Here is a 115,343-nt window from a genome sequence, read left to right as displayed (position 1 = left end):
ACTAAAAACTACGTGAAAAAATTCTTACTCCTTATACTATTTATTCCTTTTTTGGCTTTTGCTCAAAAAACAACAATCCTTAAAGGAACCGTAAAAAATAAAAGTAAAGAACCTATTGAAGGAGTTTCTATAAAGTTTAACAATATAGGAACAACTACAGATAAAAATGGAAATTACCAATTAAGAATTCCTTTTAAAAAAGAAATAACATTAATTTTTAGACATGTTTCTTATAGAACATTTACAAAAAAAATTACTGCAAAAAGTAGAAATGGAGAACGCTACTCTCCTACCTTAATTTTAAAAACAGAAGAATTAGAAGAAATTGTTATAACAGACAATAAAAAAAATGCCGAAGGAATCATTAAAATTGATGTCAAAAAAGCACAAAACATTATTGGCCCAAATGCTGGTGTAGAAAACATAATAATGACACTTCCTGGTGTAAACAACAATAATGAGTTAAGTACCCAATACAATGTACGAGGAGGTAATTTTGATGAAAACCTTGTATATGTTAATGGTATTGAAATCTATAGGCCTTTTCTTATCAGATCCGGTCAACAAGAAGGACTGAGTTTTATTAACTCAAATATGGTACAAAACATTAACTTTTCTGCAGGTGGTTTTCAAGCTAAATATGGAGATAAATTATCATCTGTATTAGATATCACCTATAGAAACCCAAAAGAATTTGCTACAGCTATTGATTTTAGTTTATTAGGAGCAAGCGCTACTCTTGAAGGGTTACTTTTAAATAAAAAATTAAGTGTCCTTACCGGTGTTAGATATAGAGATAACAGTCTTTTTGTGAATAGCAAACAAATAGAAACTAGTTTTAGACCAAGATTTACAGATATCCAAACTTATTTATCATATACAGCTTCAGATAATTTAAAGTTAAATTTTTTAGGAAATTTTTCATTAAACAATTACAACTATAAACCTCTATCTAGAAGAACCCGTTTTGGTACGGTATCAGATCCCTTAGAATTAACCGTTTTTTACGATGGACAAGAACAAGATAAATATTTAACCCTTTTTGGAGCCTTATCTGCCGATTACAAAGTAAATGAAAAGTTGTCGTTTAACGGAACAGTTTCTAGATACAACACACAAGAAGAAGAATATTTTGATATTGCTGCTTCTTATCAATTAGGCGAAGTAGATGCAAATATCGGTTCAGAAAATTTTGGTGAAGTAGATTTTGCTCAAGGCATAGGTTCACAATTAAATCATGCTAGAAACGACCTAGATGCATTGATTACAAACTATCAAATAAAAGGGAAACTTAAAAATGAGAAACAAGAGTTATCATTTGGTATCAAATATCAAAAAGAAGATATTAGAGATAGAATTAGAGAATGGGAACTTATAGATTCTTTAGGCTTTTCTATTCGTCCACCAAATCATACAGGAAATAATCAACCCTATGAACCTTTTGAAGGACCAATTACTCCTTTTCAAAATGTTAGAGCCGATAATAATGTTGCTATTAATAGAGTTTCCGGATTTATTCAATTTAATGAAAAACGTTTTTGGAATGACCATGAAATTTGGTACAACATTGGCGTTAGAACACAATTATGGAATGTAAAAGCAAACGGTATTTCTTCTAAAAACCAACAGACAATTAGTCCGAGAGCACAATTTGCTATTAAACCAAATTGGGAAAAAGACATGTTGTTTAGAGTTTCTGGTGGATGGTATTCACAACCCCCTTCGTACAGAGAATTAAGAGATGCAAGTGGATTGATAAATATTGACTTGAAAGCACAGAAATCAATTCATATAGTAGCTGGAATGGATTACAGTTTTGAAATGTGGGAAAGACCTTTTAAACTAACTACAGAAGTTTACTACAAAGATTTATCAAATGTTAATGCATACTCAGTAGACAATGTTAGAATTCGTTATAGAGCAGATAATTTAACAACTGCCTATGCACATGGAATAGACATTCGATTGAATGGAGAATTTGTGCCTGGAAGCGAAAGTTGGGTAAGTTTAGGATATTTAAAAACTGAAGAAAATATAGATCACAGAGGAAACATTTCTAGACCCACAGATCAACGATTAAAATTTGGAATTCTTTTTCAAGATTACGTTCCAAATTTACCAAACCTAAAAGCATATTTAAATTTAGTGTATAATACAGGAGTTCCTGGAGGTTCACCGGCTTATTCAGATGTATATCAATTTCAAGAAAGATTGCGTGATTACAAACGTGCTGATTTAGGAGTGTCGTATGTATTTACTGATGCTAATAAAAGATACAAAACTGGTTGGTTGTCTAAATTTAAAGAACTTACCTTAGGCCTAGAGCTTTTTAATATGTTTGATATTCAAAACTCCATAACTAATACTTGGGTTAGAGATGTGTATTCTAAAACACAATTTGGAATTCCAAATTATATGACAGGAAGAGTTTTAAACTTTAAAGTTGGAATGAAATTTTAATTTATTATTCTGCTTCTTTTTTATTTAAAAAAACATTTATTGTTACATCCTCTTCTGCTTTTACTTCATTCCAAACTTTTGTTAAACTTGTACATAAAGGCAATTCATTTTTTTTATTAATCAAAATATATCTAGTAACATAAACATCATTTAAATCTTCTATTTTTAAAAAAAGTTTTTCTTTTTCAAAATAACTTCTTACCAATAAAAAATATTTACCTCTAGATACTGGCAATCCGTTCTCATAATATTTTCTATTTAATTTAGGGAAATTTTCTTTTAAATTATGATGAAAAATATAAATACTATCATTATTATAATACTTATAAACAGTCAATTCTGGCCTTCTTTTTTTATTAATAAATGCCACTTTATTACTATCTACTAGAGTAATTTTTAAGTTTTTAATTATTCTATTTGAAACACGATCTTTTACAGAAGTAATAAATAAACTTGAATGATCAAATCCACAATGCTGAGCTTTAAAGTTAAAACTTATAAAAAACAGCATTATAAAGAAAAATTTTTGAGTATTCATAAACCTTAAACTAAGAGTCCAATATCTGGGCTGCATGAACTTTCGTTTTTACCTTAGTAATAACATCCTCAATTATTCCTGTTTCATCAATTACAAAAGTTGTTCTGTGAATTCCATCATATTCTCGTCCCATAAATTTCTTTGGTCCCCAAACATCAAATGCATTAATTACCACTTTGTCTTCATCTGCTAATAATGGAAAAGGCAATTCATTTTTATTGATGAAATTTTGTTGTCTTTTAGCAGAGTCAGCACTCACGCCTAAAACATCATAGCCTTTTGCTAAAAAAGATTGATAATTGTCGCGTAAATCACAAGCTTCTGCTGTACAACCAGGGGTGCTCGCTTTAGGGTAAAAGAATAATACTAACTTTTTACCGGCATAATCAGAAAGTTTAATTGTATTTCCCTCTTGATTATTTGCTTCAAATTGTGGAGCCTTATCTCCTATTTTTAATGCTGTCATTTTTAGATGGTTTTTAAAGTTTAAAAGTACAAAGTTTATAAAGTATTTTCTAACGAATCCTAAAATAATAATTTAAAATTAGGAATTATACTTTACAACTTTTTAACTTTACATCTTTATAACTCATTTTATGACCAAACAAGAAAAAGTAAATTTTGTAATTGATATACTTGAAAAAAAATATCCAGAAATTCCTATTCCTTTAGATCATAAAGATCCATATACTCTTTTAGTTGCGGTTTTATTATCTGCACAATGCACTGATGTAAGAGTCAATAAAATTACACCTTTGTTGTTTGCTAAAGCGGATAATCCTTTTGATATGGTAAAAATGTCTGTAGAAGAAATTAAAGCGATTATAAGACCTTGCGGATTATCTCCAATGAAATCAAAAGGAATTTATGGTTTATCTAAAATTTTAATTGATAAATACGATGGAGAAGTTCCACAATCTTTTGAAGCTTTAGAAGAATTACCGGCTGTAGGTCATAAAACAGCTAGCGTTGTTATGAGTCAAGCTTTTGGTGTTCCTGCTTTTCCTGTAGACACCCATATTCACAGATTACTATACCGCTGGAACTTAACCAATGGAAAAAATGTACAACAAACAGAAAAAGATGCAAAAAGATTGTTTCCAAAAGAATTATGGAACGATTTACATTTACAAATAATATGGTACGGAAGAGAATATTCTCCTGCTCGTGGTTGGGATTTAGAAAAAGATATTATTACTAAAACAATTGGAAGAAAATCTGTTTTAGATGAATATTATAAAAAATTAAAATCATAAAAAAAGCCTCAATATACATTGAAGCTTTTTCCACTCTTAATTCAAATTCAATTCAATGAAGTCTTTTGATTTGGTTTTTATAAAAACTAATGATTTAGAAAAATTAATCAAAAATTGAACTGTTTCTTGTTTAGGTTGCATCTGTAATTCAGAAGGCTTTTTAGGGTAAATTTGCATCATATAGTTAATTTAATAGACTGGTTATAAAACTACTAACGTTGCTGATTTTTTTTTATTGTTAATTAACCAAAATAATTTTATGTTTTTCTATTAATTTTCTCATATTTATAAGAGCATAACGCATTCTACCCAATGCAGTATTGATACTAACACCAGTATTTTCGCTAATTTCTTTAAAACTCATATCTTTATACATACGCATCACCAAAACTTCTTTCTGCTCATTAGGCAGTTCATTTACAAGCTCTCTAACATCACTATAAATCTGTTCTTTTATCATTTGCTTTTCAGCATTTAGATTACCATCTCCTAAAACAGAAAAAATATCAAACTCATCTGTATTTTTAAATGCAGGCATTCTATTCGATTTTCTAAAATGATCAATCACCAAATTATGCGCAATACGCATTACCCAAGGTAAAAATTTACCTTCTTCGTTGTAATTACCTTTTTTTAAAGTTCTAATTACCTTTATAAATGTATCTTGAAAAACATCTTCAGTAATATCTTTATCCTGAACTTTACTGTAAATAAAACTAAACAAACGCTGTTGATGCCTTTTAATTAAAATTGCTAATGCATTTTCATCTCCTTTGATATATTCACTTACTAAAACACTGTCTTGTATTGTATTTGTGCGTATCATAATTACTTTTAAGAAAAACTGTAAGTTCCCTTATTTTATTAGTGGTTAATAAATTTTAAAGTAATTTTTTATCTATATACGTCTAATTTTGTGCGGTTTGTAAAACACAAATATGTGTATTATTTTTTAAAACTACAAATATTTTATCAAATTCCTTTTTTATTATTTTATAAAACGATGAAAAAAGTGGTATTTTTATAGCTTATATTTTTTATAAATGAAAGCAGACTTATCTACTATAAATCCTAAAGAAAACATTATTATAAAAGGAGCTAAACTCCACAATTTAAAGAATATAGATGTTGTAATACCTAGAAATAAGTTGGTTGTAATTACAGGTTTGTCTGGTTCTGGAAAATCTTCTTTAGCTTTTGATACGCTCTATGCAGAAGGCCAAAGACGTTATGTAGAGAGTTTAAGCTCTTATGCGCGTCAGTTTTTAGGAAAATTACACAAACCAAAAGTAGATTATATAAAAGGGATTGCTCCGGCAATTGCCATTGAACAAAAAGTAAACTCTACAAATCCACGTTCTACCGTAGGTACAAGTACAGAAATTTACGATTATATTAAATTATTATACGCTAGAATTGGTAGAACCTACTCGCCTATTTCTGGCAAAGAAGTTAAAAAATACACGGTTTCTGATGTGGTAACTTTTGTAAAAAAGTTTGATGAAAAAACAAAACTTTTATTGCTTGCCCCAATTTCTATTGATGAAAACCGTGATTTAAAAACCGTTTTACAAGTTTTAGAACAGCAAGGGTATGCCCGTTTAAAATGGAATGATACAGTTTATAGAATTTCGGATTTTCCTCAAGACGATTTTAAAAACGAGCCTTTATATTTAGTTGTAGACAGAATTATCACCAAAAACGATGAAGATTTTTACAATCGTTTAGCAGATGCAATTCAAACTGCTTTTTTTGAAGGAAAAGGCATTTGTTTTATCCAAAATTTAGCAGATAATAAAGTAGCTGAATTTAGCAATAAATTCGATTTAGACGGCATGTCTTTTTTAGAACCCAACACACATTTATTCAGCTTTAACAATCCGTATGGAGCATGCCCAACTTGCGAAGGGTATGGAAATGTAATTGGTATTGATAAAGATTTAGTAATTCCAAATACTGGTTTATCTATTTATGATGATTGTATTTTTCCGTTTAAAACACCTTCTTACATTCATTATAAAGAAGATCTAATTGCAGTAGCTTATCAATTTGATATTCCTATTCATAAACCTTGGTTTCAACTTACAGAAAAGCAAAAAGAGTTGGTTTGGAACGGAAATAAATCTTTTAACGGAATTCATCATTTCTTTAGTGTTTTAGAAGAAAAGAGTTATAAAATTCAGAATAGAGTTATGCTTTCTCGTTATCGAGGAAAAACAAAATGTACTACTTGTAACGGAAAGCGTTTAAGACAGGAAACTAATTTTGTAAAAATAAATGAGAAAACAATTTCTGATCTTGTTACACTTCCTTTAGATGAATTGGCAGTGTTTTTTAAAAATATCAAACTAGATAAATACGAAGCCAAAATAGGAAAACGTTTGTTAACAGAAATCAACAATCGTTTGCAATTTTTAACTGATGTTGGTTTGTCTTATTTAACCATCAACAGAACCTCTAACACCCTTTCTGGTGGCGAGAGTCAGCGTATTAATTTAGCAACTTCTTTAGGGAGTTCTTTGGTAGGTTCTATGTATATTTTAGACGAACCTAGTATTGGTTTGCATCCAAAAGATACAGAACGTTTAATTGGTGTTTTAAAAGATTTAAAAAATCTTGGAAACACGGTTGTGGTGGTAGAACACGATGAAGATATTATGAAAGAAGCCGATTATATCATTGATATTGGCCCAGAAGCTGGAACTTTTGGTGGTAATGTAGTTGCCGAAGGTAATTTTGAAGAAATCTTAAAATCAGATTCTTTAACCGCGAAATATTTAAATGAAGAATTAAAAATTGAAGTTCCTACTAAACGAAGAATATCAAAAAATAAAATTCAGATTATTGGAGCAAGAGAACACAATCTAAAAAACATTGATGTTAGCTTTCCATTAAACTGCTTATCAGTAATTACAGGAGTTTCTGGTTCTGGAAAAAGCACCTTGGTTAAAAATATTTTGTACCCAATTATGCAGAAAAAATTAGTGGGTTATGGAGAAAAAATCGGTCAACATACAGAAGTAAAAGGAGATTTTGACACTCTAAAACACGTAGAATTTATCGATCAAAACCCTATCGGACGTTCTTCTCGTTCTAATCCTGTAACTTATATCAAAGCTTATGATGATATTAGAGCTTTATTTTCTAATCAGAAATTATCAAAAATAAGAAACTACAAACCCAAGCACTTTTCTTTTAATGTAGAAGGTGGCCGTTGCGAGGTTTGTAAAGGCGAAGGAGAGGTTACCATAGAAATGCAGTTTATGGCAGATGTCCATTTAGAATGTGATGCTTGTAACGGAAAACGTTTCAAAAAAGAAGTTTTAGAAGTCAAGTTTGATGATAAATCCATTGATGATGTTTTAAATTTAACCATTGATGATGCTGTTCAGTTTTTCTCAGAAAACTTGGTTACAAAAATTGCTAGTAAATTAAAGCCTTTACAAGATGTTGGTTTGGGGTATGTAAAATTAGGACAATCCTCTTCTACCCTTTCTGGTGGAGAAGCACAACGTATAAAATTGGCTTCCTTTCTAGTAAAAGGAAACACAAAAGACAAGGCGTTGTTTATTTTTGATGAACCCACAACAGGTTTACATTTTCATGATATTAAAAAATTATTGGCGTCTTTTAATGCTTTAATCGACAAAGGGCATTCTATTATTGTGATAGAGCATAATATCGAATTGATTAAATGTGCAGATTATATTATTGATTTAGGTTTAGAAGGTGGTAAAAATGGTGGGAACCTTATTTTTCAAGGAACACCAGAAGAATTAGCTAAAAACAAGGAGTCTTATACTGCTAAATATTTGGCAGAAAAATTGATTTATTAGAAGCTATTTCCTGCTTTCACTACTCGCTTTTTTTATCCTTAAAAAGGAATAAAAAAGAGCTCAAACAAACCGTTCAATCAGGGCTAGAATTGTTTGCAAACAAAGTGAAATAAGAATTAGGCAAATGAATTTTAATAAAATAGATGATTTCTCAATCATTAAAAAACTCATTTCAAAGTGACAAACATTAGTAAATAGCAAAAATAGAAGAAGATGATAACAAATCTAACAGACAAACAAAAAGTAAATTGGGTAAGAACTCTTGCCATTCTTCCAGTTTTGGTGCTAATGATTTATGCTCCCAACTTGTGGATTTCAACAAAAGATTTTCCCGTAATTCCATTGTTTAGTTGGTTGCCTATTCCCAAAGATCCTTTCGATTATATTTTGGCTATCTCTTTTTTTACGGTACAAATTATTTACATTTTTAAACCCAAACGTTGGCTAGGAATAACCGTTGTTCTCTTTTATGTTTTTCTTGCTTTTATAGATCAAAATAGACTTCAGCCTTACTTTTATCAAAGTTTTTTAACCATATTAACTATTGTTGTTTTTAATAAAAAATCAGATAAAAAAAAGGTTGTTTATGCAATTATGCTCATCTTTTTTGCAACTTATTTTTGGAGTGGAATTCAGAAATTAAATGACATATTTTATATTCAATGGTTAAGCGCATTAAATAAACACATTCATTTTATCCCTCAATTTTTTTTAAAAGGATTTACCTATACAGTGCCTTGGTTAGAAGCTAGTATGGGAGTTTTATTGCTCTTTAATAAAACAAGAAAATTGGCAGTTGTTTCAATTGTATTAATGCATTCTATTATTACAATTCTATTATTTTATTTAGGATACGGTTACAACGTAGTTCCTTGGAACGTTCAAAATATACTGAGTATAATTGTTCTCTTTTGGTCATTCAAAACAGAAAATCCTTTAGAAATATTTACCAAATATTTTAACAAACAAAAAATATTAATTTTAGTTTTCACTATTCTCTTACCTTTTTCTAATTTCTTTGGTTTTTACGATAACCTACTATCATTTAGTTTCTTTACCTCTAAATTAAACTATTATTATATTGAAATTAGCGATGAATTAGATGAAAAACTACCCGAAAACATTCAACAGTATTATCGATTTTTAAATGGAAAAACCATTATTTATTGTAACGAATGGGCGGGAGACGTTAATAAAGTTTTGTTTTACCCAGAAGAAAGAGTTATTAAATTTACAGATGCATATTTACGTTCTTTTGCAAATAATCCAGACAAAAAGGGCTTGACCAAATTGGTAATTTATAATCAAAATTTAAATTAAACTACGAATTCTAAGCTACTTCTAACGAATTCTAAAACAGCCAAAATTTAATTCAAGTTCAGGTTTACTTTTACAGTGTATTAACATTTAAAAAAGTAAAATCATGAACACATTATTAAAGAAATCCGTATTTGTAGTTGGTATAATTGTAGCAACAAGTTCTTTTATTAGCTGCGATAAATCAAAAGGAGAATCTGTTGTGATTGCAGACAACACAACTTCTATTAACGAAAAAACGAGTGAGGTTGTAACAAGAAAACCCATAGTATTTATTGCAGGATTTGACAAAGGCAACGAAACTTTTTATTCGAATGCTAGAACCTATTTTCAAGAAAAAAAATATCAAGTTATTGATGGACAATACTCTTTAGAAGAAATCATTTTATGGATGAACAAAAACGCTAATCAAAATCCTTACGGAGAAGTTCATATCGTAAATAAAAGTAATCCTTACAAAGGAATGAATTTAGAAACGATTGTTAATGGCGAAAAAATAACAGCAGAAACTTTAAGAAAAAATATTACTCAAGGTAATTTACCAACATTAAATAATGTAGTAAACAACAATTCTAAAATTATTTTTCACGCATCCGGATTGGTAGAAAACACAGCATTAATAAACACTCTAAAAGATGCCTTTTGTGCCGAAAACTTACCAAAAGTAGTTGCATCTCCTTACTATACTATTTTTGGAGGAAAGTTTTCTAATCATTATTTAGCACAACCTTACTATGTATTTTATCCTACAGCAAATTCACCAGGAAAAATGGATCTATCAAAAGAGATTGCTAAAAAATATCCAGAAGAAAAAGACATTGATTGGTTTGAAGCACTAAACAATGAAGAAGAAAGATATGTTGGAGAAGCATTTACAACCCAATTTAGCATTCCTATTAAATGGGAATTTGATTACCATAATTCTGATGATGAAATCCCAACTTTTACAACCCAAGAAGAAGTAATGGATTGGATTGAACAAAATGAAGAATTAACTACAGAAATAGCAAAACATAATATTCCTTTAGAAAAATATAGATGGAATTGGTCTATAAAAAACAGCAAATTAACTATAAGAGGAAGAACAACTGGTTTGTGCGTTTTAAAACCACTAATTAAACCTTATGGAGATTTAAAACATATAGAACCAGATACAAGTAACAAACGTTTGTATGCCATGAAATAGTAAAATGGAATGGAAATTGTAGTTTGATAAACGTCATTACACCAAAGTTAAAATAGTGTAATGACGTTTTAATTAGTAAGTTTGTTTTCATGAAAAAAGTTACCAAAATCATATTCTTAGCATTCCTTTTTATTTCTGTTGCTACTTTTTCTCAACAAAATAAATTACAACATTTTTCTGTGAAAGATGGCCTGCCAAGTAACACCGTAAATGATATCATTCAAGATGAAATTGGTTACTTATGGTTAGCTACAGATAAAGGTTTGGTTCAGTTTGATGGTAATGAATTTAAACATCAAACCATTCATAGTACCTCTAAAGTTAATTCTTTATTTTATAAAAACAAAACGCTCTTTATTGGTCATCAAAAAGGTTTCTTTAAAAGAAAAAATAAATTATTCAGTTATTTAGGAAAAGAAAAAGTTTTAAAAGTTATAGAGATCAATAATAAAATAATACTTGGCACTACAGAAGGAATTTACGAACTAAAACAAGATTATTTACAGCCTTTACAAATTCATACAAAAATAGATTTCTCTATTGTATATGATATCACTCCTTTTAAAAACTCAATATACATTGCCACTAATAAAGGTTTATGGTCTATTAATAAACTCTACAAACCAAATAAAGTAGATAAAATTTTAGATGAAAATATTGTTTCTCTTGTAATAAACAAACATAGACTTATTGCAGCAACTGCAAAAAAAAAATTAAAGGTTATTGATCAAAATAAAATTGTAAAAACAATATCTATTAACGGTAATATTACATCTATAAAAAAAATTCTAGATGAACTTTGGATAACTTTAGAAAATAATGGAATTGAAATTCTTAAACTAAAAGATTATTCTTTTAAACAAAGAATTAATAAATATAATTCATCTATCTCAAATCAAATAAATACCGTTTTTAAAGATAATCAAAATACTATTTGGATTGCTTCTAAAAATAATGGTTTGTATAAATTTTCTCAAACAAATTATTTAGAATCTAACAATGGCAATCCTAAAATATTTTTAGAAAACATTACTGTAAATTATAAAACTTTAAATTTTGTAAATGGCACAGAAATCGAATTAAAATCAACAGAAAACAACATTTCTTTTACTTACAAAACAATTGATTTACAGCATCCTAAGAACATTAAATATCGATATAAATTAAAGAATACATATTCTCCTTGGAGTACGCAAAACAGAGTAGATTTTGCCAATTTATCTTCTGGAAAATATCGTTTTAAAGTACAATCTAAAATTGAAGATAAAATTAGTAATGAAGAAATTATCGTTTTTACAATTGACACCCCTATTTATAAAAAAGGATGGTTTTTAATAATAAGTTTTACTTTGCTTTTTTTAGTTCTCGCATTAATTGTAGATGCAAACATTAAGAGTTTAAAAAATAAAAATCAACAAAAAATAAACAAATTAAAATTAAAAAATCACTTGTTATCTCTAGAACAAAAAGCTTTGCAATTACAAATGAATCCGCATTTTATTTTTAACGTTTTAAACGGAATAAAATCTTTAGGAAACTCTGGAAATACAAAAGAACTCAACAAAACAATTTCTCAATTTTCTATACTTTTAAGAAGCATACTAAACAATTCTAGATTAGAAGAAGTAAGCTTGCAAAACGAGATAGAAACCTTAAAAAACTATTTAGATTTAGAGCAAAAACTTAACTCTAAAACGTTTAATTATTCAATTGAAAAAAGCTTAAACAACATAGATCCTGAAGAAATTTTAATTCCACCAATGCTTTTGCAACCTTTTATAGAAAATGCTATAAAACACGGAATTCAACCTATTTCAACAAACGGAAAAATAACCATTCTATTTAAAGTTAATCATCGTTTTTTAGAATGTACAATTTTAGATAACGGAATTGGAATTCATCATGCCAAAACGCCAGATAAAAACCATAAATCTGTAGCTTTAAAGGTTACTAAAGAACGTATTCAAAATTTATCTAAATACAGTGCTTTTTCTATTGAAGAAATAAAATCTAAAAACGCTGTTTTAGGAACAAAAGTTTGGTTTAAAATTCCTTTAAAAACCGATTATTAAAAATGATTACAATATTTGAATAAAGTAAAAATAATATGCAAAAACTTACAGCAATTTTAGTAGATGATATCCCAGTAGCATTAGAAATGTTAGAAACAGATTTAAAAAAAAATCATCCAGAAATAGAAATTATTGGTGCTGCTAAATCTGTAGTTGATGCTGCAAAATTACTGCGTAAAAACAAACCAGACATTTTGTTTTTAGACATCATGTTAGGAGACGGAACAGGTTTTGATATTTTAGAAATTTTCCCTGACTTAAGATCAAAAATAATTTTTGTTACGGCAAGTGATGAGTACGCAATAAAAGCATTTAAATTTGCCGCTATAGATTATATTTTAAAACCATATTCTGATGAGGATTTAACGAAAGCTATTGAAAAAGCACAAGATCAAATTCAACCCGATAAAGAACAATTAAATGTTTTACAAGAAGCAGTTACTTCACCAAATAACAAACCAAATAAAATTTCTTTACATACTTCAAATAAAATAATTGTAGTAAATATAAAAGATATTGTTCGTTGTAAATCAGACAATAACTACACTACTTTTTATTTTAATGATAACAGTAAAATTCTAGTGTCTAAAACATTAAAATATTATGCAGATATGTTAAAAGAAGTAGGTTTTTTAAGAGTTCATCAAAGTCATTTAATTAATACAAGATATATTAAAGAGTTTATAAAATCTGATGGTGGTTATTTAATTCTTACAGACAAGTCTAATGTTCCTGTTTCTGTCAGAAAAAGAGCAGAAGTGTTAGAAATTTTAAACTCATTTTAAAAATTACTTCTCTTTAAACGCTGTGGTACTGATCATACCAAATATTAAAATAATTAATAAAGAGGCTATTAAAGTTATCATTCATTAATTTGAATCTAATAAAACAAAAAAATCCTTCTCATAAAAAATGAAAAGGATTCTATTTTTGGGTGGAAGACGGGACTCGAACCCGCGACACTCGGTACCACAAACCGATACTCTAACCAACTGAGCTACAACCACCATATAATTGCGGGTGCAAATATAAATATTTTTTCCTTTCTAATAAAAGAAAAATTTAAATTAATTTATCTAAATTTTCTACAGCAACGTAACGCTCTGTATTAAAACCTTCTGCAAAATCTACACCTATTAATCTCCCCAAATCTTTTGCTCTGTAATTAATACTATCAATAAAGTTTCTACTTGTAATTGGTGTTTCTGGTTCCTCACTTTTAGGATCGTAAAATTGAGAAGCATAAGCTAATACCGCATCTGTTTTTTTATCTACGAAACCAGTAACATCAACCACAAAATCGGGTTCAATATTTTTCCACTGAATATAATGATAAACTTGTTTTGGCCTCCATTTTTCTTGTAACGTCCCTTCTACTTCTGTTTCAATCTTTAACAATCCACTTAAAAAACAAGCGTCAGAAACTAAACTACTTCCTTTAGGGTGATCTATATGCCTGTCGTCAATTGCATTACACAATACAATTTCAGGTTGATACTTACGAATCATTTTAATGATTTCTAATTGATGCTCTTTGTCATTCACAAAAAAACCATCAGCAAAACGCAAATTTTCTCTTACAGAAACCCCTAAAATCTTAGCAGCGTTTGCAGCTTCTTGATCTCTTAAATTTGCTGAACCACGTGTTCCTAATTCACCACGAGTTAAGTCTACAATTCCTACTTTTTTTCCTAAAGAAATTTCTTTGGCAATAGTTGCTCCACACCCTAATTCTACATCATCCGGATGTGCACCAAATGCTAATATATCTAATTTCATTTTTTTACTTTTTGTATTGCTTGCTCAATATCTGCAATTAAATCTTTTGTTTCTTCTATTCCCACAGAAAACCGAATTAATCCATCTTTTATTCCTTGTTTAGCTCGTTCTTCTGGAGATAATAATGCATGTGAAGTTTGCGCTGGACTTAACATTGTACTTTCCACTCCTGCTAAACTCATAGAGGGTTTTATTAATTGTAATTGATTTTGAAATTCCATTGCATCAATTCCTTCTTTTAATTCAAAAGATAGCATCCCTCCAAAAAGTTTCATTTGTTTTTTTGCTAGTTTATAATTAGGATGTCCTTTTAATCCAGGGTAATAAACATGATAAATCTCTGGATGAATTGCTAAATATTTTGCCATTTTTAAAGCATTTTTACTCTGACGTTTTACACGTAAATTCAATGTTTTTAAACTACGTTCTAACATCCAAACGGTAAAATCACTTAAACTTCCTCCTAAATTTTTAGCAATATTCCATATTTTATCTATATGTTCATTAGATGCCGCAACTGCTCCTGCTAAAATATCGGAATGCCCTCCCATATATTTTGTAGCAGAATGAATCATAATGTCAATTCCAAAATCTATAGGAGTTTGATTTATTGGTGATGCAAATGTATTATCAATCATCGTTACAATTCCTTTTGATTTAGCCAATTTAGAAACAGCCTTCATATCGGTTATGGTTAACAAAGGGTTTGAAGGTGTTTCTATATATAAAACTTTGGTATTATCTTGAATTTGTTTTTCAAAATCTTTTATTGATAAACCTTCTGTAAACGAATATTCAATTCCAAATTTATCAAACTCTTCTACCACAAAATTATAGGTACCCCCATACAAAGTCTGTTGTAAAACAATATGATCTCCTTTATGCAAAAAAGCCAATAAAGTTGTACTAACAGCCGCCATACCTGAGCCAAAAATTAATGCATTTTCAGTTTTTTCTAAGGCTGCAATTTTTTTTACAAGTGCTTCTTGGTTTGGTGTATTTAAATATCGTGGATAACGTTTTACATCTACACCATCAAAAGCGTAAGAAGTAGCCATGTATATTGGCGAAACAGCTCCTTTAAATTGCTCGTCTTTTACCTCACCTATGTGAGTACAAATTGTATTTATTCCTAAGTTTTTAGAATTTTCCATTTTATTAAATTAATGATTGCTAAATTACAAATTCCATTTTTATTGCTTCAAAAAAAAAGAATATCTTCGTTTTATGATTTCAGTGAATATTATTGGGCAAGGAAATGTTGCAGCACACTTAGTTACCGCTTTTTTAAAAGCTGATACTATTCATGTTACACAAATAAATTCTAGAACATTAAAAAATGTTCCGCAAGCAGATATTACTATTATTGCTGTTTCTGATGATGCAATTGGAGAGGTCTCTGCTAAATTAAAGAATTCTTTTGTAGTACACACTTCTGGTAGTTTTGCTATGAATGCTTTAAAAAACAAAAACAATAAAGGTGTTTTTTATATGTTACAAACCTTTTCCAAAAACAAAGAAGTCAATTTTTCTGAAGTTCCTTTTTGTTTAGAAGCAACCAATCAAAAAGATTTAATACTACTAGAAAAATTAGCAAAATCAATAGGGAAAAATATTTATCATATCAATTCAGAACAACGAAAAGCAATTCATGTTGCTGCTGTTTTTGTAAATAACTTTACCAATCATCTGTACAAAATTGGTGATGATATTTGTAAAAAAAACAATATTCCTTTTGAAATTCTACAGCCTTTAATACAAGAAACAGCTTCAAAAATTAAACATTTATCTCCAGAAAAAGCACAAACAGGTCCAGCTGTTAGAAACGATAAAAAAACAATAAAAAAACATTTAGATTTGTTGAACAAAAAACAACAGAAAATCTATAAAACCTTAACAAAATCAATCCAAAATGGAAATTAGTTTTAAACAATTATTACCCAACATAAACACTTTAATTTTTGATGTAGATGGTGTACTTACTAACGGAATTGTCACCATAATGCCTGATGGAGAATTAGTTAGAAACATGAATATTAAAGATGGATATGCTTTAAAAACAGCTGTAGATAAAGGCTTTAATGTTTGTATTATTTCTGGAGGAAAAAATGAAGGGGTAAGAACACGTTTATCAAATTTAGGAATTAAAGATATTTATTTAGGAGCTCATGATAAAATTAAACAATACAATGAGTTGGTGAAAAAATACAATTTACAATCAGAAAACATATTGTATATGGGAGATGATGTTCCAGATTTTCCTGTAATGAAATTAGTAGGAATGCCGTGTTGTCCAAACGATGCCGCAAGAGAAATTCAGCAAATATCTAAATACATTTCAGATAAAAAAGGAGGAGAAGGCTGTGTTAGAGATATCATTGAACAAATCTTACGAGTACAAGGAAAATGGGAAAATAATTTTAATGCCAAGTACGATTAATAAATCAACAAAAGATTGAAAAATGTAACCCGATAAAACTATGAAAAAAACATTCTTATTTTTAGTCTTAAGTGTCTTGTCTGTTTCAATCAATTCACAAACTATTTTTGGAAAATGGAACTCTATAAATGAAGAGACTGAAAAAATAGATTCTGTTATAGAAGTTTATGAAGATAACGGAAAAGCCTATGCTAAAATAATTGAAATTACTGATAAAACAAAAGAAAAAAACCTTTGTGAACTTTGTAAAGATGAAAACAAGAACAAACCTATATTGGGGATGAATATTCTTACAGGTTTAGAAAAAAATGGAAACGAATGGTCTGGTGGAAATATTTTAGATCCTAGAAGTGGTAAAATTTATAAATGTTACATCAAACTTATCAATAAAAACAAACTTAAAATTAGAGGTTATATGGGGTTTTCTCTCTTTGGAAAAACCGCATATTGGGAAAGATCTAAGTAATTTTTATTAAACGATTTAAGAACTATGGACAATTTCCATTTTGCAATAAATAACACAAATCTTACCAATAAAAGTAAATTTATAAACAGCATTTTAAATGGTACTCATTCTTTACCTAATTTAAAATATAAAAAAGGACTTGTTTTCTCTAATAGCATTTTAGAGAAATTTATTGAAAAAGAAGCCAAACATCAAACGCAACTTTTAACCAAAAAAGAGAATAGAAGCATAAGAACCTTATCTAGCGGAGAGCAAAAAAAAGCTTTATTAAACTATTTAATTGAACAAAAACCTACCTTTTTAATTTTAGACAGTCCTTTTGAAAGTTTAGATTTAAAATCAGTATCCCATTTAAAAAAGACACTTAAAAAATTATCTTCTGAGATCATTTTCGTTCAAATTTTTAATCGAAAAGAAGAAATCTTACCCATAATTACAGATGTTTTAGAAATCAAAAACGAAACAATTATAGCAAGTATTCCAATTAAAAAATATATTTTTAAAGAAGATACTTGGGTTTTTAAAGGAGAAATTCCAAAGCCTATAACATATTACAAAAATATCCCAGAAGAGCTGATATCTTTAAAAAACCTAACTGTAAGTTATGAAAATCGTTGTATTTTAAACAACATCAATTGGACAATTCATAAAAATGAATTTTGGCAATTAATTGGTCCAAATGGTTCAGGAAAAACAACTATTTTGTCTATGATTTATGGTAATAATGTAAAAGCTTACGGACAAGAAGTTTTTTTATTCGGCAAGAAAAAAGGTTCAGGAGAAAGTGTTTGGGAAATTAAAGAAAAAATCGGCTATTTTAGTCCTGCTATATTAGAATTATTTAAAAGAAAAGTTACTGTAGAACAAATGGTGGTCTCTGGTTTTTTTGACAGTATTGGTTTGTATAAAACACCAACTTCTTTACAAATTAAACTAGCAAAAGAATGGATGCAGTTATTAAATTTAGAAAATAAAAGTAATACCTTTTTTCAGGAATTAACAACAGCTACAAAAAGGTTGGTTTTAATTGCAAGAGCAATGATTAAGCATCCTCCTTTATTAATTTTAGATGAACCTTTAATTCATTTAGATGATTATGGCACTGCTATAATTGTCACATTAATTAATAAAATTGCAAAAGAAAGCGATACAACCATACTTTTTGTTTCTCATAGACCTATTAAAAATTTACATCCCAATTATATATATGAACTTACTCCTTCTAAAAAAGGCTCTTTAGGAAACATAAAAAAGAATATCTAATTTTTTTCTTCTAACATTGGTACAAAAGCAAAGTCTCCTAATTCATGTTTCTCAAACTCTTTTGCTGATTTTCTAATAAATAAAGTCATAATTTGAGTTTTATCACCAACAGGAATTAACAACTTACCCCCTACTTTTAGTTGAGACAATAAAGGTTTTGGAACAAATGGCGCCCCAGCAGTTACTATTATTTTATCAAAAGGAGCTTGTTCTATTAAGCCCTTATAACCATCTCCAAAAATAAATTTTTTAGGCTTATATCCTAGTTTTGGTAAAAACAAGGAAGTCTTTTTAAATAATTCTCGTTGTCTTTCTATTGAATATACATCTGCTTTTAACTCTAATAAAACAGCCGTTTGATACCCCGAACCTGTACCAATTTCTAAAATCTTATCTGTTGGTTTTACCTCTAAAGTTTGCGATTGAAAAGCAACTGTATAAGGCTGTGAAATGGTTTGTTCTGCAGCAATTGGAAATGCTTTATCTTGATATGCATGTGTTTCAAAACTCGAATCTATAAATAAATGACGAGGAATTTTCTTGATGGCATTCAATACATTTTCATCGGTAATTCCTTTCGCTTTTAAAACGTTAGCCAATTGGTTTCTAAGTCCTTGATGTTTAGAAGTGTCTTTCAAATTTTTAGTTTTTCAAAACCTAAAAATAGGAATAATTCTATATAAATTCTTATAAAATTGTATCTTTGTTTTCTAAGATTTTATAAAATCTTAAAATCCACAAAATCAATATCTTATGCTAAAAGTTGGTGTATTAGGTGCAGGACATCTAGGTAAAATTCACTTAAAATTATTACAAGAATCTCAAAGGTATTCATTAGAAGGTTTTTACGATCCTTTTACAGAAAATGCTCAAAAAATTGCTAAAGAATTTGGATACAAATTGTTTAACTCTATAGAAGAATTATTAGACGCAGTAGATGTTGTTGATATTGTAACACCTACATTATCTCATTTTGATTGTGCAAAGAAAGCAATCGAAAAAGGTTGTCATATTTTTGTTGAGAAACCAATTACTAAAACTGTTTTAGAAGCAGAAGCTATTAGAACTTTAGCAAGTCAACAACACATAAAAGGACAAGTAGGTCATGTAGAGCGTTTTAATCCTGCTTTTACAGCTGTAAAAGACATGATTGATAATCCAATGTTTATAGAAACACATCGGTTAGCAGAATTTAATCCAAGAGGTACAGATGTTCCTGTTGTATTAGATTTAATGATTCATGATATTGATATTATTCTTTCAGTTGTCAACTCTAAAGTAAAAAATATACATGCTAGTGGGATTTCAGTAATATCTGAAACTCCAGATATTGCAAATGCAAGGATTGAGTTTGAAAACGGTTGTGTTGCCAATTTAACTGCTAGCAGAATTTCTATGAAAAACATGCGTAAATCTCGTTTCTTTCAAAAAGACGCCTATATATCTGTAGATTTCTTAGAAAAAAAATCGGAAGTCGTAAAAATGAAAGATGTACCCGAAACTCCCGATGAATTTGCAATGATTTTACAAAATGCAGAAGGCATAAAAAAGCAAATCTATTTTGATAATCCGGAAGTACAAGCTAACAATGCTATTTTAGATGAATTGGAAACTTTTGCAGATGCAATTGAAAATGAGACAACTCCTATTGTTTCTTTAAAACAAGGAACAGAGGCTTTAAGAGTAGCACAAATGATCATTGATTGCTTTTAAACAAACTATAAATCATTCCTAAAAAACAAATTAAGCATTAGATGTGTTAAAGGGAAACTGCAATGGATAAATATAACTATTGATAAAAGTTCGTAAAAAATAAAACTTAAAAAACATGAAAAACATAGCCGTAATTGGAGCAGGAACAATGGGAAATGGAATTGCGCATACCTTTGCTCAGTTTAACTACAACGTTCAATTAATTGATGTTTCACAAGCTGCTTTAGACAAAGGAATTGCAACTATTTCTAAAAATTTAGATAGAATGGTTGCCAAAGAAAAGATTTCTGAAGATGATAAAATACAAACCTTAGCTAATATTACAACCTTTACCTCTATTAAAGAAGGTGTAAAATATGCCAGTTTAGTTGTTGAAGCAGCTACAGAAAACGTTACTTTAAAATCTAAAATTTTTAAAGAATTAGATGAAGTTTGTTCTGATGACACCATTTTAGCAACTAACACCTCCTCTATTTCTATCACGCAGATTGCCGCAGTAACAAACAGACCTACACAAGTAATTGGAATGCACTTTATGAACCCTGTACCAATAATGAAATTGGTAGAAATTATTAGAGGTTATAATACATCAGAAGATGTAATGAATTTTACAGTTGATTTAACTAAGAAAATAAATAAAATTCCTGTTGAAGTTAATGATTATCCTGGTTTTGTTGCTAACAGAATATTAATGCCAATGATTAATGAATCTATAGAAACTTTATATAACGGAGTTGCTGGTGTTTCAGAAATTGACACGGTGATGAAATTAGGAATGGCACATCCAATGGGGCCATTACAATTGGCAGATTTTATTGGTTTAGATGTTTGTTTATCTATTTTAAATGTAATGTACGACGGGTTTAAAAACCCCAAATATGCTCCTTGTCCTTTATTAGTTAACATGGTTATGGCTGGTAAATTGGGAGTTAAATCTGGTGAAGGTTTTTACGACTATTCAAAAAGTAGAAAAGCAGAAACTGTAGCTAAAATGTTTAGTTAACATACGTTATGAAAAACAAATTGTGTTTTTTTTTAATATTTGTTAGTTTATATTGTTATGCTCAAGATTCTAAAAAGGGAGTATTAAACATTAAAAAAATTGGTTTTTTATACAACTACGCTAATAAAAAAAACTTTTTGTTTGATGATAAAGATTACGCTTACCATACAAATACCTATAAACTTCAAGCTTTTTACTATTTAGGAAATTGGAAATCGCTTGATTTTGATTTAATTGTTCAACCACAAGTTCAGGTTATAAAACATCAATTAATAAATAAGTATTTTATATTACCAAACGAAGATCATTTTCAAGAAAAAATAGCGGAATTTAGCAAACTAAAAACCATGCATATTTATGCTTTAGAACTAGGTTTTGCTGTAAAAAAACAGCTTTTATCAAAACTAGAATTACAACTAACTATTGGTTTAGCTCTAGCTACAATTGATACAAGAACAGAGCGTTTAGCAAAAGGTTTTACTTTTGTAGAAAATGGCTCATTAGGGTTAAATTACCAAACTTTTAATAAAACAACTCTATATTTGGGTACTAATGTTGGTCATGTTTCAAACTTTGATACAAAATCACCTAATAACGGTTACAGTATTTTAGGTATAGAAGTTGGAGTCAGCTATAAATTATAATAAAAAAGGAACTCAATTTGAGTTCCTTTTTTTATTATTTGTTTATAAAATAATTTTCAATTATTTACCTAACCAAGAATTTAACATCCAAATTGTTTTTTCTTGTTCTGCAATAAAGTCACTCATCATAGAGTTTGTTCCTTCATCATCTGCTTCTCCAGCCAAATCTAAAATTTCTCTTTCTATTTTTAATAATTCTGAAAGAGAATTTACAACAAGTTCTACCCCTTCTACATCATTAGAAATATTTTTTCCTACAGGTACAGAAGCATTCTCTATATAATCTGCAAATGTATGTAAAGGTTTTCCTTGTAATGTTAAAATACGCTCTGCTATGTCATCAATTTTAATTTGAGAATCAGTATAAAACTCTTCAAATTTCAGATGTAATTGAAAAAAATTCTTTCCTTTAATATTCCAATGTAAACCTCTTAAATTTTGATAATAAATTTGAAAATTGGCCAACAATCCATTTAATTCATTCACTAAATTTGCTGATTCTTTTTTGTCTAATCCTAATATTGTTTTGTTCATTTTACCTCTATTTTAATTGATACATCAAATTTAATAGAAATTTAATAAAATATTGTATAATAATTATTGATAGTTTTAATATCTTTATCAAAATTTTTTATACAAATGACAATTACCCAATTAAAATACGTTTTATCTGTTGCAGAATATCAAAACTTTACAGTTGCAGCAGAGCATAGTTTTGTTACGCAACCTACTTTAAGTATGCAAATTCAAAAATTAGAAGATGAATTAGATGTAAAAATTTTTAACAGGTCTAAGAAACCAATAGAATTAACAGAGGTTGGTAAAAAAATTGTAGAACAAGCAAAAGTTATAGTTGATGAGAGCAATAGAATCATAGATATTGTACATCAGCAAAAAGGATTTATTGGTGGTGAATTCAAATTAGGAATTATTCCAACCATTATGCCTACTTTATTACCAATGTTCTTAAATAATTTCACTAAAAAATATCCTAAAGTAAAATTAATTATTGAAGAATTAACTACCGAAGAAATTGTAAGAAAATTAACAGACGGCCATATAGATGCTGCAATTGCTGCAACTCCTCTAGAAAGCGAAGCTATCAAAGAAAGACCTTTATACTATGAACCTTTTGTTGGTTTAATACCTCAAAACCATAGGCTTTTTAATAACAAACAGATAACGGCAGATGAGTTAGAAATGAATGATATTTTACTTTTAGAGGATGGGCATTGTTTTAAAGACAGTATTATAAATTTATGTAGAACCCATAAAACTGATAACAAAAAAAGATTTCAATTAGAAAGCGGAAGTTTTGATACCTTAATAAAACTCTCTAAAGAAGGTTTAGGAATGACACTTCTTCCTTATTTGCATACATTAGATTTAAATGATGTAGATAAAAGCCATTTACGAGAATTTACGAGTCCACCACCTGCAAGAGAAGTCAGTTTAATTTATCATAAATCTCAATTAAAAATGCAACTTATAGAAGCTCTAAAAAACACGATAGATGGTGTTATTAGAGGTGCAATTTCTTTTTCTGATGTAAAAATAATTAGTCCTTTGCAAAAGAAATAAAAACTTAACTGCAAAGTCGCAAAAAAAATCGCAAAGTTCGCAAAGAAATTATCTACGTACTTTGCGATTTTTTTTACGCACTTTACGTTTCAAAGTTAAGAATACATTTTATCTCTTAGTTCTTTTATTTTGGGATCAGATAAATATTCATCAAAAGTAGCATACCTATCTATAACACCTTTTGGTGTTAACTCTATAATTCTATTAGCAACTGTTTGTGCAAACTCATGATCATGAGTAGAAAACAACACGGTTCCTTTAAAGTTTATTAATGCATTATTTAAAGATTGTATAGATTCTAAATCTAAGTGATTGGTTGGTTCATCTAGCACTAAAATATTAGCTCTTTTCATCATCATTCTAGATAACATACAACGCACTTTTTCTCCTCCAGAAAGTACATTACTTTTCTTTAAAGCTTCTTCTCCAGAAAAAATCATTTTCCCTAAGAAACCTCTTAAATAAACCTCTTCTCTTTCTTCTTCAGTTTGTGCATATTGTCTTAACCAATCAACCAAGTTTAATTCTCCATCTTGAAAAAATGATGAATTATCTAAAGGCAAATAAGACTGAGTTGTGGTAACTCCCCAAGAAAATTCTCCGCTATCTGCTTTTTCATTATCTGTTATAATTTGATAAAAAGCAGTAATAGCTCTAGAATCTTTAGAAATAACAGCAACTTTATCTCCTTTATTTAAATTGATATGTACATTGTCAAATAATTTTTGTCCTTCAAACTCTTTAGACAAGTCTTCTACATTTAAAATTTGATCACCAGCTTCTCTATCTCTCTCAAAAATAATAGCAGGGTAGCGTCTACTTGATGGTCTAATATCTTCCACATTTAACTTGTCGATCATTTTTTTACGAGAAGTAGCTTGTTTAGATTTAGCCATGTTGGCAGAAAATCTTCGGATAAATTCTTCTAATTCTTTCTTTTTGTCTTCTGCTTTCTTATTCTGTTGTGCACGTTGTTTTGCAGCTAACTGACTAGATTCATACCAAAATGTATAATTACCAGAATAATGATTTATTTTACTAAAATCTATATCAGAAATATGTGTACAAACAGCGTCTAAAAAGTGTCTATCATGCGAAACTACAATTACACAATTTTCAAAATTTGCGATAAAATTTTCTAACCAAGCAATCGTTTCAAAATCTAAATCATTGGTAGGCTCATCCATAATTAATACATCAGGATTCCCAAAAAGTGCTTGTGCTATTAAGACACGTACTTTTTGTTTACCATCTAAATCTTTCATTAATGTATAATGTAAGTCTTCAGAAATACCTAAATTAGATAACATGGCAGCAGCATCAGAATCTGCATTCCAACCATTCATTTCTTCAAAAACTATTTGAAGTTCACCAATTTTTTCTGCATTTTCATCTGTATAATCTGCATATAGATCATCAATTTGTTTTTTAATTTTAAACAAATCTTTATTACCCATTACTACGGTTTCTAAAACAGGAAATTCATCAAAAGCATAATGATCTTGTGTTAACACAGACATCCTTTTACCTGCTTCTAAATGAACTTGTCCAGATGTTGGCTCTTGTATGCCTGAAATAATTTTTAGGAAAGTAGACTTTCCCGCTCCATTTGCGCCAATAATTCCGTAGCAATTTCCTTGTAAGAATTTTGTATTTACTTCATCAAATAATATACGCTTTCCAAATTGTACAGATAAATTAGAAACTGATAACATAATCTTGTTTTTAAATTTTGTGCAAAAGTACGAATTAGATTTGTCTTTTTACAACTGAAGTTCAATTGGATTTTTGTAAAGTAAATTTTGAATTTTATTCTTTTTTTAAGAACTATTTTAACAATGAATTAACAACTTAAGGGCAATGAATACTTAAATTTGTTATAGCTATTTTTAGCTTATTTAAATATGGGAAAAAGAATATTTTTAAACATTTTATTAATTCTAAGTCTTGTACTTATTGTTAGTTGTACTGAAGACAAAAACAATAAAGACACCTACTTTGGAGGCAAAATTATCAACCCAAAATCAAATCACGTGATTTTGTTTTCTATGGGAAAAGTAATTGATACCTTTTTTTTAAATGGTAAAAACAACTTTCTAGGGAAAATAAAAAATGCAAATGAAGGTTTGTATTATTTTACTCATGGCACAGAAAACCAATATATTTATATTGAAGAAAGCGACAGTTTAATGCTTCGTTTAAACACTTGGGACTTTGATGAATCTTTAGTTTATGCAGGTAAAGGAGCGGAAAGAAATAATATTTTATTAGATTGTTTTTTAGAAGATGAAAAAAGCAATCGCTTTTTTTATGAGTTAAATACACAAAAGCCTGCAATTTTTAAACAAAAAGTAGATTCTCTATTAAATTTAAAAAATGCAACCTATCAAAATTACTTAGAAAATCATCCCGAAGAAACTATCGGATTTAAATCTCTATTAAAAACAGCATTAACTTATCCTCTATTTACAAGAATAGAAAGATACCCTACACAATATGTCTATCAAACAAAGTCTAAGGTTTTTCCTAAAATAGAAAGTACTTTTTACAGCCATAGAAATGTTATTAATACCAATAACGATTCTTTAATGTACTATTATCCTTATTCTAAATTTATTAGAAGTTATTTATATAATTTAACCTATTCTCTAGGTCACTTACCAATGACTAACGAATACTCTTCTGATTTTACTGTAGATTTATTAAAAACCATTGATAAAAAAATTAACGCGAAAGATTCAAAAAATGCTTTTTTAAAGCAAACCGTTATTGGTCATTTTTACACAAAATCTAGTTGTAATGTTAATAAAGCGGCTTTTGATACTTTTTTTAAGTTAAGTTCTAACAAAGAAGATAAAACAAGAATACAAAAACTTTTAAAAGACAATGATTATATTAAAAGAGGTGAACCTTTAGAAGATTTTATTATCACAAACTTAGCTAATGGTAAAGTTTCTGTAAAAGAAGTTATTAAAAAGAAAAACACCCTTTTACTTTTCTGGAGTCTAGAACATTACTCTAAAAGCTATATTTCATCAAGAGTAAACTTTTTATCTAAAAAGTTTCCAGAAGTAGAATTTATATTAATAAAATTTGGAGAGAATACTCCTGATAGAATTCGAAATATAGATATAAAAACACAATTTTATGTAGATAGCAATAGTGCAGCAAATAATTTTTTAACTAGTAAAATGTCTCGTACAATTTTAGTAAATTCTAAAGGAATTGTAAAAAACGGATACGCATCTATTTCTTCTAAAAATATATACCAGCAACTTCGCAATTTAAAAAAATAATAACTAATCTCATATAAAACTTGCTATCTATTTAATTTACTGTACCTTTGCACGGTTTTATTTTTGAGGTTACCTCAATAGAAAATTAAGTCGAAATATAATCGGGTTTGCAGGTTGGGCGTTCTGTGAATCCACAAAAACACAGTAATGTCAACATTTTTAGAATTAGGTTTAAAAGAACCTATCAACAGAGCATTAACAGATTTAGGTTACGAAAAACCAACTGTTATTCAAGAAAAAGCAATTCCGCAAATTATTTCATCAACAGACGATTTAAAAGCATTTGCACAAACAGGTACAGGTAAAACTGCTGCTTTTAGTTTACCAATATTAGAACTATTAGATACCAACAGTAAAAACGTACAAGCAATTATTTTATCACCAACAAGAGAACTAGCAGTTCAAATTGGTAATAACATCAAAGACTTTTGTAAATACTTACCAGATGTAAAAGTAACTACCGTTTATGGTGGTTCTAGTATGGAAGATCAAATTAGATCTTTAAAAAGAGGTTCTCAAATTGTAGTTGGAACTCCTGGTAGAACAGTAGATTTAATAAACAGAAGAGCATTAAAACTAGGAAACGTTCAATGGTTAGTCTTAGACGAAGCTGATGAAATGTTAAACATGGGTTTTAAAGAAGAATTGGATAAGGTTTTAGAAGCAACTCCAGAAACAAAGCAAACTTTATTGTTTTCTGCAACTTTTCCAAGAGAGGTTGAAGCAATTGCTAGAAACTACATGACCAAACCAGTAGAAATTACTTCTGGTGAGAAAAATTCTGGTTCAGACAATGTAAGTCATGAGTATTATTCTGTTACAGAAAGAACTCGTTACCCTGCTTTAAAAAGAATTGCAGATTTAAATCCTGATATTTATGCAATTATTTTTTGTAGAACTCGTAGAGAAACACAAGAAGTTGCAGATAATTTAATAAAAGACGGTTATAGTGCAGATGCTTTGCATGGAGATTTATCTCAAGCGCAAAGAGATTCTGTTATGGGAAAATTCCGTAAAAAAACCATTCAAATATTAGTGGCTACAGATGTTGCAGCTCGTGGATTGGATGTTACCGAATTAACACATGTTATAAACCATAAGTTACCAGACCAGATAGAAAACTATACCCATAGAAGTGGAAGAACTGGTAGAGCTGGAAATACAGGAATTTCTATTGTGTTAGTAAATGGAAAAGAAAAAGGTAAATTACGCCAGATAGAAAGAATTATTAAGAAGAAGTTCTTAGAAGGTAAAGTTCCTTCTGGTAAAGAAATTGTTCAAAATCAATTAATGAATTTAATTGATAAGGTTCAAAACACGGAGGTAAATGAATCTGAAATGGAGGAATTTTTACCTAGTATTTATGAAAAACTAGAATCTTTAGATAGAGAAGAATTAATCAAAAAATTTGTTTCTTTAGAATTTAATACAATGTTAAAGTATTATGAAAACTCTAAAGATTTAAATGATTTATCTTCTAGAGACAATTCTAGAGCGAGAACAGAAAATGAAAACATGACTCGTTTCTTTATTAATATTGGAAGAAAAGACAGTCTAAATCCTGCTAAATTAATTGGTTTAATTAACGATCAAAACATAGGAGATAAAATAGAAATTGGAGCTATCGATATTTTAGATACATTTTCTTTCTTTGAAATTGATAAAAATTACGAAGACAAAACATTAGACGCTTTTGCTAGCAATCAACCTGATTTTGATGGACGCTCTGTAAACGTAGAAATTACGAAAAAAGAACGTTCTGGTGGTGGACGAAGAGGTGGTAAAAAACCTTTTGGTAAAAAAGATGGTGGTTTTGGAAGACGCAGAAGTTCAGAAGGTTCATCTTCATCTAGAAGAAGTAGTGATAGTGGAAGAGGAAGATCTGACAGACGTAGCTCTGATAGACCTGATAGAAGTTCTGGTGGAGATAGAAAATCTAGCGGTTTTGGAAGAAAACGTAAAGAAAGTTAATCTACATAAAACATAAGTTTAAACCTCATCATTTAATGATGAGGTTTTTTTATACCAAAACTTTATATGTATCGCTTGAAATTGATGATTCGTTTATCCATCAATAAAATTTTATTTATTTTTTACAATCCTTCTAACAGTAGCCCATTGTTTTAACATGTCTCTAGCATCTTGAGCAGGATAACCCAAAACAGTCTTTCCAGCTTCTACATCACCAATAACTCCAGAACCTGCACAGATAGTAGCACCAGAATGTATGGTTGTGTGATCTTTTATAGAAGCACTTCCCCCAATAATAACTCCATCTTCTAAAGTTACAGAACCTGCAAGACCACTATGCCCTGCCATAATACAAGATCGTCCCATAACACTATTGTGTGCTATTTGCACAAGATTGTCAATTTTACAACCATCACCTATAATTGTAGAACTAAATTTTGCTCTATCTACACATGAATTTGCTCCAATTTCAACAGAATTTCCAATAATTACATTACCTATATGGGGTATTTTAACCAATTGCTGACCATCTTCACTTGGTCTATATCCAAATCCGTCTGCTCCAATACTTACATTTGTATGAAAAATACAATTACTACCTATAATACAACGTTCGCGTATAACAGTACCAGACCAAACAATCGTATTATCACCGATACAAGTTTCATCAAACACACAAACATTAGGGTACAACACTACATTCTTCCCTAATTCAACATCTTTCCCCAAATAGCAGTTCGCACCAATTTTAGAACCTTTCCCAATTTTAGCTGTTTTGTGTATAACAGCTGTTGGGTGTATCTCTGTTTCAAAAACTGGAGGCATTAATGTAAATAGTTCTAGTACCTTTGCCATCGCTAAATCTACATTTTTTACTTTAATAAAAACACGATTATCTCCAGGTAAAATTTCAACATCCTTACTTACAAGAGCTGCACACGCTTTAGAATCCTCCCAATATTTAGTGTATTTTTTACTTCCAATAAAGGTTATCTGATTCGCATTTGCTTTTTGTATTTCTTCAGGCCCTATAATTGTTTGATCTGTATCACCAATTAGTTCTCCTTTTAGAATATTATTTATTTCACTTATAGAATAAGATGTCATTTATTATTTTTGATATTGATTAGTAAGATTTTTTAAATTTAATTAAAATAAACTGAATCAGAGGTATAATCTATTACAACCTTCATTTATACTTAATATTATTTGTTAAATACGATTCAATTAACTTTTATAATTGTTTCCTTATTTATAAATTAATTGCTTGTTAACTTTTTAGTACTTTTATTCTTTTAAGTAAAATAAACGTAAGTATTAAAGCTGATGTAAATCTGTTTTATTCTCTTTTAAAATTGTAATTTGTAACAAATTCATTGTACTATTTTATGATACGAATTTTAATATTCTACCTGTATTTTATAAACTTAGGAAATACTATCCAAACTTCTCAAGAAAAATTAATATTTGATATTATCCACAGAAACAAAGTAATAGGAATTCTAGAAGCAACTAAAATTAACAATAACGCTAAAACGTATTATAAAAGTTCTACCACTATTAATACTAGAATTATAAAAGATATTGAAGTCAATTATAAATACGATGTTACTTTTAATACTAATTTCTTAACATCATCTAATGTCAGTATTACAGTTAATGAAAAATTGCATACTAAAACAGTTACCAAATGGAATAAAAATAGCTATCAAGTTATAAAAAATAGAAATAAAGAAAACAGCATAAAGGATACCATCACCTACTCTACTATTCAATTATATTTTAAAGAACCTAGAAATATTAGCAAGTGTTTTTCTGAACAAAACGGAAAATTCAATTCCATAATAGCCATGGGAAATCATATTTATAAAAAAGTAAACCCTAAAGGCAACCAAAACTTATACTATTATGAAAATGGACTTCTAAAAAAAGCTGATATAAACGGAGGCCTTATTCATTTTAAAATCATTAAAAAGCAAACAATTAAACCATGACTATAGCACTTATTCTGTATTTTACTTTGGCTTTTGCTATAACAATTAGGTTGTTAATTTATGGTATTAGACCCACAAAAACTTTGGCATGGCTATTAGCTATTTTTACAGTACCTGTTGGAGGCATGCTTTTTTATTTTGTTCTTGGACGCAATAGAAGAAAAAATAAATTTTATACTAGCAAAAAAAACAAAGAAATCTTACAGTATTATGCAAAAAATGACAACTCTTACAATTCTTTAAGCAATAATAAAAACACCTCTACTCTTGCCTCTATTAAAACGCATATAAAAATTGTAAAACTAATAACAAAAGGATCTAAGTTCCCACCAACAAATGGAAACGAATTATTACCATTAAAAAATGGAAAAGCAACCTTTAAAGCTATTTTGAAATCTTTAGAAGAAGCCGAAAAATTCATTCATATTCAATATTATATTTTTGAAGAAGGTGATTTAGCAGAAAAATTCAAATCCATTTTAATACAAAAAGCAAAAGCGGGTGTTGAAGTTCGTTTTCTTTACGATGCTTTAGGTAGTAGAGCATTAAGCAATACTTACATAAACAGTCTTAAATCAGAAGGGATAGAAGTTTATAGTTTTTTACCTATGAAACTAGGTAAGCTACTTTCTTCAATTAATTATAGAAACCATAGAAAAATTATTATTGTAGATGGAATTACAGGGTTTACTGGAGGTATTAACGTCTCTGATAAATATATAACCGGAGATCCTATTCTAGGAAACTGGTATGACATGCATTTACAATTAAAAGGTCCTATAGTAAATAATTTACAAGCTGTTTTTGCAATAGATTGGAGTTTTGCGAGCAGCACAAACCATTTACTAAATCCTAAATACATCATAAAACATTTAACAGTAGGTAAATCTATAGCTCAAATTGTTGCAAGTGGTCCAGATTCTGATTTCTCTTCTGTTCAGCAACTTTACTTTTCAATAATTAATAGTGCAAAAAAATACGTTTATATAACCAATCCTTATATTATTCCTGGAGAAGCTATACTAGAAGCACTTCAAGTTACAGCCATGAGTGGTGTAGATGTTCGTTTGCTCTTATCTACAAATTCAGACAGTTTTTTAGTGAAATGGAATGTACAATCTTATTTTGAAGGTTTGTTAGAAGCCGGAGTTAAAATTTTTTTATATCCAGATGGTTTTTTACACAGTAAAGTAATTGTTTCTGATGATGCTCTAACTTCTATTGGAACTGCTAATTTAGACATTCGAAGTTTTGAACAAAACTACGAAGTAAATGCCCTTATTTACGATAGTAAAATAAGTACAGAATTAAAACAAGATTTTTTAATAGATTGTGCAAAAAGTAGCGAAATAAATTATCAAAAATATCTTAAAAGACCAAAAACAGATCGTCTAAAAGAAGGTATTGCAAAAATATTTAGTCCTGTTTTATAAGTAACAATTTATAATCATAAATTATTTGTAATCATCTTACTACATTTGTAATGTAAACTAAATTAACTTAAACATGAATATAGGTTTAGTCCTTTCCGGAGGTGGTGCACGAGGCGCAGCACATATAGGAGTTATAAAAGCATTAGAAGAATATAACATTACTCCAACACATATCTCGGGAACAAGTGCAGGAGCTATTATTGGAGCTTTATACGCCGCTGGTGTAGATTGGTCCGAAATGTTGAATTTCTTTAAAACCATATCAATATTTCAAACAAGCAGATATGCACGCAACAAACCAGGGTTTATAAATTCGGAAAAGTTTTATGATGATCTTAAAAAATATCTTCCAATTGATGATTTTTCTGCTTTAAAAAAGCCTTTATTCATAACCGCCGCAAATGTGATTGATGGATCTTTAAAAATATTTAGTAAAGGACAACTTATCAAACCTATTATTGCTTCGGCTTCATTCCCAGGTGTTTTTACACCAACTGAAATAAATGGAAAATTCTATATAGATGGAGGAACTTTAAATAATTTTCCTGTAGAACCACTACAAAAGGAATGTGATAAAATCATAGGTGTATATGTTAATTTCTTAAAAAAAATTAGTATTAAAGATTTGAAACACTCTTATAGTGTTGTAGAAAGAGCCTATAAAATTAAAGTAGCATCAGAATCTATGTTAAAATTTCCTGCTTGTGATTTGATTATTTCACCAGAAGAATTAAATAAATATGGAACTTTTGAGATGAATAGTATTGATGCAATTTTTAATCTAGGATATATTACCACAAAAAAAATATTAGAAGATAAAAAAGAACTTTTCTTTAACTAACCTTTTAAACACAAAAAACCTCACAGTACTGTGAGGTTTTTTTTACTATTACTATAGTATTAAAAAATTTACATCATTGAAGCTGCAATTTTTTTATAAGTTCCATTTTCTAACAATTTTCTTATAGCAGAAAATGCAGTAATGGTTTCATCTATATCTTCTTGTGTATGGGTTGTTGTAGGTATTAATCTTAAAATAATTAATCCTTTTGGAATTACAGGATACACAACTATAGAACAAAAAATACCATGATTTTCTCTTAAATCATTTACCATAGCCATAGCTTCTGGAATATCTCCTTTTAAATATACCGGTGTAATACAAGTTTGTGTAGTTCCTAAATCAAAACCAGCATTACGCAACCCAGATTGTAAAGCATTGGTATTGATCCATAATTTTTCTTTTAATTCTGGCATTGTACGCAACATATCTAAACGTTTTAATGCTCCTTTTACCATTGCCATTGGCAAAGATTTTGCAAACATTTGAGAACGCATATTATATTGTAAATACTGAATAATATCTTTATCTGCAGCAAAGAAAGCACCAATACCTGCCATAGATTTTGCAAATGTTGCAAAATAAATATCTATTTCATCTTGTACTCCTTGCTCTACACCAGTTCCTTTTCCATCTTTTCCTAAGGTACCAAAACCATGTGCATCATCAACTAACAATCTAAAATTGTAATCTTTTTTAAAGGAAATGATTTCTTTTAAACGACCTTGCTCTCCACGCATTCCAAAAACTCCTTCAGAAATTACTAAAATTCCTCCACCTGTTTTTTCTGCCATTTTTTGAGCACGTTTGATGTTTTTTTCAAAACTATCCATATCGTTATGACGATATACAAAACGTTTCCCAGCATGCAAACGAACACCATCTATAATACAAGCATGTGTGTCCATATCATAGACAATAATATCATTTTTAGTAACTAACGCATCTATAGCAGACACCATCCCTTGATATCCGAAATTAACTAAGTAAGCAGCATCTTTTTCTACAAATTCTGCACATTCGCGCTCTAATTGTTCGTGATATGGAGTATGACCAGACATCATTCTAGCTCCCATTGGGTAAGCCATTCCATGTTCTGTTGCCGCAGCTCCATCTGCTTTTAATACTTCTGGATGATTTGCCAAACCTAAGTAATCATTAATACTCCAAGTAACTACTTTCTTTCCATTGAAAGACATTCTATTAGAGATTGGTCCTTCTAATTTAGGAAAAACATAATATCCTTCTGCTTTTTCTGCCCATTTTCCTAAAGGCCCTTTATCTCCTTTTATTCTTTCAAATAAATCTTTCGTCATGTTCTTTGTTTTATTTTTTACGAATTGCAAATAAACCGCTTTTTTTGCAGTATATCAAATTTTGAAGATTACAATGCTATTCTATAAAGCCTTGTTCTTTCATCCAAACATCACTATAAATTTTATTCATGTAACGAGAACCGTGATCTGGAAAAATTAAAACAACAAAACTATCTTTAGAAAACATATTTAAAGAAGCATACTGTTTGGTAGCTTGTAATACTGCTCCGGAGGTATATCCTGGAAAAATCCCTTCTGCCTTTACAATTTCTCTTGCCGCAAAAGCTGCCTCTTTATCCGATACTTTTTCGTAAACATCAATCACGTTAAAGTCGGTTGCAGTAGGAATTAAATTTTTCCCCAAACCTTCTATTTTATAAGGCTTTACTTCGTTAAGGTCTAATTTTCCTGTTTCGTGATACTTTTTTAGTACAGAGCCCACAGCATCTACTCCTAAAACTTTAATATTTGGATTCTGTTCTTTTAAATACTTTCCTGTTCCTGAAATGGTTCCTCCTGTTCCACTTGCTACAACTAAATGTGTTATTTTACCTTGGGATTGTTTCCATATTTCTGGCCCAGTTGTTTTGTAATGAGCTTCAATATTTAATTCATTAAAATATTGGTTGATATATACAGAGTTAGGTGTTTTTTTATGAATAGCTTTTGCTACTTCATAATAAGATCTTGGATCTTCTGGGGCAACGTTTGCAGGACAAACATGCACTTCTGCACCCATCGATTTTAACATATCTATTTTATCTTGCGATGATTTATCACTAACTGCTAATATACATTTGTATCCTTTTACAATACTGATCATTGCCAAAGAAAACCCGGTATTTCCAGAAGTAGTTTCTACAATAGTAGCACCTTTTTTTAGAATTCCTCTTTTTTCTGCGTTTTCTACAATATGCAAAGCAATTCTATCTTTTGCAGAGTGCCCTGGATTAAATGCTTCTAATTTAGCGTAATAAGAACCTTGTAAATTTTTTGTTATTTTGTGAAGTTTAACTAATGGAGTTTCACCAACTAGTTCTAAAATTGTATTTGTAATACCTTGATTTCTTGTCATTCCTTATATTAAAAACACCATTACGAGTATGAATGACGAAGTAATCTAACATATTAAAGAGAGATTGCTTCGTTTTGCTTGCAATAATGCTTACATTTTTTCAATCAGATGCAAAAGTACGCTTTAGAATTGAAATAGAAAATCTAACTCTCTAATTTATCTTCTAATGCAATTAAGAAAGTATACATTTTAGCGGTTTCTTTTAATGCATCAAAACGACCAGAAGCTCCACCATGACCTGCTTCCATATTGGTTTCTAAAAACAATAAATTATTATCTGTTTTTAATTCACGAAGTTTTGCAACCCATTTTGCAGGTTCCCAATATTGTACTTGAGAATCATGCAATCCAGTTGTAACCAAAATATTAGGATATTCTTTGGCCTTTATTTGATCGTAAGGTGAATACGATTTTATATAATCGTAATATTCTTTATCGTTTGGATTTCCCCATTCATCATATTCTCCTGTTGTTAACGGAATACTATCATCTAACATCGTAGAAATAACATCTACAAAAGGGACAGCCGCAATAATTCCGTTATACAATTCTGGATTCATATTTACAATGGCTCCCATTAATAATCCACCTGCAGAACCGCCCATTGCATATAAATGTTTGGCAGACGTATAATTATTTTCTATTAAATATTTAGAACAATCTATAAAATCTGTAAATGTGTTTATCTTTTTTAACATTTTTCCATCTTCATACCATTCTCTTCCTAAATATTGACTTCCACGAATATGTGCTAATGCATACACAAAACCTCTATCTAACAAGCTTAACCGTGTTGTCGAAAAATTATCAGGAATTGTTGCACCATAAGAACCGTATGCATATTGTAGTAATGGTGTATCTTTATTTAACTCCGTATCTTTATGATATACTAAAGAAATAGCTACTTTTTTTCCATCTCTAGCTGTAACCCAAACTCGCTTACTTAAGTAATTTTCTTTTTTAAATTTTCCTCCTAAAACTTCTTGTTCTTTTTTAACTTCTTTGCCTTGAGTTTTCATATTAAAATCGATCACAGAACTTGGTGTTGTAAACGAATTGTATGAATACCTAATTATTTCTGTATCAAAATCTGGATTAGCATATACACCAACAGAATAGGTTTCTTCGTTAAAAGGCAAATAGTAATCTTCTTTTTTATCCCAACGTATAATACGAATTTTACTTAACCCTTGGGTACGTTCTTCTACTACTAAATAATCTTTAAAAATAGAAAAATCTTCTAGCAAAGTATCTGCTCTATGCGGAATTACATCTTCCCAATTCTCTTTTGAAGTTTTAGAAATCGGCGTTTTCATCAACTTAAAATTAATTGCGCCATCTTTATTGGTTAATAAATAAAAATGATCTCCAAAGTGAGAAACACTATATTCTAAATCTCTTACTCTTGGTTGTATAATCGTAAAATCTCCTGTAGGATTATCGGCATCTAAGTATTGAGCCTCGGTAGAAACAGTACTATAAGAACCAATAATAATATATTTGTTTGATTTAGATTTTGTTACATAGGTTCCAAATGTATCATCTTCTTCATGAAAAACTTCTACATCTTCTGATGTTGGCGTTCCTAAAACATGCCTGTAAATCTTTACACTTCTTAGTGTTACAGGATCTTTCTTTGTATAAAAAATGGTCTTATTATCATTTGCCCATACAGAACCCCCAGTTGTATTTTCTATAACATCTTTATAAATTTCGCCAGTTTCTAAATTTTTAATTCGTAAAAAATATTGTCTTCTACTAACTGTATCTGTTGCAAAAACTACTAATTTATTATCTGGAGAAATATTTAAGCCTCCTAGCTGAAAATAATCAAACCCTTTTGCTTCCTCATTTACATTAAAAATTAATTCTGCTTTTGCTTCTAAACTTCCTTTTTTTCTACTATAAATGGGATATTGGTTCCCTATTTCATAGCTTGTGATATAAAAATATCCATTGTCTTTATAAGGTACAGAAGAATCATCTTCTTTAATTCTACCTTTCATTTCTTGAAATAGTTTTTCTTGAAAATCTTTAGCATAATCTGTTACCTTTTTGTAATATTTATTTTCTTCTTCTAAATAATTAACTACTTTTTGAGTTTGTTCATCTTTAACTTCAGCATTTTTCTGTTCATCAGACAAACGCATCCAGAAATAATTATCTATTCTAACATCTCCGTGTTTTTCTAATTTTATAGGTTGTTTATCTGCAATAGGATAATTAGCATCTGTACTTTTCATGGTTTCATTTTTACAAGCGATTGCAAAAATAAGACTTAATACTATGCTAGAGATAAATATTTTTCTCCTTTTTAACTGTTTAATTATATCTGTGAATTCACTAATTTTGTTGCTTATTAAATTAAAAATAAAATCGATGTTTGGAGACTTGTCTGGAATGATGCATAAATTAAAAGAAACACAACAAAAAGTAGAAGAAACAAAAACTAGACTAAACACAGTTTTAGTTGATGAAGTTGCTGCCGACGGAAAAATTAAAATAACACTAACTGCTAATAGAGAAATAAAAGCAATTTCTATTGATCCTTCTTTACTTTCTGATGCTGAAGAGTTAGAAGACTATCTAATACTTACCTTAAATAAAGCCATAGAAAAAGCAACTAAAATTAATGAAAACGAAATGGCCATAGCTGCAAAAAGTGGTATACCTAATATTCCAGGAATGGATTTATTTAAATAGATATTTAACTTTATATAAACAAAGTTATGTTTTAAAGAGATTACTTTTGCCTTTTGTAATTTTAATAATGATATTGATCCGTGAAAAAGCATAAAACAAACAAATCTCTTTTAAAAAAAATACTCAAAAGTTTTTCTATAACTATATTAGTATTATTAATCTTATTGGTTTCTGTTCCTTTTTTGTTTAAAGACAAAATTGTACAAATGGTAACCAATACCATTAACAATAATATAAATGCTACAGTTACTTTTAGTGATGCTGATTTAAGCTTTTTTAAAAGTTTTCCGCAAGCAAGCTTAACAGTAAAGAATATTGCTGTTATCAATAAAATTCCTTTTGAGGGCGATACTTTATTTAGTACACAAACATTAAGTCTAAATATGAGTATTACCGAACTTTTTAAGAAAGCAGATGAAACCATCAACTTAAAAAGCATTGTTACTTCTAACGGAAAAGTAAATGTTCTTATTAATAAAAACAATATTGCTAATTTTGACATTGCTTTAAAAAATACCACATCACAAAACACAGAAAATAACAATTCTTTTTCGTTTAGTATTCAAGAATATACTGTTGATAATTTACAATTTAATTATGTTGATGAGAGTTCTAAGATAAAACTTCAATTAGATAATATTTACCATACTGGAGAAGGTAATTTTGCCAATGAGGTACTAGACTTAGATACTAAATCTAAAGCCAAAGTATCTTTTTACATAGACAATGTAAACTATCTTAAAAACGTTGCTATTTCTTTAGATGCAGTTTTAGGTATCGATCTTAAAAACTCTAAATATTCTTTTAAAGAAAACACCGCTTACATCAACCAATTACCATTAGAGTTCAATGGTTTTATTCAATTAAAAGAAAAAAGCCAATTGTATGATTTAAGTTTTAAAACTCCAACATCTTCATTTAAAAATGCTTTAGCTTTATTACCTGAACAATATTCTGGTAATTTAAAATCTATTCAAACAGAAGGTAATTTTAATATGAATGGAATTGTAAGTGGAAGCTTGTCAGAAAAGACAATTCCAACTTTCAACATCTCATTATCTTCAAAAAATGCGATGTTTAAATATGCAGATTTACCCAAAGCTGTAAAAAATATTAACATAGATTCTAAGTTTGTTAACAAGACTGGAAATATAAAAGACACTTATGTTAATTTAAATCACCTGAACTTTAAAATTGATGAAGATGTTTTTTCTGCAAACGGAAATGTATACAATATTACCACAAACCCCAAAGTAAGCTTAGTGGCAAATGGTGTTATTAATTTAGCTAATATCAACAAGGTATATCCTATAAAATTAGAAAATGAGTTAGCAGGAATTTTAGAAGCAAATATTACAACGAGTTTTGACATGAATTCTGTAGAAAAAGAAAACTATCAGAATATAAAAAATAAAGGAAACATTGCTTTAAGTAACTTTAAATATGATGGAAAAGATGTAGCAAACCCATTTTTAATTGATAAAACATCTATTTCTTTTAATACAAACTCAATCAAATTAAATGAATTTAATGCAAAAACAGGAGCTTCCGACATTGCAATAAATGGTAACTTAGATAACTTTTACGGATTCTTATTTAAAAAACAAGAATTAAAAGGAAGTTTCACTTTAAATTCGAGCAATTTAGAAGTCAATGATTTTTTATCTAAAGATGCTAAAACTGATGAAAAAACTATAGAATCGGCCTTAAAAGTTCCTTCTTTTTTAAATGTAAAGTTATCTGCAAAAGCACAAAAAGTTGTTTATGACAACATCAATCTTACAAATGTTTCAGGAATTGTTTTCATTAAAGATGAAACCATAAACCTACAAGACCTAAAATCTGATGTATTTGGAGGTAATATTGGTTTTAGCGGAAACGTTTCTACAAAAGGAGAAACGGCTAGTTTTAATATGGATTTAAACCTAAAAGAATTAAATATTTCTGATTCTTTTAGTAATTTAGAAATGCTAAAATCTATAGCTCCCATAGCAAAAACCATAGAAGGAAAAATAAACTCTACAATAAAAGTATCAGGGCTTTTAAACAATGATATGACTCCCAACTTAAAAACAATTTCAGGAGATTTGTTAGGACAATTATTAAATACTAAACTAAAAGCAAGTAATTCTAAAGTATTAAGTCTTTTAGGTCAGAAAGTAAGTTTTTTAGACATCAACAAATTAAATTTGCATGAGGCTACGGGACTATTTTCTTTTAAAAATGGAGAAGTATCTGTAAAACCCATCAAATTGAATTACCAAGATATTGGTATTCAGTTATCAGGTAAACATGGTTTTGATGAAACAATGAATTATGATGTTGTTTTTGATGTACCTGTAAAATATTTAGGAACAGATGTTACTAGTATGATTGCGAAACTCACCCCTAAAGATGCAGCTACGGTTAAAAGTCTTCCCATTAAAGGAAAACTTTTAGGAAGCTTCTCTAGTCCTAGTTTTACCACCAATATTAAAGATGCAACCTCTAACTTGGTAAAAGAATTAGTTGAGAAACAAAAACAAAATCTTAAGGATGAAGGAAAAGATAAACTAAAACAATTATTAGGATTAGATAAAAATGATTCTATCAAAAAAGACTCTACCACCAATACTAAAGATAAGATTAAAAATGTTTTAGGAGGTCTTTTTGGGAAAAAGAAAAAAGATACCACTAAACAAAATTAACTATTTATAAAGCATAAAAAAAGGAAGCAAATGGCTTCCTTTTTATGTAACTTCTTTATTAATGTTTTATGCAAGAGCAACTCCCATCATAGAAATAATAAAGATTAAAGCATATAATGATAAAAGTATTATTGTAAAAACCCCAATAAACTTATAATGAGACTTTAGCATTTCAAAAGCATCAGAAAGAGTTTCATCATTTTTTGTTAATAAAGCTAATTTCATTTTCTTAGAAAACTTAAATAAATAAAAGATTGGGAAAAAGTAAAGTATAGCCATAATTAAATAAATAATAGTCATAACCATTCCTAAATCAAAAGGAACCTGTTTTGCTTCTGGAATATCATTAAAAATTGCTCCTGCAAAAATGGCTAGTAAGACTAAAAAACCTAGACTAATAAAACCTACTATGGATAAGAAAAAAGACCATTTTGCGGTTTCTTTTAAAAAGCTTTTAGATCTACCATTTAGTGTTAATTGTTCTAATTGTGTAATAGGGTTTTCCATAAAAAATTTAGTTAGTTAATTATTCTTTTTAAATTAAAATTCAGAAATTGTTTTTTTAATTATCGCAATACAATCTCTCAATTGCTCTTCATTCATTACCAATGGTGGTGCAAAACGAATAATATTTCCATGTGTAGGTTTTGCTAACAAACCATTGTCTCGTAATTTCATACAAATATCCCAAGCAGTAGAACTATCTTCTGTATCATTAATTAACACAGCATTCAACAGTCCTTTACCTCTTACAGATAAAACTAAATCATTCGTTTCTGCAAAAGCAGCTAATTCAGATCTAAATATTTTTCCTAAAAATTCTGCATTGTCTGCTAATTTCTCATCTGCAATCACTTCTAAAGCAGCAATGGCTACAGCAGCAGCAATAGGATTTCCACCAAATGTAGATCCATGATTTCCTGGTTTTATAACATTCATGATATTATCATTTGCTAAAACAGCAGAAACAGGGTAAGCACCACCACTTAACGCTTTACCTAGAATTAAAACATCTGGTTTTACGTTTTCATGATCTACAGCTAACATTTTACCGGTTCTAGCAATCCCTGTTTGTACTTCATCAGCAATAAATAAAACATTATGCGCTGCACACATTTTTTTTACTGCAGCTAAATATCCTTCTGAAGGCACATAAACACCAGCTTCCCCTTGTATCGGTTCCACTAAAAATGCTGCAATATTATTACTACTTTCTAAAGCTTCTTGTAACGCTTGTAAATTATCGTATTCAATTTTAATGAAACCTTTTGTGTAAGGACCAAAATTCTTTCTAGCCACAGGGTCATTAGAAAATGAAATAATCGTAGTTGTTCTACCATGAAAATTATTTTCACAAACTATAATTTCTGCTTTATTTTCATCAATCCCTTTAACTTCATATGCCCATTTTCTAGACAACTTTAAAGCCGTTTCTACAGCTTCTGCTCCTGTATTCATTGGCAAAAGTTTATCAAAACCAAAAAGTTCTGTAGCAAATTTTTCATACTTCCCTAATACATCATTATAAAATGCACGTGAAGTAAGTGTTAATGTTTTTGCTTGATGAACCATTGCATCCACAATCTTAGGATGGCAATGCCCTTGATTTACAGCTGAATAAGCTGATAAAAAATCATAATATTTGTTTTCTTCTACATCCCAAACATAAACACCTTCCCCCCTACTCAAAACCACTGGGAGTGGATGATAGTTATGGGCTCCATATTTGTTCTCTAATTCAATTGCTTCTTGCGAAGTAAGCTTGTTTAAAACAGTCATTTTTTATTGTTTTATATTGATAAAATAACCATTCCTGTTCTACCTTTATTCTTTCAGTATAAACTGAAAATTCAGCGTGGGAAAGAAATCATCCTCGAAGTTGTACAAAAGTAATAAAATAATTCATTTATTAAATCAAATCATTTTATAAAACAATGGTAATAATTTCGTTAATTTTGCAAACCAAAATAATTGAAAAATGCCACGTAGAGAACGAAACAAATTTGTAAAGAAGAATCAAGTTTTAGAATTAAAAATTGAAGATTACGCTTTTGGAGGGAAAGGAATTGCTAGAATAAAATCTGAAGAAGGAAGTTTTGTCATTTTTGTTCCTAACACTTTACCTGGTCAATTGGTTAAAGCACAAATTAGCAAATCAAGTAAAAATTACGCAGAAGCTAAATTAATCGATGTTTTAAAACCTTCAGAAGATGAAGTAGAAGTACCTTTTCAAGACATTCCTGGTGCGCCATACATTCAATTACCTATTGATTTACAACATCAATATAAAAAAGAAAGTACTTTATCTCTTTTTAAAAGAATTGGTAAAGTAGAAAATATTGAAGATCTTTTTGACGAATTTGTAACTTCTCCAAATGTATTTCATTACAGAAATAAAATGGAATACGGTTTTTCTGCTATTGGTTACGATAGAATTAATAAAACAGATAAAGACGAATTTACGCTAGGTTTTAAAAGACGTGGTGTTTGGTGGATGGGTGATAATTTAGAAAAAGATTCTGGTTTGTTTGACAAACAAATGGAAGACAACCTAAAAAACATTAGACAATATTGTATAGAAACAGGCTTAGAACCATGGCACGGACCGAAAAAAACAGGTTTCTTTCGTTATTTTGTCGTAAGAAAATCATTTAAAACAGATGAGTTATTATGTAATTTGGTAACTACTTCTCCTGAATTGGGAAATTTTGATTTGCAAAAATTCGCAAACTTTCTAAAAGATATTTTTGGAGATCGTTTAGCTGGTTTACTACACACCATTAATGATGAAACTGGAGACAGAACTATTGCTACTGCTGGTAGTTTAGATTTAGTTCACGGAAAAGATAAAATTGTAGAAGAATTGTTAGGCTTAAACTTTGAAATTAGCATGAAAAGCTTTTTTCAAACCAACCCTAAATGTGCAGAAAAATTATATGCTAAAGTTGTTGAATATGTCTTAGAAGACAAAACAAAAGTAGACAATACAGTGGTAATGGATTTATTCTGCGGAACCGGAACCATAGGACAAATAGTTGCTTCTAAAAGTAAAAATGCCAAAATTGTAGGGGTAGATATTGTTGCCTCTGCGATTGAAGATGCAAAAAAGAATGCTAAAAGAAATAATATTAAAGGTTTGCAATTTTATGCTGCAGATGTAGGAAAATTTTTAATTGCACATCCTGAATATCAAGATAAAATTAAGACTATTATTTTAGATCCTGCTAGAGCAGGAATTGCCCCAAAAACCTTGCAAAAAATCATCAATTTAAATGCAGATAGAATGGTGTATGTTTCTTGTAATCCGGCAACACAAGCTAGAGACACCGAATTATTAAGAGAAGCAGGTTATTTTATAAAGAAAATTAGTTTGGTAGATCAATTTCCACATACATCACATATAGAAACTGTTGTTTTATTTGAAAAAATAGTTTCCTAAAAAATAATTTAATGCCATCTAGTACAATGCACAACAAACTTATATTCTCCTCCAGAATATGGGCTTGTTTTGTAGTAGGCTGTAAACACACCTTTATTTAAATAAGTTTGACCTAATCGATCTCTCCACCTCTCTTCTTGATACTTAATATTATTCCCTTTACTATCTTTTATATAAATTTTACCAGATTCATACTTACTAGTATTTTTATTATATACATAATATAAAACTTCGTATGTAGCGCACTGCCCACCATTACTTTTATTATAATTTGATAGCGCAGAACTCACTTCAGCACAATTATAAAAAGCTAAAAAACTAAATAACAAAACTGTTTTTTTAATTGTTTTCATAAATTAAATTTTGATGGCAATAAAATTAACATTAAAAAACCTTCTATGAAATACCTATAATTAGGTATTTTTAGTTTCTTTGTAAGAAATTAATAGTTAAATAATCGAGCAATGAAAAAACTTACCGATTTCGAAATAGAAAAAAAATTAGAATCTTTAGAAGATTGGGATTTTTACGATGACGCAATTCACACAGACTTTGAGTTCGATAATTTTAAAGATTGTATGTCTGCTATGAATAGAATTGCTTTTGAATGCGAAGCATTAAATCATCATCCAGAATGGACAAACATATACAATACATTAGACATCACTCTAAAAACACATGATGCACAAGGTGTAACTGAATTAGATTTTAAATTAGCAGAAGCTATTAATAGAATTGTTGAAGTAGAAGAATAATATGAAAAAACAAATTTTAAATCTTTTAGTCCTAATTACTATAGTTTCTGCTTGCGAAAAAGATGATTTCTGTACACAAAATCCTGTAACTCCCAATTTAGTTTTACGCTTTTATGATAATACAGATAGAACTACTCTTAAAGAAGTAGAACGTTTTTCTATCATTGCGCAAGGAAATACAGATAGCCTTTACACAAACCAAACTACAGATAGTATTGCAATACCGTTAAATTCTTTAACTACAGAAACTATTTACACATTAAAAATGAATAATATTGATGGAGTAACTACAAATAATCAAGTAGCAACTTTTACCATACAATACACCACAGAAGAAGAATATATTTCTCGCTCCTGCGGATTTAGAGTTATTTTTAATAATGTCTCTTTTTCTTCAAATAGCTCTTGGATTCAAGATTTTACACCAAATACATTAACAACAATAAACAATCAAAATGCAGCACATGTTCAAATATTTCATTAGCGTTTGCTTTCTTTTTGTTTTTGTTGATGGATTTTCACAAGACAAAAAAGAAAAAGATACAATTGTATACAAATCTCCTTATGGATTACGATTAGGAGTTGACATTAGTAAGCCTATAAAATCTACAATAGATGGTACTTATAGTGGTTTTGAAATTATAGGTGACTATAGAATATCTAAACGCTTTTTTATAGCTGCAGAAATTGGCTATGAAAAAGAAACAACAGCAGAAGATTATACAAACTCAACTGCCAAGGGGAGTTATGCAAGACTAGGTTTTAACTATAATGCATTCGAAAATTGGCTAGATATGAACAACGAAATTTTATTAGGTTACAGATATGGTTTTAGCATGTTTGATCAAACATTAAACAGCTACACTCCAAACGTTACAAACCCAGAAACTGGAATCTATTTTCCTGCAAATACAATTACCACACCAATAACAGATTCTAATTTAAATGCACATTGGTCTGAGTTTGTTGTTGGCATAAAAGCAGAAACATTTAAAAACTTCTTTATTAGTTTTAGCGTTTCTTATAAAGTTTTAATGAGTATAAAAGATCCTGAAAATTTTAAAACTTTATATGCACCTGGATTCAACAGGATTTTTGAAAGTAACACCGGTTTTGGTTTTAACTATACACTATCCTATTTAATTCCATTTACAAAAAAATAAAAATTAAAAGAATTGCTATTTATTTTTTAGTAAATTTATAGCCTTTTTATATAAAACTATTTAACATGAATAAAATACCAAGTGTAGATTTATCCGATTTTTTATCAAATGATGAAAGCAGAAAACAAAAGTTTATTGCAGAAATTGGTCACGCATATGAAAATATAGGGTTCGTAGCATTAAAAGGTCATTTTTTAGATGATAAATTAGTTGATGATTTATATTCTGAAATCAAAAACTTTTTTGACTTACCGATAGATGTAAAAGAAAAATACGAAATTCCAGGAATTGGAGGACAAAGAGGTTATGTTTCTTTTGGTAAAGAATCTGCTAAGGGAAAAAAAGAAGGAGACTTAAAAGAATTTTGGCATTTTGGTCAATATGTAGATAAAGACTCTAAATATGCACAAGAATATCCAGAAAATGTAGAAGTAGAAGAGCTTCCTAAATTTAACGAAGTTGGAAAACAAACTTACAAAATGTTAGAAAAAACAGCAAAATATGTACTACGTTCATTGGCATTGCATTTAGGTTTAGAAGAAACTTATTTTGATAATTACATTAAAAACGGAAATAGTATTTTACGTCCAATACATTATCCACCAATTAAAACAGAACCAAAAGGAGCAGAAAGAGCTGCTGCACATGGAGACATTAATCTAATTACTTTATTAATGGGAGCACAAGGAAAAGGCTTACAGGTTCAAAATCATAAAGGAGATTGGATCGATGCTATGGCAGCACCAGACGAATTAATGATTAATGTTGGAGATATGTTATCTAGACATAGTAACAACAAATTAAAATCTACAATTCATAGAGTTACAAACCCTCCAAAAGAAATGTGGGGAACTTCTCGTTATTCAATTCCTTTTTTTATGCATCCTGTTTCTGATATGAAATTAAATGTTTTAGAAAAATGTATTGATGAAAATAATCCTAAAAAATTCGAAGATATTACGGCAGGAGAGTTTTTAGATCAACGTTTAAAAGAACTTGGATTAAAAAAGTAAATCAGTCTACAGTTGCAGTTTGTAGTAGCAAACTCACTAAAACTGCAACTAAACACTGTTAACTAAAAAATATGGATTTTAAAGACCAGCTGAAAAACTTGTTTCCAGATCATCAAGAAACGAAAGACATTGTAAAAGAAAAATCAACTATATGGATGCAAGAAGATCCTATTATTTGTAAATACGAAAAAAGAAAAGGAAAACCAATCACTATTTTAGAAGGTTATACTGGTGCCACATCAGACTTTAAAATTCTTGCCAAAGAAATTAAAACAAAACTCTCTGTTGGCGGAAGTTTTAAAGACGACAAAATAATTATTCAAGGTGATTATAGAGATAAAATAATGGCTATGTTAAAAGAAAAAGGATTCAAAGTAAAACGCGTAGGCGGATAATTTTTTTAATTAACACAATAAAACATCACAACAGACGTTGTTTTTAAATTATGGGGGGTTCAACATTACACATTACCAACGGAGATAGCACCACAAATTATCTTCAAAAATTACGTTTTCCGGGAGAATTTATCACTTGGCGAGAAATGTTATGCGAAGGTAAAACTACAACAGACGTAGGAAGCGAAACTTTCTGGAAAAACAGATTCGAATTTTTTAAAACTTCTTACAAAGTTAGCAAACAAAAGTTTATAAATTATACTGTAAAAGAATACAGAAATCTTTGTAATAAAAAAGAACAAAAAGAAATTGTTCTTTGGTTTGATCACGACTTATTTTGTCAAATTAATATGATCGCAGTTTTAAGCTGGTTAAAACGCTATAGAAAAGGCTACCATATTTCTTTAGTTAGTAGTGAAAAAATTAAAGGAGTAAAAAAAATGTTATCGTTCCCAGAACTTTCTGAAGAACAAATAAATAGCAGTTATAAAACCAGAATAGAATTAACTCAAGATGATATTGAATATGCCGATTATATTTGGCAATTATATTGTTCAGACAGTCCATTACGCTTAGAAACTGTCTACAAATTCAACCCAATGTCTCCTTTTAAATATTTAGCAGCTGCTTTAGAAGCACATTTACAACGTTTTCCATCTATAAAAAATGGTTTAAATGTTGTAGAAAATAATATTATTAAAACAGTTAATACACATCAGTTTAACTCTAAAGAACAACTTGTTCATCAACTTTTGAAAGATCAAAAAATATATGGTTTTAGTGATTTGCAATACGAACATAAAATAGAAGAACTGCAAAAATTATTTGCTTCTTTCAATCCAGTTAAGCTCTCTAAAAAAGGAAAACAAGTTTTAGAAAATCAAATTAATTTTTACGGTCAATTACGTAATGATATTTCGTATCTTGGCGGCTCTAAAAAATACAGTTTTTTGTTTCATAACGAATCTAAAAAACTCTTACAAATTACATCATAAATGCCTATACAAAATTCTGAACTTATCTTAAACCCTGATGGAAGTATTTACCATTTAAATTTAAGACCGGAAAACATTGCTACCGACATAATTTTTGTTGGAGATCAAAACAGAGTAGAAAAAGTTACACAACATTTTGATTCTATAGAGTTTACAACTCAAAAAAGAGAATTTAAAACAACAACAGGTGTATATAAAAACAAACGAATTTCTGTTATTTCAACAGGAATTGGACCCGATAATATAGATATTGTTTTAAATGAATTAGATGCATTGGTTAATATCGATCTAGAAACAAGACAACCTAAAACACAACTTACATCTTTAAACATTGTTAGAGTTGGTACGTCGGGTTCTTTACAAAATGATATTCCGGTAGACTCTTTTGTAATGAGTTCTCATGGATTAGATCTAAATGGAATGCTTCATTCTTATCAAATAGATGAAATTTCAAATACTGATATAGAAGATGCTTTTGTAAAACACACCAATTGGAGTTCTAAAAAATCATATCCTATTATTATAGAAAATAGTAATGAATTAGAAATTAAATTATTTTCTAACAAAACTTTTAAAGGTATTACTGCTACTGCAGGAGGTTTTTACGGTCCACAAGGAAGAATTTTACGTTTAGGTTTACAAGACGATAACTTAAACAGTAAAATTGATAGTTTTAATTTTAATGGAAATAGAATTTCTAACTTAGAAATGGAAACTTCAGCTATTTACGGTTTGTCGAAACTATTAGGTCATAATGCACTTTCTATGAATGCAATTATTGCAAATAGAGCAAACGGTTCTTTTAGTGAAAATCCAGGTAAAGTAGTTGCCAATTTAATAGAGTATACATTAGATAAATTAGCTGGATAAATGACTAACTTAAAAGTTGGCGGAGTTCCAGAACACTTTAATTATCCTTGGTATTTAACGTTAAAAAATAAAGAATTTACACAAAAAAACATTAATCTTCGTTGGAAAGATTATCATGGTGGTACAGGACAAATGTGTAAAGCTTTAAGAAATGGCGAAGTTGATATTGCTATTGTTTTAACTGAAGGCATTATAAAAGATATTTCTGATGGAAATCCATCTAAAATTGTACAAACATTCGTACAGTCTCCTTTAGTGTGGGGAATTCATGTTGCCGCAAAATCGACCTTTAAGAAAATTGAAGATTTAGAAAAAGCTACTATTGCTATTAGTAGGTTTGGTTCTGGTTCTCACTTGATGGCAATTGTTAACGCTTATAACCAAGGTTGGAATATAGACAAACTAAAATTTAAAGTTGTTGGTAATTTAGAAGGTGGTATTGAAGCTTTGACAAATGGAGATGCAGATTATTTTATGTGGGAACATTTTACAACAAAACCTTTAGTAGACAACGGTACTTTTAGAAGAGTTGATGACTGCCCTACTCCTTGGCCTTGTTTTGTTATTGCTGTTAGAAACGAAGTTTTAGAAAATAATTTTAGCGAGGTAAAACAAGTTTTAGAAATTATTAATAACAAAACTAATGGTTTTAAAGATATTGAAAATATTGACACTATTCTAGCAGACAGGTATCAACAACAGCTAAAAGACATTAAAGATTGGTTAAAAATCACACATTGGAACACAGGAAAACCAATTACTAAAAATTTAATCACACGTATACAAAATAAAATGATTCGTTTTAACGTTATCAAAGAAAAGAAAAATTCGGGCAATTTTGTAAAAAATATGTACATTTAACCCTTGAAAAAACATTTATAATGAAAAAGATAATATTTATTGGAATTTGTGTTTTAGGATTGATCAGCTTTTCTTCATGTAGAAGCTCAAAATCTTCTTGTGGTTTAGCAGATAATAACACAACAACAACTATTCAAACAACATTAAAGCAAGCAGATATAATTTAAAAAATCTGTTTGTTTCTTAACTTCAAATTCAATGAATCCGCTTTAAAAGCGGATTTTTTTTTTACAAAACAATCTACTAATAATCAAAACATTAACATAACTTCTATATAACATTTTAGTAAGATTTAACTTACGTTATTTTCATTTTTATTTTACAATAACAAAACATTAAGCTTGTAAGTTTGATAAACTATAATAGTAATGCATTTGTTTTCACTATTCTTAAAATTACAATTCTTCTACGGGTTCTTAAAAAGACTTTCTGTAATTAAAACTCAAAAACTATATTTTATTACTTAAATAAAAATGAAAAAAACAAAAAAACGAAAGTTAGATTATGTTGTTATTTCTGATGTACATCTAGGAACATACGGCTGTAAAGCCAAAGAGCTTTTAAATTACTTAAAAACTATAGAACCAAAAGTATTGATATTAAATGGAGATATCATAGATATATGGCAATTTAACAAACGTTATTTTCCAAAGTCACACATGAGTGTTATCAAACATATAACCTCACTCCTATCTAAAGGAACAGAAGTCTATTACATAACAGGGAATCATGATGAAATGTTACGAAAATTTAAAGGATTTAGATTAGGAAATTTTAAAATCTTAAACAAACTAGTTTTAAATATTGATGATAAAAAAGCATGGATTTTTCATGGAGATGTTTTTGACATCACTATGCAACACTCTAAATGGCTTGCCAAATTAGGAGGGAAAGGGTACGATTTTTTAATTTTAATAAACACATTTATAAATTGGATAAGCAATCTTTTAGGGTATGGAAAGTTATCGCTTTCTAAAAAAATAAAAAATAGTGTAAAAAGTGCTGTAAAATTCATCAATAATTTTGAAATAACTGCCGCTGAAATTGCTATTGAAAATGCCTATGATTATGTAATCTGTGGACACATACATCAACCAGAAATTAGAGAAATTGAAACTCAAAAAGGAAAAACAATCTATCTAAATTCTGGCGATTGGATAGAAAATTTAACAGCCTTAGAATTCAATAACAAACAATGGAATCTGTACGAATATTCCAAAGATGAGATTGCTAAAAATTTAGAAAAAAAATTAAGTAAAAAAGAATTGAAAACTGTAAACAAAAAACATAATAACAACTTTCTGTTTGACGAATTATTAAAAGAGTTCGATATTCAAAAACCTCTAAAATAATATTTATGAAAATACTATACGCAATACAGGGTACAGGAAACGGTCATTTAACTAGAGCTAAAGAAATTATTCCTGTATTACAACAAAAAGGAGAATTGGATATTTTAGTAAGCGGGAATGAAAATAACTTAGATTTAGGTTTCGAAATAAAATACAACTTAAAAGGATTAAATTTTACTTTTGGAAAAAAGGGTGGTATCGATTTTTGGACAAGCTTTAAAAAGATGAAATTATCTCATTTCTATAGAGAAATAAAGAATCTACCAATAAAAAACTACGATTTAATCGTTAATGATTTTGAACCTATTTCTGCTTGGGCTGCAAAATTAAATAATGTAAAAGTTATTTCTTTAAGTCATCAAAATGCAGTATTAGATGCTGCATCTCCTAAATATGGAAAGTATAAAATAGAAAAATTGATATTAAAATACTATGCTCCTGCTAAATTCCGTTTTGGTTTTCACTTTAAAACCTACAGCTCCGAAACCTTTACTCCAATTATCAGAAGAATAGTTAGAACAACAAAAACAAGTAACAAGGGGCATTTTACTGTATATCTCCCCTCATATAGCATAGAAAAAATATCAAAAGTTTTATCATTAGTTCCTATGGTAAAATGGCACGTATTTTCTAAAGAAACCAACAGTTTAATTTTTAAAAAGAATATTACAATTTATCCGATTAATGAATTTGATTTTATTAAAAGTATGGCTTCTTCTGCAGGTGTTCTTTGTGGAGCAGGATTTGAAACACCTTCTGAAGCCTTGTTTTTGAAGAAGAAACTGATGGTAATTCCAATGAAAAACCAATACGAACAACAATGCAATGCTTTGGCTCTAAAAGAAATGGGTGTTAATGTAATAAAAAAACTGAGTAAAAAACAAATTCTAAAAATTGCAAAATGGATTCATATTCAAAATACAATTGAAGTTGAATATCCAAATACAACAGAAGAAATTTTAGAAGCTCTTTTATTACCCTATTACAAGCAACCAATATTGCCTACCATTCTATCTTAGTTTTTTGTTTGCTTTTTAAAATTTCATTAGTCATAGAAAAATGCTGATTTCCAAACCAATAACCTCTATTAGCACTTAATGGAGATGGGTGTCCTGATTCTAAGATTGAATGTTTATTCTTATCTATCAATTTAGATTTTTTCTTAGCAAAACCTCCCCAAAGCAGAAAGACCACATTACTTTTTTGATTTGAAATTTGTTTGATAATTGCATCTGTAAAAGTTTCCCAACCTTTCTTTTGATGACTTCCAGCTTCGTGTGCTCTTACTGTTAAAGTTGCATTTAATAGTAATACCCCTTGTTTTGCCCACTTTTCTAAATTTCCACTACGTGGATACTCAACACCTAAATCTGTAGTAATTTCTTTAAAAATGTTAATCAAAGATGGAGGATGTTTAATTCCGTCTTTTACAGAAAAACACAATCCATTTGCCTGATTTTCTCCATGATAAGGATCTTGTCCTATTATGACCACTTTTACATCTTCAAAAGAACAAAAATCAAAAGCTGCAAAAATATCTTCTTGCTTTGGAAAACATTGGTGATTTTTATATTCTGACGATACAAACTTTGTAAGTTCTTTAAAATACGTTTTATCAAATTCTGATTGTAAAAGAGTTGACCAAGATTTTGGGAAATTTTCTTGCATTTTAGATCATTTTTTTTTCAAAGATATTCAATTTATCAACAGAACTACTCCTCTTATAAAATCAACATTGCTTCTATAAGAGAAAGTCATTCTACTTACAATTTGGTGAAATTGAATTTTCTTTCCTTTAATCAAAAGTCATATTCCTTTAATGAACCTAATATTTCTATATATGACTACTTATAAATGGTCTAAATAGAAATATCTTCAAAATATATAAACAATAAATTGATTTAATCTTAGTAAAAAATTCAATAAAAATTACTAATTATTAAAACTAACAATATGTATCCAAAACTATTAGAATACGAAAACATTACGATTTACACATATGCATTTTGTATTGTTTTAGGTACTTTATTAGCTGTTTTATATACAAAATGGCAAACTAAAAAAACATTAAATCTAGTTTTACCAAATACATTTTTCTATTTAATATTTATAACTGGATTTTTAGGGGGAAAGCTATTTTTATTTTTTGAAAAACCCATATATTATTTACAAAGCCCAAAAAGTATATTCAATATTTTTTCAGGGGGATTTGTTTTTTATGGTTCTTTTACCTGTATAATCGTATTTATAATTGGGTACTTAAGAAAGCATAAAATAGCCATTTTACCTTTAATAGATATCTTAGCTATTACTACAACTATTGTTCATGCAATTGGTAGAATGGGTTGTTTTTTTGCAGGATGTTGTTACGGCAAGCCAACTAATTCTATTTTCGGAGTTCATTTTCCAAATACTCATTCTGTAGCAGTACATCCAACTCAATTATATGAAGTAGGCTCCATTTTAATAATTATGAGTTTGCTTTTTGTCATCAGAAAAAACAAAAGTTTTGACGGACAAGTATTTATTTCTTATGTAATTCTATATGCAATTGCAAGAACTGTATTAGAAATATTTAGAGGAGATCAAAGAGGTTATATTATTCAAAACTATATATCACATTCTCAATTTATTGCATTTATTTTTATAAGCATAACAACTTATTTATATATCAAATTAAAATCAAAAAAAATAACCCTTTAAAACTAAAATCATGAAAAATTTATTAAAAAACACATTACCTTTTCTATTGTTAATTAGTGCTATATTTATCATTGGTGCTAGTTGTGGAGATGGACTTTCACCCACACCTTCAGGTGATGTTTGTGATAACGCCGACACTTCAATAGAGACTGCATTATCTAGTTTAAACAATAGTTCTATGGATTTACAGGTGCATGAATATGTATTTACAACGAGTGAACCAGGTAATATTTGTGCTATCGGCTATCAAAGTTTTGCACAAACTACTCCATACGCAATAGATAATAGTGCTGTGAGCTATGAAATAGAAATTGTAGGGGGACCAACCATTAATAGTACATTTTCTAACTCTAACATAGAATATATTTCTCTTAGTACACCTTTTGCAATAGTACCAGGTGTAAATTATACAATTAGAAGAACTGGAGGCGATGGTTTAAATACTTCTAATGGTTACACAGCCGCTGCTACATTTCCTTATACTAGTAGCAATTTTACTTTTGTAAGTTCAAATTTTGTAGATAGTGATAGCAATGGTGGTGGTCCTGTTGCTAATAATGGTATTCCTAAAATTTATTTCACATTTACTACGGACTAATTTTTTTACAATTAAATAAATGAGTGTTAGTTTTAACACTCATTTTTTAATACTACCCTAAATGGCAACCATACTAACTTATCTAAAAAAACATTTTTCTGAAGATTATAAAATTACTACCTATTTGCTGTTTTTTTTATTTATAGGAATTCTTATTTTTCTAAATCATACAACAAATATTCCTACATTATTTTTTAGACAGCATCAAGATTCACCTTATATATATGGGTACTACTTTTTATTTTTTGGTTTTGCATACTATTCAACAATTATAATAATTGCTACCACAAAGTCCGATTTTAGTTTTCTTAAAAAGTTATCTTTTTGGCTTACAAGTTTATTTGCAATTCTATTGGTTAGTATTCGATTTGGATTTTTAAATCATTACAGTTGGATTCAAGAAAATATAGCACCTGAAAAAGTAGAGTTTTATACAAAGGTAATTGCCAGAAGTATTCGCTTTATAATATTTTCAATCGGAATTTTAGTTTTCTATAAATTGATTGAAAAACATAATAAAAATTTTTATGGTTTTTCAATTAAAGATGTGAAATGGAAACTATATTTATTGTTACTATTAATTGCTTTTCCTTTTATTTTATTTGCTTCTTATCAACCAAGTTTTTTAAGACAATATCCTTCAATTGGCTATACAGGAACCTTTATAAATAAATGGCTTGCTCTAGTAATTTACGAGCCGACATATTTATTAGATTTTATTTCTATTGAATGGTTTTTTAGAGGCTTTTTAATACTAGGAATGATAAAAAGTTTAGGATCTAAAGCAATTCTACCAATGGTAGCTTTATATGTTTTTTTTCATATTGGCAAACCTACAGGAGAAATTATAGGATCTGCTTTCGGTGGTTATGTATTAGGCGTAATTTCTATGTATAGTAAATCTATAATAGGCGGAATCGTTATTCATATGGGTGTGGCATTTTTAATGGATGCAATGGCCATATTTCAAAAAATTGATAGTTTTTTTTAAACCTATTCTAACTTTAAAAAATAGCATAATCAAAATAAATATTCCTTTATAAAACAGTAATTAAATAACTAATAGGATAATAGTATCTTTGAAAAACAAAAATAAACCTTGAAATTCTTAAAAATTCATATCACTTTAGTTTTCATATTAATATGGAGTTTTTCCTACTCTCAACAATACACAAAAATTACTGTTAAAGAAGGTTTACCAAGCAATCATGTATACAAAATAATACAAGATACAAATGGGTTTATTTGGTTTGCTACCGATAAAGGTTTGGTAAAATATAATGGTAATTCTATGAAAACTTTTACCACTAGAAATGGTTTATCTTCCAATGATGTTTGGGGGCTACACGCAACAACAGACGGAAAAGTATGGTATTTATCTAAAACTTCAAAATTAGGTTATATTAAAAATGACAGTGTTTATGCTTTTGAAAGTGAAATTAAAGATGAAATATTTGCTCCTAATTATACCAGTCAAATTGGTAATAAAATTATCTTAACAAGTAATAGCCGATCTCATCATTTAATAAACGGTAAGTGGAAATTATTATTAAGCAATAATTTACTTAAAAATAAGCCTAAAATATATATTAAGCACCCAAATATTGCTTTCCTAGACAGTTCAACAAACTTAGATACTGTGAAAATCATTTATCAAAATGGAAAAACAAAGGTTCTCACAGGTTTAGGTAATATTAAAAACCCGATTAATAGAGGACAAATAACAGATAGTATATTTTATTGGGTTGGAGAAAAAAAATATACTATTTTAAATTTAAATACTTCCAAAATTTATAGCCGTAATTATAAAGATGAAATTGGATTAGAAAAATCAAAATACACTAGAATAAACCTCATTAACAATCAAATTCAAATTACAGGAAAAGGATTTGTGGGTATTTTAGATGCTAATTTCCATATTACAAAATCGGTATTAATTCCTTCAAAATTGGATGCACATTTTGCAATGATTGATAAAAATGAAACACTGTGGATTGCTACTTTTTTAAATGGTGCTTATCAACTTTCTAAAACAAAAACAAATATTAAATATTCATTTGAGCATGAAAACGTTTCAAAAACTAATGCTATTAAAGGAGAGATTATAGCTAACATTTATAATCATGGTTTTTTTAAATACAATGCAGATCAAAAAAAATTCTCTCCTTATATTAAAGAAAATGAATACCTGTTTAGTGCAACATATATAGATTCTTTAGAAACTGAATTCTATATTTCAAAAAATAAAATTAAAGTTAAGAAAAGTTCAACAAAAACAAAAGTATTTGATTTTACCAAATTTCCTTTTTACACGAATGAAACTGCAAGAAAATTAGTCTATTATAATAATTATTTATACGGAGATTTTACGGGTGGTATCAATAAAATTGATTCGAAGAATCTAGAGATTATCAAATATTACAATCAAAGAGGAATCAACAATTTAATTACGTTTAATAACCAATTTCTAATTGCCACCACAAACGGATTAAAGCAATTTAAAAACCAAGAAATAAAAGAAGTAACATTTAAAGGAATTCGATTTACGAAATCGATATTAAGTATCAATAAAATATCTGAAACACATTTATTATTAAATACAGATGGTTTTGGTTCTTTTGTAACCGATTTAAACGATATATATCAATTACCAAATTCTGATTATTTAATTGTTAATAATGCGTTTATAGAAAATAAAAATATTTGGCTGGCAACCAATTCTGGAGTTTACAAATACTTTTTACATAAAAATCATTACCGTCTCGAAAAAAAATTGCTATTAGCCAATGGCCTCCCCTCTTTACAAGTTAATGATGTTTTTGTTTTAAAAGATGATGTAATTGTGAGTACAAATAATGGTATTGCCATTTTACCTAAAAATCAAAAAAAAAGTAATGATTTATTAGATATTTATATCGATAAATTAAGCTATAATAATCATCTTATAAAACCAAACAACAGTACATTTAAATATATAGCTAATAATAATATCAACATTTCTGTTTCTAGCATCGATTTTTCGGAAGGAAACCAAAATTTATCCTATCAGTACAAATTAGAACCACTTCAAACTAATTGGAAAACTACTGAAACTACAAATATTAACTTTAACGATTTACAAGCAAACAAGTACATTTTTAATATTAAAACCCATAATTTTCAAAAGAAGATTGAGTTTACAATTTTGCCTTTATGGTATCAAACATTATGGTTTAAAGCCACTGTTCTTTTAATTTTAATCAGTTTATTTTTTAGAACTGTTTGGTATTTGAGTAAAAGAAAGCAAGTACAAAAAAGTAAAAAAATATTACAGGAAAAACAGCTTTCAGAAATTCAGTTAAAAGCACTGCGCTCTCAAATGAATCCGCATTTTGTATTTAATTCATTAGCTGCCATACAATATTTTATAAATGAAAATAATTTTGAAGATTCAGAAAAATACCTTGTAAAATTCTCAAAATTAATAAGACGTTTTTTTGAACTCTCAAAAGAAACTACAATTACTCTAAAAGAAGAAATAGAATTACTTACTAACTATTTAGAAATAGAAAAATTACGCTTCAAAGAAAAATTAGAATTTAAAATTAACATAGAAGATAAAGTTGGTTTCGAAAAAACTAAAATTCCAACAATGCTGTTACAACCCATTGTAGAAAATGCCGTTAACCACGGAATTTTTAATAAATTTGATACAGGAAAAGTTACAATAAACTTCATTAAAATAGATGATAAAACGTATCAAGTTTTAATTATTGATGACGGAGTAGGCTTTGTAAATACTCAATCTAAAAATAAAAAAATAAAATCTTCTCGTGTATTACAACAACGTTTATCTTATTTAAATACTTCAAAAGAATGGGAGATAGAGTATTTTACAGAAGAATTATATCCAGAAAAAGACGAACGAGGAAACAAATCAACCTTTATCATTAAAAATAAATAATATGAATCCAATTACAGCAATTATTGTTGATGATGAAATTTCAAACTTAAAAGGTTTGCAAAAAAAGATGGCTAATTTGTTTCCAGAAATAAACATAATTGCAACCCATCAAAAACCAGAAGAAGCCATTTTAGATATCGAAAAAAAACAACCCGATATTTTATTTCTAGATGTAGAAATGCCAAGGATAGATGGTTTTGAATTACTCTCAAAATTAAGAAACATTAATTTTCAAGTAATTTTTGTTACTGCTTTTAGTGAATATGCTATAGAAGCTTTTAAAAAATGTGCTGTGGGATATATTTTAAAACCTATAGATGATGATGATCTTATAAAAGCTGTACACAAAGCAAAAGAAAATATAGAATTGAAACTAGAAAATAAAAAAAACGTAAACCTACTACAGTTTATTTTAGAAGCTAATTCTAATGCCAATAAACTAATTATACCAACAATAAAAGGTGTTTCTTTTATCCCACAAAAAGAAGTTATTCATGTAGAAGGATTCGATGGTTATACGAAGATTCACCTAATAGATAAAACAGAAATTGTAAGCTCTTATAATATTGGTAAATATGAAAAAATGATGAGTAAACTATTCTACAAATGTCATAAATCTCATATTATTAATTTAGAAAAAGTACGTCATTTTGAGAATGAAGGATATATTATTTTAGAAAATAAAAAAAGAGTTCCAGTTTCTAAAACCAAACGAAAAGAATTTATAGATTTGTGCTCGCAATAAAATCTATATTTTTGAACCATAACATATCAACCAAAACATTACAAGATTTAGAGTTTTCAACAGTTTTACAACATGTTGCAGAACATTGTATATCGGGTTTAGGTAAAGAAAATGTTGCTCAAATTCAACCAATTGTAGATAAGGAGCAGCTATTTATCGAATTAAATTTGGTTAATGAATACCTCTCATCCTTTTTAAGCGAAAATAGAATCCCTAATCATGGCTTTGATAATGTTACAGAGAGTGTAAAACGTTTGGCTATAGAAAACTCTTTTTTAGAAACAGAGGCTTTTTTAAAAATAGCAACTACATCACTCACTGTTAATGAATTGATGAAGTTTTTTAAAAAATTCAAAACTCAATTCCCTACATTTTACGAACTTTCACAACAAATTGAGTACACCACTTTTGTTGATGACGAAATAAAGAAAATTATAGATATTTCTGGAGAAGTAAAAAACAACGCATCATCCGTTTTAAAACAAATAAGACAAGACATTAACAATATACGTGGTAAAATTGGCGCTAGTTTTTCAAGTGCTTTATCTAAAGCTATATCTTCTGGGTATTTAGATGACATTAAAGAAACAGTTGTTGATAACCAGCGTGTTTTAGCTGTTTCGGCCATGTATCGAAAAAAAGTAGCAGGTAGTTTATTAGGTGCTTCTAAATCTGGAAATATCGTTTATATTGCACCACAAGCAACACTTTCTTACAGTAGAGAGTTTCAGAATTTAGTGTACGAAGAAAAACAAGAAATTGTAAAAATTTTAAGAACTTTAGCAGAAACAATTAGACCTTTTGTTCCACTTTTAAAAACTTACATTACCTTTTTAACACATGTAGATTCTCTTGGAGCAAAAGCAAAATACGCCAAAGAAATAAATGCTGTTTTACCTAAAATATCTAATACAAAAAAGATTTATTTTAAAAATGCTGTTCATCCTATTCTATGGAAAAAAAATCAGCAGCAAAAAATTAAAACTGTTGCTCAAACAATAGAGTTAAACGAAAAACAACAAATTATAGTAATTTCTGGACCAAATGCAGGTGGAAAAAGTATTACCTTAAAAACCATTGGTTTACTACAGTTAATGTTGCAATGTGGTATTTTAATTCCTGTTGATGAACGCAGTGAAACCTATATTTTTGATAGTATTCTAACAGACATAGGAGATAATCAATCTATTGAAAATCAACTAAGTACTTATAGTTATCGTTTAAAAAATATGCGTAATTTTTTACGAAAATGCAACGAAAACACATTGTTCTTAATTGATGAGTTTGGAACTGGTTCTGATCCCGAATTAGGAGGTGCCTTGGCAGAAATTTTCTTAGAAGAATTTTATTATAAAAAAGCTTTTGGAATTATAACTACCCACTACTCTAATTTAAAAGTTTTGGCCAATGAATTAGAAAACGTTACCAATGCAAACATGCAATTTGATGAGCGTTCTTTAGAACCTTTATACCGATTGTTTATAGGGCAAGCTGGTAGCTCTTTTACATTTGAAGTTGCTCAGAAAAATGGAATTCCATTTAGCATCATCAATAAAGCAAAAAAACGAGTAGAAACGGAAAAAGTAAGACTAGATAAAACAATATCGAAACTACAAAAAGAGCGAAATCGATTACAAAAAAAATCTGATAATCTAGAAAACCAGCATTCTAAAGGTCAAGAACATATAGAGAGTTTACAAGAAAAAGAAAATAAAATTCAAGAAAAATTAGCAGGTTTTCAAGAACTTTATGATCAAAATCAAAAAATGCTTTCTTTAGGTAGAAAAACAAATGAGTTACTTAACAAGTATTTTCAAACCAATAATAAAAAAGAATTAAATACTAATTTTAATAAATGGGTAGCAGATTTAAAAGTAAAACAAGCTAAAAAAAATCCTATACTCCCTAAAACTAAAGGACAAAAACAGAAAGCAAAAATTGTAGAGCAACAACAACAAAAAATTATTAAAGAAGTAGAAAAAGAAGTTTTAAAAAAAGTAGTAGAAGTTAGAAAAGAAAAGAAAATTGTAGCTGCAAAAATTGCAAAAGAAAAATCTGAATATGTTTATCAACTAAATGATAGAGTCCGCATAATCGATTCTACAACTGTAGGTACTATTGATAAAATAGATAAAAAAAGTGTTACTATAAACTACGGAATTTTCACTACAAAAACTTCTGTAGCAAAATTAGAACTGGTAGAAAAAGCAAAATAATTACTTTTCTTTTTTTAATAATTCTGGAAATTGCTTTTTAAACTTATTTAATCTCGGTATAGAAACAGCTTTTACATAACCTTGATTTGGATTTCTACGTTCAAAATCTTGATGATAATTTTCTGCTTTATAAAACTTCGTAAACTCGGTTACTTCTGTTGCAATTTTACCATTGTATTTTTCTTTATTTAGTTTTGCAATAGTTTGCTCAATAATTTTCTTTTCATCTGCTGTTTGATAAAACACAATCGATCTATATTGGCTTCCATAATCTGGATGCTGTCCATTTACAGTTGTTGGATTATGAGATCCATAATACACATCTACTAAAGTTTTAAAACTCAATTTTTTAGGATTGTAGTACACAGCAACAGTTTCTGCATGTCCAGTTTTCCCAGTTCCAATTGTTTCATAAGTTGGATTCAATGTATGACCACCAGCATAACCAGAAACAGCTTCGTCAACCCCTTTTACGCTTTCAAAAATAGCTTCTACACACCAAAAGCAACCACTAGCAAAATAAGCGATTTCAATTTCTTTTTGAGTAGGGTTAGTAATTCTTATAATTGAATTTTCTTTTTCCGAAAAACCAAAACTAGCTACTAAAACTATTATAAATACTATTGATAAAACTCCTTTATATACTTTCATTCTAAAATTTTATTTTTTATTTGGTCGGAACAATAATAATAACCCTACAATTGTTTACAACTTTAGCTTTTTGTTAAGAATGAAAGTTGTAAAATCTTACTTAGATACTTACTTTTGTTATTTAAATTTAAACAATTAAATGGAGCATTTTATAGTTTCTGCACGTAAATACCGTCCTCATAATTTCGAGGATGTCGTTGGGCAACAAGCCATTACAAATACGTTAGAAAATGCTATTAAAAACAACCATTTGGCACAGGCCTTATTATTTACAGGACCGCGTGGTGTTGGTAAAACATCTTGTGCAAGAATTTTAGCAAAAAAAATTAATCAGCAAGATGCAGAACTTTCCGAAGATGAAGATTTTGCTTTTAATATTTTTGAACTAGATGCTGCTTCTAACAACTCTGTAGATGATATTAGAAGTTTAACTGATCAAGTTCGTATTCCGCCACAAACAGGAAAATACAAAGTATACATTATAGATGAGGTTCACATGTTATCTCAAGCTGCTTTTAATGCCTTTTTAAAAACATTAGAAGAACCGCCTGCTCATGCTATTTTTATTTTAGCAACTACAGAAAAGCATAAAATTATTCCAACAATTTTATCTCGTTGTCAAATTTTTGATTTTAAAAGAATAGGTGTTTTAGATGCAAAAAATTACTTAAAAGTAATTTGCGAAAAAGAGAATATAACTGCGGAAGATGATGCTTTGCACATAATTGCTCAAAAAGCTGATGGAGCGATGCGTGATGCTTTATCTATTTTTGACAGAGTGGTTAGTTTTTCTGGAAAAAATTTAACAAGAGAAGCGGTAACTGAAAACTTAAACGTTTTAGATTATGAAACGTATTTTAATATGACTGATTTGTTGTTAAACAACAAAATTCCAGATGTACTAAATGCCTTTAACACTGTTTTAGGAAAAGGGTTTGAAGGTCATCATTTTATAAATGGTCTTGCAAGTCATTTTAGAGACTTATTAGTAGCCAAAGACAAAGCTACTTTAGAATTATTAGAAGTTGGTGATGCTGCTAAAAAGAAATATTTAGAGCAAGCTAGTAAAGCAAGTATTCCATTCTTAATGCAGGCCATTAACAAAGCCAATGATTGCGATTTAAATTACAGAGCTAGTAAAAATCAACGATTGCTGGTGGAATTATCATTAATGCAAATTGCCTCTATCACTTTTGATGGAGAAAAAAAAAAGTCAGCTAACTACATAATTCCTGCTACTTTTTTCCAAGCACTTTCTCCGGTTGCAAAACAAATAATAAAACCTGTACAAATACAAAAAAAAGCTCCTATAAAAAACACTCCTGTTTTAGAAAAACCGAAACTAGCAAAGCCCATTTTAAAATTTGCAGAAAAGCGCCGTTCTACACTTTCTCTAAAAAGTCTTCAGCAAAAAAAAGAAACCAAGAAAGTTGTATTAGAAGAGAATTATGACAATCATCCTAAAACTGTTTTTACAGAAAAAGAATTATTAAAATTCTGGAAAGAATATCATCAAAAAATGATTAAGAAAGGTGAAAACAATATGGCAACTGCCTTAGGAGTTAGTACTCCAAGATTAGGAAATAACTTTACCGTTCTATTAAATTTACCCAGTACTTTGATTGAAGATCATTTTAATGAAGGGAAACATAAATTTTTAACCTTTCTTAGAGAATCTTTAAACAATTATGCTGTTAGTGTTTCAATTAAAATTGACGAAACAATTGAAGTAAAAAAAGCATACGGAAATACAGGAAAATACAAGTTATTGGTTAAGAAAAATCCGCTTTTAGAAAAATTATGTCAAACTTTTGAACTCGAATTATAATTTCCTTATATATTTTTCCCTAAATAAATTAGCTTACAATTCTCCTTGGTTTTCTCACTTTTTTCAAATTCTGAAATAAAATATAGTTCTTCGTCTTTTTTAACAAATAAAGGAACCGATTTTAATTCATTAAACAACTTAGAAAACATTTTATTATATTCTTCTTCATTAGCTATTTCAACCTCGTAAATTTTAGGACTATCTCTAAAAGCTTCACTTAAGTTTATATAGTCATCTTTAGGTGTAAATAAGTGATTATTATTAACTGAATCTGTACTTCTTATTTCTTTAGAAGTAGCTAATCTATATGCTCCATGTTCTCCAAAAGATTTAGAAAAACTATTAATAGCATATTCATTTACGGCTTCACTTCCTGTCATTGCTAACAAATATCCAACATCATTTAACTCTATATTATCGGTTAAATCATCATCATAAATATTAACTGTAAAAGCTTCTAAACCATTTTCTAAAGCTGTTTCTATAAACTTTTTATTAGAATCTATTAATACAACTCTTTTACCTTTCTCTTTTAAATAATTAGCAATTATTCTTGCAGGGTTAGAAGCTCCTATAATTAAAATAGCATTAGAACTTTTTAGAAAAACACCTACCATTTTAGCAAACAATCTTGCTGTGGTAGCATTTAAAAGTACTGTTCCTAAAACAATCATAAATACTAACGGAGTAATATACTCTGCCCCTTCTACTCCTTGTTTTATTAATTTACTACCAAATAAAGAAGCAATACCTGCTGCAACTATACCTCGAGGTCCTACCCAACTTATAAATAATTTTTCATTTAATTTTAAGTTAGAATTTCTTGTACTAGCAAAAACGGCTAAAGGTCTAATTATAAAAACTACAATTGCAAAAAGTGCTGCCGTTTTCCAAGTATATAATAATAGTAAATCTTCTATATTAATATTTGCAGAAAGTAAAATAAATAAAATAGATATTAACAGTACGCTTAAAGATTCTTTAAAATATAATAACTCTTTTAAGTTTGCTAATTTTCCATTTCCTAAAACCATTCCCATTACTACAACAGCTAATAAACCAGACTCATGTGCAAACATTTCTGAAAGAACAAAAACCAATAGGACTGCTGATAATGAAACAACATTTAATAAGTAATGAGGAATTAATTTTTTATTAATAGCATAAGCCAAAGCATGTGCAAAAGTAAAACCAAAAGAAGCTCCAAAAAGTAAAATTTTACCAAACTCCATTAAAGCCGTTTTTGTAAAACCACTTCCACCATCAACACTTATAAACTCAAAGACCAAAACAGCTACTAAAGCTCCTATTGGATCAATTAAAATACCTTCCCATTTTAAAACTGTTGAGACGTCTTTTTTTAAGGGAATATTTCTTAAAATTGGAGTTATAACAGTTGGTCCCGTAACTATAATTAATCCTGAAAAAAGAAAAGAAAGTTCCCATCCTAAATTAAAAACATAGTGAGCTACAATTCCTGCTCCAAAAAAGGTAATGGCAGAACCAAGGGTTATTAATTTTGTAATAACAGGGCCAACATTTTTAATTTCATTTCTTTTTAAGGTCAATCCTCCTTCAAAAAGAATAATACTAATTGCTAATGAAACAAAATAATACAGTGCATCTCCAGGAAAAAGTCCTTTTTGACCATTCCAAATCGGTTCAATCCACTTTGTTCCATCTTCACTTAAAAACTCTGCTGCTATGGGGCCTACTAATAGTCCGATTAAGATTAAGGGTAAAATAGCAGGAATTTTAAATTTCCATGCAACCCATTGTGCTAATATTCCTAAAATGATAATTCCTGCTAATTCTAACATAAAATATATTAAACTATATTAAAAGTAAATTTAAGGATGTTTTTGTTTCAGAAAAATAATTTTATAGTTTTTTTCTTTCTTCTAAAGTTCCTTACCTTGTGCCTATAACTCAAATATAAAAGGTTTCTTGCTAAAAGTTAATAAAATTTTAATAGGTATTGCATTTTCTCAAAACTTAAAACCAAACTTATTTGAAGCTATAAGATTAGCTAATATGTTTAATGCTGAGTTAGTTGGGGTTCATGTAGGAAAAAAAACAGAAGAAAAAACTTCTAAACTAAATTTACTTTTATCTGAAACAGATGATTTAAAAAAACCTTTAAAAACAATTTGGCAAGAGGGTAAACCTGTAAATGTTATTTTACAAACTTGTAGTAAAGAAACAATTGACTTATTAATTTTAGGTGCTTTACAAAAAGAAAATCTCTATAAATATTATGTAGGTTCTATTGCTAGAAAAATTACAAGAAATGCTCCTTGTTCCGTTTTACTTTTAATAAAGCCTTCGGTAAAAAGAGTTCCATGTAAACACATTGTTGTTAATGGTTTAAAAGATGATAGAACTGAAGAAACTATCAAGTCTGCTTTTATGGTTTCTAAAAGTTTAAATTGTAATAAAATTACGATTGTAGAAGAAATCAGTCAAGCAGAAATTCAAATTAAAGTTAATGATGATTTAAGTTTACGAAAAGCAAATATTGCAAAAGATCGTATAAAAAAGAGAGAAGATACTCGTGTACAAAACATCTTAAAAGAAATTGATTGTAACAGTTTAACAGTAAAAATTCAAAGTATTTTTGGGAAAAGAGGATATTCTATAGGTCATTATGCAAAAATTAAAAGAGCCGATTTATTAGTTATGAATGCTCCAAAAAAATCAAATTTATTAGACAGAATTTTCCCACATGATATCGAATATATTTTATCTGGATTACCAACCGATGTTTTAATTGTAAAATAGCAAATGGTAAAAAAATCCCCTTACAAAACATTTTTAAACGAAGTCCCTAAAAACCTTTTTGCGGGTTTTGTTGTTTCTTTAATTGCACTTCCTTTAGGATTAGGATTGGCTTTAGCTTCTGGTGCACCTCCAATTTCTGGAGTAATTTCTGCAATTGTTGGCGGATTTATTGTTTCTATTATTGGTGGCTCTAATGTTACAATTACAGGACCAGGAAATGGTTTAGTAGTTGTAATTCTAGCCGCAATTACTACACTAGGAAATGGAGATATGCAACAAGGTTTTTTATACACACTTGCGGCAATTGTTATTTCTGGAGTCTTATTAATTATTCTTGGTTTTCTAAGAATGGGATCATTGGGAGATTTTTTTCCTTCTTCAGCAATTCAAGGAATGTTAGCTGCAATTGGTATTGGTATTTTTGCCAAACAAATTCATGTAATGCTAGGAGATACTGATGCAAAAGGAAGTATTATTGAGTTGCTTTTAGATGCACCCGAAGGAATTATAAATCTCTTTAACACAGACAATTCAAGCATATTTTATGCTGGTTTAGTTGGAATAGGAAGTTTACTAATAATGATCTTTTACAGCAAAATTAGAAATCGATATTTCCAATTAATTCCTGCTCCTATGTGGATTGTTGTTATAAGTGTTGGTATGTATTATTATTACGATTTAATTTCAGCAGCAAACTACCCTATCGATAAAAGTTTATTAATTTCTTTACCCAACGATGTTTTATCAAATTTTGCCTTTCCTGATTTTAGTAAATCGTATGAAATGGAATTTATAAATGCTGTAATTGCAATAACCTTAATAGCAAGTATAGAAAGCCTTTTAAGTATTAAAGCCGTTGATAAGTTAGATCCTTTAAAAAGACGCTCTAATATTAATAAGGATATTAAAGCTTTAGGAATAGCAACAGTTATAAGTGGTTTTTTAGGAGGATTAAATGTTGTAGCTGTTATTGCTAGAAGTTCTGTTAATGTTAATAATAATGGTACCAATAGATCTTCAAACTTTTTTCATGCAGGGTTTATAGTGCTATTTATTTTACTATTTGCTACAGAATTACGTAAAATTCCACTTCCAGCTTTGGCTGCAATTTTAGTGTACACAGGTTATAAATTAGCGTCTCCAGAAAATATCCGTAAAGTATTTAAAGTAGGTAAAGAACAATTAATAATTTTCTTAATTACTTTATTCACCACAATTGCAACAAGCTTAATAATAGGTATTTTAACAGGAATAATTATCACGTTTATCATACATATAATTATCACTAAAAATGCATCATTATTTTTTAAAAACGTATTAAAACCAAATGTTTTAATGTTTAAAGAAGATGACAAATACTATGTTAGTGTCAAAAATTTTTCTAGTTTTTTAAACTATATTAAACTAAAAACCAAATTAGATCAAATACCCGAAAATCAAGAAGCCATTATCGATTTTTCTTTATGTGATTTTGTAGATGATTCTGTAATGGAAAACATGAATAATTATACAGAAACTTTTGAAAGAAAAGGAGGTCATTTTGAAATTATTGGCTTAGATGATTCAAAATCAGTGAGTGATCATCCTTTTGCTTTACGTAAAATTATTCCGAAACAAATTATTCCTAAAAAAGGAGTTTTAACCAAAAGGCAAAATTCAATACAAAAAATAAGCAACGAAATGCATTGGAAATATGATGCTTTTTATGCTGATAAAATTAACGTTTTACCCAATTTTGGGTATTTTAAAAACAGAAAAATAAACAAAGTTTCTAATGTACTTTCTAATGATAACTGTATTATTTTTGATGTACAATTATCTGAAGGAGAAATGATTGCAAAACAAGTAATTAAAGCAACGATGTTGCTTATTCATACCCAAATAGATCTTCCTGATTTCACTTTAGATAGAGAAGGTATTTTTGAATACATCTATCATTTTGCAGGTTATAAAGACATTGATATCAAAGCTCATCCTGATTTTAGCAAACGTTTTTATTTATCAGGAAAAAACGAAGAAAAAATTAGAAACTTCTTTACAGATGAGCTTGTATTATTCTTTGAAAGTAACAAACAATATCACATAGAAGCAACAAATGTTGGTCTTTTAGTTCTTGGAAATGAAAGGTTAGCAAGTGTAAAAGAAATAAAAGCTCTTTCTTTTTTCGGAATAAATTTAAAGAAAATTATAGACTAATCTATTTCATAAAAAACTTTATATAATAAAAATTCTTACTTTTTTATTCTTTAAACGTGTGTTGTTTAAGTTTTCTACTAATTGCTTCGCTTCCAAAACAGGTACTGCAATAAAAGCACAATCTTGTTTTAATTCTATAATACCTAATTGATCTTTGGTTAAATTTCCTTTTTTAAAGAATAAACCTGCAATATCTCCTTTAGAAATTTTATCTTTTCTCCCTCCAGAAATAAATAAGGTTTCCCAAAAAACAGGTTTTAATTTCTGTTTATTAGAAACATCTGCATTAATAGTATTTTTAATAAAATCTGGTAAATGTTCTTTTTGCCATTTTAAAACATAAGCAGTTCCTTTTGCATTTACTCTAGCCGTTCTACCATTTCTATGAGTAAACTCTTCTTCTCTTTGTGGTAGCTCATAATGAATGATGTATTTCATTTCTGGAATATCAATTCCTCTTGCGGCTAAATCTGTTGCCACTAAAACTTGACTAGAGCCATTTCTAAATTTTATTAAAGAACGTTCTCGATCTCTTTGTTCCATCCCTCCAGAAAAACAACTATGTGCTATTTTATTCTTCGTTAAAAAATCACTTACTTGCTGTATGCTATCTTTTAAATTACAAAAAATAATTCCTGGTTCATTACCAATATTATGCAATAAGTCTAATAAAGTTTGATTCTTATTTTTATTTGGAGAAACTACGGTTTTAATATCTAATTTTTTAGATTTTTTACCCGTTAAGTAGTTTAATATTTTAGGATTATTTAACCTCACAAAATCAGGAACATCAGCATCTTGTGTTGCAGATGTTAAAATACGTTTGTTAATATTTGGTAACTGATTTATAATTCCTCTCATCTCATACTCAAAACCAACTTCTAATGATTTGTCAAATTCATCTAAAATTAATGTTTTAATACTCTCTTTAGAAAAACGATCGTTTGCAAAATGATCCGATATTCTTCCAGGTGTACCTATTAAAATACTAGGTGTATGCTTTATTTCTATTTTATCTTTAGCCATAGAGCGCCCACCGTAAACAGCATTTACCTTAAACCCTGTTCCCATTTCTCTGATTACTTGTTCTATTTGGATAGCCAATTCTCTAGACGGAACTAAAATTAGTACCTGAATATCTTTATTTTCTGGATCTATCAATTTAAGTGTTGGCAATAAAAAAGCCAAGGTTTTCCCTGTTCCTGTTGGAGAAAGAATAATAGTATTGCTATTACTATCTACAACTGAAATTGCTTCATTTTGCATTTCGTTTAATTCGTAGATATTCAATTTTGCTAAAATGTCTTCTTGATCTTTTATATTATTTGCCATGCTTTTTTTAACTATAAACCTATATTTTATTCTTTATTGAAACTCAAATATTTGTCAAAGATAGTTAGTCTTTTATCAATAAAGACTTTATATTTTTTACTTTTGCATTTTCAAACCAAAACAATGTTAGGATTACAATTCGAAACCGAAACTTCTTGGGCAGAAATTGCCAAAGATAATTTACAACAAATACTTACAGACCATGCGTTCTTAGAGCAAAAAGCAGCTTCTAATGCAGTGTCTATTATTATAAATTATTCTGAAGAAACAGAACTAGTTAAAGAAATGAGCAATATTGCCATTGAAGAAATGCAACATTTCAAAATGGTTCATTTATTAATGGTTAAACGCGGTATGGTTTTAGGAAGAGAGCAAAAAAATGATTATGCTGTTCGTTTACAAAAATTCTTTCATAAAACAAAAGACAGAACAGATGCGCTAATTCAGCGTTTACTTGTTGCTGCGTTAATTGAAGCTAGAAGTTGCGAACGTTTTAAGGTTTTTTCTGAAAATATGGAAGATGAAGAGTTGTCTAAATTTTATAAAAATTTAATGATTTCTGAAGCAAACCACTACTCAACTTTTTTACAATTTGCACGTGAATATCAAGACCGAGAAATTGTAGATAAAAAATGGAATGCTTTGTTAGCTTTTGAAGCAGAAATGATGAAAGAACGTGGTAATTCTGCTAAAATTCATGGGTAAAATTAACCTTTAACAATCACCAACTGAAAACTGACAACTGATAACTGATAACTGATAACTGATAACTGATAACTAAAAAATGTTCTCTAAAGAAGAAGCAGCACAATTACGAAAAGAATTTTGGACAAGTTTTGGAAAATCTTTTCCCAGGAAATGGTTGTTATATAACACAAAAATAAAAGGTTTTGCTTTTAAATTTTTAGCAGATAGAAAAAAAGCAGCCGTTTGTTTAGACATAGAAAATCCAGATGAATTGGTCAACTTGCTTTATTATGATCAAATGTTATCTTTAAAGGTATTATTAGAAACAGAATTACCAGAAGTTATCTTTGATGACTCTTTTGAATTAGATAATGGAAAATTAATTCATAGAATTTATGTTCCTTTTGAAGGAAAGTTTAGCATTCATAACAAAAACACTTGGAGAGATTGTTTTGAGTTTTTTGTTGAAACGATGCCTAAATTTGAACTTTTCTTTTATGAATATGAAGATATGATCAAAAATATTTAAAACTAACTGATAATTTATAAAACTTATTCCTACTCTCGTCAAAGATTACCCATATTTTAATATGTACTTTAAATCGTAACACTACACTCTTTTTTTGAGGAACAAAAAAAAGCGAACGCAAAAAATCTGACCTAAAAGGAACTCCCAGATAAAGTTGCTGCTTTTTTAATTCTTCAAAACAAAAAAATCGCCCTAAAAGAGCGATTTTACTAAACTTTCTTCTTTTTCTATTTTATAAAAGTTATACTAAAAGGATAATTAGGTTCTTCATTATTACTTGCTTTTATGGCATTTATAATCGGAAAAATTAGGTAGAAAAATCCAATTATAATTAATCCTAAAACTCCTAATCCTAAAAATAAAATTAACGGAATACAAATTAGAATATAAAGAAACATTGAAATTCTAAAATTTATAATTGCTTTTCCATGCATATCCATATCATAAATCTCATCCTTTTTAGTTAACCACAAAACTAAAGGCACAATAAAACCACCAATACCGGTTACAAAATCTAATAATTGACTTAAATGTGTTAATACTAATAATTGTTTGTCTTCTTTCATCACTTTTTTTTGTTAGTTATTACTAATTTGACGCAGAATTTCTTGTTTTGTTACAAAAGATTTATACAACTTAATTAAGCGATGTATATTTGCAGTATGATACAAAATGATACTATTATTGCTTTAGCAACACCTTCTGGTGTTGGCGCAATTTCTGTAATTAGACTTTCTGGAGAAAAGTCTATTGATATTGTTGCTGCTTTTTTTAAATCGATTAAAACAGGAAAATCATTAAAAAAGCAGAAAACACATACCATTCATTTAGGACATATTATTTATAATGATATTATTATAGATGAAGTTTTGGTCTCAATTTTTAAGAACCCTCGCTCCTACACAGGAGAAAATGTTGTAGAAATCTCTTGCCATGGTTCTAGTTTTATACAACAAGAAATTATTCAACTTTTTTTACAAAATGGTTGTAGAATGGCTGATAATGGTGAATTTACCATGCGCGCTTTTTTAAATGGAAAAATGGATTTAAGTCAAGCAGAAGCAGTAGCAGATGTTATTGCTTCTAATTCTGCAGCGAGTCATCAAATGGCCATACAACAAATGCGTGGTGGAATTACCAATGAATTAAAAGAGCTAAGAGCTCAATTATTAGATTTTGCTGCCTTAATAGAGTTAGAACTAGATTTTTCTGGTGAAGATGTAGAATTTGCAGACAGAACCAAGTTTAAAGAATTGGTTTCTAAAATTACCTTTGTTTTAAAACGTTTGATTGATTCTTTTTCTTTTGGAAATGCTATGAAACATGGAATTCCGGTTGCCATTATTGGAGAACCTAATGTGGGAAAATCTACTTTATTAAATACACTTTTAAATGAAGAGAAAGCCATTGTTTCGGATATTGCAGGGACTACCAGAGATGCTATTGAGGACGAAATGATTATTGATGGTGTTGCTTTCCGTTTTATAGATACTGCCGGAATTAGAGAAACGGAAGATGTAGTAGAAAGTATCGGTATTAAAAAAGCATATGAGAAAGCGGAAAATGCACAGTTGATCATTTTCTTAATCGATTCTAATAAATATGCCTATGCTAGTGAAGAGTTTCTGCATGAAATAGAGACCATAAAAACTCGTTTCCCAAACAAACGTTTATTAGTGATTGCCAATAAAATTGATACCTTATCTTGTCATGATTCGTCTATTTTACAATCTGAAATTGAGAATTTAATTCTACTTTCTGCTAAAAACAAAACAGGAATTGAAGAACTTAAAAATGAGTTAACTTCTTTGGTAAATATTGGTGCATTAAGCAATAATGAAACGATTGTAACCAATTCCCGCCATTTTGAAGCTTTAAACAATGCTTTAATCGCTATTAATTCTGTACAAGAAGGTATCGATTTGGATATTTCTACCGACTTATTTTCTATTGATATTCGCGAATGTTTACGTCACCTAGGTAATATTACCGGTGAATATGATGTTGATAAAGATATATTAGGGCATATTTTTGGAAATTTTTGTATAGGGAAGTAACGAGGGATAACAAAGGAAAGCAAAAGACTATAAAGAGCTGACAAACAGCCTTTTTATAAAAAGTAATTTTATTTTCTTTCCTTTCGAAACACTTTGTTAGTAGTTTTGGTACTCCTAAAGTACAGCTACACTATTTTATTTTTCACAAAGCTGTACAAATGTACACCTATTATGAAAATCACATTAAAGCAAAAAAAATTAAAAGACAACATCAGTTTATTTATTGAGTACTATAATGGAAGTTCAATTAATACTGAAGGAAAGAGAATCCACAATAGAAGACAGGAATATTTAAAAATATACTTACACCTTGCTCCTTCTACTTCAAAAGAGAAAAAAGAAAATAAAGAAAATCTTGAATTAGCAGAAAATATTTTTAGTATTAGAAAAGCTGAATACCTTCAAGGTAAATTTAAAATTCAAGATAGAAGTAAAAGCAAACTGCAATTCCTTCAATTTTATATTCTTAAAAAAGAAGAACGTTATCAATCTGATAAAAATTATGATAATTGGGAAGCTGCTCAAAAACATATCGAAAAATTTTGTCCTACTAACATTACATTTGACGAAATAGATATTGATTTTGTTAAAAATTTTCAAAAATTCCTACACACAAAAGCGATTGCAAAGTCTGGTTACCCCCTTTCTCAAAATACAAAACATACTTACTACAATAAATTTAAAGCTTGTTTATCAGCAGCATTTGAAGAAGGATATTTAAAAGAAAACATTGTAAGAAAGGTTAAAAGCATTCCTATGGGTGAAACTCATAGAGAATATTTAACTTTAGATGAAGTTTCCGATTTATTCAAAACAGAATGTAGAATCCCTGTTTTAAAAACTGCTTTTTTGTTTTCTATTTTAACAGGAGCTAGATGGAGTGACATTAATAAACTTATTTGGAGTGAAATTAGAGATGAGGGAATAGACAAAGAAGGTAACGAAATTTATAGAATGGTTTTTGCTCAAAAGAAAACAAACGGTGTAGAATATTTATATATTTCTAAACAAGCAAGAGATTTACTTGGAGAAAGAAAAGGTAAAAATGAAAGAGTTTTTGTTAATTTACATTATAGCGCACATATGAATTTCATCTTATTAAGATGGTGTATGTATGCAGGAATTACGAAGCACATAACTTTTCATTCGGCACGTCATACCAATGCTGTTTTATTATTGGAAAATGGAGCAGATATTTATACGGTTTCAAAAAGATTGGGACATAAAGCAATACGCACCACAGAGATATACGCCAAAATTATTGATAAGAAAATGAAAGAAGCTGCTAACTTAATACCAATATTAAAATTTTAAACTATGAAAAAAAAATATTATAAACTAGCTGATAAATTAATATTCATATCTGAAAAGTATCTTATACTTCCTATTATCTTTAATTCAATAGTAATACTAATATTAATTTTCATCAATATTGTTTTATTTCTATCGCCTGAATACACTCTTTTTAAATGGGGATTTCTTATTCTTTCACTTATAATCATATATTTTCTATGTTTATTTATTAAGCTAGCCGTTTTAGAACAAAAAAGGAGATTAAATGTAAAAAAATATAAATCTACAGTAGAAATTTTTACACATTATGAAAATGAAGAATTAATTAAAAAACTAGAATCTATATTATCTGGATATTTTAATAAATCTAAATCGACATCAACATTAATCTATCTATTGGTAAAAATGAGCAATAATGAATTATACAAATTAGGTCTTGATGAAAAATTTTATTTTAGCTTTAATAGTAAAATTCAAATCAGCAATACACTTCTATACATACAAACAAGTATCTTTAATAATAAGGATGAGAGCTTAAGACCCTTATATTCTTCTCATTTATATTCTGATAATGATGGTCAAAAAATAGAAGCTTCTGAATTTAGTACCGCCAAATCCAAATTTCCAAAAGCCAAATTAGATTCACCTATTTATAAAAAGCTTCTAAAACTACATTAAAATTAGTAATTATTAAGGTCTGTAAAATATGTTTTTTATGTTTTTCCCCTTGGTTTAGTTGCCTTTGTTGGATTTTCGCTGTATCGATAACAACAAAAGAAAACAAGTGCACTTGTTCATTATTAATTTTAAACGAATTAAAATATGGACGTTTTAACATTAGACCAGAGATTAAATAACATTGAAGAATTACTATTATCACAGAAAAGAGTTTTAACAATTCCCGAAGCATCTATTTATTCGGGGATTGCTGAAAGCTATTTATACAAACTTGTATCAGCAGGAAAAATAACGCATTCAAAACCCGGTGGAAAATGTATTTATTTTGACATTGATGATTTAAATACTTATTTATTAAGTAATAAGAAATTAGCACCTGCCTATTTAAGTAAAGTTGCATTATCATACACAAATAAAAATAGGAGATAATGAAGACAATCATAAATCATCCTAATCATATAATTTACGCATCCTTTAATAAGGAACTTACAAGTCTTGATGAAAATATTATTTTTCATATTCTTAACCAAATTAAACATATAAATCATTTTGAAGAGTTCAAAGAATATAAATCAGAGAAAATACAACTCAAATTCAAGTATTTAAACATCAATAGAAACTATAAATCTATTGAAAGCACTTTAAAAAAACTTTCAAATACTAGTATTGATTATTCAAAAAATATACCTAAACACGAAAAAATTGAGAGAACAATAACGAACTTCATTTCTGGGTATAGAAAAACAGAAAACAAAAGAGAAGTAATTATTGAAATCCCTGGCTTTACAGTTGAATTCTTAACCTATTTAAAAGGCGGTTACAGTAAATTAGATTTTAAACATTTTATTTCCTTAAAAAGCATCTATTCTAAAAGAATCTATAAACTACTTATTCAATTTAGTGACAAAGGTGGTTTTAATATAAGTGAGTCTAAATTCAGAAAGATAATAGGAATTGAAAATAAATATCTACGAACTTCAGATTTAAGAAAAAAAATAAATCTTGTAAATAAAGAGCTAAAAAATAAGTGTGAAGTTGAATTTAACTACAAAATCAACAAACAAAAAACTAACTGCTACTTATCCTTTAAAATTATTAACACCAATAATTCAGTTGCATTAGAAAGAAATTATCAAAACAAAATTAGAGGTAATCGAGATATGTTCATCTTTAATTTTTTAAAGGTCTTTTTATCTTCTAATGATTCTAATCAACCACAGTTGATAACAGAACAAATTATTGACAGCGGAAATTCAGAACAATTCTATAATCGAGTTAAAAGACTAAAAAACGAACTTTCAACAAATAATTCGAAAAAAACTAAAAATGATGTTACTAACTTACTGATTTCGACTATTCTTCCAGAATATAAAGTCAAAATAAATAAGAGTTCGTAAAAACGTCCCGATAAGCTCGTAAAAACATCTCAAAATTGAGTGGAAAACTTCGTAAAAACGTCTTGTCTAAAATTTTTAAAAAACTAAAATTCAGGCAGTTAGAGGGTTTAAAAAACACCATACAATAGGTTAACCTATTAAGAAAAAACAATTAACCTAGTATTTAGACAAAATGAAAGAAAAAAAATCACTGATTATCAGTAGTTTACAAATTAATTAAAAATGAAAAATTTTAAAAAAATACTAGCATTTTTTTGAAACTTCGTAAAAACGTCTCAAAATTTATAAATCATCATTTTAAACTTCGTAAAAATGTCTCACAACAATATAAAAGATTATTTGGCTACAAAAAATATACACCCAACTAAAAATTACGGTACATATGGAATGTATTTATCGCCATTAAGAGATGAAAAAAATGCTTCTTTCAAGGTAGATTACCAAAAAGACTTATTTATTGATTATGGCTCTGGAAAAGGCGGAAATATAACTGTTCTAAGTCGTCTTTTGACAAATGTTAAAACAAATGCTATCAGAAAATCAAAAACTATAAGCGTAAATCTTAAAAATTGTATTTGGAATACTCAAAAATTAACAGATTTTCATTTATTAAATTATTTAATAAAAAGAGGTATTTCAAAAAAAATAATGGAAAAATATTGTCTTGAAGTTGATTATGGATATTATGAAAAATACCCACGAAAAGCTGTAGGTTTTATTAATGATACTGATGGTTATGAGTTGAACTATAACGGAAGTAATCACCCAAAATTTAAAGGTACTCTACTAAACAAAAACATAACAACATTTTACAAAAAAAATGTAAAAAGTGTTTGCGTTTTTGAAGGGTTTATAGATTTTTTATCTTTCAAAACACTTTACCCAGAAGTGACAGAAATGAACTTTTTGATTTTAAACTCTACTTCTCAACTAAAAAAAGGAATTGATTTTTTAAAAAAACATAAGACAATTTATTGCTTCCTAGATAATGATGTAGAGGGTAATAGAACAACTAATGTAATTTTAGAACTATTTCCAGATAAGTCTATCGATAAGAGAAAAATTTATAATAATTATAAAGATTTCAATGATTATTTAATCAAAATTAAACCTTGAATTTTTTAATAAAATTGGTTTTACGAGAAATAATAAAGCAAGCTTAAAATACAACTTGCTTTATTATTTCTCATACACCTTTATACAATTATATTTTTATAGCATTATATCTAAATACTTTTATACAAATGTGTTATTATAATTTTATAACAATATATTTTTAGAGAATTGTTACAAGTTGCTTAAAAAATTAATTTTATCCGTGATTGACTATTTCTAGAAAATTATCATAAATCATATTTGGTGGTTTTCTGTAAATATTTATATCAAAATATAGAGTGCAAGATGTGTGTTTGTACGTACAAATTTTAACAAATTCACTAAAAACACAAAATTTGCTTACTCCGTAAGAGTGCTTTTTTCGGAACTCAAAAACCTAAAATATGGAAAAATTAGATAAAAAAACAAGAATTGGAATTAGAATAACCTATGAATTAAAAAGTAAATGGAAGATAGAAGCTAATAAAGAATTAGCTACTTTAACAGATTTTATAGTTAATAAAATTGAAGGTAATAGACCTATAAATGAGATAAAACATATTGAAAATTTATTTAACCAAATGGGTAATGACAGAAGAAAGGTTGAAAATAATATTAACCAAATTTCAAGAAATATAAATATTTCTAAAGGCTTAAATGAAAGTCAAATGTTTCAATTTTTAGAATTATTAGGAGAGTATAAAACAATAGTTGATGAACAAAATAAAAGGATAATTAAAGTTTTCAAAATTTTACATAGTTAGTAAAGTTGGATGAAAATTAAAAACTAAATATAACAACTCAAAGTTTTAGCATTCTAAAAGTTTGCTTAAATTTGAAACAAATAAAAAAATATAAGAAAAAAACACAATTATAATATATACATATAAAGCGTAATAGCTTTTGATTTGGTAATAGAAACTCGCCAGTTTTAAATTTCCCCAATTTCAAAGTTAAGACGCCCACGTTCTGCGTGGGCTGTTCTTATTTGGGGAAAGGGTTTCTGGCGAGACCTCTATATCAATAAGATTCAGTTCCACGTTTTTTTGTGCCTAAAAATTAAAGAACATATATAATTAATCAACAATAAGTTTATGAAATTCAAAACAACAATCCTACCAATTTTACTTTTTACATTATTAATATCTTGTAGTTCAGATGAACTAACTACTAGTAAAGCCGAATCAATGGCTATTGAATGCCAAGGAAATAAAAACCTTGTAAAAACAACTACTTCTTCTTATGGGGTTTTAGAGCAATGGGATAGGTTTAAAAAGAAAAATACCGTTTTTTTAGAATCGTATAAAAAACTAGAAGAGAAGGGTCTTTACAATATGGGCGAACTGCAACGTGTAAAAGGTGTTTTAGGGATGAAAGAAAGATATGAAATTAGCTTAACACCTAAAGCTGAAAAACTTTTAATTAGCTCTAAAAAAGATGCTAAAGGTAGAATAACAGGAAAGTTTAAAATATGTGAATACACGTTTGAGAGTGTAGAAGAAATTCACGAAATACCAGCAGAAAATATTGCAAATGTAAAATTGAAGTTTATCCGAATTAATGAAACTCCTTTTTTTAAAGAGACACACGAGAAGTCGAATCCTAAAGAAGTATTTAAACAAGTTAAGTATAAAAAAACCAATGATGGTTGGAAACTTTGTAATTAATATCAACTTAAAAGAGCGAAAATATGTATCTAAAAAGCGATAATATTATTGTTGGTTTACTAAAAAATATGATTAGAAAAAACACTTTTTATCATTCAGAAGGATTTAAAGTATTTGATAATTTTTTCTTTGTAGTTGAATTAGATGTTTCTGGATTTGAAGAGGAATTAATCCTTAACGGAATAGAAGATTTAAGTTCTAACTCTAAATGGTATAAAATAAATGGAGCTAATATTTTATCCGCAGATATTACAGCCGTAAGACTTAATTGTACAGTTGAAAAATTGAAATTCCATATAATAAAGCAAAAGCTAATAGAATTTAGAGATTTAGTTTTAGGCGAAAAATAATTTTATATTTTTATACACTTTTACTTTTATATAAATATACAAACTCTACTTATCGCCTGCCGCTAAGGCTCATTTTAAAAACAATCTGATTTTTTAAGCATTGCTATGAAGAGAAAAATCAAATCATTTTTAAAACGGAAAAATTAAAAGTAAATAACCAACAACAACATTTTTTAAATACAAATAGTCCATAACTAAAACTTTGTTTACATTTGGACAATTATTGTCCTGAATTTATTTTCAGGAGAAACACTAAAAATGAACACGAAACTATCGTTTGGAGAGTACTTGCGGAAATTAAGGGAAGACCAAAATCTTCCGATAAGAAAAGTTGCATCAAAACTGGATATTGACCCATCAACATTAGGAAAAATTGAACGTGGAGAGAGAAATGCCAATAAAGAAATGCTTCCAATATTGGCAGAATTGTTCGGAATTGAAGAAAAAACTCTTGGACTTATACTTTTTAGCGACAAAGTAGCTTATCAGATTATCGACGAAGAAAATCATAACGAAATACTGAAAGTAGCAGAAGAAAAAATCCAATATTTAAAAAATAAGAATCTTAAACAAGGTTCATTTGACCTAAAGTAATTATGGCTATTAAAGACCTTGTTAAAAAATATCATTCCAATAGAGAGACTTACTTGAAAGCGAATTATAACGAAACGCAACTCAGAACAGATTTCTTAGACCCATTTTTTGAACTTTTAGGCTGGGATATTAAAAATTCAGAAGGAAAACCAACCAATGAACGTGAAGTTTTAGTTGAAGAAGGATTGAAGGCAGATGCAACTGCAAACACAAAAAAGCCTGATTATACTTTTAGACTTTTTTCGGAACGAAAATTCTTTTTAGAAGCAAAAAAACCAAATGTAAAAATTGAAAAAGACAACGAACCTGCAAAGCAGGTGCGTAGATATGGTTTTACAGCAAAACTTAAAATATCAGTTTTATCAAACTTTGAATATTTAGCAATCTACGATTGTTCTCAAAAAGTTGAGAAAGAAGATTCTGTAACTAATTCTCGAATAAACATTTATCATTATACAGATTATGAATCTGCATTTGAAGAAATCAAAACACAATTAAGCCACAAAGTAGTTTATAATGGAGATTTTGATGAAACTTGGAAAGACATTGAAGAGCAACTTAAACTATCAAGTGTAGATAGTCTTTTCCTTTCTCAAATAAATGAATGGCGAATTATTCTTGGTAAAGAAATTTACTCTCACAAAACTGCAATATTAACAGAAGAATTAAATGACATTGTTCAATCTTACATAAATAGTATTATATTTTTGCGAGTTTGTGAAGATAGGAATTTAGAAGTCTACAAAACACTTTTAAACTTTGTTGGTAAAAATGACTTCACTTCATTAATTAAACAGTTTAAAAAAGCAGATAAAAAGTATAATGCTGGTTTATTCAATCATCCATTAACTGATGAAATAATATCAAATAACAGTTCTGCTTTTTGGACAATTATCGAGCACCTATATTTCCCTGAAAGTAGTTACTCATTTTCTGTTTTCTCTTCAGATATTTTAGGTAATATATATGAAATATTTCTTGGAGAACAATTAATAATTAAGAATTCACAGGTTTCAATAAAAAAGAAGCCTGAAAATATTGACAGAGACATTGTCACAACTCCAACCTTTATAATACAAGATATTTTACGTCAAACAATTGTAAAGCATTGTAAACACAAAACAGATAAGGAAATTTTAAGTTCTTCTTTTGCAGATATTGCTTGTGGTTCAGGTGCTTTTTTATTAGAATCTTATCAATTAATACAAGATATTTTAGTTGATTATTATTTGGAAAATGACATTAAAAAACTAATCCAAACATCAATAAAAACTTTCAAACTTCCATTTGAGATTAAAAAGAAAATTTTAGAAAATTGCATTTACGGAATTGACAAAGATTATAATGCTGTTCAAGCCTGTAAATTTGGTTTACTTCTGAAGCTTCTTGAAAATGAAGATAATTCAACCATTTCAACACCTGCATTACCAAACCTTCAAAATATGCATTTTGGAAATAGTTTAATTGGAAATTCTTTAACGACTTCTAAAGACCAAAACGAGATAAATCCCTTTGATTTTGGAAAAACAACATTTGACGTAATTGTGGGAAATCCTCCTTATATGGCAACAGAACATATGAAGCAATTTACACCTTTAGAATTGCCTTTGTATAAGAAACATTTCGAATCGTCATACAAACAATTTGATAAATACTTTCTGTTTATTGAAAGAGGTTTAAATTTATTAAAACCAAAAGGCTTTTTTGGATATATTGTACCAAGTAAATTTATGAAAGTTGGTGCAGGAAAGAAATTAAGAGAATTACTTACATCAAAAAAATCTGTAGAACAAATTATTTCGTTCGGAGCAAATCAAGTTTTTCATAATAAATCAACTTATACATGTTTGCTTATTCTGAAAAATGAAAAACAAAAAAAAATAAATTATTTAGAAGTTGATTCTTTAAAAGACTGGAAGACTAGAAAAATTAAAGATGACCATTTTGATTCTGTTAGTTTTGATGAATTAGAAAAAAACGATTGGGTTCTTGTTCCAAATATTTTAAAATCTGCGTATAATAGTATAAGTAAACAATCAGAAACTTTAGAAAACTTAATTGGTTCTGACAATATATATAATGGAATTCAAACAAGTGCTAATAATATTTACATCCATTCAAAAACCAAAGAAGACATAAAATATTATTATTTTTCAAAAGACAACATAGATTGGAAAGTTGAAAAAGAACTAACAAGACCATATTATAAAACTTCAAATGGAGAAGATAACTTAAATACTTATCGACCATTTAGTCCAAATACTTTTGTAATTTATCCATATTTAAAAACAAAAAAAGGAATTCAATTTGTTGAAATTGATAAATTAGAAACCAATTATCCAAATCTGTTTGCTTTTCTAAATCATTACAAAAACAAATTAGACAATTCAAAAAGAGATATAAAGCCAACACCAGAAACAGAAAACGAATGGTATAGATACGGAAGACATCAAAGTCTAGAGAAATGTGATGTTCCAGCCAAAATTATAGTTGGTGTTTTGGCTAAAGGTAATAAATATGCTATTGACTATTTTGGAACATTAATTTCATCAGGTGGAACAGCAGGTTATTGTATGATAACTTTACCTAACAATTTCCCATATTCAATCTATTACATTCAAGCACTTTTAAATTCTAAATATTTAGAATGGTTTTCTGCACTAATAGGAGAAGTTTTTAGAGGTGGATATATTGCAAGAGGAACTAAAGTTTTAAAGAAACTACCTATTAAGACTATTGATTTTAACTCAAAAGAAGAAAAATTAAAACACGATAAAATTGCCACTATTCAAGAGGAACTCATTAATATTCAAGAAAAAATAGATAAAAACAGGACTAATAACAGAAAGTTGATTCCTTTACAACGTCAATTTGAAATCCAAAAGAAAGAATTAGAACAGACATTAAAAATATTGTATAACCTAGGAGAAAGTGATAGTCTTATTCCTTTAATTTCAGAGATATATGCAACTAATTAAAAACGCATCTAAGGAAAAATTAAGGGGAGGTTTTTATACACCTGAACCTATTGCATCATTTATTCTAAAATGGGCTTTTAATGGCAATAAAGAATTAGATATTCTTGAACCAAGTTGTGGAGATGGAGTTTTTTTAGAAGAAATTCAAAAAGGAAACTATGAATACAATTTTGTAACTGCAATTGAATTTGATGAAATTGAAGCAATTAAATCTAGAAAAATAGGATTAGATAAAAGTAATATTATCAATTCTGACTTTCACGAGTTTTGTATTAACACAAAACAAAAATTTGATTTAATTATTGGAAACCCTCCATATATTCGTTTTCAATACTTTGACAGAGAACAACAGGAATTTGCTTCTGAAATATTTGAAAAAGCAAATTTAAAATACTCTAAACTTACTAATGCTTGGGTTTCTTTTGTTGTCGGCTCTTCCCTACTCTTAAAAGAACAGGGGAAAATAGGGTTTGTACTTCCTGCTGAAATACTACAAGTTTCTTATGCACAACCTTTAAGGGAGTTTTTAGGGCAATTCTACAATAAAATAAACATTGTATCTTTTGAGAAGTTGGTATTTCCTGATATTCAACAAGAAGTAGTATTGTTATTGTGTGAGAAAAATAAAACTAAAACACATTTAATTGAGCATTTAGAATTAAAAGATGCAGAAGAATTACAAAAATTAGATGTATCAAAACTTAAAAGCCCAAAGAAGAAAATTGATTTTAAATCAAATAAATGGACATTCTATTTCCTAAATCAAAAAGAAATTGATTTTTTAGAGCGTCTACAGTCAAAAAAAATAATCTCCAAATTAGGTGAGTTTGCAAAAGTTGAAGTCGGTATTACGACTGGTTCAAATCCTTTTTTTACTGTACCTCTTTCAACAGTAGAACAATATAATTTAGAGAAATATGCTAAGCCATTAGTTGGTAGAAGCGTACAAGTTCCAAGTGCTATATTCACAAAAAAGGATTGGATAAAAAATAGAAATTCAGAAGCACGTACTCATTTCCTATCTTTTCCCAAAATGAAAGACTTAAATGGTTCACTTGGAGCAAGAAATTATATTTCTTTAGGAGAGGAAGAAGAAATTAATAAAGGTTATAAATGTAGAATTAGAGATGAATGGCAAATAGTTCCTTCTCAACGCATTTCAGATGCACTTTTTATCCGTAGAAACAATAAGTATCCAAAGTTCATAATAAATGAAGCAAAAGCGTTTACAACGGATACAATGCACAGAGTAACTATAAAAGAAAATATAGAAATTAAAGCATTAACTGCAAGTTATTACAATTCTCTCTCATTTGCTTTTGCAGAAATTTGTGGAAGAAGTCACGGAGGTGGAGTTTTAGAATTAATGCCTAATGAAGTGGAAAGAATTCTTTTGCCATACAATGAAAATAATGCTGAATTATTACCAATCATTGACAAGATGATTCGAGAGAAAAAAGATATTTCTGAATTACTTAAAATCACGAATGAAAAAATACTAAAAGAAAATTTTGGTTTAACAGATTCTGAAATTGAATTAGCAGATGGAATATGGCAAAAATTATCAAAACGGAGATTAAATAGAAGTAAAAAAGACAAAGTTTAAATTCAGAAAGTATTATAAGAATAACAGATGATTACTCCTTAAAAAGTGAGAATTATTCAATTAATGAAACTTATTTCTTTTTAGAATAGTGTAACTGTTTTTTAACAGCAGTTATATTAATTCTATATCTAACCATTTCAATACTAGCATTATACTTTAAAGCGATATCGTCTTCACTTAAATTATTTTTAAGACTATAAAGTAATGCTGGTCTAGGCAATTGTAAACAAGCACCAAACCATTCTGCTTCATTCTCTTGTACTTCATCATAATTTCTAAGAAACCCAGATAGACCATTTGCTAGTATACCTTTATCCACTTTGTGACCACAAATAATATGCGCAAGCTCGTGCATAATATTACTTTGTTGTCTAGCATCAGAATGGGTTGGGTTGTGAACAATGATACTGTCATTATCATTAATCGGTATAGAAGCAGCAGACCAATTTCGTTGTCCTGTTTCCAATAATTCCGTAAGTATGCTTTCAGGAATATTAGGAATGTCTTTAGGTGTAAGAATAGGAATCTTTAAATAATCACATAATTTAAATGCGCAAAGGGGTTGCGATGCATATAAACTCATTTCCTGTCTAATCGATATTGATTTATCGTCAGACCATTTTTTGAAACCGTATGAATATTTTTTTTTCTTACTTTTTGGCAGAGGCATAAGCAAGATTTATCATTTGTATAAGAGCTTCTGCGGTATTGGGTGGTAGAGTTTTGTCTGCTCTCAAATGGGCAACAACGCCTGTGTGTGAATTTGTATCTACTGCACCTGTATTAAAATATTCAGAAGATACTTCTAACCATTGGCAAAGTTTTAAATAGGTGTCAATATCTGGTAAATTACCTTGTTCAATACGAGATAATGTTGAAGCACTTATACCAATCTCGTTTGCCAATGTTCTAAGACCTGTCTTACCACGCTTAGATTTAATCATATCTGCAAACTTTTTTGTGTCTAAAGATGAGCTCATTGTGAATAACCTGTTAATAACGTTTCAGCAAATATACAAATGTTTCTTTGGTCGAACAAAATTTTTAACGTTTCTTTGACGAAACAAACGTACAACATATAATACACTTTATTATGGCTAAAGATTCAAATGGTAAAAAATTTAACAGAATACCTGAACATACTAAAAAAGTAAACGGGAAAACAATAATTGTTAAAGAACATATTAGGAGTAATCGCAAAGATAGTTCAGGTAAAAAATAAAGAGTGAAGCCTCTACTCTAAAATGAGGATTGTTTAATCATTTAAAACTTTAAATTATAAGTAATATATCAATCTCAAACGGAAAAGTAAAAATATGTCACAAGAATAACTGTGTTGACGTTAATGGCGATGTCGCTAAATTTTTGACATTCACATTTGCAGCAGTTGTTGTTGTGGCAGGTATTTCGTCATTCCTCAATTCATCAAATTAGAAGTAGAATCAAACGGCAGTTTAATTGACTGTCGTTTTAATAAAATTAAAAATGAATAAATTTAAAAAAAGTGAGTTGTCAGAAAAAAATTATTTTGAAGATGACAACGGTATAAAAATAAATAAGCTCTTAACCTTGATAGAGAGTAGTGAATATTATCAAAATATTATTGATTATTTTAAATTAGATGTGAATGATGAAACTCTAATTGAAATTCCTGGTTCAATGACTATGTTTGCCGTTTTGAATTCAATATCTAAGAAATATAAAAAGGTGGATTTACTTAGTAATCTCAATGACATTTACTTCAATTACGATGATGACGAGTTCAAAATTGAGTTTTTGAATACTATGACTAATACGTATTTTAATAATATTGAAATTAACGAATTAGCTGCTTTACCGATTCATTCAGGGGAAAGAGATTTTTTTACAAATCTTTTTGATATGGATAAATATGCCAGACAACTAATTAATAGAGGGCATAGAGATATTCTCAATCAAAACTTGGAGTTATTAAAATCAAAAGAAGACTATGTCAAGCGTTATCGATTGCTTCATAGTGTTGAGGATAATAAATTCTTTTTAAGAGCGATAATATCAGAGGATCGTTATTTTAATTATGACAATAATTTAACTTTCGTAATTGCGTTATTAAAATTGCATTATGAAAAGCAAGCATCTGGAGTAGAATATTACCTTTCATTTTCTGAGTATAATGAATCATATTTAAGACTTTACTTTAGAACGTCGGAAATGAAAGAATTAAAAGGTGTTGGTCATCTTCAAAATATGCTTTTAGTTTCAAATGATGAGATTAAAAGAGAAGCTCTACGTTTCTCAACTATATGTAGTATTAATTTTAAAACAGCAAATGATAAAACTGAGCGACTATTCATAAAGCCAAAAGATATAAAAAATAAGGTTTTATCAATTTCTCACGGAACAGGCCCAGACCTTGCATTCGAAAGTTTAGAAAAATTCGTTAAATCGAAAGACATATTTGAAAGTTTATGTGAGGAGATTAAATCTGTAGCAAGTATTAAGGAGCATAATCAAATTATACATTTAGTAAGGTCTAAAATAGAAAATTCAAATACAGAGTCAATCAAAAAATCTAAAGAGGATTTGAAAAAAGTTCTTTTAAAAGATATTAAAAACACTACTCAACTTCTGGAATCATTTAATAAGTTGATGTTATTAGATGGTTTAGAAATTGACGCTAAAGAGTATTTGAGGTATGTTATATATGATGCTTTAGTAAATAGGAAGTAAAATAATCACTTTATATTATCATAAAAAAATATAAAACCCTCTACCACTAACGGAATAAAATTAAATCTATATTGATAAATTATAGTAAATAGAGGGTTTTAAAAAAGCTAAATTAAAAGCACCTATAAAAATAAAAGCCTCATAATTATATTATTATTTATGCAGAATAAAGGATTCAAATAGTAAATAATTCCTCATTGTAATTTATTCAAAAAAAATCAAAATCAGACTTTTACTCATACACAATTAAACAAAATTGTATAATTTTATAAAACACAAATAACGAAATTACTCTAAAGTAGTTTTATTAGTAAGAAAATGTAGCTAAATATAATCACTTAAAAAATAGTTGTACATTTATCCACTAAACAACAGCCAAAAGAAAGATAAAGTGTACAGCTTTAGTACACCTAAACTGCGGAAATCCCTTTAAAATATAGCAATATTACATATTGTATTGGAAAATAACCACCTTTCTTTTATTACGTAACTAACTGTTTTTCTTTAACTTAACTAAAAACACCTTCCTTTATTTGTTGCTTATTAACTCTTTTTTGATTAAATTCGTTGTATAATCGTTGCCTTATTTCATTATTTGTTGCCCAAATAGATAAATAAATTTTTACAGGAAATATTATGCACCATAATGCTACCTATTGCCCCATAAGGCTACTTAACGCACCATATGTATGAGTAGTAACATATATCTTTTAAAAAATTGTCAGCAGTGCAACAAACCTTTTACTGCAAGAACAACGGTCACAAAATACTGTAGTAATTCTTGTGCTAAAAAAGCATGGAAATTAAGAAAAAGAGAAGAAAAAATAAATGCTGCTATTTCTGAAACTGAAAGAATAAATAAAACTAACAATAATACGAATACAGTTCTTAATACAAATAAAGAATACTTAAGTATTACAGAAGTATCTCAACTTATTGGCGTTAGCAGATGGACCATACAAAGAATGGTTCAAAATGGACGATTAAAAGCTGTCCCTTTTGGTAGAAAAAGAATATTATCTAAGAAACAAATAGAAAACCTTTTTAATGAATAAGTTATGAAAGTAACGTTAAGACAAAGAAAGAAAAATAAAAATATTAGTCTATATTTAGACTACTATCATAAAGGAAAAAGGAAAACAGAATATCTCAGACTTTACCTAAATCCTTGTCCCAAAAATCAAACAGAAAGAGATCTTAATAAAAAAACTAAACAGTTAGCTCAAACTATTTGTGCCCAAAGACAAATAGAAATGCAAAATGACATTTATGGATTTCAAGATATCGAAAAGTTAAAAGGAAGTTTTAAAAGTTATGTAAAAACATTAGCAGAAACCAAAAACAATAGCATTGGAAACTTTGGAAACTGGAATAGCATGCTAAAACACCTTGATAAATTTTGTCCAAATGACATTAGCTTTAAAGATGTTGATAAAACGTTTGTTGAGAATTTCAGAAACTATTTAGATAAAGAGGCCATTGGTAGAGCAGGTAAAAAACTTTCTCAAAACTCAAAACATTCTTATTTTGGTAAATTTATGGCAGCACTTAAACAAGCCGTTAAAGACAATATTCTAAAAGTGAATCCTGGACAAAATGTAAAGCATTTTAAACAAGGAGAACCTCAACGTGAATTTCTAACTTTAGATGAATTACAAGCAGCAGTAAAAACAGAATGCGAAATTCCTATTTTAAAAACAGCTTTTATATTTTCTTGCTTAACAGGTTTAAGATGGTCAGATATTGTAAAATTAAAATGGTCAGAAATGCAATATTCTAAAGAAATGGGATATTATATAAGATTCACACAAAAGAAAACTAAAGGAGTAGAAACCCTACCTATTTCAGAACAAGCAAGAAATTTATTAGGTGATGAAAAGAATAAAGAAGATATAATATTTAAAGATCTAAAATATAATGCTTGGTCAAATTTAAAACTACAACAATGGATGATGAAAGCAGGAATTAAAAAAACAATTACATTCCATTGCGCTCGTCACACTTACGCTACCCTACAATTAACTTTAGGTACAGATATATATACCGTTTCAAAATTACTAGGTCATAAAGAACTAAGAACAACTCAAATTTATGCCAAAGTTATTGATGACAAAAAAAGAGAAGCTGCTAACAAAATAAATTTAAATCTATAATGATAAAAGATATTTACGCTTCCTTAATTTCAATAACAAAGGGAATCCATAAAGACACAAAAAACGAACGCGATTATAAAGAACTAAATAATAAATTAAAAAATAATATTGCATATAAAACCCCGCCTCTATTTACAATAAATTTTTCTGAAAAAGATTTTGGTGATAAACGAAAATATTACAAAAAGCTTATCGATAATGAAACTTGCAATAAGTTTAATAAATTAATTGATAGCTTTCCTGAAAATACAATAGAACACGAACATATTTTCAATTATCAAATAATCTTTAATCAATTCAAACAAAATTTAATAGATATAAACAATTATATCAAAAAGTATAATTATGATAGAGATACTATACAAAATGAAGACACATTTATAATTCAATATTTAAAAGCAAATATGATCTTATTGTATTTAGAATTACAAGAACGATTTGCTAAATATGGTGATGAAAACATACTTACAATTAAGGAAATTTATAAATATTTTTTTAATGAAGTATTAAATGAATATGATATTATTAAAAACTACCTCACAACTTCAAATAGAGTAAAATCAAACTCAAATACAAAAACTACCAAGAAATTAAATAAAAAAGTTTCATTCGGTTATTTAAAAGAAGATAAAAATTGGCTTTTAAAAATTCTAAAAAGGTTACAGTTTACCATTGACTTACTAGACACTTCAACAGATGTAGAAGATTTACATAAATTATTATTGACTCACAATTTTAATCAAATTGAAAAGAAAATATATTTAGATTGTAAAACAACTGAATTTAAGTACGTCGTAAATAAATTAAAAAGACATTTTAAAAACTTAAACCCTACAATAATAGAAGCTACAGGTCTATTTTATACCAAATCAGGAAAACCTTTAACTGCTCAAAATCTATATTCTAAAAATAACAATCCGTTAAAAAAAGAAAGCATAGACAATATCTTCAAACAAATACAATAAAAAACAATGAGATTTATTAGAAATCTCATTGTTATCTCACACGCACCTAAAACTCTCACACTTTATAAATCTTTCTTTTTAAACCTTTGTATCGTTCTTGAAAACCAAGAATGACATTTGGCCAAATGTCCTAATTTATTTTAAATCAATTTAAAGATGGACACAAATATTATCGAAAAATTAAACAGCATTGAAAAACTCATAGTAGAGCATCAAACAATGCAAAAAAAAGTATTAAATTTTAACGAAACGTGTAAGTATTTAGAGTTATCTCAATCTCACTTATACAAATTAACCAGTACAGGAGCAATTCCCCATTACAAACCAAATGGTAAAAAAATCTATTTCAATAGACCAGAATTAGACCAATGGTTATTACGTAATAAAATTGAATCGAAAGACGAAATCGAACAACAAGCAGCTAATTTTTTAATCTCTAAAGGAAAAATAAAGTTATGACTGAAATAATCGATTTAATACTCGCAATGTCACAAGATATAAAAGACATTAAAGCTCGTATAAAATTAATCAAATATCAAAAAGTTGAAAGGCTTAAAGATAATTGGTTAGACAATCAAGAGGTAATGCAAACCTTACACATAAGTAAAAGAACATTACAAACTTTAAGAACAAATGGCACAATACCTTATAGTAAAATTCAAGGTAAATTTTACTATAAAGTATCGGATATAGAACAAATTCTGCAAGACAATTACTACAACCATAATTTTAGAAAAGATGGAATTAAGTAAAGCTGCAATACTCAACAAATCACATTATGGCATCAATATTTATGCTTATGTATTAAAACAGTATTATTCTAATCAAACAGTTCTTTCCTTAGTAGGAAGGAACTGTAAATTAACCAAGAACCCCTTTAATAAAGATAAAGAAACTTTAAAAATTAAGATTGTAAATAATAGGGCTGTTCACGTAGATACCGAATTAAATAATTTTAAAGGAGATGTTTTCAATTTTGCACAATTGCATTTTAAGGCAAACAATTCTAAGCAGCTACTTATAAAAATAAATGAAGCCTTACATTTAAACTTAAAATCGAAACCTAAAGAAGAAAAAGATAATTTCTTGCACATTGCAGAAAATACTTGGATAGCAAAATGTAGCTTTTTCAAAGCTCCAATTAGAAATGTTTTTCCTACTAATACTTTATGGCTTCATCAAATACATAGCTTAATCACAAGCTATAAATATAAAAGCGTTACAGAAAATTACAGAAAAATAACCAACACAAAAGAAGCTCGAAAGTTCAAAGCAAACAATTTCGACTATGTAACTTTTTCAGGAATCTTTAAGAAAAGAAATGACAAAGAATTAATCAAACATTCAAATTTGTTAACCTTAGATTTCGATCATTTAGAAAATATCATTGAACTAAAAAAACTTTTATTAAATGATGATTATTTTGATACTGAACTATTATTTACCTCTCCTTCTGGTAAAGGTTTAAAATGGATTATTAAAATAGATATTTCTGAGATAACGCATTCAGAATATTTTAAGGCAGTTGCCAATTATTTAAGTTTCACCTATAATATAGAAGTAGACCAATCAGGTAAAGACGTTTCCAGAGCTTGTTTTTTATCTTATGATCCTACTGCTTTTATAAATAAAAGACATCAAATAGTATGAATAAAAAGTTCCAACCTAAAGAATGGTTAAATAAACCTATTAAGAAGTTAGCAACAACTAGCAGCAAAACAGCAACAAGGGTTGTTAAACCTACTACCAACAAATTAGAATCCTATATAAATGAAATTGAAAAAAATAAAATAGATATTACTACAAACTATGCCAACTGGAGAAATATTGGTTTTGCAATTGCTGATGAATATGGAGAATCGGGTAGAGAATATTTTCACAGACTAAGTAAATTTCATTCTAGTTATAATTATAAAGATTGCGATGAACAATATTCCAAATGTATCAACTCAAAAGGACACGGAATTACGATAGCTACTTTGTACCACCACATACATCAAGCTGGAATCAGAATATCAGAGCAACACGTAAGCAACGGATTTACAACTGTGAATGAAACAGATAATTCAACACAAAATGAAATCATTAAAGATACATTACCAACATTTTCAGAGAATGTATATCAATCAATTCCAGAGTTTTTAAAACTAGTAGTAAAACCTGCATCTAGTGCAGAAGAAAAAGATATTTTATTATTAGGTGCGGTTACAGCCTTTAGTGCATGTTTACCCAAATTATTTGGCATTTACGACCAAAACAAAGTGTATAGCAACTTGTATTTATTTGTTACTGCTCCCGCTTCTGCAGGTAAAGGAAGACTAAATAAAATCAAAAACTTAGTAAATCCTGTTCACAAATTAAAAAGAGAGCAAGCAAAAGTTTTAAAGCAACAATACGATTCAGAAATGAATATATACAATTTGCATAAAGGGAAAAACGAAAAAATAGAAAAACCTGCTAAACCTCCTCAACAAATGTTATTTATCCCTGCTAACAATAGCGTAACAGGTGTGTATCAACTAATAGCTGATAATGATGGTAAAGGTTTAATTTTTGAAACCGAGGGAGATACTTTAGCACAAGCCTTTAAAAGCGATTATGGTAATTATTCTGATGGTTTCAGAAAAGCCTTTCATCACGAAACAATTAGTTACTACAGAAGAACTGATAGTGAATATGTAGATATAGAAAAACCTTGTTTATCAACAATTTTATCTGGTACTCCAAAACAAGTTGCAACATTAATTCCTAATGCCGAAAACGGATTGTTTAGTAGATTTATGTTTTACTATATGAACATAAAACCTATTTGGAAAAACGTTTTCAATAATAGTAACAAAATAAATTTAGACGATTATTATAACAATCTAGGGCTTCAATTTTTAGAATTATATAAAACGTTAAAGAACAATACAGAAATTGAAATTCAACTTTCTACAACACAGCAAGACCAATTCAATACCTTTTTTGAATCCCTACAAACCAAATACCTAAACGTACAACCAGAAGAATACATTGCAACCATAAGAAGACTAGGTTTAATTGCATTTAGAATAATGATGATTTTTACAGCATTTCGCATTATGGAAGATGGTGATGTAAATACGGTAAGACTTTGTGAAGATGAAGATTTTAAAAATGCGCTATCAATAATTACAGTAATTGTAAAACACAGCAGTAAAATTTTTAACGATTTACCACTAGAACCAAAAACGCAAAAAAGAATGAATAGAAAAGAAAGATTTCTAGAAACTCTCAATAAAACATTTACAAGAAAAGAATATCTAGAAAAAGCAAACAAATTAGGCATTCCTAATAAAACGGCAGAAGGCTATATCACATCTTTTGTAAAATCAGGAATAATTCATAGAGACAAACAAAACGCTTACACACATAACTTAAAAGATAAATAAGGAGGTAAAGAATTTTAAGGAAATTAAGGTTATAACATCCAAAATAAAACTAAAAACCCTTATTTCCTTAAAATCCTCACTTTCCCTGTAGAGTTATTTCCTTATACAAATCCCAATTTACAAACAATAATTTCTTTTAACACTCAATCAATTTTTAAACATTTAATGGCAACAGTACTTCGTATTGCTATTTGCCAAAATCCATTATTGGTGATTACAATTTCTTTTGTGTAATTTTCTACAGAGATGCTACTATTTTTTTTACTGTTATTAAATGAAAAATTCAGACTATCATTTTTATTTAATAATAACAAATCAAACTCTTTAATATCAACCGATACTAATACTTTTTTCCTTTTTTTTAAATACCCTAAATTTTTAACGTAGAAAGCCATAATATAATAATCAATAAAAAATATCAGACATTTTTATACGGCCTGTTATCTTCTTAGTTTTTTAATATAATAAGGTACTTTAATATTCAACCATATAAAATACTTAGTTTCACATCCATAACATTTATAAGCCTTACTAAAAACAAAAAGTTTTAAAAAATTAGTTCTTCTAATCCTTGTTTGCAAACTCGATTTTCCTTTACAATTAGGGCATATCATATTATGAAGTATTATTTAATATAAACAGATAGATAATTTCATCAAAAAAATTAGAAACACTTTTATTTATTTATTTTAGCTCACTTTTTAAACAAAAGTGAGCATTAATCACGAATTTGTTAACTCTTAATAAATAAGTATATAAATACAAGTATAAGTGAGGTTTTTTTATGTTTTTTTCTCTATTTTTATATTTAAATTAAGTGCCAATTTAAAAGCTATTTTATCATCGCTTTTAAATTGTCATCTTATCATTTTTTAAACATTTTCTAACTCTTATAAATATTTTTTGTGGGTAAATACAAAGCACTAATTATAGACGATGACATCGAAAGTATTAATCTTTTAAATATATATTTAAAGAAATATTTTCCAGTGATCAATAGGGTTGCTCAGGCTACCAACATAAACGATGGTATTAAAGCGTTTACCAAAACAATGCCAGAATTATTATTGTTAGATATTGATTTAGGAAATGACACTATTTTTAGTTTTATAGACAGTATTGGTAAAATAGAAGGAGAAATCATTTTCATTAGTTCACACCAAGAATTTGGGGTAAAAGCAGTCAATTACAATGTTACAGGCTTTATAGTAAAGCCCATTAATATCAATGACCTTAAAAAGGTAATAAACAAAGCCATATTCAACTTAGAAAACAAAAAAACAGCAGTACAGAAAAGTACAAATCAAAATGCTATTATTAAGAAAGTAGATTACCCTGCAAAAATTGGAATCCCTTATTTAAACAAAATAGAATTAATAATAGTAGATACAATCTTGTATTTAGAAGCAGACGGCAAGTATACCATTTTTCATTTAGAAGAAAACAAAGAAAAAATTGCCAGTAGAAATTTAGGAGAGTATCAAAAAATACTAGATCCTAAAGTGTTTTTCAGAGTTCATCATCGGTATTTAGTAAACATAAATATGGTCACCAACATTCACAAAACAAATGGTACCAATTATTGCGAGTTAAAAAATGGTAAAAAGATACCTATAGCAAAAAGAAGGCAAGATTTATTAAATATTTTTTTAAGAATCAAGTAGTATCAGAAATATACCTATAAAACAGTTCTAAATAACAAAAACCTTATTTCAAAACTACCAATGTATACCATTAGAAAAAATTAATAATACTTTTTTTTTTTTTGTTTTATAAACTTTTCCAAAGCTATCAAAGTAAGTATAGAGAAATTGTTTAGAAGAAAAAAATATCTTTTTTCTCCAATGTAATAGCTCCATCTATTGGAGTAAATATCGTTAAATTCAAAACCAAGAAGCTGCAAAACTTCACCTTTTGTCAAGACAATTTAAAGTTTTCTTTCTATGATAGAAGAAATCATTTAAATTCGTTTTTCTCTCCACTCCAACCAAGTTTGTTTATCAAACAAAATTTTCCTTGAAACAAATGTTAAAATCATTTTAGTATATATAAATAAAAGGCTTTGAATCATCTCATCAATAAAAAATATTGATGATAGGGGAATGTCCAAAGCCTAAAAAATAATTTATATTTTAAAAATATCACAAGGAATACAGTAGTATTTGATAACCCCCGAAATAAATAAAAACTGCATTATACTTTTAAGAAGATAGTATAAATTATTCCTTGTGAACAAAATTAGTGGTAATCTATCACCCTTTCAAAGGTAAAGTAACAAACTCACTCTTCAATTCACAAATAAATAATTGCTTTAAATTTAGAATAAGTGTATTCTTTTTTTCAATGTAAGTACACAAAAAGCAATTCAATCAATAAAAGTTAACATTATTCAGGTTTTGCAATGCTAACTTTTTTTTAAAATCTATTATAACTTATATATTAGCAATAAAAATACTACTGCAAAACAATAGAAAAAAACAAATTAAAACTAAATGGTTATTATAGCTATAGATCCCTTCCCTTTTTCACTAAGTATTTGCAGTGTTCCATTTTGAAGTTCTATTAATTCTTTAGCCATAACAAGCCCAATTCCATTACCCCGTTCATTATTAGTGCCTTTTTTTATATTTACTTTCTCTAAATCAAACAAAGTCTTTAATTCTTCTTGATTCATTCCAATACCATTGTCTCTTATTTCAAGAGTTTCTTTACCTTCATTATTTTTATATAGTTTAAAAATTATTGTCCCATTTATGTGGCTAAATTTTATGGCGTTTATAAATAAATTTCCGATAACAGTCTGCATCATAATCCTATCAGCTTCAACAACAACCTTATCACCTATTATAACCCTAACGTTAATGTTTTTTTTATCTGCCAACAATTGGTATGAGGCTATAGTACTAGCTATAACCTCTTCAAAATTTAATTTAGATTTACGTACCTTCAACCTATCTTGCTGTACTTTTGCCCAATCTAGCAAAGATCTAGTTAAAATATAATTTTTGTTAGCATAGGTATTAATAATATGTATAAATTTTTTGCGTTCTTTCTCTGTAAAATTTTCATAATCCTCATCTAGTAACTTTGTATAACCTAAAACAGCATTAAAAGGGCCTATCAAATCATGGGATATGATACTAAAAAGTTTTTGTTTATTGGCGTTGCTTTTTTCTAGTATTACTTTTTTCTTTTTAAGAATTTCATTCTGTTTAGCTAAAGAATTGGCTACATTTCTTTTTAATCGAAAACGGTTGTATGTAAAAATTACAAAAATAAGACCAAATAAATAAAAAAAAATTAAATAGTTACAACGGGTTGTTTGTTTTTTAATTTCTAAATCTTTAATTATATTCTCTTTTTTTAAAAGCTCATATTCATGTGTTTTTTTTTCTGCTTGATATTTTTTACCATATTTAATATAGGCTGCTTCTTTAAGATTCTCTTTTCCTTTTTTTAAAAATTGAATATACTTTTGTGCTTGTAGAGAAGCCTTTTTAAAGTTATTTTTTTTTAAATAATTATATACTAAAGTATGACTATCTAACACTCCTGGATTTTTAGCATTGTAATCAATAAACTCATCTATGAATTCTAACGCCAGCTTTGTTTTACCTACATCTATGTATAGTGAAGATAAATTGGTATTTAAAGAAATTTTATCTGCTATAGCATCTGCATAGCTTAAAGCTATTTTATAATTGTCAATAGCTTCATCATACAAATTTTTATAATTTGCAATAACACCTTTTACTCTATAAGCTTCAACCAATTGTTTGCGTAAATTGTGTGCAATACCTATTTGTATACTAGAATCTATAGCTATACTTGCATTAAAATAATCTTGTTTTCTTAACAAAGCACACCCCAACTTATAATAAACACTAAATTTTATAAAATGGTGGGTATCTTCATTAAAACCTTTAATGGCTTTTTCTGTATAAAAAACAATAGAGTCAAAATTATTCGATTTTCTAAATTTTACAAAAAAAGCACCAACACGATCTGTGGTTCTATAGTTTTTAAAAAACTCATTTAAACTAGTTTGTGTATAACCAGAAACACTACAATAAAATAGTATAACTGAGAAACTATATTTTACAATTAATCGATATGTATTCTTCTTAATCAAAATCATAAAATCACTTTAAGTAGCTTTTTTACAACACATTATTATATCTCATAAGAACATGTTAAAAAAAAATAATAATATTTATTTTTGCATAAAAAAGATTTTAAAGTAGTGTCACTTTTTTCTCTTAAAAATAAAGATTTTTTTAATAAAAGAAGAAACTTTATGATTAAAAAGTAACAAGCGAGTAGCAACAACAACTCCATTTTTAACCTTTTGTATAAAAACAGTTGTTTTAAATACTTCAATACATCTCTCTCAATAGATACTTTTTTTTATTTAGACTTAGCATTCTTCTTAGTATCAATCTTAAAATCATTTTTACCGTTGCAATATCATTTTAGAAATGCAAAATTAACTCAATTAAAAACAAATGTATAGGCTCAAGAAATAGCTGGTCTTATTTAAGAATAAGTGTAGCTATATAAAAACAATCGTTTAATTACAACCAATTAGTAAATCCATAAATATATCCTTAATCTAGTTAATCCTTCCAAGAAAAAAAACAAGCCTATTCTAATTCTATGTTGTCATTACATTATTTGCTTATAAGTAATAAAAACAAACTACACTTACCGCAATTTAGTCTCAATCCAAATGCTGGCATGCAAAACAGTATTTGGGCGTATCAAAATTGTATTATTAGCATCTAACAAAAAGTAACTTGGTGTACCTGTTATATAATAGTCTTTTGCGGCTTGGGTTTCATACCCTTTAAAATCACAATAGGTTTGCCAAGGCTTATCTGCGTAATAGCTATTAAATCCTTCTTTATCAGTATCTATACTTATGTATATTACTTCTGTATTTTTAGTTTGCCACGTTGGGTATAATTTTAAAATTTCGGCAGTATCTGTTTTACAATGCGGACACCAACTGGCACCAAATACTAATAGTTTATTGGTTTTAATATCGCTTAATTTTTTGGTTGCTGTAAGTTGTATGTCTGGCGCTGTATTACCTGCTTTTAGTTTACGGTAGCCTTCTAGTTTGGCTATTAAACTATCTTCTAATGTACATTGACTGTTTTCTAATAATTGTAAAGACAAATATTCTGATGCAGTAAACAAGCTACGTGCTTCAAAATAATTAAATAAATGTGTACCTATTTTATTTAACAAAGCATCATTACCTTCTAAATTATTTAACAAATACTTTATACTGGTTTGCATTTGTAGGTGCATACTGTCCTTTGGTTGATCTATTTTTTCTATTAACATAAAATGCCCTTCTAACACTTGTGCCAACAAACCACTAGTTTTAAAATTAGGGTTGCTAAAATTAACCTTTCTAAACTGTTGTATGTTTTGTGGTATGCGTTCTTTATATACATTTGCGCTATTAGGCATTTCGTTTACCAATTGGCGTATGGGTAAAAACCAACGTGCATAACTTGTTTTTGGCAGTGCATTAATTGTTTGTTGGTTTGTTTCTTGTATGCGCTGTAATTCTTGGGTTATGCTTTGCAATACTTTTGTTGGTGGCTGTATGTATTTTGGGTTTGTATATATGGTTTGCAAATAACGCCACGCTTGGTAAGCTTGGTTATATTGTGTAATACCTTGTACAATGGTATTAAACTCTTTGTTTTTTTGGCTGTTTATAAATTGTAGGTTTTCTGTTTGTGCTAAACTTAATCCTTTTAAGGTAATAATTGGCTCTGTAAGTACTAGTGGCAGTTGGCTATTATCTTGTGTTTTTAGTAATGCCATACCTTTGTAATCTTTAGGGTAGTTTAGGGTGAAAAAACCCAAACTATCTATAACTGTTTTACCTAGTTCTTGGGTAGTATAATTACTAAAACCTGTTAGGCTTACTTGTTGCCCAGTTTGTTGTGTTAATGTGCCTTTTATGGTTTGGGCTTGTGTGCTAAAATTTAATAGTATTAGAATTATTATTAGTTTTTTTTTCATCTTTATTTTATAATTATTATTTTAAAAGCATAGCAAAAATGTAATCCTTAATGCAACGTACTGAAAAGCCGTTTGCACGGTTGTTACTGTTCATGTTGGCATTACTGCTATTGAAGTTCAGGTTACGAGCATTCGTACCACTTACTGTACTAGACCAATAGTTGCCGTTGGTACCCACGTTGTTAAGCGCACCATTACTGTTGTTACGGTTACCAGCAACTGGTATTATAAAAACACAAACTTATAATTTAAACTACACTATATTTGTAGGTTAAATGTTTTAAAAGAACTCATTTTATAGATTCTCGTTTTCACGGGAATGACAATTTTAACAGCAACCTTTAGGAACTGCCAAAAGGAACTCTTTTTTAACCTTGTCCTTACTTTTATTATAAGGGCTGTGTTAGGATTACAAAGCACTCCTATTAGTAAATTTATAAAAAATTTAGGTAATAGCTCCGACCGTGTATTTTTGCCATGCTGTTAATTGTTTTGATATTTCTTCTAATTTTAAATTTAAGGCTACATATAACCTTGCTGTTAATATATCTAAATCTTTTGCTATACGAGAGAGCAAGCGTAATAACTCTAAATGTTCTCTTGCAGTTTCTATGTGTAACAATCTATTATTTTGTTTGGTTTTATTTGCTTTAAAAACAGCTATTAATAACTGTATGCTTTCTTCTTTTAATTTTTCGCCTAAAGTATATTTATGTTCTCTAGCAAAAGTGTTTGTATATCTGTGTACGTCTAACAAAACATCGTACCCTGTTTTGTAAACAGGTAAGTTTGTGTATAATGCCATAACCAATAGTCCTTTTTTATATAGATTTTAGAATAGTTTTTTGTACACCCAAAAAAATAATGGAACTTACTATCTAGGTTTTGTAGTGCCTTCGCTATTAAATTATAACATTTAGCGTGGCTTAATGTGCCTAAATAGGAGTTTAATAAGGCTCTTACTTTTGTCATTGTTGCCCACGTAATTTGAAAACTTACAGTAATTAAATGATTTATTATGGGTATAACCTTGTAAAAATTTGCTTTTGTACGGTTGCTTATATATGCTCTGTATGGTTTTATATAATGGCCTAAAAACAAAACGCCTTTAGTATAATGCTGTAAGTATATTTTTTTTGGATGTATTGTTAACCCCACCAAATCTAACTGTGCTTGTATTTTTGGTAGTATCTCTTTTAAAACTGTTTTATTTTTATGCACAAATATCATATCATCTACATACCTGCCATAATACTTAATTTTCAATTCTTTTTTTACAAAATAGTCTAGTTGGTTTAAATAAATATTACCAAACACTTGCGAGGTTAAATTGCCAATAGGCAACCCCACACCTTTGGGTTTGTTAAACAAACTCTTGTCTCTTGGTAGCCCAACCCATTCGCTTTTATTGCCTTTTATACGGCAATTAGTAGCTACATTTGTAAAAATTGTTTTCTGCAAAAGTAGTATTAATGTTTGTGCAGAGACGCCTAAATATTCTTTTTGGGTTATAAAAGCCATTACTTTATTGTATAATATGTTATGACTCATATTCATAAAATAGCCCGAGATGTCTAGTTTTAAAATATAGGCATCTTGTGTATAGTTTTGGGTACAAGAACGTATAAAATGGGTTGCTCTCTTAACACCATATAGCGTTCCTTTACCTTTACGGCAACTGTAACTATCTTTTATAAAAAAGGGATCTATATGTTGGTGGTATAAACATCTGTAAATTAAATGATGTACCACACGATCTGCAAAATCTGCTGCAAAGATTTCTCTTTGCACAGGTTTGTTTACTATAAAGGCAATAGCTGGTTTTGGTTGGTAGGTATTGGTATAAATTTGATGTGCTAAAGTGCATAAATTATGTTCTAAATCTAACTCGAAAGCCAATTGATTGTGCGTGTTACGTTTATTTTTGCGCGCTTCTAGGTAAGAGAAGTAAAGTTGTTCTGTTAGGGTTTGCAATTTTTTTGGTTGGTTAATGGTTTGTAGTTGGTGGTTTTTGGTGGCTTACCGTTGCGTGAGACCCTTACAGGGTGACAAACTGGGTGGGTTACTGAATACTGCCAACTGAATACTGCCAACTGAATACTGCCAACTAAATTCTACATCATTTTTTTTAACTGTATTAAAAACTCAAAAGCTTGTATAGGCGTTTTGGTTGCCATCTCAAAATTTTGTAATTGGGTAATTATGTTAGTTTGCATAGTAGCATTGGTTGTGTTTGGTTGTATTGGTTGTGCGTTTTGCTTTGGCAAATTTGCACACCAATTTATATAGTTTATTTGTTTTATAGGTTGCTGTGTTATGGTATAACACAATAACTTTGGTGTAGTATTTGCTATATTTTGTAGTGCAAAAGGTTTTAAGTTAATGTTAGCTAAATAAGTTATAGGAAAACCAATACTATACACCTCTTGCTGTATATTTTTAATGTATTTAACTGTTATTTTATAAGGTTTTATGTGTTGTACAAACCACATAGCGTTTTGGTTATAGACTTTATAAAACATACCTTCTTTAAAAAGGTATAGCTTATTTGGTTGTGCTGCTAAATTTACTTTTTCTTGTATTTTCATTTTTGAAAAAAAATGACCGCTAACGCGGTATTAAAAAAACTGACTGCCCTAACGGGACAGCCAGTTTAAGTTTAAAGGGTACAAAACCCAAAGTAATTACTCCTTAATGCAACGTACTGAAAAGCCGTAGGCACGGTTGGTACTGGTCATGGTGGCAGTACTGCTATTGAAGTTCAGGGTACGAGCAGTCGTACCACTGACTGTACTAGACCAATAGTTGCCGTAGGTACCCACGTAGTTAAGCGCACCAGTACTGCTGGTACGGGCACCAGCAACTGGCAACTTTAATGGGCTTGCAAAAGCACCCGCAGCATTAGCTGTTGGTAAATTAGCTTTCTCATACGTTAACTCTGTATATGTTGGTACTCTGTAATTTGTAGGGCAAGGGTCTGCCGCTGTTTTTGTTGGGTTAGCTTCTGTACCAGAGTTCCATAAAAAATCGTTTGCTGGTGTAATCCAATCATAAGGTGCTGTACCATTTGTAACAAAATTTGTACCTGCTACTGCCGCACTAGCTACTGGGCCTGCTACATTATTTGCTGTACTATACGCATTTGTAAACGCTTGTGCTTTACCCCATTGGTAATGGTTACCGTAAGAGGCAGCATCTGTACTAGAAGTTGCCACTTGGCTAGCCCCAAGGTTTTTGTTTGCCCAAATTGCACCTGTAGTACTTATTACTACATCTGCTGCATTGGTACTTACAAACGTGTTTACCTCATCTACAATAGCTTGTAAACCTGCTAAAGTAGTTGGTTTTGGCTCTGCCTGTGCTGTATAAGCCTCATACGCTGCTACGTTTGCAGTTACCAAACCTGTAGCACCTGCATTGGTAAATTGTGCTTCTGTTAAACCTGCTACTGGGTATTCTGCACTTGCTATTAAACCTGCTAATGTGTCTTCATTAATATTAATTATTGCTTGTAACTCTGCTAATGTTGTTGGTGCAGGAGAAGCATTATTTATTGCTACTTCATATTGTGCAATATTTGCAGGGTTCATACCTGTAACACCTACAGCTGTTAAATCTGCAATGCTTGGTGTACCATCGGCAGGGTCATTACTTGCTGCTACAATAGCTGCAATGTTTACAGTGTTTACCATATTTTGTACTTCTGCTTTTGTTGCAGGGTTAGCAAACATATCTGGGTTGGCATCTATATAAGCTTGGTAAGCTGCCTCGTTGGCTACTACTACATTATTTAACCCTAACTGGTTTAACTGGTCTATTGTTACTATAGAAGGTACAGTATTTGGGTCATCGCCCTCTGCTCCTATTTGTGCTAATACTATGGTTGCTGATGCTCCTGCTGCTGCTGGAGATAAACATGGTGACCAGTTTCCTTTATCATAAAAACGTACACATGAGGTTGATATATCATATACAATCATACCATCTACTGGTGTTGTAATAGCCAAAGTGTTAGCTACACGTGGTAATAATAAGGCTTTGTCTGAAGCTTTTATTTCTAATGCGGCAGAGGTTTCTACAGTTGTTGTCCCAATACCTACTTGTGCGGTCATTGTAAAACTTACTGCTATAAACGCAGCACTTAATAATATTTTTTTCATAATTGTTATTTTAATTTTTATTCTTGTATTGTTGTTTATTTATTTTTAGAATTTTTTAATAATTCCTATGGTTAAATATTTGTGTGTTTCCATGTAATCATTAGAAACTAATTTATAACCAAATTTAGTTGTAAACCCATAACTAGAGTTCTTAAACCACATGTTAAAACCAGCAGAAGGGGTTATAGCAATAGAGCTTTTAGAATTTGCAATCGTATTAGGGGCATTAATATAACTACCTCCTATAGCTAAAAACGGAACAAAGAAAGTTCCTGTTTTAAATTTGTATCCTCCTTCTAAATTTACAGATAAATAATCTATAGGATTGTCCCATAAACCCGTTTCTTTACCAACACTAAAAGCTACACTGGTAGAAGCAAATAAATTAGATTCAAATGTTCTTGCTACGCCTATTGAAAGCCCAACATTAACCCTGTCTCCCATTTTATCTACATGGCTAATATTTAGAATCATCCGTAAAGGTTTCTGCATCCCAACCTGCAATAACTCCATAGGTAGCATCTACAGTCCAATAACTATTACCATCTTTAAAAAAGGTATAATCGTTATCAATAGTATTTTCTTGTGCCGTCACTAAAAAGCTAAAAAATAAAACACTAAGTGTTATAATAATTCTTTTCATTTATTTATTTATTTATTTATTTATTTTTAAAATCCTCCTCCTCCAGTACCTGGGGGATCCGCAGGGCTAGATGCTTGTGCTTTTTGCGGGTTTAGTATCAAATAAGTACCTAAAGCGGTCAATGCAGCATACTTACCGTAAGTACCTATTTTTTGTAAGGCTTCTTTACGCGTAATTTCTTCCAATTCCTTTTTATTCTCTGTTGTTTTCATTAAATTTAATCTATAATTATTTTTTTAGTTTGCTTTATTCCATTACTTACCAATTGCACTAAGTACAATCCTTTAGTTAGGTTTTTTGGCAACGCAACATCGTTTACAGTAGCAACTTTAAAAGAACTCGTCAATACTTGTTTCCCGTCAATGGCATACACAATAACAGAGGCATTACCTTTATCTTGTATACCCGTAACTCTTAAATTGGTGTTACTCGTTTTATACATATTTATTGCACTACTTGTTAAAACAGCATCATCTACAGCTAAAACACTACCCGTTGTATAAATATAAAAACGACCTATTCCTTGCAATGATTTTGCAGTAGTTACTTCGTAAGATCCTGTACTAATATTCGTAATTACTTGGTTTTCTTTATCTTCTAAGTACACTTCAATACCTTCTGGCAAACCTGTAGCTGTTGCTTTAAAAGTCAAAGTTTCTGAGGCTGCTGCCCTAATAGATAACGGAACAATAGAAGATTCATAATCAGAGCTTGGCAAACATTGTAAAGTAAAATTAATACCTTCACTATCACTAATTAAGTGGGTATCTATAGAAAGTGTAGGGTCGGTATCATAATAAGTCCCGGCATCCCATCCAATATCTAAACCTGTAGTAGTAGTATCAAAATATTTTAATGTAGTTTCTTTTGTAATACTTTGTCCGTTAGTCATTTCAACAACTACCTTAGGCGCTTCTGCAGCTCTATAAAAAGTAGCGGTAGCATTTTTTTGTTCAGACTGCAAACTTTCTGCAAAAGTAAATAATACATTATTATTTGCAGGATCCACCATAAAACCTTGTCCAGGTGCAATATATTCAGAGTCAGATGCAAAATTTACAGGTCTATAACTACTACCATCCCATACTTGTAAATAAGCATAACTAGGATCCAAATTAGAAAGATTAGCACTTAACAAAGCACTAGCGTCTAAAAATGAAGGATAAGGGTTTCCAACCACACTCCATAAATGACTAGTGGTATCAGCCCCTGGTATAGAATTAGCAGGTATAGTAATAGCAACACCTGTTCCTGCAGTTGCCATACCTCCTTTAAAAGTATACAAACCATCAGAATCTCTATAATTAGAATACCCCTTACCATTTATAAAATCACCTGCACTATCCGCTCCCAATGCCCCAGAAGCTACTGTATAATATTGCCAACGCGTACCTTTAGCATTATCATTCTTATAAAAAGAAATCCCATAATTCCCGGTAGTACTAATACCAACATTATTCGCTCCATTAGTAGCAAAAGTCCCAATATCTTGTGTGGTTACCGGAGCAGAAACAAAATGCCACTGTTCCCCACTAACATAACGCTGGTAACTAATTTCACCAGTTGCAGTACCTGTAACTAATAAAGACCCACTATTGGTGGCGTCTGAATTTACAATTAGGTTACCTGCAGCATTCACATCAATATCATTATCAACGTAAACATAACTCTCAGACGAAACATACAAAGTCCCCCCAGAAGCTACATGTAGTTCTTGCGACCAAGCTATTGTAGCAATGGTAGAGCAGAACAAAAAGCACATAATTTTCTTCATATTTTTTGTTTTTTTTTATTTAACAATACCACAAATATCCTACTAAAAGAAGCGGGTTTGGTTAGCAAATAAATAAGTGGCGTGTATAAGGAATAAATGACCCAAACTACTACACAACAGATTATAAAAAGACCAGTAAAGTCTCTTTTTAAGTAATAAATGGGGTAGGTGGTAATAAAAGATGTAACCTAGTAGTCTCATCTTAAAACACCAATAGTAGTAACAATATTTACAAACCTATTTTAGGTTTAAAAATTTACGCAGTTTTTCAATGCGTCTATTAGCAATAGACAAAGACTTCCCATTTTTAAGCAAGCAATAATTACCATCTGTTCGCAGAATACTGGTTATTTTTTTTAGATTTACAATATATTTATGATGAATTCTAAAAAACAAATGTTTAGGCAAAATCATTTCATAATGTCCAATATTTCTAGAAACAATTTTATTTGGTCCTTTAACCATATAAAAAACAGTATACTTACCATCTGCTTCTAAATACAAAACATCTTTAACATCAAAAAGGTCAATCGAGTTCGCATTAGGCAAAGCAATGATATCATTTACAAAATTATCATCTTCACTCCTTTTTATATAATCATTTTTATACAACAATGTTTTTACTGCTCTATCAATTGCTCTTTTAAGACTTATCACATCTATAGGTTTTACGATATAACTAGAAACATGGTAATCATTAATAGCACTCAAAGCATAATCTTTAAATGAACTTGTAATAATAATCTCACAATCTAAATCATCCATTTCTTGTAAAACTTCTAAAGTATTTTTTTCTTCACCCAATTCAATATCCAACAATAATATATCGGGTTGCAAATGCAATAGTTGGTCAATAAACTCATTTATATTTTTGGCCTCTCCAATTACGGTTACAGTTTTACAATAAATACTCAAAAAGTATCTAATTAGCCCAATATTTATTTCATCATCTTCAACAATAAGTACCTTAAAATTTTCTCTCATACGCATAAATTCAAATACTCTAAATTATAGTAAATTTCATACACTTATTACACATTTCGCGACAAAGTAGTATCTGACAAAATAAGAGAATAATGACATTATAAATAAGCACAAGTGGTCATTAAATAGAATTTAGTTTATAAAAAGCAATAAGTAAATGTATTTACAATAAACTATTTTATTTTATATTTGAGTATCAGTTTTAAGATAAATCAACATGCCTATTTTAACAAAAAATAAAATAGATATACAAGAGATGTCTATAAAATCCACAACTCCTATTTTCAAAATAGTAAAAGAGGTACTACTTTTTTACATAAAACAAAACAACCTCCAACTTCTCCAATAAAAAAAAGGATAGCCATCAATATTTAATATCATAATGAACAAGAAAAATAATATAAAATGTCAGAAAATCTTCACTTCAACATCCTATTGTTTCATTGGCCAACAACAAAACCAATATTCTATTTCTCAATAAAAGAAACACAAGGAAGTCACCCAATTCATAAGTACAAATGGTCTACTAATATTTTAAAAGCCTTTCCACAATTAAACAATTCAAAAATAGAAACCATATACACAACCTTTACCACAAAATCAAAAGGTGCTAGTGGGGTTAAAATAGAAATGCATGGTAAAGAACTCTTAATCTACAAACAGTTTTTAAAACACAAGTTACGCACCTATTTCAAAGAAAAAGGGTTTGTAGTATCCAAAAACTTTATAAAAGACACACAAGTATGGGTGCCCGCAAAAAAAGACACACATTCTTTATACAAACCATATTATAAATTCTCTTTAAAAATACAATTTGCTCAAGTTTCTCAACTTCCAGAATTAATCATTTCTTTTGATGGAATAGCCAAAGTATTAAAATATCCAATTTCAGAAATAGAAGACACTACTTTAGTCAAAAAAACAATCTATAAAAACACCGTTTTCAATTATCAAAATTTAAAAAATCCAGAAAAACAAGACTTTTACAACAGCCTAGAATTTAACAAAGCATATCCTTTATTAAATAGAGATTTAGCAAGAACATACAACTTACCACAATCAACACCAGAGCGCACTAACAAATACATCAAATACCTAAACTACATCTCCTCCTTTACAAAAGCATATCTATTAACAGAAGAATTTAAAAAAATAATTCCTATAGGTAACAACAACTTTTTTAAAGTACCTACTAAATTTGTTAAATATATACCACCACATAAAGGAAAATTAGAATATGCAAACAAAAAAACAGGCCTATTTCCTAAAAGAGAATTAGGAAAATTCAAACCATATCGCAGACCACAAAACCCAAATATAAAATTCTTTTTCATCTACCATAAAAGCCATCAACAAAAAATCAAAAAATTATACTCTTACCTAACAAAGGGCACAGGAAAAGACACCTATTACCAAGGTTTAGAAAAATACATCAATATAAAAGTAAAACTATCTAACCAACATTTTATAGAATATCAAAACAGTGCAAACCCTATTCCAGAAATTATCTCACAATTAGATAAAAAAGAATTCGATCATAACAATGTGCAATACGCAGCTTTCTACATCAGTCCTTTTAATAAATTCACTCCTAACAAAGAACATAAAATGGTCTATATAAAAATCAAAGAACTCTTACTTAAAGAAGGCATCGTTACACAAGCTATAGACTATAACAAAATGCAAAAAGATGTAGAATCTCCAAAATACTACCAATACACATTACACAACATATCACTAGCAATTCACGCAAAATTAGGCGGCATCCCTTGGAAATTAGCTGTAACAGAAAAAAAAGAATTAGTAATTGGCGTAGGCGCATTTATGCACCAAGAACAAAACAGAAGATATATTGCATGCGCTTTTAGTTTTCAAAATAACGGACTCTTTAGAGGATTCGATTATTTCTCAGAAAATAACAAATATGCCTTAGCTGGTAGTATCTGTAAAAAAATAAGAGAATTTTCGGAGCAAGCAACACCCAATAAAGTAGTCATCCATTTTTACAAAGACATGAGTAATAAAGAAATTAAACCCATAAAAGAAGGCATGCTAAAACTTGGGCTAAAAGTTCCTTTATACATCCTAAACATAAACAAAACAGATGCACTAGACATCATTGCTTACGACAAAGGGTGGAGTAATTTAATGCCTAAAAGCGGAACTTTTATTAGAATAGGCAACAAAAAATTCTTACTATTCAATAATGCCAGATACAACAATAAATATTCAGATGCAGAAGGCTACCCCTTCCCTATCAAAATAAGTATATCAAGCCCAGATAAAGATGCTTTTAATGATGCCAACATTGTATTAGAATTACTAACACAAGTATATCAATTCAGTAGATTGTATTGGAAATCTTTAAGACAACAAAACGTACCAATCACAATAAAATACCCAGAAATGGTCGCCCAATTAGCTCCTCGTTTTCAAGGTACCATTCCCCCACACGCTAAAGACAAATTGTGGTTTTTGTAATAAGTATTATTTAAACTCTTGTTAAACAAAATCAATAGTTGTTAAATTTTCGTAACTTCGCAAACAGTATGAAACAAGTTTTCCATAAAATAATGTCTTTAGCAATGGCTTTTGTAGTGTTATTCTCTACAATGTCATTTACTATGAATATGCATTATTGCGGAGATACTTTAGTAGAAACGGCTATTTTCCATAAAGCTAAAGGTTGCGGTATGGAAATGGAAAAGCCATCTACTGAAGGTTGTGCTATTACTAAGAAAAATTGTTGCGATGATGAACAATTAGTTGTTGCTGGTCAAGACGAACTACAATTAAAAGTTGACAAAATTTCTTTCGAACAACAAGTTTTCATTGCCTCATTTGTTTATACTTATATTAACCTTTTTGAAGGTTTAGAAAACAATGTATCTTCTTTTGAAGAATACAAATCGCCACTCGTCATAAGGCAACTCTACAAAATAGACGAGACTTATTTAATTTGATTTTTAAACTTTAGACTGTTTTATCCTATGGCTATATGTCATTAGGATAATTTGTTGTATTCGGTGTTTTCTTAATACCGGTGTTTTCTCAATACCAATGTCTAACTGTTTAATAATCAAAATATATGCTTAATAAAGCAATCAAATTTCTTATAGAGAATAAACTCGTTGCAGTACTACTACTCGTTCTTTTCGTAGGATGGGGAACAGTAAATGCACCTTTCAATTGGGATACAGGGTTTTTACCAAGTAATCCTGTAGCTGTTGATGCCATTCCAGATATCGGAGAAAATCAACAAATTGTATTTACAAAGTGGGATGGTCGTTCACCACAAGATATAGAAGACCAAATCACTTATCCATTAACGACTTCTTTACTCGGTATTCCAGGAGTAAAAACCATTCGTAGTTCTTCTATGTTTGGGTTTTCAAGTATCTATATCATTTTTGAGGAAGATATAGAATTCTATTGGAGTCGCAGTCGTATTCTAGAAAAACTCAATTCATTACCAAGTGGATTATTACCAGAAGGTGTTAATCCTGCATTGGGACCAGATGCCACAGGATTAGGACAGATATTTTGGTACACGCTGGAAGGTCGAGATGAAAATGGAAATGTTACTGGTGGTTGGGATTTACAAGAGTTACGAAGTATTCAAGATTACTATGTAAAATATGCGCTATCCTCTGCAAGTGGTGTTTCTGAAGTAGCTTCAATTGGTGGTTATGTTCAAGAATACCAAGTAGATGTTAATCCAGAATTGATGCGTCAATATAATATTGGATTACATCACGTTGTAAAAGCGGTTAAAGAAAGTAATAAAGACATTGGTGCACAAACTATTGAAATCAATAATGCAGAATATTTAGTACGTGGTTTAGGTTATGTGAAATCTATTGAAGACATAGAAAATGCAGTCGTTACTTCCGAAGATTATACAGCAATACGAATTAAAGACATCGGAAAAGTATCATTAGGTCCAGCAACAAGACGTGGTTTATTAGATAAAGAAGGTGCAGAAGTTGTAGGTGCTGTTGTAGTAGCACGTTATGGTGCAAACCCAATGGAAGTAATCAATAATGTAAAAGAGAAAATTAACGAATTAAGTGCAGGATTACCTTCAAAAGTATTAGCAGATGGTAGAACCTCACAAGTCACCATAGTACCATTTTATGATAGAACCGTATTAATTCAAGAAACATTAGACACACTTAACGAGGCATTGACTTTAGAAATTCTAATTACCATTTTGGTTATTATCATTATGGTATTCAATCTTCGAGCTTCAATATTAATTTCTGGCTTATTGCCTGTTGCGGTTTTAATGGTTTTTATAGCTATGAAGTTCTTTGGAGTAGATGCAAACATTGTCGCTTTATCAGGTATAGCAATTGCTATTGGTACAATGGTCGATGTTGGTGTCATACTTTCAGAAAACATCATTCGGCATCTTGATGAAAATGAAAATGTCATTCCGACAGAGCGAGGAACGAGTGACGAGGAATCTCACGAAAAACTTCCAATTAATCAAGTAGTTTATAATGCGACAGCAGAAGTTTCAGGCGCTATTGTTACCGCAGTAATGACAACCATTATCAGTTTCATTCCTGTATTTACTATGATTGGTGCAGAAGGAAAATTATTTAGACCATTAGCCTTTACAAAAACCTTTGCTTTAACAGCATCTATTATTGTTGCTTTGTTTTTAATACCACCATTTGCAGCATTTTTATTCAGAAAGAAAAGCATTAAAAACACTTTTAAATATGTTTTAAATGGTGTTTTAATAGCATTAGGTATCGCAGCGATAATCTATGGGTATTGGTTAGGGTTGGTTTTGATAGCCTTTGGTTCCATTGCGTTATTAAGTTTAATATTAGATAAGAGTGAGTTTCACTTTTCACTTTTCACTTTCCACTTTTCACTTTTCACTTTTCACTTTTCACTTTCAAAAAATCTTACCAATATTATTATTTCAGTATCAGCAATAGTATTCTTGTTAGCCGAATACTGGCAACCTTTAGGAGTAGATAAAAGCATTTTCTGGAATCTCATTTTTGTAAGTGTTATATGCTTTAGTTTATTAGGTATTTTCTCATTATTTATAAAATACTACACGCGTATTTTAAGATGGTGTTTAGATAATAAGCTATTGTTTTTATCTGTGCCAACAGTGATTGTAATAGCAGGATTTTTCATTATGAAGAATACTGGTAAAGAGTTTATGCCATCTTTAAATGAAGGCTCATTTCTACTAATGCCAACCTCTATGCCTCATTCTGGTGTAGAAGAAAACAAAAGAGTTTTACAGCAATTAGATATGGCAGTAGCCAGCATTCCAGAGATTGAAACGGTAGTTGGTAAAGCAGGAAGAACAGAATCAGCTTTAGACCCAGCACCTCTATCAATGTACGAAAACATCATTCAGTACAAACCAGAGTATATGCTGAATGAAAACGGAGAACGTCAACGCTACAAAGTAAATAATGAAGGTGAATTTGTGTTAAAAAACGGAATGTCATTGCGAGCGGAACAACGTGAAGCGTGGCAATCTCTCAATGCGAAAGAACAACTCATCCCAGATAAAGATGGCGACTTCTACAGAAATTGGCGACCAGAAATACAATCACCAGACGATATTTGGAATGAAATCGTTAGAGTTACCAAATTACCAGGCGTTACTTCTGCACCAAAATTACAACCCATAGAAACCAGATTAGTCATGCTTCAAACAGGTATGCGAGCACCAATGGGAATAAAAGTAAAAGGACAAGATTTAAAACAAATTGAAGCGTTTGGTGTGCAATTAGAAAACATCATCAAGGAAGCTGAAGGCGTTAAAAAAGAAGCTGTTTTTGCAGACCGTATCGTTGGTAAACCCTATTTGTTAATTGATATTGATAGAGAGAAAATCGCACGATATGGCATTTCTATACAAGATGTTCAGGATGTATTAAAAGTCGCAGTTGGTGGTATGGTTTTAACACAAACGGTTGAAGGTCGAGAGCGCTATGGTATTCGTGTGCGATACCCAAGAGAATTAAGAGCAAATCCAACAGACTTACAACAGATTTATGTGCCTGTTGAAAAAGGCAACCCTGTTCCATTAAGCGAATTGGCAACCATTCGTTACGAACAAGGGCCACAAGTCATTAAAAGTGAAGACACCTTTTTAGTAGGTTATGTCTTGTTTGATAAATTAGATGGTTTTGCAGAAGTAAGCGTTGTTGAAAATGCACAAGCATTAATCCAAGAAAAGATAGATTCAGGCAAATTAATAGTTCCCAAAGGAATCAACTATGCATTCACAGGAACGTATGAAAATCAATTACGAGCAGAAAAAACCTTATCTGTTGTTGTGCCATTAGCTTTGGCAATCATCTTTTTAATACTGTATTTTCAATTCCGTTCTGTGGCAACCTCTTTAATGGTGTTTACAGGTATTGCAGTAGCGTTTGCTGGTGGCTTTATAATGATATGGCTCTATGGTCAAGATTGGTTTTTAAACTTCAACTTCTTTGGCGAAAACCTACGTGATTTATTCCAGATACATCCCATTAATTTAAGTGTAGCGGTTTGGGTTGGGTTTATTGCACTCTTCGGTATAGCAACCGATGATGGTGTAGTAATGGCAACTTATTTAACCCAAACATTCGATAGAAACACACCAGATAATAAAAAGGAAATTAGAGCATCAGTTGTTGAAGCAGGTGAAAAACGAATCAGACCGTGTTTAATGACAACAGCAACCACCATATTAGCATTATTACCAATACTAACCTCGACAGGACGAGGAAGCGATATTATGATTCCTATGGCCATACCAAGTTTTGGCGGCATGCTTATAGCTTTAATCACCTTATTTGTAGTGCCAGTATTGTACAGCTGGAAAGCTG

Annotated in this window: 105 protein-coding genes and 1 tRNA gene (3 of these 106 only partly in view); 71 read left to right on the top strand and 35 right to left on the bottom strand. The window is 29.0% G+C overall.

The window, feature by feature from the left end; genetic code table 11:
* A protein-coding gene (locus MC378_RS04235; RefSeq protein ID WP_242177479.1) for a M23 family metallopeptidase crosses the window boundary here: on the top strand, positions 1-5 show its end. 1,699 nt of this gene lie to the left of the window's left edge; 5 of the gene's 1,704 nt are visible here — the last part of the coding sequence; its start codon lies off the left edge, out of view; the stop codon is at positions 3-5.
* Positions 1-2,460, top strand: the 3' portion of a protein-coding gene (locus MC378_RS04230; protein WP_274704100.1) for a TonB-dependent receptor. The gene continues 36 nt to the left of window position 1, outside the view; 2,460 of the gene's 2,496 nt are visible here — the last part of the coding sequence; the start codon falls outside the window, past its left edge; the stop codon is at positions 2,458-2,460. Before MC378_RS04235 ends, MC378_RS04230 begins: the two co-directional genes overlap by 41 nt.
* A gap of 4 nt (positions 2,461-2,464) precedes the next feature.
* Here MC378_RS04230 and MC378_RS04225 read toward each other — a convergent pair whose 3' ends face one another.
* Together MC378_RS04225 and bcp are read right to left on the bottom strand one after the other, a co-directional pair.
* A complete protein-coding gene (locus MC378_RS04225; RefSeq protein ID WP_242177477.1) occupies positions 2,465-2,998 on the bottom strand; it encodes a hypothetical protein in 534 nt (177 codons plus the stop codon).
* Between the two features lie 10 nt (positions 2,999-3,008).
* Positions 3,009-3,464: a thioredoxin-dependent thiol peroxidase gene (bcp, locus tag MC378_RS04220; RefSeq protein WP_242177476.1), complete on the bottom strand. Its 456-nt coding sequence runs from the start codon at positions 3,462-3,464 to the stop codon at positions 3,009-3,011.
* Positions 3,465-3,594: 130 nt separating this feature from the next.
* Between bcp and MC378_RS04215 the strand changes: the two genes are divergently transcribed.
* Positions 3,595-4,254: an endonuclease III domain-containing protein gene (locus tag MC378_RS04215; protein ID WP_242177475.1), complete on the top strand. Its 660-nt coding sequence runs from the start codon at positions 3,595-3,597 to the stop codon at positions 4,252-4,254.
* Between the two features lie 238 nt (positions 4,255-4,492).
* Here the strand turns inward: MC378_RS04215 and MC378_RS04210 are convergent, their stop codons facing one another.
* Positions 4,493-5,080, bottom strand: coding sequence for an RNA polymerase sigma factor (locus MC378_RS04210; RefSeq protein WP_242177474.1), 588 nt, complete (start codon positions 5,078-5,080; stop codon positions 4,493-4,495).
* Positions 5,081-5,297: 217 nt separating this feature from the next.
* Between MC378_RS04210 and uvrA the strand changes: the two genes are divergently transcribed.
* The 5 genes from uvrA to MC378_RS04185 all read left to right on the top strand — a co-directional run bounded on the left by uvrA (position 5,298) and on the right by MC378_RS04185 (position 13,450).
* Positions 5,298-8,090, top strand: coding sequence for an excinuclease ABC subunit UvrA (gene uvrA / locus MC378_RS04205; protein WP_242177473.1), 2,793 nt, complete (start codon positions 5,298-5,300; stop codon positions 8,088-8,090).
* Positions 8,091-8,303: 213 nt separating this feature from the next.
* Positions 8,304-9,410 (top strand): HTTM domain-containing protein, encoded by a 1,107-nt coding sequence (locus tag MC378_RS04200; protein ID WP_242177472.1) that lies wholly within the window; start codon positions 8,304-8,306, stop codon positions 9,408-9,410.
* 103 nt (positions 9,411-9,513) lie between these two features.
* The gene (locus MC378_RS04195; RefSeq protein ID WP_242177471.1) at positions 9,514-10,593 is read left to right on the top strand and encodes a hypothetical protein; all 1,080 of its coding nucleotides are present in this window, start codon (positions 9,514-9,516) and stop codon (positions 10,591-10,593) included.
* Between the two features lie 89 nt (positions 10,594-10,682).
* Positions 10,683-12,665 carry a sensor histidine kinase gene (locus MC378_RS04190; RefSeq protein WP_242177470.1) on the top strand — a complete coding sequence of 661 codons (1,983 nt, stop codon included), beginning with the start codon at positions 10,683-10,685 and terminating at the stop codon, positions 12,663-12,665.
* Between the two features lie 35 nt (positions 12,666-12,700).
* Complete coding sequence (locus MC378_RS04185) at positions 12,701-13,450, top strand: LytR/AlgR family response regulator transcription factor (protein ID WP_242177469.1); 750 nt, start codon at positions 12,701-12,703, stop codon at positions 13,448-13,450.
* A gap of 147 nt (positions 13,451-13,597) precedes the next feature.
* Here the strand turns inward: MC378_RS04185 and MC378_RS04180 are convergent.
* The 3 genes from MC378_RS04180 to MC378_RS04170 all read right to left on the bottom strand — a co-directional run bounded on the left by MC378_RS04180 (position 13,598) and on the right by MC378_RS04170 (position 15,598).
* Positions 13,598-13,673: transfer RNA gene (locus tag MC378_RS04180), tRNA-His, on the bottom strand.
* Between the two features lie 54 nt (positions 13,674-13,727).
* Complete coding sequence (gene bshB1 / locus MC378_RS04175; protein WP_242177468.1) at positions 13,728-14,444, bottom strand: bacillithiol biosynthesis deacetylase BshB1; 717 nt, start codon at positions 14,442-14,444, stop codon at positions 13,728-13,730.
* Complete coding sequence (locus tag MC378_RS04170; protein WP_242177467.1) at positions 14,441-15,598, bottom strand: trans-sulfuration enzyme family protein; 1,158 nt, start codon at positions 15,596-15,598, stop codon at positions 14,441-14,443. The genes bshB1 and MC378_RS04170 overlap by 4 nt, the downstream gene beginning before the upstream one ends.
* A 73-nt stretch (positions 15,599-15,671) precedes the next feature.
* Here MC378_RS04170 and MC378_RS04165 point away from each other — a divergent pair, with 73 nt between their 5' ends.
* The 4 genes from MC378_RS04165 to MC378_RS04150 are packed head-to-tail and all read left to right on the top strand — an operon-like array spanning position 15,672 to position 18,613.
* Positions 15,672-16,367 carry a Rossmann-like and DUF2520 domain-containing protein gene (locus tag MC378_RS04165; RefSeq protein ID WP_242177466.1) on the top strand — a complete coding sequence of 232 codons (696 nt, stop codon included), beginning with the start codon at positions 15,672-15,674 and terminating at the stop codon, positions 16,365-16,367.
* The gene (locus MC378_RS04160; RefSeq protein WP_242177465.1) at positions 16,357-16,884 is read left to right on the top strand and encodes a KdsC family phosphatase; all 528 of its coding nucleotides are present in this window, start codon (positions 16,357-16,359) and stop codon (positions 16,882-16,884) included. Before MC378_RS04165 ends, MC378_RS04160 begins: the two co-directional genes overlap by 11 nt.
* Before the next feature lie 40 nt (positions 16,885-16,924).
* Complete coding sequence (locus tag MC378_RS04155) at positions 16,925-17,350, top strand: DUF2147 domain-containing protein (RefSeq protein WP_242177464.1); 426 nt, start codon at positions 16,925-16,927, stop codon at positions 17,348-17,350.
* A gap of 24 nt (positions 17,351-17,374) precedes the next feature.
* Complete coding sequence (locus MC378_RS04150) at positions 17,375-18,613, top strand: ATP-binding cassette domain-containing protein (protein ID WP_242177463.1); 1,239 nt, start codon at positions 17,375-17,377, stop codon at positions 18,611-18,613.
* Here MC378_RS04150 and MC378_RS04145 read toward each other — a convergent pair.
* A complete protein-coding gene (locus MC378_RS04145; RefSeq protein ID WP_242177462.1) occupies positions 18,610-19,251 on the bottom strand; it encodes a protein-L-isoaspartate(D-aspartate) O-methyltransferase in 642 nt (213 codons plus the stop codon). The two genes, MC378_RS04150 and MC378_RS04145, sit on opposite strands and share 4 nt — an antisense overlap.
* Positions 19,252-19,366: 115 nt before the next feature.
* Between MC378_RS04145 and MC378_RS04140 the strand changes: the two genes are divergently transcribed.
* The 3 genes from MC378_RS04140 (at position 19,367) to MC378_RS04130 (ending at position 21,973) form a co-directional block, all read left to right on the top strand.
* Entirely contained in the window at positions 19,367-20,326 is a 960-nt protein-coding gene (locus MC378_RS04140) for a Gfo/Idh/MocA family protein (protein WP_242177461.1), read from the top strand.
* Positions 20,327-20,441: 115 nt separating this feature from the next.
* On the top strand, positions 20,442-21,329 hold the full coding sequence (locus MC378_RS04135) for a 3-hydroxyacyl-CoA dehydrogenase family protein (RefSeq protein ID WP_242177460.1): 888 nt from the start codon (positions 20,442-20,444) through the stop codon (positions 21,327-21,329).
* An 8-nt stretch (positions 21,330-21,337) separates the two neighbouring features.
* Positions 21,338-21,973 (top strand): acyloxyacyl hydrolase, encoded by a 636-nt coding sequence (locus tag MC378_RS04130; protein WP_242177459.1) that lies wholly within the window; start codon positions 21,338-21,340, stop codon positions 21,971-21,973.
* Positions 21,974-22,033: 60 nt separating this feature from the next.
* Here MC378_RS04130 and MC378_RS04125 read toward each other — a convergent pair whose 3' ends face one another.
* Positions 22,034-22,507, bottom strand: coding sequence for a Dps family protein (locus MC378_RS04125; protein WP_242177458.1), 474 nt, complete (start codon positions 22,505-22,507; stop codon positions 22,034-22,036).
* A gap of 105 nt (positions 22,508-22,612) precedes the next feature.
* On the opposite strand from MC378_RS04125, the gene MC378_RS04120 reads away from it, so the two are divergent.
* Positions 22,613-23,554: a hydrogen peroxide-inducible genes activator gene (locus MC378_RS04120; protein WP_242177457.1), complete on the top strand. Its 942-nt coding sequence runs from the start codon at positions 22,613-22,615 to the stop codon at positions 23,552-23,554.
* A gap of 95 nt (positions 23,555-23,649) precedes the next feature.
* Here the strand turns inward: MC378_RS04120 and MC378_RS04115 are convergent, their stop codons facing one another.
* Positions 23,650-25,269: an ABC-F family ATP-binding cassette domain-containing protein gene (locus MC378_RS04115; protein WP_242177456.1), complete on the bottom strand. Its 1,620-nt coding sequence runs from the start codon at positions 25,267-25,269 to the stop codon at positions 23,650-23,652.
* Between the two features lie 189 nt (positions 25,270-25,458).
* Between MC378_RS04115 and MC378_RS04110 the strand changes: the two genes are divergently transcribed.
* On the top strand, positions 25,459-26,850 hold the full coding sequence (locus tag MC378_RS04110; RefSeq protein ID WP_242177455.1) for a hypothetical protein: 1,392 nt from the start codon (positions 25,459-25,461) through the stop codon (positions 26,848-26,850).
* Between the two features lie 147 nt (positions 26,851-26,997).
* On the top strand, positions 26,998-28,821 hold the full coding sequence (locus MC378_RS04105) for a DEAD/DEAH box helicase (RefSeq protein WP_242177454.1): 1,824 nt from the start codon (positions 26,998-27,000) through the stop codon (positions 28,819-28,821).
* Between the two features lie 111 nt (positions 28,822-28,932).
* Here MC378_RS04105 and lpxD read toward each other — a convergent pair whose 3' ends face one another.
* Entirely contained in the window at positions 28,933-29,928 is a 996-nt protein-coding gene (gene lpxD / locus MC378_RS04100; protein ID WP_242177453.1) for a UDP-3-O-(3-hydroxymyristoyl)glucosamine N-acyltransferase, read from the bottom strand.
* Positions 29,929-30,209: 281 nt separating this feature from the next.
* On the opposite strand from lpxD, the gene MC378_RS04095 reads away from it, so the two are divergent.
* The 3 genes from MC378_RS04095 (at position 30,210) to MC378_RS04085 (ending at position 33,089) form a co-directional block, all read left to right on the top strand.
* Positions 30,210-30,815: a DUF6134 family protein gene (locus MC378_RS04095; RefSeq protein ID WP_242177452.1), complete on the top strand. Its 606-nt coding sequence runs from the start codon at positions 30,210-30,212 to the stop codon at positions 30,813-30,815.
* Positions 30,812-32,248 (top strand): cardiolipin synthase, encoded by a 1,437-nt coding sequence (gene cls, locus MC378_RS04090; RefSeq protein WP_242177451.1) that lies wholly within the window; start codon positions 30,812-30,814, stop codon positions 32,246-32,248. The genes MC378_RS04095 and cls overlap by 4 nt, the downstream gene beginning before the upstream one ends.
* A gap of 73 nt (positions 32,249-32,321) precedes the next feature.
* A complete protein-coding gene (locus MC378_RS04085) occupies positions 32,322-33,089 on the top strand; it encodes a patatin-like phospholipase family protein (protein WP_242177450.1) in 768 nt (255 codons plus the stop codon).
* Between the two features lie 68 nt (positions 33,090-33,157).
* On the opposite strand, the gene capB is transcribed toward MC378_RS04085, so the two are convergent.
* The 3 genes from capB to MC378_RS04070 form a co-directional block, all read right to left on the bottom strand.
* Positions 33,158-34,405 (bottom strand): cysteate-C-fatty acyltransferase, encoded by a 1,248-nt coding sequence (gene capB, locus MC378_RS04080; protein ID WP_242177449.1) that lies wholly within the window; start codon positions 34,403-34,405, stop codon positions 33,158-33,160.
* Positions 34,406-34,481: 76 nt separating this feature from the next.
* Complete coding sequence (capA, locus tag MC378_RS04075; RefSeq protein ID WP_242177448.1) at positions 34,482-35,480, bottom strand: cysteate synthase; 999 nt, start codon at positions 35,478-35,480, stop codon at positions 34,482-34,484.
* Positions 35,481-35,623: 143 nt separating this feature from the next.
* Complete coding sequence (locus MC378_RS04070) at positions 35,624-37,723, bottom strand: S9 family peptidase (RefSeq protein ID WP_242177447.1); 2,100 nt, start codon at positions 37,721-37,723, stop codon at positions 35,624-35,626.
* A 136-nt stretch (positions 37,724-37,859) separates the two neighbouring features.
* Here MC378_RS04070 and MC378_RS04065 point away from each other — a divergent pair, with 136 nt between their 5' ends.
* The gene (locus tag MC378_RS04065) at positions 37,860-38,183 is read left to right on the top strand and encodes a YbaB/EbfC family nucleoid-associated protein (protein WP_242177657.1); all 324 of its coding nucleotides are present in this window, start codon (positions 37,860-37,862) and stop codon (positions 38,181-38,183) included.
* A gap of 206 nt (positions 38,184-38,389) precedes the next feature.
* Positions 38,390-40,870 (top strand): AsmA-like C-terminal region-containing protein, encoded by a 2,481-nt coding sequence (locus MC378_RS04060; RefSeq protein ID WP_242177446.1) that lies wholly within the window; start codon positions 38,390-38,392, stop codon positions 40,868-40,870.
* 66 nt (positions 40,871-40,936) lie between these two features.
* Here MC378_RS04060 and MC378_RS04055 read toward each other — a convergent pair whose 3' ends face one another.
* Positions 40,937-41,377 carry a DUF5362 family protein gene (locus MC378_RS04055; RefSeq protein ID WP_242177445.1) on the bottom strand — a complete coding sequence of 147 codons (441 nt, stop codon included), beginning with the start codon at positions 41,375-41,377 and terminating at the stop codon, positions 40,937-40,939.
* A gap of 33 nt (positions 41,378-41,410) precedes the next feature.
* Positions 41,411-42,649 carry an ornithine--oxo-acid transaminase gene (gene rocD, locus MC378_RS04050; RefSeq protein WP_242177444.1) on the bottom strand — a complete coding sequence of 413 codons (1,239 nt, stop codon included), beginning with the start codon at positions 42,647-42,649 and terminating at the stop codon, positions 41,411-41,413.
* A gap of 199 nt (positions 42,650-42,848) precedes the next feature.
* Between rocD and rlmD the strand changes: the two genes are divergently transcribed.
* Positions 42,849-44,309, top strand: a complete 1,461-nt coding sequence (gene rlmD / locus MC378_RS04045) for a 23S rRNA (uracil(1939)-C(5))-methyltransferase RlmD (RefSeq protein ID WP_242177443.1) — start codon at positions 42,849-42,851, stop codon at positions 44,307-44,309.
* A gap of 8 nt (positions 44,310-44,317) precedes the next feature.
* On the opposite strand, the gene MC378_RS04040 is transcribed toward rlmD, so the two are convergent.
* Positions 44,318-44,662, bottom strand: coding sequence for a hypothetical protein (locus MC378_RS04040; RefSeq protein WP_242177442.1), 345 nt, complete (start codon positions 44,660-44,662; stop codon positions 44,318-44,320).
* A gap of 111 nt (positions 44,663-44,773) precedes the next feature.
* On the opposite strand from MC378_RS04040, the gene MC378_RS04035 reads away from it, so the two are divergent.
* From MC378_RS04035 to MC378_RS03985, 11 genes are all read left to right on the top strand, one after another.
* Entirely contained in the window at positions 44,774-45,064 is a 291-nt protein-coding gene (locus tag MC378_RS04035; RefSeq protein WP_242177441.1) for a 4a-hydroxytetrahydrobiopterin dehydratase, read from the top strand.
* A gap of 1 nt (position 45,065) precedes the next feature.
* Entirely contained in the window at positions 45,066-45,548 is a 483-nt protein-coding gene (locus tag MC378_RS04030; RefSeq protein WP_242177440.1) for a DUF6452 family protein, read from the top strand.
* Positions 45,529-46,227, top strand: a complete 699-nt coding sequence (locus MC378_RS04025) for a DUF6048 family protein (RefSeq protein WP_242177439.1) — start codon at positions 45,529-45,531, stop codon at positions 46,225-46,227. The genes MC378_RS04030 and MC378_RS04025 overlap by 20 nt, the downstream gene beginning before the upstream one ends.
* Positions 46,228-46,292: 65 nt before the next feature.
* Positions 46,293-47,240, top strand: a complete 948-nt coding sequence (locus tag MC378_RS04020) for an isopenicillin N synthase family dioxygenase (RefSeq protein ID WP_242177438.1) — start codon at positions 46,293-46,295, stop codon at positions 47,238-47,240.
* A gap of 71 nt (positions 47,241-47,311) precedes the next feature.
* A complete protein-coding gene (locus MC378_RS04015; RefSeq protein WP_242177437.1) occupies positions 47,312-47,635 on the top strand; it encodes a translation initiation factor in 324 nt (107 codons plus the stop codon).
* A gap of 50 nt (positions 47,636-47,685) precedes the next feature.
* Positions 47,686-48,630, top strand: coding sequence for a DUF1835 domain-containing protein (locus MC378_RS04010; RefSeq protein WP_242177436.1), 945 nt, complete (start codon positions 47,686-47,688; stop codon positions 48,628-48,630).
* On the top strand, positions 48,631-49,500 hold the full coding sequence (locus MC378_RS04005; protein ID WP_242177435.1) for a nucleoside phosphorylase: 870 nt from the start codon (positions 48,631-48,633) through the stop codon (positions 49,498-49,500).
* Positions 49,501-50,361: a substrate-binding domain-containing protein gene (locus MC378_RS04000; protein ID WP_242177434.1), complete on the top strand. Its 861-nt coding sequence runs from the start codon at positions 49,501-49,503 to the stop codon at positions 50,359-50,361.
* Between the two features lie 20 nt (positions 50,362-50,381).
* A complete protein-coding gene (locus MC378_RS03995; RefSeq protein ID WP_242177433.1) occupies positions 50,382-50,528 on the top strand; it encodes a hypothetical protein in 147 nt (48 codons plus the stop codon).
* 306 nt (positions 50,529-50,834) lie between these two features.
* Entirely contained in the window at positions 50,835-51,713 is an 879-nt protein-coding gene (locus MC378_RS03990) for a UDP-2,3-diacylglucosamine diphosphatase (protein ID WP_242177432.1), read from the top strand.
* 5 nt (positions 51,714-51,718) lie between these two features.
* Positions 51,719-52,732, top strand: a complete 1,014-nt coding sequence (locus MC378_RS03985) for a glycosyltransferase family protein (protein WP_242177431.1) — start codon at positions 51,719-51,721, stop codon at positions 52,730-52,732.
* Here MC378_RS03985 and MC378_RS03980 read toward each other — a convergent pair.
* Entirely contained in the window at positions 52,716-53,381 is a 666-nt protein-coding gene (locus MC378_RS03980) for a uracil-DNA glycosylase (protein ID WP_242177430.1), read from the bottom strand. The two genes, MC378_RS03985 and MC378_RS03980, sit on opposite strands and share 17 nt — an antisense overlap.
* A gap of 285 nt (positions 53,382-53,666) precedes the next feature.
* Between MC378_RS03980 and MC378_RS03975 the strand changes: the two genes are divergently transcribed.
* The 6 genes from MC378_RS03975 (at position 53,667) to MC378_RS03950 (ending at position 61,918) form a co-directional block, all read left to right on the top strand.
* Positions 53,667-54,416, top strand: coding sequence for a prolipoprotein diacylglyceryl transferase (locus MC378_RS03975; RefSeq protein ID WP_242177429.1), 750 nt, complete (start codon positions 53,667-53,669; stop codon positions 54,414-54,416).
* 10 nt (positions 54,417-54,426) lie between these two features.
* A complete protein-coding gene (locus MC378_RS03970) occupies positions 54,427-55,014 on the top strand; it encodes a hypothetical protein (protein WP_242177428.1) in 588 nt (195 codons plus the stop codon).
* A 61-nt stretch (positions 55,015-55,075) separates the two neighbouring features.
* Positions 55,076-56,005, top strand: a complete 930-nt coding sequence (locus tag MC378_RS03965; RefSeq protein WP_242177427.1) for a CPBP family intramembrane glutamic endopeptidase — start codon at positions 55,076-55,078, stop codon at positions 56,003-56,005.
* A 108-nt stretch (positions 56,006-56,113) separates the two neighbouring features.
* Complete coding sequence (locus MC378_RS03960; protein WP_242177426.1) at positions 56,114-58,957, top strand: sensor histidine kinase; 2,844 nt, start codon at positions 56,114-56,116, stop codon at positions 58,955-58,957.
* 1 nt (position 58,958) lies between these two features.
* Positions 58,959-59,702, top strand: a complete 744-nt coding sequence (locus MC378_RS03955) for a LytR/AlgR family response regulator transcription factor (RefSeq protein WP_242177425.1) — start codon at positions 58,959-58,961, stop codon at positions 59,700-59,702.
* Between the two features lie 11 nt (positions 59,703-59,713).
* Complete coding sequence (locus tag MC378_RS03950) at positions 59,714-61,918, top strand: endonuclease MutS2 (RefSeq protein WP_242177424.1); 2,205 nt, start codon at positions 59,714-59,716, stop codon at positions 61,916-61,918.
* On the opposite strand, the gene msrA is transcribed toward MC378_RS03950, so the two are convergent.
* On the bottom strand, positions 61,919-62,569 hold the full coding sequence (msrA, locus tag MC378_RS03945; protein WP_242177423.1) for a peptide-methionine (S)-S-oxide reductase MsrA: 651 nt from the start codon (positions 62,567-62,569) through the stop codon (positions 61,919-61,921).
* A gap of 139 nt (positions 62,570-62,708) precedes the next feature.
* On the opposite strand from msrA, the gene dnaX reads away from it, so the two are divergent.
* Positions 62,709-64,397, top strand: coding sequence for a DNA polymerase III subunit gamma/tau (dnaX, locus tag MC378_RS03940; RefSeq protein ID WP_242177422.1), 1,689 nt, complete (start codon positions 62,709-62,711; stop codon positions 64,395-64,397).
* A 5-nt stretch (positions 64,398-64,402) separates the two neighbouring features.
* On the opposite strand, the gene MC378_RS03935 is transcribed toward dnaX, so the two are convergent.
* Positions 64,403-66,217, bottom strand: coding sequence for a cation:proton antiporter (locus MC378_RS03935; RefSeq protein ID WP_242177421.1), 1,815 nt, complete (start codon positions 66,215-66,217; stop codon positions 64,403-64,405).
* A 127-nt stretch (positions 66,218-66,344) separates the two neighbouring features.
* Here MC378_RS03935 and MC378_RS03930 point away from each other — a divergent pair, with 127 nt between their 5' ends.
* Together MC378_RS03930 and MC378_RS03925 are read left to right on the top strand one after the other, a co-directional pair.
* Positions 66,345-67,178, top strand: coding sequence for a universal stress protein (locus tag MC378_RS03930; RefSeq protein WP_242177420.1), 834 nt, complete (start codon positions 66,345-66,347; stop codon positions 67,176-67,178).
* A 3-nt stretch (positions 67,179-67,181) separates the two neighbouring features.
* Positions 67,182-69,374: a SulP family inorganic anion transporter gene (locus MC378_RS03925; protein WP_242177419.1), complete on the top strand. Its 2,193-nt coding sequence runs from the start codon at positions 67,182-67,184 to the stop codon at positions 69,372-69,374.
* Positions 69,375-69,392: 18 nt separating this feature from the next.
* On the opposite strand, the gene MC378_RS03920 is transcribed toward MC378_RS03925, so the two are convergent.
* The gene (locus MC378_RS03920; protein ID WP_242177418.1) at positions 69,393-70,706 is read right to left on the bottom strand and encodes a DEAD/DEAH box helicase; all 1,314 of its coding nucleotides are present in this window, start codon (positions 70,704-70,706) and stop codon (positions 69,393-69,395) included.
* Positions 70,707-70,829: 123 nt separating this feature from the next.
* Between MC378_RS03920 and MC378_RS03915 the strand changes: the two genes are divergently transcribed.
* The gene (locus MC378_RS03915) at positions 70,830-71,411 is read left to right on the top strand and encodes a MiaE family protein (RefSeq protein ID WP_242177417.1); all 582 of its coding nucleotides are present in this window, start codon (positions 70,830-70,832) and stop codon (positions 71,409-71,411) included.
* Positions 71,412-71,490: 79 nt separating this feature from the next.
* On the top strand, positions 71,491-71,922 hold the full coding sequence (locus tag MC378_RS03910; protein WP_242177416.1) for a DUF4268 domain-containing protein: 432 nt from the start codon (positions 71,491-71,493) through the stop codon (positions 71,920-71,922).
* Positions 71,923-72,149: 227 nt separating this feature from the next.
* Here MC378_RS03910 and MC378_RS03905 read toward each other — a convergent pair whose 3' ends face one another.
* Positions 72,150-72,488, bottom strand: coding sequence for a DUF4870 domain-containing protein (locus tag MC378_RS03905; protein ID WP_242177415.1), 339 nt, complete (start codon positions 72,486-72,488; stop codon positions 72,150-72,152).
* Positions 72,489-72,584: 96 nt separating this feature from the next.
* Here MC378_RS03905 and mnmE point away from each other — a divergent pair, with 96 nt between their 5' ends.
* From mnmE to MC378_RS03845, 12 genes are all read left to right on the top strand, one after another.
* Positions 72,585-73,979 (top strand): tRNA uridine-5-carboxymethylaminomethyl(34) synthesis GTPase MnmE, encoded by a 1,395-nt coding sequence (mnmE, locus tag MC378_RS03900; protein ID WP_242177656.1) that lies wholly within the window; start codon positions 72,585-72,587, stop codon positions 73,977-73,979.
* A gap of 171 nt (positions 73,980-74,150) precedes the next feature.
* A complete protein-coding gene (locus tag MC378_RS03895; protein WP_242177414.1) occupies positions 74,151-75,293 on the top strand; it encodes a tyrosine-type recombinase/integrase in 1,143 nt (380 codons plus the stop codon).
* A gap of 3 nt (positions 75,294-75,296) precedes the next feature.
* The gene (locus tag MC378_RS03890) at positions 75,297-75,950 is read left to right on the top strand and encodes a hypothetical protein (RefSeq protein ID WP_242177413.1); all 654 of its coding nucleotides are present in this window, start codon (positions 75,297-75,299) and stop codon (positions 75,948-75,950) included.
* A gap of 144 nt (positions 75,951-76,094) precedes the next feature.
* Entirely contained in the window at positions 76,095-76,379 is a 285-nt protein-coding gene (locus tag MC378_RS03885) for a helix-turn-helix transcriptional regulator (protein ID WP_242177412.1), read from the top strand.
* Positions 76,379-77,347 (top strand): replication initiation protein, encoded by a 969-nt coding sequence (locus tag MC378_RS03880; protein WP_242177411.1) that lies wholly within the window; start codon positions 76,379-76,381, stop codon positions 77,345-77,347. The genes MC378_RS03885 and MC378_RS03880 overlap by 1 nt, the downstream gene beginning before the upstream one ends.
* Before the next feature lie 312 nt (positions 77,348-77,659).
* Entirely contained in the window at positions 77,660-78,463 is an 804-nt protein-coding gene (locus MC378_RS03875; RefSeq protein WP_242177410.1) for a toprim domain-containing protein, read from the top strand.
* A gap of 383 nt (positions 78,464-78,846) precedes the next feature.
* A complete protein-coding gene (locus tag MC378_RS03870; RefSeq protein ID WP_242177409.1) occupies positions 78,847-79,206 on the top strand; it encodes a hypothetical protein in 360 nt (119 codons plus the stop codon).
* A 330-nt stretch (positions 79,207-79,536) separates the two neighbouring features.
* The gene (locus MC378_RS03865) at positions 79,537-80,109 is read left to right on the top strand and encodes a hypothetical protein (RefSeq protein WP_242177408.1); all 573 of its coding nucleotides are present in this window, start codon (positions 79,537-79,539) and stop codon (positions 80,107-80,109) included.
* 23 nt (positions 80,110-80,132) lie between these two features.
* Positions 80,133-80,459: a hypothetical protein gene (locus MC378_RS03860; RefSeq protein WP_242177407.1), complete on the top strand. Its 327-nt coding sequence runs from the start codon at positions 80,133-80,135 to the stop codon at positions 80,457-80,459.
* Positions 80,460-80,717: 258 nt separating this feature from the next.
* On the top strand, positions 80,718-81,053 hold the full coding sequence (locus MC378_RS03855; protein WP_242177406.1) for a helix-turn-helix domain-containing protein: 336 nt from the start codon (positions 80,718-80,720) through the stop codon (positions 81,051-81,053).
* 2 nt (positions 81,054-81,055) lie between these two features.
* The gene (locus MC378_RS03850; RefSeq protein ID WP_242177405.1) at positions 81,056-84,031 is read left to right on the top strand and encodes an Eco57I restriction-modification methylase domain-containing protein; all 2,976 of its coding nucleotides are present in this window, start codon (positions 81,056-81,058) and stop codon (positions 84,029-84,031) included.
* Positions 84,018-85,637, top strand: coding sequence for an Eco57I restriction-modification methylase domain-containing protein (locus MC378_RS03845; RefSeq protein WP_242177404.1), 1,620 nt, complete (start codon positions 84,018-84,020; stop codon positions 85,635-85,637). The genes MC378_RS03850 and MC378_RS03845 overlap by 14 nt, the downstream gene beginning before the upstream one ends.
* Before the next feature lie 70 nt (positions 85,638-85,707).
* On the opposite strand, the gene MC378_RS03840 is transcribed toward MC378_RS03845, so the two are convergent.
* Together MC378_RS03840 and MC378_RS03835 are read right to left on the bottom strand one after the other, a co-directional pair.
* The gene (locus MC378_RS03840) at positions 85,708-86,307 is read right to left on the bottom strand and encodes an ImmA/IrrE family metallo-endopeptidase (RefSeq protein WP_242177655.1); all 600 of its coding nucleotides are present in this window, start codon (positions 86,305-86,307) and stop codon (positions 85,708-85,710) included.
* Complete coding sequence (locus MC378_RS03835) at positions 86,288-86,617, bottom strand: helix-turn-helix domain-containing protein (protein WP_242177403.1); 330 nt, start codon at positions 86,615-86,617, stop codon at positions 86,288-86,290. The genes MC378_RS03840 and MC378_RS03835 overlap by 20 nt, the downstream gene beginning before the upstream one ends.
* Before the next feature lie 113 nt (positions 86,618-86,730).
* Between MC378_RS03835 and MC378_RS15355 the strand changes: the two genes are divergently transcribed.
* The 9 genes from MC378_RS15355 (at position 86,731) to MC378_RS03795 (ending at position 94,877) form a co-directional block, all read left to right on the top strand.
* A complete protein-coding gene (locus tag MC378_RS15355; protein WP_274704099.1) occupies positions 86,731-86,859 on the top strand; it encodes a hypothetical protein in 129 nt (42 codons plus the stop codon).
* Between the two features lie 263 nt (positions 86,860-87,122).
* Positions 87,123-88,346, top strand: coding sequence for a hypothetical protein (locus MC378_RS03830; protein ID WP_242177402.1), 1,224 nt, complete (start codon positions 87,123-87,125; stop codon positions 88,344-88,346).
* 689 nt (positions 88,347-89,035) lie between these two features.
* Entirely contained in the window at positions 89,036-89,401 is a 366-nt protein-coding gene (locus tag MC378_RS03825; protein WP_242177401.1) for a helix-turn-helix domain-containing protein, read from the top strand.
* 3 nt (positions 89,402-89,404) lie between these two features.
* Positions 89,405-90,499 carry a site-specific integrase gene (locus MC378_RS03820; protein ID WP_242177400.1) on the top strand — a complete coding sequence of 365 codons (1,095 nt, stop codon included), beginning with the start codon at positions 89,405-89,407 and terminating at the stop codon, positions 90,497-90,499.
* Positions 90,499-91,464: a DUF6617 family protein gene (locus MC378_RS03815; protein WP_242177399.1), complete on the top strand. Its 966-nt coding sequence runs from the start codon at positions 90,499-90,501 to the stop codon at positions 91,462-91,464. The genes MC378_RS03820 and MC378_RS03815 overlap by 1 nt, the downstream gene beginning before the upstream one ends.
* Positions 91,465-91,620: 156 nt before the next feature.
* Entirely contained in the window at positions 91,621-91,923 is a 303-nt protein-coding gene (locus MC378_RS03810) for a helix-turn-helix domain-containing protein (protein WP_242177398.1), read from the top strand.
* Positions 91,920-92,216: a helix-turn-helix domain-containing protein gene (locus MC378_RS03805; RefSeq protein ID WP_242177397.1), complete on the top strand. Its 297-nt coding sequence runs from the start codon at positions 91,920-91,922 to the stop codon at positions 92,214-92,216. Before MC378_RS03810 ends, MC378_RS03805 begins: the two co-directional genes overlap by 4 nt.
* Positions 92,203-93,114 (top strand): BT4734/BF3469 family protein, encoded by a 912-nt coding sequence (locus MC378_RS03800; protein ID WP_242177396.1) that lies wholly within the window; start codon positions 92,203-92,205, stop codon positions 93,112-93,114. Before MC378_RS03805 ends, MC378_RS03800 begins: the two co-directional genes overlap by 14 nt.
* Positions 93,111-94,877 (top strand): DUF3987 domain-containing protein, encoded by a 1,767-nt coding sequence (locus MC378_RS03795; RefSeq protein ID WP_242177395.1) that lies wholly within the window; start codon positions 93,111-93,113, stop codon positions 94,875-94,877. The genes MC378_RS03800 and MC378_RS03795 overlap by 4 nt, the downstream gene beginning before the upstream one ends.
* 143 nt (positions 94,878-95,020) lie before the next feature.
* On the opposite strand, the gene MC378_RS03790 is transcribed toward MC378_RS03795, so the two are convergent.
* The gene (locus MC378_RS03790; protein WP_242177394.1) at positions 95,021-95,272 is read right to left on the bottom strand and encodes a hypothetical protein; all 252 of its coding nucleotides are present in this window, start codon (positions 95,270-95,272) and stop codon (positions 95,021-95,023) included.
* A gap of 510 nt (positions 95,273-95,782) precedes the next feature.
* On the opposite strand from MC378_RS03790, the gene MC378_RS03785 reads away from it, so the two are divergent.
* Positions 95,783-96,541, top strand: a complete 759-nt coding sequence (locus MC378_RS03785) for a LytR/AlgR family response regulator transcription factor (protein ID WP_242177393.1) — start codon at positions 95,783-95,785, stop codon at positions 96,539-96,541.
* 824 nt (positions 96,542-97,365) lie between these two features.
* On the opposite strand, the gene MC378_RS03780 is transcribed toward MC378_RS03785, so the two are convergent.
* The 11 genes from MC378_RS03780 to MC378_RS03730 all read right to left on the bottom strand — a co-directional run bounded on the left by MC378_RS03780 (position 97,366) and on the right by MC378_RS03730 (position 108,483).
* Positions 97,366-99,015, bottom strand: a complete 1,650-nt coding sequence (locus MC378_RS03780) for an ATP-binding protein (RefSeq protein WP_242177392.1) — start codon at positions 99,013-99,015, stop codon at positions 97,366-97,368.
* A 566-nt stretch (positions 99,016-99,581) separates the two neighbouring features.
* Positions 99,582-100,922, bottom strand: coding sequence for a peroxiredoxin family protein (locus MC378_RS03775; protein WP_242177391.1), 1,341 nt, complete (start codon positions 100,920-100,922; stop codon positions 99,582-99,584).
* Between the two features lie 445 nt (positions 100,923-101,367).
* Positions 101,368-101,727, bottom strand: a complete 360-nt coding sequence (locus MC378_RS03770) for a four helix bundle protein (protein WP_242177390.1) — start codon at positions 101,725-101,727, stop codon at positions 101,368-101,370.
* Positions 101,673-102,821, bottom strand: a complete 1,149-nt coding sequence (locus tag MC378_RS03765) for an RNA-directed DNA polymerase (protein ID WP_242177389.1) — start codon at positions 102,819-102,821, stop codon at positions 101,673-101,675. Before MC378_RS03765 ends, MC378_RS03770 begins: the two co-directional genes overlap by 55 nt.
* Positions 102,822-103,036: 215 nt before the next feature.
* On the bottom strand, positions 103,037-103,510 hold the full coding sequence (locus tag MC378_RS03760; RefSeq protein WP_242177388.1) for a hypothetical protein: 474 nt from the start codon (positions 103,508-103,510) through the stop codon (positions 103,037-103,039).
* 96 nt (positions 103,511-103,606) lie between these two features.
* Positions 103,607-105,082 (bottom strand): fibrobacter succinogenes major paralogous domain-containing protein, encoded by a 1,476-nt coding sequence (locus tag MC378_RS03755; RefSeq protein WP_242177387.1) that lies wholly within the window; start codon positions 105,080-105,082, stop codon positions 103,607-103,609.
* 45 nt (positions 105,083-105,127) lie between these two features.
* Complete coding sequence (locus MC378_RS03750) at positions 105,128-105,556, bottom strand: hypothetical protein (protein ID WP_242177386.1); 429 nt, start codon at positions 105,554-105,556, stop codon at positions 105,128-105,130.
* Complete coding sequence (locus MC378_RS03745; RefSeq protein WP_242177385.1) at positions 105,540-105,725, bottom strand: hypothetical protein; 186 nt, start codon at positions 105,723-105,725, stop codon at positions 105,540-105,542. The genes MC378_RS03750 and MC378_RS03745 overlap by 17 nt, the downstream gene beginning before the upstream one ends.
* Before the next feature lie 26 nt (positions 105,726-105,751).
* Positions 105,752-105,937, bottom strand: a complete 186-nt coding sequence (locus MC378_RS03740) for a hypothetical protein (protein WP_242177384.1) — start codon at positions 105,935-105,937, stop codon at positions 105,752-105,754.
* Between the two features lie 5 nt (positions 105,938-105,942).
* Complete coding sequence (locus MC378_RS03735) at positions 105,943-107,499, bottom strand: T9SS type A sorting domain-containing protein (protein WP_242177383.1); 1,557 nt, start codon at positions 107,497-107,499, stop codon at positions 105,943-105,945.
* Between the two features lie 237 nt (positions 107,500-107,736).
* Complete coding sequence (locus MC378_RS03730) at positions 107,737-108,483, bottom strand: LytR/AlgR family response regulator transcription factor (RefSeq protein ID WP_242177382.1); 747 nt, start codon at positions 108,481-108,483, stop codon at positions 107,737-107,739.
* Positions 108,484-108,888: 405 nt separating this feature from the next.
* Here MC378_RS03730 and MC378_RS03725 point away from each other — a divergent pair, with 405 nt between their 5' ends.
* The 3 genes from MC378_RS03725 to MC378_RS03715 form a co-directional block, all read left to right on the top strand.
* Complete coding sequence (locus MC378_RS03725; protein ID WP_242177381.1) at positions 108,889-110,964, top strand: Piwi domain-containing protein; 2,076 nt, start codon at positions 108,889-108,891, stop codon at positions 110,962-110,964.
* A gap of 68 nt (positions 110,965-111,032) precedes the next feature.
* Positions 111,033-111,446 (top strand): HYC_CC_PP family protein, encoded by a 414-nt coding sequence (locus MC378_RS03720; protein WP_242177380.1) that lies wholly within the window; start codon positions 111,033-111,035, stop codon positions 111,444-111,446.
* Between the two features lie 125 nt (positions 111,447-111,571).
* On the top strand, positions 111,572-115,343 hold the 5' portion of the coding sequence (locus MC378_RS03715) for an efflux RND transporter permease subunit (protein ID WP_242177379.1). It continues 20 nt past the right edge of the window; the window shows 3,772 of its 3,792 coding nt (coding positions 1-3,772); it begins with the start codon at positions 111,572-111,574; its stop codon lies off the right edge, out of view.

This window comes from Polaribacter marinus, assembly GCF_022662535.1.
Classification (GTDB): Bacteria; Bacteroidota; Bacteroidia; order Flavobacteriales; family Flavobacteriaceae; genus Polaribacter; species Polaribacter marinus.
The sequence above is the reverse complement of the archived record's forward strand: the minus strand, read 5'-3'. Positions and strand labels throughout refer to the sequence as shown.

Coding starts and splice junctions, on each gene's coding strand:
- MC378_RS04225 (WP_242177477.1), bottom strand. CDS start 2,998: ATGAATACTCAAAAATTTTTCTTTATAATGCTGTTTTTTATAAGTTTT.
- bcp (WP_242177476.1), bottom strand. CDS start 3,464: ATGACAGCATTAAAAATAGGAGATAAGGCTCCACAATTTGAAGCAAAT.
- MC378_RS04215 (WP_242177475.1), top strand. CDS start 3,595: ATGACCAAACAAGAAAAAGTAAATTTTGTAATTGATATACTTGAAAAA.
- MC378_RS04210 (WP_242177474.1), bottom strand. CDS start 5,080: ATGATACGCACAAATACAATACAAGACAGTGTTTTAGTAAGTGAATAT.
- uvrA (WP_242177473.1), top strand. CDS start 5,298: ATGAAAGCAGACTTATCTACTATAAATCCTAAAGAAAACATTATTATA.
- MC378_RS04200 (WP_242177472.1), top strand. CDS start 8,304: ATGATAACAAATCTAACAGACAAACAAAAAGTAAATTGGGTAAGAACT.
- MC378_RS04195 (WP_242177471.1), top strand. CDS start 9,514: ATGAACACATTATTAAAGAAATCCGTATTTGTAGTTGGTATAATTGTA.
- MC378_RS04190 (WP_242177470.1), top strand. CDS start 10,683: ATGAAAAAAGTTACCAAAATCATATTCTTAGCATTCCTTTTTATTTCT.
- MC378_RS04185 (WP_242177469.1), top strand. CDS start 12,701: ATGCAAAAACTTACAGCAATTTTAGTAGATGATATCCCAGTAGCATTA.
- bshB1 (WP_242177468.1), bottom strand. CDS start 14,444: ATGAAATTAGATATATTAGCATTTGGTGCACATCCGGATGATGTAGAA.
- MC378_RS04170 (WP_242177467.1), bottom strand. CDS start 15,598: ATGGAAAATTCTAAAAACTTAGGAATAAATACAATTTGTACTCACATA.
- MC378_RS04165 (WP_242177466.1), top strand. CDS start 15,672: ATGATTTCAGTGAATATTATTGGGCAAGGAAATGTTGCAGCACACTTA.
- MC378_RS04160 (WP_242177465.1), top strand. CDS start 16,357: ATGGAAATTAGTTTTAAACAATTATTACCCAACATAAACACTTTAATT.
- MC378_RS04155 (WP_242177464.1), top strand. CDS start 16,925: ATGAAAAAAACATTCTTATTTTTAGTCTTAAGTGTCTTGTCTGTTTCA.
- MC378_RS04150 (WP_242177463.1), top strand. CDS start 17,375: ATGGACAATTTCCATTTTGCAATAAATAACACAAATCTTACCAATAAA.
- MC378_RS04140 (WP_242177461.1), top strand. CDS start 19,367: ATGCTAAAAGTTGGTGTATTAGGTGCAGGACATCTAGGTAAAATTCAC.
- MC378_RS04135 (WP_242177460.1), top strand. CDS start 20,442: ATGAAAAACATAGCCGTAATTGGAGCAGGAACAATGGGAAATGGAATT.
- MC378_RS04130 (WP_242177459.1), top strand. CDS start 21,338: ATGAAAAACAAATTGTGTTTTTTTTTAATATTTGTTAGTTTATATTGT.
- MC378_RS04125 (WP_242177458.1), bottom strand. CDS start 22,507: ATGAACAAAACAATATTAGGATTAGACAAAAAAGAATCAGCAAATTTA.
- MC378_RS04120 (WP_242177457.1), top strand. CDS start 22,613: ATGACAATTACCCAATTAAAATACGTTTTATCTGTTGCAGAATATCAA.
- MC378_RS04115 (WP_242177456.1), bottom strand. CDS start 25,269: ATGTTATCAGTTTCTAATTTATCTGTACAATTTGGAAAGCGTATATTA.
- MC378_RS04110 (WP_242177455.1), top strand. CDS start 25,459: ATGGGAAAAAGAATATTTTTAAACATTTTATTAATTCTAAGTCTTGTA.
- MC378_RS04105 (WP_242177454.1), top strand. CDS start 26,998: ATGTCAACATTTTTAGAATTAGGTTTAAAAGAACCTATCAACAGAGCA.
- lpxD (WP_242177453.1), bottom strand. CDS start 29,928: ATGACATCTTATTCTATAAGTGAAATAAATAATATTCTAAAAGGAGAA.
- MC378_RS04095 (WP_242177452.1), top strand. CDS start 30,210: ATGATACGAATTTTAATATTCTACCTGTATTTTATAAACTTAGGAAAT.
- cls (WP_242177451.1), top strand. CDS start 30,812: ATGACTATAGCACTTATTCTGTATTTTACTTTGGCTTTTGCTATAACA.
- MC378_RS04085 (WP_242177450.1), top strand. CDS start 32,322: ATGAATATAGGTTTAGTCCTTTCCGGAGGTGGTGCACGAGGCGCAGCA.
- capB (WP_242177449.1), bottom strand. CDS start 34,405: ATGACGAAAGATTTATTTGAAAGAATAAAAGGAGATAAAGGGCCTTTA.
- capA (WP_242177448.1), bottom strand. CDS start 35,480: ATGACAAGAAATCAAGGTATTACAAATACAATTTTAGAACTAGTTGGT.
- MC378_RS04070 (WP_242177447.1), bottom strand. CDS start 37,723: ATGAAAAGTACAGATGCTAATTATCCTATTGCAGATAAACAACCTATA.
- MC378_RS04065 (WP_242177657.1), top strand. CDS start 37,860: ATGTTTGGAGACTTGTCTGGAATGATGCATAAATTAAAAGAAACACAA.
- MC378_RS04060 (WP_242177446.1), top strand. CDS start 38,390: ATGGTAACCAATACCATTAACAATAATATAAATGCTACAGTTACTTTT.
- MC378_RS04055 (WP_242177445.1), bottom strand. CDS start 41,377: ATGGAAAACCCTATTACACAATTAGAACAATTAACACTAAATGGTAGA.
- rocD (WP_242177444.1), bottom strand. CDS start 42,649: ATGACTGTTTTAAACAAGCTTACTTCGCAAGAAGCAATTGAATTAGAG.
- rlmD (WP_242177443.1), top strand. CDS start 42,849: ATGCCACGTAGAGAACGAAACAAATTTGTAAAGAAGAATCAAGTTTTA.
- MC378_RS04040 (WP_242177442.1), bottom strand. CDS start 44,662: ATGAAAACAATTAAAAAAACAGTTTTGTTATTTAGTTTTTTAGCTTTT.
- MC378_RS04035 (WP_242177441.1), top strand. CDS start 44,774: ATGAAAAAACTTACCGATTTCGAAATAGAAAAAAAATTAGAATCTTTA.
- MC378_RS04030 (WP_242177440.1), top strand. CDS start 45,066: ATGAAAAAACAAATTTTAAATCTTTTAGTCCTAATTACTATAGTTTCT.
- MC378_RS04025 (WP_242177439.1), top strand. CDS start 45,529: ATGTTCAAATATTTCATTAGCGTTTGCTTTCTTTTTGTTTTTGTTGAT.
- MC378_RS04020 (WP_242177438.1), top strand. CDS start 46,293: ATGAATAAAATACCAAGTGTAGATTTATCCGATTTTTTATCAAATGAT.
- MC378_RS04015 (WP_242177437.1), top strand. CDS start 47,312: ATGGATTTTAAAGACCAGCTGAAAAACTTGTTTCCAGATCATCAAGAA.
- MC378_RS04010 (WP_242177436.1), top strand. CDS start 47,686: ATGGGGGGTTCAACATTACACATTACCAACGGAGATAGCACCACAAAT.
- MC378_RS04005 (WP_242177435.1), top strand. CDS start 48,631: ATGCCTATACAAAATTCTGAACTTATCTTAAACCCTGATGGAAGTATT.
- MC378_RS04000 (WP_242177434.1), top strand. CDS start 49,501: ATGACTAACTTAAAAGTTGGCGGAGTTCCAGAACACTTTAATTATCCT.
- MC378_RS03995 (WP_242177433.1), top strand. CDS start 50,382: ATGAAAAAGATAATATTTATTGGAATTTGTGTTTTAGGATTGATCAGC.
- MC378_RS03990 (WP_242177432.1), top strand. CDS start 50,835: ATGAAAAAAACAAAAAAACGAAAGTTAGATTATGTTGTTATTTCTGAT.
- MC378_RS03985 (WP_242177431.1), top strand. CDS start 51,719: ATGAAAATACTATACGCAATACAGGGTACAGGAAACGGTCATTTAACT.
- MC378_RS03980 (WP_242177430.1), bottom strand. CDS start 53,381: ATGCAAGAAAATTTCCCAAAATCTTGGTCAACTCTTTTACAATCAGAA.
- MC378_RS03975 (WP_242177429.1), top strand. CDS start 53,667: ATGTATCCAAAACTATTAGAATACGAAAACATTACGATTTACACATAT.
- MC378_RS03970 (WP_242177428.1), top strand. CDS start 54,427: ATGAAAAATTTATTAAAAAACACATTACCTTTTCTATTGTTAATTAGT.
- MC378_RS03965 (WP_242177427.1), top strand. CDS start 55,076: ATGGCAACCATACTAACTTATCTAAAAAAACATTTTTCTGAAGATTAT.
- MC378_RS03955 (WP_242177425.1), top strand. CDS start 58,959: ATGAATCCAATTACAGCAATTATTGTTGATGATGAAATTTCAAACTTA.
- msrA (WP_242177423.1), bottom strand. CDS start 62,569: ATGAAAGTATATAAAGGAGTTTTATCAATAGTATTTATAATAGTTTTA.
- dnaX (WP_242177422.1), top strand. CDS start 62,709: ATGGAGCATTTTATAGTTTCTGCACGTAAATACCGTCCTCATAATTTC.
- MC378_RS03935 (WP_242177421.1), bottom strand. CDS start 66,217: ATGTTAGAATTAGCAGGAATTATCATTTTAGGAATATTAGCACAATGG.
- MC378_RS03925 (WP_242177419.1), top strand. CDS start 67,182: ATGGTAAAAAAATCCCCTTACAAAACATTTTTAAACGAAGTCCCTAAA.
- MC378_RS03920 (WP_242177418.1), bottom strand. CDS start 70,706: ATGGCAAATAATATAAAAGATCAAGAAGACATTTTAGCAAAATTGAAT.
- MC378_RS03915 (WP_242177417.1), top strand. CDS start 70,830: ATGTTAGGATTACAATTCGAAACCGAAACTTCTTGGGCAGAAATTGCC.
- MC378_RS03910 (WP_242177416.1), top strand. CDS start 71,491: ATGTTCTCTAAAGAAGAAGCAGCACAATTACGAAAAGAATTTTGGACA.
- MC378_RS03905 (WP_242177415.1), bottom strand. CDS start 72,488: ATGAAAGAAGACAAACAATTATTAGTATTAACACATTTAAGTCAATTA.
- mnmE (WP_242177656.1), top strand. CDS start 72,585: ATGATACAAAATGATACTATTATTGCTTTAGCAACACCTTCTGGTGTT.
- MC378_RS03895 (WP_242177414.1), top strand. CDS start 74,151: ATGAAAATCACATTAAAGCAAAAAAAATTAAAAGACAACATCAGTTTA.
- MC378_RS03890 (WP_242177413.1), top strand. CDS start 75,297: ATGAAAAAAAAATATTATAAACTAGCTGATAAATTAATATTCATATCT.
- MC378_RS03885 (WP_242177412.1), top strand. CDS start 76,095: ATGGACGTTTTAACATTAGACCAGAGATTAAATAACATTGAAGAATTA.
- MC378_RS03880 (WP_242177411.1), top strand. CDS start 76,379: ATGAAGACAATCATAAATCATCCTAATCATATAATTTACGCATCCTTT.
- MC378_RS03875 (WP_242177410.1), top strand. CDS start 77,660: ATGTCTCACAACAATATAAAAGATTATTTGGCTACAAAAAATATACAC.
- MC378_RS03870 (WP_242177409.1), top strand. CDS start 78,847: ATGGAAAAATTAGATAAAAAAACAAGAATTGGAATTAGAATAACCTAT.
- MC378_RS03865 (WP_242177408.1), top strand. CDS start 79,537: ATGAAATTCAAAACAACAATCCTACCAATTTTACTTTTTACATTATTA.
- MC378_RS03860 (WP_242177407.1), top strand. CDS start 80,133: ATGTATCTAAAAAGCGATAATATTATTGTTGGTTTACTAAAAAATATG.
- MC378_RS03855 (WP_242177406.1), top strand. CDS start 80,718: ATGAACACGAAACTATCGTTTGGAGAGTACTTGCGGAAATTAAGGGAA.
- MC378_RS03850 (WP_242177405.1), top strand. CDS start 81,056: ATGGCTATTAAAGACCTTGTTAAAAAATATCATTCCAATAGAGAGACT.
- MC378_RS03845 (WP_242177404.1), top strand. CDS start 84,018: ATGCAACTAATTAAAAACGCATCTAAGGAAAAATTAAGGGGAGGTTTT.
- MC378_RS03840 (WP_242177655.1), bottom strand. CDS start 86,307: ATGCCTCTGCCAAAAAGTAAGAAAAAAAAATATTCATACGGTTTCAAA.
- MC378_RS03835 (WP_242177403.1), bottom strand. CDS start 86,617: ATGAGCTCATCTTTAGACACAAAAAAGTTTGCAGATATGATTAAATCT.
- MC378_RS15355 (WP_274704099.1), top strand. CDS start 86,731: ATGGCTAAAGATTCAAATGGTAAAAAATTTAACAGAATACCTGAACAT.
- MC378_RS03830 (WP_242177402.1), top strand. CDS start 87,123: ATGAATAAATTTAAAAAAAGTGAGTTGTCAGAAAAAAATTATTTTGAA.
- MC378_RS03825 (WP_242177401.1), top strand. CDS start 89,036: ATGAGTAGTAACATATATCTTTTAAAAAATTGTCAGCAGTGCAACAAA.
- MC378_RS03820 (WP_242177400.1), top strand. CDS start 89,405: ATGAAAGTAACGTTAAGACAAAGAAAGAAAAATAAAAATATTAGTCTA.
- MC378_RS03815 (WP_242177399.1), top strand. CDS start 90,499: ATGATAAAAGATATTTACGCTTCCTTAATTTCAATAACAAAGGGAATC.
- MC378_RS03810 (WP_242177398.1), top strand. CDS start 91,621: ATGGACACAAATATTATCGAAAAATTAAACAGCATTGAAAAACTCATA.
- MC378_RS03805 (WP_242177397.1), top strand. CDS start 91,920: ATGACTGAAATAATCGATTTAATACTCGCAATGTCACAAGATATAAAA.
- MC378_RS03800 (WP_242177396.1), top strand. CDS start 92,203: ATGGAATTAAGTAAAGCTGCAATACTCAACAAATCACATTATGGCATC.
- MC378_RS03795 (WP_242177395.1), top strand. CDS start 93,111: ATGAATAAAAAGTTCCAACCTAAAGAATGGTTAAATAAACCTATTAAG.
- MC378_RS03790 (WP_242177394.1), bottom strand. CDS start 95,272: ATGGCTTTCTACGTTAAAAATTTAGGGTATTTAAAAAAAAGGAAAAAA.
- MC378_RS03780 (WP_242177392.1), bottom strand. CDS start 99,015: ATGATTTTGATTAAGAAGAATACATATCGATTAATTGTAAAATATAGT.
- MC378_RS03775 (WP_242177391.1), bottom strand. CDS start 100,922: ATGAAAAAAAAACTAATAATAATTCTAATACTATTAAATTTTAGCACA.
- MC378_RS03770 (WP_242177390.1), bottom strand. CDS start 101,727: ATGGCATTATACACAAACTTACCTGTTTACAAAACAGGGTACGATGTT.
- MC378_RS03760 (WP_242177388.1), bottom strand. CDS start 103,510: ATGAAAATACAAGAAAAAGTAAATTTAGCAGCACAACCAAATAAGCTA.
- MC378_RS03755 (WP_242177387.1), bottom strand. CDS start 105,082: ATGAAAAAAATATTATTAAGTGCTGCGTTTATAGCAGTAAGTTTTACA.
- MC378_RS03750 (WP_242177386.1), bottom strand. CDS start 105,556: ATGATTCTAAATATTAGCCATGTAGATAAAATGGGAGACAGGGTTAAT.
- MC378_RS03745 (WP_242177385.1), bottom strand. CDS start 105,725: ATGAAAAGAATTATTATAACACTTAGTGTTTTATTTTTTAGCTTTTTA.
- MC378_RS03740 (WP_242177384.1), bottom strand. CDS start 105,937: ATGAAAACAACAGAGAATAAAAAGGAATTGGAAGAAATTACGCGTAAA.
- MC378_RS03735 (WP_242177383.1), bottom strand. CDS start 107,499: ATGAAGAAAATTATGTGCTTTTTGTTCTGCTCTACCATTGCTACAATA.
- MC378_RS03730 (WP_242177382.1), bottom strand. CDS start 108,483: ATGAGAGAAAATTTTAAGGTACTTATTGTTGAAGATGATGAAATAAAT.
- MC378_RS03725 (WP_242177381.1), top strand. CDS start 108,889: ATGTCAGAAAATCTTCACTTCAACATCCTATTGTTTCATTGGCCAACA.
- MC378_RS03720 (WP_242177380.1), top strand. CDS start 111,033: ATGAAACAAGTTTTCCATAAAATAATGTCTTTAGCAATGGCTTTTGTA.